Source organism: Paenibacillus faecis, from assembly GCF_008084145.1.
GTDB classification, from domain to species: Bacteria; Bacillota; Bacilli; order Paenibacillales; family Paenibacillaceae; genus Fontibacillus; species Fontibacillus faecis.
In genome coordinates this window covers 568,511-683,853 of the sequence record NZ_VSDO01000001.1, presented here as the reverse complement: position 1 = coordinate 683,853, position 115,343 = coordinate 568,511, and the positions used below count along the sequence as shown (strand labels likewise).

Genomic DNA, 115,343 nt, shown 5'->3' with positions numbered 1-115,343 from the left:
GTTCCCATCTGATGGAATGAGTTGGTACGATATGATCGATCTTGCCCGTCGTTTTCCTACTGAAGGGGATAAACAGACACGAATATATGGATATAGCGGTGGAGATGTGTATGAAGCCCCCATGGATCTAGTTACACTGATTGATAAGATGAGTCGGGCTGAAGGATTGTCGATCGTGAATACAGATAAGATGCAGGTGACCATAGACACAGATGCGTGGAAAAAAGTGATTCAGACCGCAATTCAGGCAGAACAATCGGGCGCTATTTTTAATTCTATGGATGAATTATTCACAAGTGGAACGAAAGAGGAGTTTTATAATAGCCAACCATTTCTCATGGGGCGTTCTGCTATGCATATTGGATCTGTAACGTCGCTAGTACTTATGGATCACTTCAAGCATGATTTGAACGATTATGTTCCCTTTGAACTGGGTATTGCCGCTGGACCCGTCGATCCCCTTGATCCAACATCAACTTATGTAACTCCAGGGGATATATTCGCCATTAACATAACATCAGTCCATCAAGATGCCGCATGGGAATTTATTAAGTATGTGTGCGGTGAAGATTACGCTCGAGCTGGCTCCGAGTCCAATGAATTGTTGTTAGGTCAACAGTTGATATTAAGTCGATCCGGATTTATGAAGGACTACGAAGGAACTAGTTTAGAGCCGTTCTATTCGTTGAAATCAAGATTTCCAAGTCGTAGTGATGATTGGAACAAGCTGCCCGATCAATTTTTCAACGAGTTTGCTGCGATCTTAAGTCGAGAATTAGAACTTGTGGAAAAAGAACAAAAAAACCTTGATGAAGCAGTAGCAGCAATAAAGTCCGAAGGGCAAACGCTGCTTGATCAATCTGTAAAGAAGTGATAGCCCAATAGCCGCAAGGGCGGCAGGTTATAGAAATAAAAGCAGGAAAATCCCAAATGAAGGGGGCAGAGATGGAGATGAACCAAACCGTTGTTTTGGACCATTTGACTTATCTTTTGAAAGAAAAATTATCGGACACCCTTATAGGAATTTATTTGCACGGATCTATGGCCATGGAATGCTTTAATCCTGCTCAAAGCGATATAGATGTATTGGTAATTACAAGAGAAAAACAACCCATCGGTATCTACAAAGAAATTGCAAGAAATTTAATCAGGATCGAAGATGAGATGAATTTAAAAAAGGGATTTGAATTAAGCGTAGTCTTGGAAACATACGCTGCTAACTTTGTCTATCCAACCCCTTTCGAATTTCATTATTCCTCATTTCATAGAGAGAAGTACAGAACGGATGAGAGTTATTTTTGCGGGGGATGGGAAGATCCGGATTTGGCCGCTCACTTCGTCATCACTTATCACCGTGGAATCGTCCTGTTTGGTCAACAAATAAAAGACGTAATAAAGCCTATAGATAAGAGCTATTATATCCAATCCATTAAATCTGATATTGAGGATGCGCTGGAGGGGATTATTCACAACCCTGTTTATTACGTTTTAAATCTTTCTAGAGTTCTATACTATGTAAGAGATTCGGTCATTTCTTCAAAAAAAGAGGCAGGAGAATGGGCGCTGGACTTCGTACCGTCCGAGTATAAAAATGTAATCGCTCAATGCCTTGCAACTTACAATAACAATGAAGTGGAAAAATTAAGATTTGATGAGCGAACGTTATTGAATTACGCAACGTATATGTTGAATGAAATAGAAGAATTGACAATATAACCATAGTGCATTATACTCCAGACCCTTTAGGTGAAGGAGCAGTGGTTGGATGGAGGAGATTCTCATGAAGTTGTTTATTCATACGGATCCAATCAGGTTTGAAGTGGGATACGAATGGGGTTATGGTCCGTGCAGTGAAATCGTTGATATGATTTTGTCCTTTTGGGGGAAGAACCAGGAATTGTTGTTCGCTTACCGTGAGTTGGACAGAGACAAAGATGAACACAAAGATGAGATCTCAGAAGACCTTATTGAGGCCTTCCACGCAGATATTTTATATGACGAAGATGGAAAAATGGAAAAACAGATCTATGAAATATTAGTGAGCAGTTCTTACGTAACTGACCCTAAGATAACTATGGAGCAATTGCTCACGAAGTTTAGAACGGCAGATTTAAAAAACGTGGATTCTTCTACAAAACAACAAATCAAAGAGGTTCTCTATAAATCGTACACCATATATGAGTTGATGGATGAACCATCTGAGACACAATCTTTTATTAACGAAAGGATCAAGAGCGAGAACTCCCTTTGGCTTTCCCATTACAATAAGCCAGATCATTTAAAACGTATTCTTTGGTATAAATTGTCTTCAAGGGAGGAGGTAGTAAAAGCCATTGAAATAAACTTTTGGTTCAGTTGTATGCTAGTGGACCAGGGAGCACCACTCGAAGAGTACAATTATTTTCTTACATATACGGAAGAACACGGTGACATTGGTGAGCACGATGGCATGGTGCTCTATATTAAAACAAAGAAACTAATTGAATTCATGGATTTAGTTGTACCTAAGTTAGAAAGTACGTTTGGAAAAATCGATATTATTATTTAGTGATGATGGAGTCAGACAAGCTGTCGTTTCCTGATATACATAATAAATTCTATCTGGAGGACATTATAGACGTGGGATACGAAGTACACATAAGAAGAAACGATGAATAAGGACTTGTGAAGTTGGCCAGAGTGGGGTGAGAACCATTAAAAAGTCTGATCAAATACAGTTATGCTTTGATGATAAAGGCGGAGAAGTTGAAGTGCTTGATGTTGTTTTTATTGACGAAGATACGGTAGCTCTCGAAGAGAATCCTATTTTCAATGATCAGGTATCCTATGGCGATATTGTTCGAGTTAAGAAAGTTAAGGAAGTATATTACTACATAGAAACGATTAAAAAATCAGAACTCATCAAACTTTCTTGGTTATTGAGCAAGGAAGTTAGCGAATCACAGGAATTAGAGAATCTTAAAGATAAAGTAACTAAAAATGCAGGGCGATGCGAGCGAGTGTTTGGAGGCTTGTTATTATTGAATATTCCAAAAAAGTTCGAACAAGAAATAATCAGAGAAATGAAAATAATCTTGAACACAGAGGGATAACTAGGATGAAACGATTTTTGAGTAACTTTTCAAAGGAAAAAGGCTGAAAAGATATTTGACCATACAGCACTGATGGAGGCAGCAAGAGCTGGAAAGCTAGAAATAGTGAGATTGCTTATAGAACATGGTGCGGATAAAGCAATTAGAAATAAGGAAGGATCAACAGCGATTGAACTAGCTAAAGCTAAAGACTATAACGACATCGTAGATTTTCTTCGATAAACAGAGCGATTCTGAATCATTTAAGAAAACAGTTGCTACGGGGCAAATTATAATGAGCGTTAATCTTTGGGATAAGCTCTTTTGATGTTGGTTCTGTTTAAAAGATAATCGGTACTTGTTTGATGGAAATCAGCTATTTTAATGAGTATGGCGGTTGGAATGTCAACTTCACCACGTTCATAATTGCTATAAATACGTTGACTGCAGTTTAGATATGCAGCAATTTGAGATTGTGTTAAATCTTTATCTTCACGCAGACTTCTAATTCTCGGGTACATGTCTAACACCTCCATCATAAAGATACTCTAGCGAGTTATTCGCTATTGAGTTTTAGCGAAAAAATCGCTAAAATGTTTTGTGAGGAACTTAATGAAGGTCTGGGAGTGGTGGGGAATGAGTAGCCTATTAGAGCAACTGTATTTTGGGGAAATTAGACCAGAAGAAATAATTGTGCCAAAGAATCCGGAGTATAAGGCACTTAATAACGAAATATCTGACTCGAAGAAGCAATTAATGATGCGGCTTTCAGAGAATGACATTAAACTTTTTGAAAAAACATTTGATTTAATGGGGAGATCTTCTTCCATATACTCAACCGAAGTTTTCATCTATGGATTCAAAATGGGTATTCAAATGATCACTGAAGCCTATTTTGGTGAATGAGGAGATAACAATGAAAGTTTTTAGAAAGAAAATAAAATCATTAAATGTTAAGAGCATGTTGTTTTTTTGTGTAGTACGAGTGAAATAATTGCATTAAGATGGTTCGTAGCTGCCTAGGCGGTTACGAGCTTTTTTATGCGGTATGTGGGTTTAAACTACAGCAAACTATTTAAATTTGTAAATATACAAAATGCAGTAATAGGTGTAAAATGACATTACTTGAGACGATCGGACGGGCATATGGCCTATTTTCAATATGTTTTGTGAATAAAAGCGCAAAGTGGCGGAAGACGTCTTAAGTAAAGTAGGCACATTGCCATACCAATTTTACTTAGAACACATAGGGGAGAGAGACAACTATGAAGTTTGGAGCAACAAGAAAAATGATGATGCTGTTGGCGCTGGTGCTTGTTGTCAGCATAGTGGGCGTGGCGTGCGGCAGCAAGACGGAAAATGCCAACACAGGCGGCGCGGGCAACGCACCGGCGGTGAAGGAGGCAGCGGGCAACACACCGGCGGAACTGCCGGAGCTGTCGCTGGGCCTTTTGCCTTCGATTGACGCCATTCCGTTCATTATTGCCCATGAGCAGGGCTTTGATCAGAAGCGCGGGGTGAACCTGAACATTCAGACGTTCAAAAGCGCCAAAGACCGCGATGTAGCTTTTCAAGCAGGAAAAGTTGACGGGCTGAGCGCCGATCTGGTCGCCATTTCGATTTACAATGAAGCAGGACTGAACGTAAAAATCACCAGCACGACCTTCGGGGAATTCGATCTGCTGACCGGCAATAACGAGATTCAGGACGTGAAGGATCTGAAGGGGAAAACCGTGATCCTGTCCAAAAACACCTCCACACAGTACACTGTTGCCATGATGCTGAAGCAGGCCGGTCTGACGGAGAAGGATGTCCATGTAACGGAAGTGCCGCAAATTCCCACCCGGCTGGAGCTGCTGAAAAATAACAAAGCGGACGCGGCGGTTTTACCGGAGCCGTTCGTCACGATGGGAAAAGCGTCAGGCCTGCGCGTGCTTAGCTCCACGAAGCAGGCCCAGGTGAACCCGTTCGTGCTGGCCTTCCCGCAAAGCGCGATTGATGCCAAGCCGGAAGCGATCCGCGCCATGTACGCGGCCTATGACGATGCGGTGGCGTACATGCAATCCCATGACCAGAAGGATTACATCGATCTGGTGATCAAGGAGGTCGGCTACCCGGAAACCTTGAAGGACCAAATTGAGGTGCCGGCTTATATCCCGGCCAACCAGGTCGATGTCAAAGAGGTCGAGGCGGCGTTTGCCTGGGCCCGCGAACAGGGACTGCTGACCAAAAACATCACCCCCGAAGAAGTGATTTCCGATGTCCAGTTCAAAAAATAGCGGACTGCGCGTAAAGGAACTTGAGGTTGCATACAAGAGCGGGGAACTGGCGCTCGGGAGAGTGGATTTCACCCTGCCGGAGCATGGAATTTACACCATTCTTGGGCCATCCGGGAGCGGAAAATCCACGCTGCTTCGCGCCGTGTCCGGCCTCCTGCCGGAATACCGGGGCGAGCTGCTGTTCAATGGGCAGCCCCTGCGCGGACAGGACGTTCTGATTGGGCTGGTGCCGCAAAATTACGGTCTCTTGCCCTGGAAGACGGTGAAGGCTAACATCAGGGTGGCGATGAAGATCGCTAATCCTAAGGAGCAGGAAAGGCGGGCCCGGGAGGAGCAAATTGACCGCTGGCTGACTGCGATGGGCATTCCGGAGCTGGGGGAGCGTTATCCGCTGTCCATGAGCGGGGGGCAGCAGCAGCGGGTCGCGATTGCGCGGGCGTTTGCGATTGCGCCGTCTATTCTTTTGCTGGACGAGCCGTTCTCCGCGCTGGATGTTATGACGCGGGAAGCGCTGCAGCAGTTGTTTCTGGAGCATTGGCGGGCGAACCCGACCACAGCGCTGTTCGTGACGCATGATGTGGACGAAGCCATTCTGCTCGGACAGAAGGTCATCGTGCTCCCGTCAAACAAGAGCGAGGCGCCGGAGATGATTGACAATGAGGCGGTATTTGGGTTGGATCATGCGGAGAAGCGGGCCAGTGACGCCTTTTTTGCCCAGATGAAGAGAATCAGAAAGGTAATGCAGGAGAAATGGTGAATAAACGGCGGCTCAACCATATGATTAGATTATTGCTGGTGTTCTTGGGGATGAACGCGCTCTGGTACGCGGCGTATTTGCTGGTGGATCATCCGATACTGCCTAGTCCGCTCGAGGTCTATCAGGCGATGGGACAACTCGGCGGAAGGGACATACTGCTGAATGTCGGGTACAGCCTGATGCGGATTTTTGCCGGAGTCCTGCTGGCGTTGGTCGTCGGCCTGATGATCGGGCTTCTGATGGGGCGTTCGGCACGCTGGAACAAGCTGTTGGACCCGGTAGTTTATTTGACTTATCCTGTGCCCAAGATCGCCTTGCTCCCGGTGGCGATGCTGTTCTTCGGGCTCGGCGAGACTTCCAAGATTCTTATGATTATGCTGATCCTGCTATTTCAGATTATCATTTCCGTACGGGACGGGGTAAAAGCCATTCCGGCGAGTACCTATGATGTCCTGACAAGCATTGGCGCAGGGGCTGGTCAGAAATTTTGGCATGTCACCCTGCCCGGCGCGTTGTCCGTCATCCTCAGCACGATCCGTATCTCGCTGGGCACGGCCATTTCGGTCCTGTTTTTTACGGAGATCTACGGCACCGAGCATGGTATGGGCTTCTTCATTATGGACGCCTGGCTCAGGCTGGATTATCCGCAAATGTACGCCGGGATTCTGCTGTTCAGTCTGGTCGGCTTCGTCCTGTTTCTGCTGGTGGACCTGCTGGACTACCGATTCATGAAGTGGCGGAAGTAGGGAGGGGCGAAATTTTGCCGTTTGGATATGAGATATTTAAGGATAAGACCGCTCCATCCAGCGGGGGGAGACCTGCGCTAACCTATCGTTACAATTATGATTTCAGCCTGGCGCTCGTGATTTACATGAAGGAGAAACAATTATAAATATACAGTCCCACCGTCGGAGTCCACATCATTAACGGGAAAATCTCCCGTTAATGTGCTACTCTAGGGCTCTTGGACCGGATTTAGCTGGAAAAGTACCATCTATTTCCCGGCCCCATGGCCGAAATACACAAATTCAGACGAATTAGTGGGAGGTTTTCCAGCTAATTCGCCTCTGCAGCCGCATACGTACCAAATTAACGGGAAGAAGTCCTTTTAATTTGAACCAAACCATGAGTTGGAGGCCAAGCGTGTGAAAGGAACCCTTTTACACCCCCGTGGCTCCTGCAAACGTTGCCTGCCGCTGCAATATCATAGCTCAAGTAGCGCTGATGTATAAACTCGGTTATCTTCCAAATCGTTGTCACCCCTTGGACAGCGTCAGGATGGCCGGGCTTTTTTGTACGTGATCCCCCATGCAAGCGCATAAGTATAGGTCTAGTGCTTTATCCGTCTGGCGGCCTGGCGGGGAAAGGGTCCTTTCGATAAGCACTTTTATCGTCCTTCCTCTGTATACAAGGAGAATTGGCGATACAAGTCGAATCTAGAAGAATATCCTGCAGGATTTTAAAAGGCTTCGGCGGGATTTTTATATTGCTTGCCCATAGAGGACGGAGGATACATTGAGGAAAATCATGATCGTAGAAGACGACGAGACGATTTCGTTCGGCTTGACCGTCGCGCTTCGCAAAAACGGCTTCCTGCCACTGGCTTGCGCGACTTTGGCGGAGGGGAGGGCGATGTTTGGCGAGAACGACGATCTCGCGCTTGTTCTGCTGGACTGGAATCTGCCGGACGGGACCGGGTATGGATTCTGCCGTGAGGTCAAAGCGGTCCGGGACGTGCCGCTGATCTTTCTGACAGTGAGGGACGATGAACAGGACATCGTTCAAGGGCTCGACTCGGGGGCGGACGATTATATCGTCAAGCCGTTCCAGTTGTCGGTATTGTTATCCAGAATCAATGCGGTGCTGAGGCGGACGAAAGATGTCGGTCAAACCGTCATGCGCTGCGGAGAGATTATGCTGGATAAGCAGAAGGCGGCGGTATGGGTTGCGGAGCGGGAGTTGCTACTGACCGCGGGAGAGTACCGTTTGCTAACCATCCTGCTGGAAAACAAAAATCAGACCCTGACGCGGCCGCAGTTGTTGGATAGGCTATGGGACGCCGAGGGGAATTTTGTCAACGACAATACGCTTACCGTGACCATGAAGCGGCTGCGCGAGAAACTGAATTATCCCGCCTGCCTCAAAACGATTCGCGGCATCGGTTACCGAATGGAGGAGCTCTCGTGATGACCAAGCGTTCCTTTCTGCAGGGTCTGACGATATTGGCCGCCTGCCTCCTGCTCGGGACGGTTTTAGGACTGCTGGCCGATCGGGTCCTCGCCCGGCAGGAATACCGGACGATCGCGCAAATGCTGGGCGCTGCACAGCAAATAAACCCGCAAGCCGAGGACGGGATGATGCAGGCGCTGAAAGCCGCGTCCCCCTCGGACTTTGCCGCGGGAGACCGAATCCTTCGCCAATACGGCTACGGCCCCGCCGTTTTCCATCAGCGGCATGCTTTAACTCTGGTCGGGATCGGTACAGGAATCTTGCTGATTCCGGGGATGGGGTTACTCATATGGCTGCTGTTCCTTTCAAAAAGGCAACAAGGGCGTATTCGCGGATTAACTACATATCTGGAACAGGTCAATCTCGGCCGGGAAATGCTGCTGGTGCGGCAGGAGGATGAATTCTCCCGGCTGGAGGATGAATTGTACAAGACGGTTACGGAGCTCCGGCAAACCCGGGAGAAGGCCTTGCGGGAACGGCAGGCCCTGGCCGAAAATTTGGCGGACATCTCGCACCAGCTCAAAACCCCCATGACCTCCATGTCGTTAATGACACAGCTTCTGGCGGATTCGTGCGAGGGGGAAGAGGCGGACTACGTGGATAATCTGAGCCGGCAGCTTCGGCGTCTGGAAATGCTCGTTGCCTCGTTGCTGAAGCTGTCGCGGTTGGACGCGGGCACCTTGGAATTCAAGCGGGAGCCGGTGGATGTATATGCTATGCTGCTCCGTGCCGTTGAACCGCTGGAAGAGGCGCTTCGTTTAAAGCAATTGCGGATTGACATTTCAAACGAGCCCGGAGTGAGCTTTAAGGGAGATTCTATATGGACGGCGGAAGCCTTCCTGAATCTGATCAAGAACTGCAGCGAGCATACGCCGGCGGGAGGAACGGTTACCCTCCGGTATTCACAAAACCCGCTTTATACGGAAATCGTCGTGGAGGACAACGGCGAAGGCTTTCGTATGGAGGAGTTGCCGCACCTGTTTGACCGCTTCTATAAAGGAAAAAATGCGGCTAAAGACAGTGCGGGCATCGGCCTCGCCATTTCACGCTCCATCATCGCCAACCAGAACGGAAGCATCCGGGCCGAAAACGCGCCTCACGGCGGCGCCCGGTTTACGGTGAAGTTCTACGCCTGACTCCAAGTGCCGGGGAAAGGCTTTTTTTTATCTCCACTGTCACTGAAATGTCATTTAAGGCTGATACGATGAAGGCTGTAAAGGAGGCCATGTCCATGCAGTTATTAACGTGTGACAATGTAACTAAAATTTACGGTTCGGGCGAGGCGAAAGTTACAGCGCTGGATCAAATCAATCTTTCGGTGAACAAAGGCGAATTCGTTGCCATCGTGGGTGCGTCGGGATCGGGGAAATCAACGCTTCTTCATTTGCTAGGAGGCGTAGACCGCCCGAGCGGCGGGAAGATATGGATTGAAGACACCGACATTTCAACGCTGAGCGAGGAGAAACTGGCGGTATTCCGCCGCCGCAAGGTGGGGCTGATTTATCAGTTTTATAATCTCATCCCTACGCTGGATGTGCGCAAAAATATTTTGCTGCCCCTGCTCCTGGACGGCAGGAAACCGGATGAAGCACGCTTTTCCGAAATCGTCACAACGCTTGGTCTGGCGGATCGGCTAAACCACCTGCCCAGCCAGTTGTCCGGAGGGCAGCAACAGCGCGTCGCTATCGGCCGTGCTTTGATATATCGGCCGGCTCTGTTGCTGGCGGACGAACCGACGGGGAACCTGGACCGGAAAAACTCCGAGGAGACCGTCGAACTGCTCAAACTATCCCACAGCCGCTATCGGCAGACGGTTCTGTTGATTACCCATGATGAGAAAATCGCGCTTGAAGCCGATCGCATTATCACGATCGAGGACGGAAAAATCGTCTCCGATGAGGTGATGAAACGATGAATATCCTTGCCGAGTACACCCTGGATTATGTGCGCCGCAACAAAAAAAGCAGTGTTGCTATCCTGATTGCGATTCTCATCGCTACAACGCTGCTGTCCGCGCTCTGCGGTTTTCTGCATACGATGTATAAGGACCAAATCCGTCTGACGATTCATAAAGAAGGCAACTGGCATGCCGAACTGTTTGCTGACACCCCCGGCGATAAGTTGAAATATGTGACAGGTCACCCCAATGTGGAGCAGATTATGATCAAAGGCGCATGGGAAGTGGCACAAATTGAGGATCCGCGCAGACCGTACCTGGTTATGCGCGGGCTTACCTCAAGCTTCTGGAGCGATATGCCTGAGCGTCAACATATCCTGGAGGGCCGGATTCCGCATCATCCCGGGGAATTAGCCCTGTCCAAACAGTATTTTGAGCATCATCCCGACTTAAAGGTAGGGGATACGATTCGCTTGCCGGTGGGCAGCCGGGTACTGAACGGCGAAACACTGGAATCCCGATCCATCTACAAAAAAGGAGAACGCTTTGTCCCCACGGCGGAGCGGAGCTATACCGTGGTCGGGAAACTGGATATCACCACCAGTTCCACCACCCCTGCCTATCTTGCTTACGGTTATCTGGATGAGGCGTCGATAACTCCGGAAGACAAGCTTACCATCTATATGCGCTTTAACAATCCCGGTACGGCGTATGAGGATATTGTCGCGATCGCCCGCTCCATAGGCTATAAGCCTGATGAATACGGCGATTACATGGTGAGAATGAACAGCAGTTTGTTAGCCCATTATTTTGTGTTCCCTTCCGGGCACGGAAGCCAATTTCAAATTTGGCAATTCTCATGGCCGCTGATGTTTGCGGCTATGGCACTTCTGGTCACCGGCCTGTTCGTCGTGATTATCAGCAACGCCTTTGCCATCTCGGCAAATGCGCGGCTTAAGCAACTCGGAATGCTGCAGAGCATCGGCGCTTCGCCGAGACAAATCCGGCGTTCGGTCATTCTTGAATCGCTGATCTTATCGGTCGTTTCGATTCCATTGGGTTTGTTCTTCGGTTGGCTTCTGGACTATGGCTTGTTTGCTTATATCAGCTCGCAAGAGAAGCTGCGGGAAATTCAAGACATCCGGCTTGCCTTTGGCCTGCCAGCCGCGCTTCCGTCCGTACTGCTGGCTCTGCTGACCGTATGGCTATCGGCGTTCATCCCCGCCCGAAAAATCAGCAAAATGTCACCGATCGACGCGATTCGTCAGGGAGGTGAAATACGGGTCAAGAAATTGCGAAAGCCTTGGCTTAGCGGCAAACTCTTCGGGATTGAAGGAGAACTCGCGAAAAATACCTTGCGTGCCAGAAAAAAATCGTACCGTACCGCGGTCATCTCCCTCACTTTGTCCTTTTGCTTGCTGAGCGGATTTTTGCATATGTTTTCAATCCTTGAGGTAGCCAATACCCTTTTTAGAGAAGATAGCCTTCATGAATCCGAGGAAAATATCGGGCTGCAAATTTTGGACGGAAATATGATGGACCCGCAAATGGAGGAGCAGATACGGTCCGTCCGCGGGGTGAAAAGCGCGCTGTTTGTAAGTCATGTTCCTGCGGCAATGTGGGTAAAGGAGGATCGGCAAAGCGACGCGCTTGCCGGAATAGGCGGTTTTTCAAGGATTGCCGACAGCGGTCGATACTCGTTGTATGAGGAAAACGGACGCTACCGTTTGCAGACGATTTTGGTTGCGCTGGATGATCAAAGTTTTGCCGAGTACAGTCGGCGGATCGGCGCGGACGCCCGCTTGTTTTACGATAAAGACGTGCCACGTACCATCGTCGTCAACCAGGTTCAGGACGATTTGCGCAGCAACCGGCGCGAGACTGTTCGAATTCCGTTTCTGAAGCTTCATCCAGGTGAACGGTTGAATTTGGAGGAGAAGGTCTATTCGGAAGACAAGGGCAGTTATACTTTCACTACCGAAGTTGGTTACTTGACGGATGAAATGCCGCCCCTCGGAGAGAGATACGACAATTTCGAGCTGGTGCAGATCATGCCGCGCAGCGTTTACCTTGGCATCGTCAGTCAAATGGTGGAGGACCGAGCTATGCGTGCGCGATATGTTTCCATTCCGGTTGTGGCGGAATCCGCAGATAGGATTGAAGGCGTCACGGCCGAGTTGAAAAATGTGTGCGATAAATGGTATGGGTCGGGAGATTACGAAATTCGGAATATCATTGAGATAAAGGAATCGGGCGACAAAGGTCGACAGATGATGAAGTTCATTATCGTGTGCGTATCGGGCTTTCTTGCCTTGATCGGGATAGCCAATGTATTTTCCACCGTTTCCGGAAATTTGCAGCAGCGGCAGAAGGAGTTTGCCGTGCTGCGATCCGTAGGAATATCACCCCGGGGAATCGGGCGATTGCTGCTGCTCGAAGCCCTGTTGTTCGGTTTAATCCCCATACTATTTAGCATTCCGGTCGCCGTTCTTATCATTTGGTCTTTCCTCAAGATCAATATGGTAAAGTTAAGCGAATACCTTCCTCACATGCCCTTGACGGCGTTAGTCTTGTTCGCCGCGCTGATTATGGCTTCCATTACGCTCGCTTACATCTTGGGCGGCCGGAGATTGAAACAGAGGACGATTGTTGACGTTCTCAAGGATGAAACGGTATAAGCTTAGAAAGTATGTTTGGAAGAATTAATATTAACTCCTGAAAATGAAAGAGAATCGCAAAAAAGAGGAACGCTTGTACGTGCTTTCGTTATAGGATAAAATGGAAATACAATTGAATCTTGGGTGGGCATGGTCTCCCTTCGAAGGGAGGTGAGCCATGGAGGTTAAAGATGCGATTCTCATCATGATTGCTTTTGGTACATTTATCATTGCACTTTTAACATACATCGGGAATAACAACAAGAGAAAGTAAAAAAAACCCACCCTAAGGTTGCACGCCGAAGGTGGGTCTTTGCCTTTTGAATACTCAGAGGGGAATCCCCATCCAAGCCAATTGTCGAGGCCAAGTGTTCGCAGCACTTGGTCTTGTTACATAAATAATACCATAGAGAGAACTGATCGACAAGATTAAGGACAGAGAAGAAACATTATAATACTGCGGATGATCGGCATGCCCCCTTTAAAATACAGGCGCCAAAACAGGGCTTGAGCCTTCCTCCGAAGGTCCAAGCCGAAAGACCCGGCCGACTACCGCTTCTGGTTCACACTCCCTTTCACATGGCCGACTTGGACTTCCCCACTGCCGGATTGTTTGACGGTGACATCGCCGTCGACCTGGTCGATGTCGAGTTTGCCGTCGCCAACGTCGATGATCGCGGAACCGCCGATCCGTTCCGCGGTTATCGCGCCGTTCACATTGGTGACATATAGGTCGGCCGCCGCGTTTCGGATATCGATGTTACCGTCGCGGTTATGGATATTGATCTCTTCTCCAATGTTCTTAATATCGATCTTTCCGTTGACATTATCAATCTTTACGGCGGATGCAAGATTGGAGATGTGGATCGAGCCGTCTTGATGCGATAGGATCTCAACCGATAGAGCGGCCGGAATAGTTACTTTCAGACTGACGCTCCCCTTCCCGCTGGCTAAAAACTGCCCCTTGAAAAAAGCGTTCAAGTACGCTCCCCCATCACGTTCTTCCAGCCTTAACTGAAGTTTGTCCGGATCGATATTTCCGGAGTGGCTGATTTCGGCGGAAACCTGAATCGTTTCGCTCCGGGCATCCCCAATAACTTCTATATCGCCGTTTCGGTGGTCGATGACCAGCGATTTCAGCGAGGCGGCGTTCAACTGCAATTCTTTGCTTTCGGTCTTCGTTCCCGCCTCCGATTGACAGGCGGACAGCAGCAACAAAGCGACGATTAGGAGCGAATAGTGAATATATTTCATAATAACCTCCAAATTAAAGATTGATTTGGGCCAATTTCGTGTTTAAACCACATCACGCTTGACAAAAGCTGGGTAAGAGACCAGATGCATGATAAGAAGATGAAGCAGAATAAACACGGCCGAAAACCCGAAGGACATGCCTGTGACGGAGGGATCGCCGAGAACATATTGGGTGAGATTCGTGTGCGAAAAAACGAAATATTTGGTCCATCCCCAGCCGTTCATCGCGGTTGCAATAACAAATCCCGCCACGGCCACAAGCAGGGAGATGACGATGGAGAAGGTTGAGCTCTTGAACGCCGCGGAAATCATAAACGCTAGAGTAACCGTCAGCAGAAGAAACGGAATTTGCAGCAAGTAGGCTTCGAATAGGGCCTGAATAATCGTTGTTTGTTCCACAACGCCGTTCTGAACGTAGAGGTAAGAACTACCCAATCCCTGAAAACCTAGAACCACGCCTCCAAGGACTACGGAAATCACCGCTCCGATCGACAGCAGGGCAAGCCCGAAAAGAAGGCAAGCCATGTACTTGGAAATATAAATTTTGGTCCTGCTCGCGGATCGCGTCAGCAATAGCTTGATGGTACCGCCGATGAATTCGGCGGCCACAATTTCCCCGGCAATAATGACGGAAATGAACGAAACGGCGACCATCAGATTTCCCGCCTGGTCTACGGCAAAACTCCAGGTGTTTGTTGAAGGGGGCAGGTCCGTATCCAGATGATACTGGTTGAGCAGGATGCTTTTTTGAGCCTGCTTGAGTTCAACGGGTAAAGCGTCCGGCTCGTTCATTTCAAGCTTGAGAAAGGCGATTTCCTGTTCCAATTGACTACGCCAATCTTCCTGGGCAGGAACGCTGCCGGTAGACCTCAAATTTACAAATTGAATAAGGGTGAACAAAACGACGATGCCGATTAAAATCCAGTTGCGCTTTCTTTTGTAAATCTTCATATTTTCATTGCGAATCAGGTTGATCATCTGGCCTTGTCTCCTTCCGTCATTTCCAGAAAAGTATCCTCCAAAGAAGGTTTGAGCGTATGGACGCCATAGATTTGGATACCGGCCGCCATCAGTTTTTGGGTCAGCTCGGGTATTTTGGTTTTTGCGATTCGCAGGACGATATGATCGTTGTCTCTTAAAATCTCCAGACCCGCGGTCAAGGTTTGAAGAAGTTGAACAGCTGCCTCGGGCCGGTCCACTTCAAATCGGACTTGAAGTTCGTCCGTTTGCGCCATTGCGGACAAGTCGCGGATGCCGATTAATTTACCCTGCTGCAGAACCGCCACGCGGTCGCACATCATTTCCATCTCCGACATCAGGTGGCTGGATATCATAATGCCTACTTCTTCCTGACGGGCCAAATGGATCAGATGCGCCCTAAGTTCGCGGATGCCCGCCGGATCCAGACCGTTTGTAGGTTCATCCAGCAGGAGCAGGGAGGGCTTGTGGATAAGAGCGATTCCAAGGCCCAAGCGCTGACGCATACCGAGCGAATAAGTCCCTACTTTGTCATGAATGCTGTGTTCCAAGCCAACCAGGGCGATGATCTCTTTGATTCGTTGTTTGGTTACGCCTTGGCTCATTCTCGCAAAATGAACCAGGTTGTCATATCCCGATAAATACTTGTAAAGATCGGGATTTTCAACAATCACCCCGATGCTGTTCATCGCCTTCGCATGATCGGTTTTCGTATCGACGCCATTAATGATGATCCTTCCCGCCGTCCTGCTCATCAGGCCGACGATCATACGAATCGTTGTGGTTTTGCCGGCGCCGTTCGGTCCCAGCAGCCCGAGAATCTCCCCTTTGTTCAAAGTTAAGGTGAGGCCATCAACGATCGTTTTCCTGCCGATTTTTTTGCTGAGCTGATCGATTTGCAATACGGTCACTTCTGCACACTCCTTTTGTTTTCGCGTATGGAATAGGCTATAATTCAATGTTAGTCGCGTAACATGATGTCATCCTACCGAACAGACTGTCATATTAACCAGTTACAAACTGTCACTACCTTTCGTGACAATGCGAAAAGCGCTACAGGGAAAGATTTATTCGACCATGACAGGGGAATGTATGTATGTTGGAACGTTTTAAAACCGGCGGGAAATGGTCATGGCCGGATTGGGTCATGCTGTGCATTCACGGCGTTTGGGTTACCGCGGTTTTGATCTTTATGTATCAAGATCAGCCGGATTTTCCGTTGGGATTCGTGTTGCCCGTACTCCTGGCCAGTCATTTAATACCGTTCATTCTGGTTCATTACAAATTCCCGCATTATCTTGCGGCCGCGCTGATCCTGGCCGGAGGAACTTCGATCCTGCTGGCTTACAACTTCGGTTTGCTTCGATTGTTTCTCCCCGTCCTTCTTATGTTGGGGTTTTATACCCGCGGAAGAGGGCACGCTTTGGCATTACCGTTAGCTGTGGGCATCTTTGTGATAAGTGCGACGGCACCCGGCAGTCCGCTTGCGTTACAGCGCCCCTTTTGGGGGCAGAGCGTAGCGGACGCGCTGGTGCTTTACGGCGTCGGTTTTGCCCTGCAAAAGGGAGCGGCCGCCATTAACAACATCAGCAACAAGCTTGCCGTTGTGAAAGAGCAGTACACGATCCTGGAGCAGTATTCGTCCCAGATCGAAAAGATGACGCTGCTGGAGGAACGCTACCGTTTGGCCCGGGAACTGCACGATACGATCGGGCATAGCTATACTTCTTTAATCCTGGGCATGGAAGCGCTGCGGCCCCAGATCGGTTCGCCGGAAGGGGAGGAGAAGCTTGGCGCATTGCTGAGCTTGGCCAGAAACGGGCTAGATGAGATCAGGCGCCAAGTCCATCGCATGGACCCTGTGGAGGAATCGGTTCCGCTGGATCAGGCGCTGATGCAAATGATTGAAGAATTCAAAACAAGTACGGGGATTCGCGTGTTTTTTCGGACGATGGGACAGCCTTACCCGGTCATGAAGCAAGCCAAGCTCGTGCTGTACCGCTGTCTTCAGGAATCTTTGACCAATGCCAGCCGGCACGGACGAGCCAGCCGGATTGAAGTAACGCTTCAATACGATGCGGCTTCGCTCATGCTGCAAATCCAGGACAACGGCGCGGGAAGCTCGAAGCTGCAATATGGTTTCGGCCTGAACGCGATGCGGGATCGCCTGTCCGCCCTGCAAGGAAATCTGTATATTCACTCCCATGAAGAACAAGGAACCCTCGTCACCTGCGCCATACCTAACCGGGTCCATGAGGGGACCGAGCGCATCCGGGTGCTTATCGTAGACGACCAGCTGCTGGTGCTCGAAAGTCTGAGGCTGCTGCTTGGCGAAGAAAAGGATATGCAGGTGCGCGTGGCCGGTGACGGGAGGCAGGCGATGGAGGCCTGCGAGCGGGAACTGCCGGACCTCATCTTGATGGACATCCACATGCCTGAAATGGACGGTCTTCATGCCACCAGGCTGGTGAAGGAAAAGTGGCCGGAAGTCCGCGTCATCATGATGACGACGTTGGATGAGGTCGATGTCGCGGCAGAGTCGCTGCGCCTGGGGGCGGAGGGGTACCTGTTGAAGTCGGTGCATCCGAAGGAACTCGCGGCGACGATCAGACTGGTGTATAGCGGGGGTACGATGATCTCGCCGCATGTCGCGCAGCAGCTTTTTCAGCAGCCGGACAACAACGTGGCGAATCCTTACGGTTTAACCGAGAGGGAACGGGATATTCTTCAGTGCCTGACGGAAGGGCTCCGGAACAAGGCGATTGCCGAGAAGCTGCATCTGTCGGAAGGGACGGTCCGCAATTATATTTCATCGATTTATCTCAAGCTGCAAGTGAACGACCGCGATGCGGCTGTCGCGAAAGTCAAAGAGGAACAGCTCGGTGTAAAAAGCTCCTGAGATGCGCGATTCCGCTTCTTGGGGGCTTTTGGATTTTACATATCTATTTTGTGTTGCCAAGCCACTCTTCGCTATCGCATTTTACACCGCCTGGAATTTGTTCCAGAGAGATGTATTCAGCGTTCCGATAATCGCGTTCCTTTTCCGCGATTTACCAAGATAGGGCGGCGAGTCCGTCGGAGTATCCGGCCCCCCCCCCCGATAAATAACGGGAAAAGCTCCCGCTATTTCGGATATTACCGGCCGCGGTTTGTGATTAGATGGAAAACATCCAGCTAACCTCCGGCACCAAGGCCTATTTTCCCCTTTATGGTGGGATTAGCGGGAGAAACTCCAGCTAAATGGCGCCAATTGCGCGAATCAAGCAAAATTAACGGGAGAAACTCCCGTTAATCGGATTTTTGCCACCGCTCCTTCCCAAAGCTTCACGCCATCCATGATTTCCTTCGGAACATGTACTTACCCAATAAGAAATAGAAGACAAAGCTGATGCCGACCATCGCGTACAAGCTCCATTCCTGAACTCGCGGCGAGAAAGGGGTGCCCTGCGGCATCATGGTATAGAAAGGCAGAACAAACGGAAACCACATGCCGAGCGAAGACGGGAGGCCGGAGAACACAATGTTCAGCAGGACGCAGACGACATTGATGCTGAAGGCGATGCCGAAGTTTTTAAACCGGCTGGAAAACCATAACTGGATGGCGGCTAACGGCAGGATGCCGAACCAGCCCAACACGGCGCTGCTCACCACGAACAGCCAATCGACCCGGCCTTCAACGCCGGCAACCATGCCGCTGCCGATCTCCGCCGCGATAAACAGTACCTGTATGATCGCCAGCATGCAGAGCAACACGGCGTACTTGGCCGAATAGATGCTGGAACGGGAGTAAGGTGTGGCAAGCAACTGCTTCCATCCCCCCGATCTATGTTCGTACAAGCAGATCAAACCCGCGATGGTACCGGATAACAGCGGAAAGAAAAACGCCGTATGCAGGTTTATGATATACATCAGGTAATTCGGCCAACTCGGCTCGTAAACTGCGGAAAGCATGCCCCAATTGCTGCTAGCCAACGATACATCCGCAATCAGGGCGATGAGAATAAGGACGGCGATCAGCCGCCATTGAATTTTCATGAATTCCGCGGTAAGTAGTTTGTTCATCTCTATTTTCCTCCTACCATTCTTTCCTTTTAAAATGCCAACATCCCGCGGCCAGTAAAACGACTCCGACGACTAGGCCGGCAAGTACCCACCGCCCGTGTCCGGGAAGGAGAGGGGTGGACAGTGCGGGATACGTCCACGGCATGTAATGGAGAACGGGAAACGTCGAACGCGCCAAAAACAAACTGGCCATGGAACCGGCCGCTCCCGCTCCTATCGCTATCGATTGGTTGGCAAACACGATAGATAACCAGGTTTGGATGGAGATAAACGCTAAAACGGCGCAAAAACAATAGAGCGGCTGTTTGACGATGATTTCGAGCGGTGCCGGTTCATGAAACAACAGCTTCCAGAGCACGATCGTGCCCGCGATAATCAGCGATACTTCAATGAACAGCAGCAGGCATGCGACGATCCATTTGCTTAAGTAAATTTTCGGCTTCGCTACAGGGATCGTGCAGATCCGGTTCCAGACTTTCGTTTCATGCTCCGTAGACGCCATGACGCTGGTGAGCAAGGTGACACTAAGCATAAGGGTAAAAGAAAGAAAAAAGTACATCACGGACATCGTGGCGTAAGCACCGCCGGGCGTTTCCCGAAAATTCATATACCAGAACGCGCTAATCACCCCTAATAGCAAAACCGCCGCGGCGACCGGCAGTACGAGGCAGAACGTTCTCAATTTCATCCATTCCGCGCGAAGCAGCCTGATCATAAGCTTCTCCCCATGCCGGTCATGCCGAGGAAGATTTGCTCCAGTGACCGATCCCCGCCCAGCTCCTTTAGGGAGGACAGGCTGCCCTGATAAATGAGTTTTCCTTCATTAATGATTCCCACATGATCCGCGACCTGTTCAATTTCATACAATAGATGGCTCGACACCAATACAGTCATGCCGTACATGTTTGGCATGGCGGTGATCAAACCGCGGATTTCCTGTATGCCCGATGGATCCAGGCCGTTGGTCGGCTCATCAAGAATCAATAGTTTGGGGCGATGGAGGATCGCCATTGCAATGGCGAGTCTTTGTTTCATGCCCAGCGAGTATTTTCGGACCGCTTTGTCGGCTTGATCCGTTAAACGGACCGATTCCAGCGTTTCCGCAATGCGCGACTCCGAAGCTCCCAACAAGGTGGCTGCGATTTTCATATTTTGATATCCCGACAAATGTCCGTAATAGGACGGCGATTCAACCAGCGATCCAATCTGCCTCAGAATTTCAATCCGCGCTTCCGGGAAGGGCTTGCCAAAAATCGTGATGGTGCCGCCGTCGGGCTTGATCAGTCCGAGCAGCATTTTGAGGGTGGTCGATTTCCCGGCTCCATTAGGTCCCAAAAACCCGTAAACCGAGCCTTCGGGGATTTGTAAATCAACCCGGTTCACGGATAGATGTTCGCCAAATTGTTTGCATAAAGCGTCTGTTTCGAGGATATACCGTGCCATTCTCTTTGTTCACCTCTGTTCATATTCTTTCCACAGAGTAAGTGAACAAAGTAAACGTCAGGTAAACGAATTTACCTGACGGCATCAAGCGGAAGCAGGATCGTGACGGTCGTTCCCCGGTTCGGACGGCTGTGAACCTGCAGTTCTCCCCGGTGTTCCTCGATCAAGTCTTTCACGACGAACAAGCCGATTCCCTCGTCTTTATCCTGGAGATCGCCCGGTTGGCGGTGGTCGAAACGTTGAACGACCTCGGAAGGCATGCCTACGCCATTGTCGGTAATAATGATCTGGATGTTCTGATCCGTTCTTACCTGGACGGTGATACTCGTTTCGGGCGGGTTGTGCAATACGGCATTCATCAAAATATTTTGAACCGCTCTTTTGAGTAGCTTGGCATCAAAATAGTACGGCAATGCGGAGACCTGGGATTCAAAGCTGAACTGACAGGCAGCGGATTTGGGATTGTTGGCCGCGTCGAGCGTCAGCTCCCTCAAGAAACGGACAAGATCGCTTCTTGCCTTCAGCACCCGAGGTTTCCCATGCTTGAACTGAAACGTTCGAATCAATCCCTCGATTTCTTGCACTTTCTGCGATAACAACCGGAAAATGCGCTCCTTCTCCTCCTTGGCCAATTCAATTTGCGGGCTAACCATCACATCGAGATATCCTTTGATGTAAGAGAGGGGGGTCTTAATGTCATGGGATACGCCCGAAATCCATTGTTCCCTTAATTCGTTGGCCTGCTCAAGTTCCTGGCGGTTGTGGTCCAGCGTGGCCGTCAATTCCTGAAGACGAACAATCATATCCTTGAAAGGGATATAGATCAGTTTAATTTTATCTTTTTTCCTCCAAAGAAAAGAATACCGCTCGCCATAAAAACGGGAGTCGTACTGTCCTTCGGAGAGCCCTTTCATCCAGCCGACCACAGCGAGGGAAGGCTTACCGATTAACCAACCGGCCGTATACATATAGAAGCCTATAATTGATAAAAAGACCAAGATATGATAAACCTTGATATCCAGAAGTTGAAGGGCCGGGAAATATTGCATCAGAAAGATTAACACAACGGTAACGGCCACAAACCCGACTGAGATGACTAATACGGAAGCCATTAAAAATACAAGGGACAGCAGCATGGAGCGTCGAACAATCGTCATTGAACATTCCTCGCTTTTTTCACCAATTTATAGCCCAGTCCTTTCATATTGACGAGAAACTGCGGTTGTCCGGGATCGGGCTCAATTTTCTTCCGGATTCTTGAAATATGGATCACCACCGTTTTTTCATCGCCCTCCTGATAAGGCCTCCACACTTTTTCATATAATTCGCTCACCGTAAAAATAAAATTGGGATGCTCACAAAAGAAAGCAAGCAATAAGAATTCCATCGGCGCACATGAGACTTCCCGCCCTTGAACGATTAATTGCCCGCTTTGTTTGTTCAGTTGAAAGTGCCCAAAATCGTAAACCGCTTTGGACAGCGTTTGGAGCTTGGCCATTCTGCGCAAATGAACCTGCACTCTCGCCGCCACTTCGGTCGGGTTAAACGGCTTGGTGATGTAGTCGTCCGCCCCCAGTTCAAAACCTGTAATCTTGTGGATATCCTGATTTTTCGCGGTCAGAAACAGCACGGGGGCTTCGGTGATCGTTCTGATTTGTCGGCAAACGTCAAATCCATCCCCGTCCGGGAGCATGACATCCAGGACGATCAGGGACACGTCATGGCGCGTAATGAGCTCTAACGCTTCATGGGCGGTTGTTGCGGTTAGCAGATTAGGGATCCCGAATTTCCGCAACGTAAACGCCAACAGGTCCAACAAGCCCTGTTCGTCATCAACCAGCAAGACAGTTCCGTTTTCCATTTGACTCACTCCACCTTGAAAAATTCCTGCATCTACCATCATACCAGTTCCATGAACTTTTTTAATTGTCTTTTTCCGCGTTCCTCTTTATAGTTAATTTATTGAATAAACAAAGTTTCAGCGACCAGGATGGGAGCTAAGAGGAGAGAGAATACGGTGATTTACGGATTTTTGCTGCTGCTCGCGGCAAGCTTGTTTCAGGGCAGCTTCGGATTGGGCATGAAAAAGTACCAGCCTTTTTCCTGGGAGGCTTTTTGGGTCGTGTTTTCGGTGATCGGCATCCTGCTGATTCCGGTCGGGTGGACCTGGCTGGAGGTACCGGCTTTTATGGATTATGTCCGCCAAACTCCGGCGCAGGTGCTGCTGATTGCTTCGTTCTGCGGCCTGTTGTGGGGGATCAGTTCCATTTTGTTCGGCAAAGCGGTGGACACGATCGGCGTTTCCCTGACCTACGGGATCAATATGGGCATATCGGCTTCGCTCGGGTCGCTGATTCCGCTGTTGATCTTCGGAAATATCCCGCCAGCTCGTTCTTTTACCCTGCTGCTGATCGGAATGGCGGTCATGCTGGCCGGTGTCGTCGTCATTACGAAGGCGGGGCTGGATAAGGACAAGAGCGGGAAAACCCAGCAATCGGAGCGACATTCCGGACAGGGAGGGATGCAAGGAAAAGGGCTGTCCAAAGGACTGCTCATGGCCTCCTTCGCGGGCCTGGGATCGGCGGCGATGAATATCGGCTTTTCCTATGCCAACCAGACACTGGATATAGCCGCCAGGCACGGCGTGTCCGAGGTCAGTGCTAGTTTGATCCCCTGGGTGATCACGCTTTCCGGCGGTTTTGTGGCGAACTTTGCTTACGCGCTGTACAAGCTGATCAAAAACCGCAGCTACCGCGATTACGCGAGCGCGGGGTCTGGAAAAGCTTATCTCAAAGCGATTGTAACCTCTTTCGTATGGTTTTTTGCCCTTGGGTTTTATGCTAAAGCCACCGTGATGCTCGGGCCGATCGGGTCCAGTGTCGGTTGGCTGGCCTTCAACGGCCTGGCCTTGATTGTCAGCAATGCCTGGGGCTTGAAGGACGGCGAGTGGAAAGGCTTTGCGCGCCCTAAAAAATGGCTGCTGGCGGGAAACGCCATTTTGATCGTGTCCTGGATTGTCGTGGGGATCTCCAACAGTTTGGCCTGAACGTTATGCGGAGGATTCGTCAAGCGTAAATTGAGCGAAAGTGATTTTTTTGTGAAAAATGATAAATTTTCCAAAAAGCTATTCATAAATCTGTTCATTAACCGATGAAGTAAAGTAAATTAATCTGTTGGAGGTTTGTTCGATGAGTATTACTTTACCGGCAACGAATATTATTCCCCTGACACGCCCTACACAACAAAAAAATAAAGCGACTGCTGATTCATCCTCGGTTGTTTTTAACAAAACATTGACTGCTTTCACCGCAACCGAAAGTGAGGTTGAAGCCATTTCAAAGAAGTACGGTCTTTCTGTCGGAGTCGAGACGATTCCAAGGAATGAAAAAGAAGTTGTAAGACGTGGCGCAAGCGGCAGCTTGCAAGATGTGGTGATAGCACCGAATATTTTAGAGACCATGAAGGTTGATCCTGTGCTGAAAGAAAAGATATATGGGTACATAAATTATTACACCAATGAGGATCGAGCAGCGTTCGAAAATATGGAACTATTCGGGGGAGTGAAATTAGTCGGCCGCAGTTTGATTATTCATCCAGACGGCACATATACCATATGGTCCGCTAGCGAAACATCGCCGGAGGAAGTGGAAAAAGGCAAGAAAATCGAAGCGGAGAAGCAAAAAGAAAACGCGGAAAAAGCTCGGCAAGCCGCTGAAAAACTTGAGGAATCAGGATCTGTTGTTCCGTCGTATTTTACATATTCGTTACCTTCTCAAGCGGTTAATCCGTTGCTTTCTTCCTCTTCCGGAGCCATGACTACTCAGGATTGGGTGCGGCAGAACTTTCTTTTGCGGGCAAAGAAACTTAATGAAATCAATTTGAATTAGTCCGACCGGATCAAAAGAGCTTTTGAAAACTTCGTGATCTCGTCGGATTATGATAAAAAAGGGTTGTCCTCTTGGGGACAGCCCCTTTTACTTTTTGTATAAGAAAACCTCCAGTTCGACTGGGGGGTTCAGGATAGCTTATAGCTAGGTGTGGTCATTTTACGTGATCTAACGGCTGTGGCAGCCGTTGGATCTCCGGTGCCCATCCTGCCGGCTCACTGGCCTAGATGAATTCTTGCAAATCCGCAGGAATTTCATGAACACAGATCGCCGTCGTATGAGCAGCCTTGCAAGAAAGACGAAAATTACGCTAACGGTTGCCACAGCCGTTATTTGCCCTGAAAAACGCCGACTTCCAATTCTAACGGTCGCCACGGCGCTTATTTCGCATATTAGCAATCGCTTCCAAGTGATGTATATGTCATATTATATAACATACAAATTGACAAAATTGAAAACTAAGGCGGAATAAAGGGAAAAGTTATGGGAAGTTAATTGACGTAAAATTTGCTTGTAAATATTATGAATGTAAATAAAAGTAATTCGATACAAGGAAGTAAACCAAAACCTGACATCGGTGAAAAATGAGAGGACAGGAGAAGGGAGGGAACGAAGCGTGGAATCCGGAAGATGCAGCGGCTCCAATGTAATGGAAGAAGTTAGCCGCCACCCCTGTTACAGCGAAGAAGCCCATCGTTATTTCGCACGAATGCATCTTCCCGTGGCTCCGGCTTGCAACATTCAGTGCAGATACTGCAACCGGAAGTTCGACTGTGTCAACGAGAGCCGCCCCGGCGTCGTAAGCGAAGTGCTATCGCCGGAGCAGGCGGACAAAAAGGTCAAAGGAGTCGCAGCTCAACTGATGCAGCTATCCGTCGTCGGGATTGCCGGCCCCGGCGATCCGCTCGCGAACGCGGACCGGACTTTTGAAACGTTCCGCAAGATCAGGTCCAGCGTGCCCGGCGTAAACCTGTGCCTTAGCACCAACGGATTGACGCTGCTTCAGCATTTGGATGAAATCGAGGAATTGGGGATCAAGCATGTGACCCTTACCATTAACGCGATTGATCCCAAGATCGGCAGCAGGGTTTATGCCTGGGTGGTAGAGAATGGTGTCCGGTATGAAGGGAAAGAAGCCGCGGAATTGCTGATTTCTCGACAATTAGCCGGCCTGAAAGCCTTAAGCGAGCGGGGGGTGTTATGCAAAATCAATTCCGTATTGATCCCGGGGGTCAACGATGCCCATCTCCCGGAGGTGTCCAAAGCCGTGAAGTCGCTGGGCGCGGCCCTTCACAATGTAACGCCGCTTATCGTCGCGCCGGGCAGTCAATACGAGCAAGAGGGACAGCGGGCTCCCCGGCCCAAGGAACTGCATGCCCTTCAGGAGAGCTGCGGACGGGAGGGGATGAAGATCATGCGGCACTGCCGTCAGTGCCGCGCCGACGCCATCGGGCTGCTTGGCCAGGACCGGAGCGCGGATTTCACTTGGGAGAACATTGAGCAGGCGCCTCCCCTGAACTTGGAAGCGAGAGAGCAACTGCAAACCCAACTAGAGGAGAAGATCAGGCAGCGGCGGTTAAGGAGGGAGGAACGGAATGGTTCGTCCGCGGAGATATCGGAAGCCTCGTCAGCCCGGCGATTTGTAATCCGAGTGGCGGTTGCTACCAGGGGCTCGGGGAAAGTGAATCTGCATTTTGGCCATGCCCGGGAGTTTTTAGTTTACGAGAGTGACGGGCAGACCGTCAGCCTGCTGGGCGTACGGAAAGTCCAATCCTACTGTCACGGGCGCGCGGAGTGCAACGGCGACAAGGAAGCAACGCTGCGGGAGATCGGCTCCATCCTGAAGGACTGCCAAATTTTACTTTGTTCCGGAATCGGCGATCATCCCCGGAAGCAGCTGCAACGAGCCGGCATCGTGCCGATCGTGCGAAGCGGGGACGTGGAGCAGCTTATTCTCGAGAGTTTCAGATATAGCTATTACTTTCAAAACAACTTATTTCGAAAGGATGATGTAACATGAGGCAAATCGCTTTTTACGGAAAAGGCGGCATCGGTAAATCGACGACTTCGCAAAATACGTTGGCCCAACTGGCCACCAAATTCGGCCAGAAGACGATGATTGTCGGCTGCGATCCGAAGGCGGACTCGACCCGGTTGATTCTGAATACGAAGGCGCAGCAAACCGTGCTCCACCTCGCCGCTGAACGAGGGACGGTCGAGGATCTGGAACTGGAGGATGTGGTGCAGCAAGGGTTCGGAGACATCGCCTGCGTGGAATGCGGCGGACCGGAGCCGGGCGTAGGCTGCGCGGGCAGAGGCATCATTACGGCGATCAACTTTCTGGAGCAGGAAGGGGCCTATGACGGACTGGATTTCGTATCCTATGACGTACTGGGCGACGTCGTTTGCGGCGGGTTTGCGATGCCGATCCGCGAGAATAAGGCGCAGGAAATCTACATTGTTTGCTCCGGCGAAATGATGGCCATGTACGCCGCGAACAATATCGCCCGCGGCATTCTCAAATATGCCAACAGCGGCGGGGTTCGCCTCGGCGGATTGATCTGCAACAGCCGGAATACCGACCGGGAAGATGAACTTATTACGGAACTGGCCCGGCGCCTGAACACGCAAATGATTCATTTCCTGCCGCGGAACAACGTCGTGCAGCATGCCGAGCTTCGCCGAATGACGGTGGCCCAATATGCGCCGGAGCATGCGCAGGCGAATGAATATGAAATTTTGGCGGGCAAAATTTTGCACAATGACATGCTGACGATTCCGACACCTATTTCCATGGAGGAGCTGGAGGATCTGCTCATCAACTTCGGCGTGATCGAGGATGAAGAGACCCAGCTCAAAAAACTGAACGGTCAGCAAAAAGCGGTTTAAACCGGAATAACGGAAGCCGGATCGCGAATTCATTGGCAAACTTGACAGGGAGGGGAAAAGATGAGTACGGACCTCGGCGGCAAACAGAGCCTGATCGATGACATCCTGGAAGCCTATCCCGATAAGGCGAGGAAGGATCGAAGCAGGCATTACGAAATCAATGACGAGAATTTGATCAACTGCGGCAAATGCGCCATCAAATCCAATATGAAATCCCGCCCGGGGGTCATGACGGTCCGGGGCTGCGCTTATGCCGGTTCCAAAGGCGTAGTGTGGGGGCCGATCAAGGACATGGTTCATATCAGCCATGGACCGGTCGGCTGCGGTCAATATAGCTGGGGCACCCGGCGGAATTACGCCGGCGGGGCGCTTGGGATCGACAATTTTACGGCCATGCAAATCACGAGCGATTTTCAGGAGAAGGATATCGTGTTTGGCGGAGACAAAAAGCTGGAGGAGATCTGCCGGGAGATCAAGGAGATGTTTCCGTTGGCGAAAGGCATCTCGATTCAGTCGGAATGCCCGGTAGGGCTGATCGGAGACGACATCGAGGCGGTGGCCAAAAAGATGTCCGCGGAAATCGGGATTCCGATCATCCCTGTCCGCTGCGAAGGTTTTCGCGGGGTGAGCCAGTCGCTGGGACATCATATCGCCAACGATGCGATTCGCGACTTCCTGATGGGACGCCGGGAACTTGAGGAGAGCGGCCCCTACGATGTCAGCATTATCGGCGATTACAATATCGGCGGGGACGCCTGGGCATCCCGGATTTTGCTGGAGGAGATGGGCCTTCGGGTGGTCGCGCAGTGGTCCGGAGACGGATCCCTCAACGAGCTGGCGATCGCCCATAAATCGAAGCTGAATCTGATTCATTGTTTCCGTTCGATGAACTACATGTGCACGACCATGGAGCGCGAGTACGGTGTACCGTGGATGGAGTACAATTTCTTCGGACCGACCAAAACGATCGAGAGTCTGCGGGCGATCGCGGACCGGTTCGACGATCAAATCCGCGACAATTGCGAGAAAATGATCGCCAAATACCAGGTACAAATGGACGCGATCATCCGCAAATACCGGCCTCGCCTGGAAGGTAAAAAGGTGATGCTCCTGATTGGCGGACTCCGTCCCCGCCATACGATCGGCGCTTATGAGGACCTCGGGATGGAAATCGTGGCGGCCGGGTATGAATTCGGCCACAAAGACGATTACGTCCGGACTTTTCCCGAGTTGAAGGAAGGCACGATCATTTACGACGATCCTTCCGCGTACGAACTGGAGGAACTGGCTCAGAAGCTGGGCGTCGATCTGATGGGGGCCGGCGTCAAAGAGAAATACGTATACCATAAGATGGGTATCCCGTTTCGTCAAATGCATTCCTGGGATTACAGCGGACCGTATCACGGTTTCGACGGTTTTAAAGTGTTTGCGAAAGATATGGATATGACCGTTAACAGTCCGGTGTGGAAACTGCTGGGGCATCCGCAAGAAGAGGCGGTGGGCGTATGAGTGTGGAGCGGGAAATTCAAGATTTCAATGATCTGTTTCAAAAAGAGGAGTACAAGGAACTCCTGGAGCGGAAAAAAACTTTTGAAGCCCCGTGCACCCAGGCCGAGGTGGAAGAGGCCGCAGCTTACTCCAGAACCGACGCCTACAAGGATAAAAATTTCGCGAGAAGCTCCCTGGTCGTGAATCCGGCCAAGGCGTGCCAACCGCTCGGCGCGGTGATGGCCGCGCTCGGATTCGAGAAGACGCTGCCTTTTCTGCACGGTTCTCAAGGATGCACGGCGTATTTCCGCAGCCATCTATCACGGCATTTTAAGGAGCCGGTGCCGGCGGTGTCCTCTTCCATGACCGAGGACGGCGCGGTGTTCGGCGGTATGAGAAACCTGATCGAAGGCCTGGAAAACAGCATGGCGCTGTATAAGCCCGAGATGATCGCCGTGTCCACGACCTGCATGGCGGAAGTGATCGGCGACGACCTGAACGCTTTCATCGAAACCGCCCGTCAGGAAGGTGTGATCGCCAAGGATGTCCCCGTTCCTTATGCGAATACGCCAAGCTTCGTCGGTTCGCATATTACGGGCTATGACGCGATGCTGAAGTCGATTCTGAGCTACTTGTACGATCGCAGCGAAGGGGACCCGAATGTGCCTAAGGCGGATTCCCCCCCATTGAATGTGTTGCTCGGATTTGAACCTTACACCGGCAATTTTGCCGAACTGAGGAGGGTTCTCGGTTTTTTTGGCAGCGGGTATACGATCCTTGGCGATCACAGCGGCAATTTCGATTCGCCGGCAGCGGGGGAATACGGATATTACTATGGAGGGACCAAGCTGTCCGATGTGCCGAGGGCGGCCAAGGCTCAGGGAACCCTTTCGCTGCAAAAATATGCGGTAAAGAAAAGTCTGGAATATATCGAAAGCGGCTGGGGGCAGCGGGTCGTCTCCATGCCGACACCGATCGGCATCGCCGCCACGGACCGGCTCATTCGGGAGATTTCCCGGCTCACGGGCTTGGAGGTGCCGAAAGAGCTCGCCAACGAACGGGGGCGAATCGTCGATGCCATGACCGATTCCCACAATTATTTGCACGGAAAAAGGGTAGCCATGGCCGGAGATCCCGATCTGCTGCTCGGACTTATCGGTTTTTGCCTGGAGGTGGGGATGGAGCCGGTACACATCGTCTGTACGAATGGGGACAAGGAATTCCAACAGGAAGCGGAACAATTGCTGGCGTCCAGTCCGTATGGAGAAGAGGGAACTGTGCATATCGGACGCGATTTATGGCATATGCGGTCTTTGCTGATCAGCGATCCGGTGGATTTGGCGATCGGAAGCTCGCACTTGAAATACGCGGCTAAAGATGCGGATATCCCGCTGGTGCGGCTGGGATTTCCGGTCTTTGACCGGCACCATATGCATCGTTACCCGATTATCGGGTATCAGGGAACCCTTAACGTGCTCTGTCTGATCGTGAATACGGTGCTTCAGCAATTGGATGACCGCGCGCCGGAATACGGCTTTGATTTGGTGAGATAAAGGTTCGTTAGGCAAGCAAGCTTGACCAACTTGGAATCAGGGGAGTGGGGAAGGATGGAGGCGACCTCAAAAATACCTGCGCACGATACGAATTGTTTGAACCTATACCCGAAATCCCAAGCCTGTCCGCGTCCAAAACCGGGAGAATCCGCCGGAGGCTGCGCTTTTGACGGGGCGCAAATCACGCTGCTGCCGATTGCCGATGCCGCCCATTTGGTACACGGGCCCGCGGCTTGCATCGCAAACAGCTGGGAGAGCCGGGGAAGCTTGTCCAGCGGTCCCCGGCTGTCGGATTACGGATTCGGCACGGCGCTCAGCGAACGGGACATAATCTTCGGTGCCGAAGGCAAGCTGGCGGCCGGCATCGATTATATCGCGGAGCGGTTCGCTCCGCCCGCCATATTTGTGTATGCGACCTGCGTTACCGCGCTGATCGGCGAAGATTTGGACGCCGTTTGCGGCGAGGCGACAAGCCGGTTGGGGCTGCCGGTCATCCCCGTCAACAGTCCCGGATTTATCGGGAGCAAAAATCTGGGGAACCGGCTGGCGGGAGAAGCGCTGATGCAGTACGTGATCGGCCGGAGCGAGCTGGATGACACGTTGCCGCCATCCGGCGTCAATTTGCTCGGCGAGTATAACATTGCCGGCGAAATGTGGGAGATCGAAAAGTTGATGAACCGGGCGGGCTTATCGATCCGGTCCAGAATTACGGGCGACGGCCGGTTCAAAGAAATCGGCCGGGCTCACCGGGCCAGGGTCAATATGGTCGTTTGCAGCCGGGCGTTGCTGGGACTGGCGAAGCGCATGGAACAATCGTATGGGATTCCATTTTTTGAGGGCTCTTTCTATGGCGCAAAGGAAACCAGTTATTCTTTGCGCCAAATGGCTTATTTGCTGAACGACCGGGACACGGAGCTGAAGGTGGACCGCCTCGTGGAACGCGAGGAAGCGAGGGTGGCGGAGGAGTTGAAGCCATACCGCAGGCTTTTCAAGGGGAAGAAGGCGGTATTGTATACGGGCGGTGTAAAAAGCTGGTCCGTGATTTCGGCATTAAACGAGCTCGGCATTTCAGTCGTCGGCGTGGGAACGAATAAAAGTACGGCCGAGGATGTGGGACGGATCGTGGACCGGATCGGGGAGAACGCGGAGTTCATCGCGGAGGGCGGAGCCAAGCGGATTTTGAAAGCGGTCAAGGACCGGAAAGCGGACATGATCATCGCGGGCGGCCGAAATATGTATGTCTCGCTGAAGGAACGGATTCCGTTCGTGGACATCAATCAGGAACGGCATACGGCCTATGCGGGATACGACGGATTATTGCGGCTCGCCGAGCAAATCCGGCACGCTTTGCAGCATCCGGTGTGGAAGCTGGCGGAGCGAGCGGCACCGTGGGAGGAGGCGGGGGAGGCTTATGAGCGTTAAGCGAACGGCAAAACCGGTCGCGGTGAATCCCCTGACGATCGGTCCTTCTCTCGGCGGGGTGCTTGCCGTGCAAGGCTGCTACCGCGCGACCGCGCTTCTTCATGGGGCTCAAGGCTGTTCGGCGTTTTCCAAATCGCTGCTCACCCGTCATTTTCGCGAACCTATCGCGGTTCAGACCTCGGCGCTCCAGGAGATGGATGTTATTTTTGACGCGGACCGCAACCTGGAGGAGGCGCTGAACACCGTAATTGCCAAGCATCGTCCCGATCTGATCACGGTCATCGGTACGGAGCTTACGGATGTATCCGGAACCGACTACACGGCGTGCGTGAAAAAATATATCCGCGAACGCGCTCCCCGCGAGTGCCTCATTGTCCCCGTGACGCTGCCCGATTTCGGAGGAGGATCGCTGGAGACGGGGTATAGCGCGGTCGTTGAAGGTATCATCGACGCGGTCATCCAGGGACAAAGCGGCAAACCTCCCGGCAAACCCCTCACCGGTCAGGTCAACTTGCTTCCGGGGCCATGCCTGACTCCAGGCGATGTGATGGAGTTAAGGGAAATCCTTGGCGATTTCGGGTTTGAAGTCATTACGCTTCCGGATCTGTCGACCTCGCTGTCCGGCCATCTGCTGACAGGCTTCTCCCCGCTGACCCGGGGCGGCGTGCCGCTGGACGCTTTAAAGCAGATGCTTCGTTCCCGTTATACGATCGCCATGGGAGCCAGTATGGAGCGGCCGGCAAGAAGACTGCAGCATGCCGCCGGTATTCCTTATAAAGTAATTCACGGAATGCACGGGCTCGCCGCCGCCGACGAGCTGATTTCATTCCTGCAGCAACTAAGCGGGATACCCGTACCACTGCGGTATCGATGGCAGCGCGAGAACCTGCTCGACAGTATGCTGGACGCCCATTTCCATTATGCGGGCGTTTCGGCGGTCGTCGCGCTGGAGCCGGACCACGCGCAGTCGATGACGGCCTGGCTCGGGGAGATGGGCGTGAAGATCAAGGCTCTGGTCGCGCCGTGCGAAACCCCTTTGTTGAAGGAAGCGGAGCAAGAGGTGTGGATCGGCGATCTGGACGATGCCGAAACCTTGGGCTGGGGGGCCGACCTCTGGATCAGCAACGGCCACGGAAGAAAAGGGGCAAGGCGTATGAAGTCCGCTTTCATGGCCGCCGGATTTCCGGTCGTCGACGAACTGGGATCCTATATGAGCGTAAGCGTTGGCTACCGGGGCGCGATGGACCTTGTGAACCGGGCCGGCAATCTGCTGATTCGAAGGAAGGAGGATCGTCATGAAGATCGCTTTCACCAGTGATGACGGCTTGACGGTGAATGCCCATTTCGGTCAAAGTTTGCAGTTCGCGATTTACAAAATGACCAGGTCGGGTGCGGTGGAGCTATTGGAGATACGGCGGATCCCCACGGACAGCGGGCAGGATGAACACGGCAAGATCGCGGCGCGGATCGCGGCAGTGGAGGATTGCGCGTTGGTGTTCTTGATGCAGATCGGCGCTTCGGCGGCAGCCCGCGTAACCCGCAAGAAGATTATGCCGGTCAAGGTGCCCGGAGGTAGCAGCATCGAGGGGCAGCTCAGGCGTTTACAGGAAATGCTGCGGGGGACTCCCCCGCTGTGGTTGGCCAAAATCTTTAATGAAGAAGAGGCTTTGGAGGAAGGAGAGAAACAAAATGGCAGAGCGGGCCGCTAATTCAGGGCATGTCATGGCGGAATGCGGGAAGGCCGCAGCTCGGGAGGGAGCCCGGAGAGAATGGGACGAGGAAAGCCTAGGGGACGTGTTTATGTCGAACCTGGACCGTTCTCTCCAATTATCTGATCCGTGGGGAAAATATGCCGATTTGTCCCGGAACGAGCGGATCAGCAAGCTTTTTCTCTGCACCCCCGCACAAAAAACGGAGTTGATGTCCGGCTGCCGTATCTTACCTGTCTTGCGGACCCAGGTGTCGGTACTCTTTCAAGCGGTCGCCGCCTCCTTGGAAAAGGTAAGCGGAGATCTCGTTCAGAGCATGGTGGAAATGAATGAGGAAGGGTTCGGCCGTGCGCTCGTTTATTCCGGGCGGACGGTGCTGGTGGTCCACAGCATTCGCGGAGGCGTTCCGTTTCCGTTTGCGGAGCATGACAAACTGCGGCTCTACGGCATTTCCTGTATCCGCGAAGGGCTTAAAAACCGGGAGAGGTTCAGGCAATTGCAATTGTCTCCGTTCTCTTAGTACGGCGAATGGCAACGAAAGACGGTGATTCCATGATGGGAAATAGGTTGGCCGGGGCCGAAAAAGAACGGTTTGCCCGGCAGCTTGAATTGCTGGGGGCAGAAGGACAGCGGAAGCTGGGGCTGGCGACGGTGATGATCGCGGGCATCGGCGGGCTGGGAGGAACGGCGGCTGTCTATTTGGCGGCCGCCGGCGTCGGAAAGCTGATTCTCGCTCACGAAGGAATCATCCGGCCGCCGGATATGAACCGGCAAATCCTGATGGATTCCTCACGGATCGGTGAACCGAGGATCGATACGGCGCTGGAGCAGCTCCGCCGGGTAAATCCGCATGTGAAGCTCGAGGGCTATCCGGTAAAAATCGAGTATGGCACCGCAAAGCCTTGGGTCGAAGCGGCGGATATCGTAATTGACGCCCGCTATGATTTCCCGGAGCGGTATGAATTGAACCGGCTTTGCGTCGATTGCGGCAAACCGATGGTGGAGGCGGCGATGTATGGCTTTGAAGTGTCGTTAACGACGATTGTTCCGGGGATAACGCCGTGTCTCGCCTGCATTTATCCCGAAGGTTGCCCGGAATGGGAGCCTTTCGGGTTTCCGGTGCTGGGGGCGACCTCCGGTATCGCGGGGTGTCTGGCTGCGATGGAAGCCATAAAGTGGATCACCGGGGTCGGAGAACCGGCGCTTGGCGTCATGCACCGCATAAATACGCTGAATATGCGGAGCTTCTGCTTTAAGGTGAAGCGAAGTGCAGGGTGCGAGTGCTGCGGAAATGCGACGAGTGAGAGATGCGCTAATTCGGATAAGGGTTGCTGCCAGGGGAAGTAAGCCAGAAAAATACATGGGAGCGGCGGTTGAACCGGCTTTCGGAGAAAGGAGGGGAGATCGTGAAAAAATTGCACATTTGCGATACGACGCTTCGGGATGGGGAACAATCGGCCGGAGTGTCCTTTACGCTCAGGGAGAAACTGAACATCCTTTCCCTGATGGCCGAATGCGGCGTGGAGCAGGCAGAAGTGGGCATCCCGGCCATGGGCAAGGAGGAACAGCGTCATATCGCCGCGATGGCGGAACTTGAGCTGCCGGTCAAGCTGTTGACCTGGAACCGGGCTCTGCCGCAGGATATCGATAAAGCCAGGGAGACCGGAGTCTCCTGGTGCCATCTCTCCATCCCGGTCTCCCCGGTGCAGTTGAACTCCAAGCTGGGCTGGTCCGGCCGGGAAGCTTTGTACCGGGTCCTGAAGGCCGCGGAATACGCCAGGAACCTAAATATGACCGTATCGGTCGGCATGGAGGACGCATCGCGCGGTGACCCGCTTTTTTTGAAAGAACTGATTATTCTCTTGTACCGGGAATTTGGCATTAAGAGGTTCCGGTATGCGGACACGCTCTCCCTACATCATCCGGCGAGCATGGGGGATGCGATAACGGGGTTGAGGGCCGATATACCGCCGGATGTGGAATTGGAGGTGCATTGCCACAATGATTTCGGATTGGCTACGGCCAATACATTATGCGGTCTGGCAGCGGGAGCGGTATGGGCAAGCACGACGGCAACAGGGCTTGGCGAACGCGCCGGCAATGCTCCGCTGGAGGAAGTGGTGATGGCCTGGCGCTATCTATACGGGGGAGAGTGCGGGGTGAAGGCGGATCTTCTTCAAGCGCTGGGAGAAACTGTGGCATTGGCGTCCGGCCGGCGTCTCCCGGAGGGCAAACCGATCTTGGGTACGATGATCTTTTCGCATGAATCCGGAATACACGTCGACGGGCTGACCAAAAATCCCGAAACCTATCAAAGTTTCGATCCGTTGGAACTTGGGCGGGAACACCGGATCGTCCTCGGCACCCACTCGGGGAAAAGCTCCCTCCGGCATGTGCTGGCGGGCAAAGGAATCGTCGCCGATGCCCTTACATCGGAAAAGCTGCTGCGGCGAGTTCATAGGCAAGCCCGGGAACAAAAACGGAACGTGGAGCCGGAAGAACTGCTGCATTGGTGGGAAGAACTCCGGAACGAGGAGATCATGCAGAGCATGGAAACCAGAGGGTAATTAGTCTACACACCGAACCACTTATTAACGGGAAAACCTCCAGTTAATTTTCTCCTCTTGGACTTTGGACACGATTTAGCTGGAAATGTTCCATCTATTTCGCGCTCCATCGCCGAGGAACCTGGGTTCCAGGAGGATTAGCTGGAGTTTTTCCAGCTAATTCGTCTCTGGAGCCCCGAGGCGCCCAATTAACGGGAGAAGTTCCCGTAAATTCAGTGCCCTGCCCTCCGGCGTTTCTTCGTCTAACTAATCATAAGGTTGAACCGAAGAATTAGCTTCCATCATTCAACTTCATTTAGCTCGTAAATCGCTCATGCAGCGATTTACGAGCTTGTTTCATTTCATTCCGGAATTTTATGGGTTGACGATCATTGTAACAGTGGATATAATTTACAAGAACTTAATAGTAATTATTACGATTAAGGAGATCTGTGCGCTCAGTGAACGAACAAACCGAAAGAAATAGGGAAGCGGGCAGTGCAGTTCATCCGAGGCAAGCGCTATTAACGGGAGGAAGCCGCATGAAAAAAAGAATGACCGTGTTATTTAGTTTAATAGTATCGACTGCGTTGCTGGCCGGATGCGCCGGCGGAAATGGAGGCAAGGCGAAATCGGCCGTCGGTCCGCAAAACGAGCTGATTTACGCCACGGCTAAGGATATCAACGATATGAATCCGCACTTGTATCCGGGCTCCATGCCGGCACAGGGGATGGTGTATGAGTCGTTGGTCGAAAACACGAAAGAAGGCATCAAACCGCTGCTGGCCGAATCCTGGGATATCTCCCCGGACGGGAAAGTGTACACGTTTCACTTAAGGAAGGGCGTGACTTTTCATGACGGGGAGCCGTTTAACGCGGAGGCGGTAAAAATGAATATCGATGCGGTGCAAAGAAACGCGAGCAAGCATTCCTGGATTAAGCTGTCGACCCATATTGTAAGCACGAAGGCGATCGATGAGCACACGTTCGAATTGGTGCTGTCCGAGCCGTATTACCCGGCATTGGTCGAGCTGTCGATGACCCGTCCTTACGTCTTTATCTCGCCCAAGAATTTCATCAACGGAGAGACCAAGGACGGCGTTACCGGCTACAACGGTACAGGCCCTTACAAGCTCACCGAGCATAAGACCGATCAATATGCCGTCTTCGAAGCCAATGTGAACTATTGGGGCGGCGCCCCCAAGTTGAAGAAGATCACATCGAAGGTGCTGCCGGCCGGGGAAACGACGCTTTTGGCGTTGCGGAAAGGAGAGGTGAACTTTGCATTTACGGACGACCGCGGCGCCGACAGTATCGATGTGGAAGCGATGAATCAGCTGCAGGCGTCGGGGGAGTATCAAGTCATTCGAAGCGAGCCGATGAATACGAAAATGATCGTAGCCAACAGCGGCAATACGGAGAGCCCGGTGCACGAACGGGCAGTGCGCGAGGCCATCTGGTATTCGGTCGACAGAGAGACGATCAGCCAACAGATTTTTAGCGGCACCGAATCGGTTGCGGATACGCTGTTTTCCAAGAACGTGAACTACGCCGATGTGGAGTTGAAGCAGCGCGGTTATGACCTGGAAAAGGCCGAACGGCTGTTGGACGAAGCCGGCTGGATTCAGGAAACGGAGGGCGGGATTCGGACGAAAGACGGAAGCCCGCTTGCCCTGAAGCTTTACTATGACGTCAATGCCTCGTCCCAAAAAAGCCAGGGTGAGTTGATTCAAAACACACTGAAAAACATCGGTGTGCAGCTGGATCTCGTCGGGGAGGAATCCTCTTCCATCGCGAACAGAAGATCGACGGGAGAATATGACTTGCTGTTCAACCAAACCTGGGGACTTGCATACGATCCGCAAAGCACGGTGTCCGCTTTTACCTCCGAAGCTTCTTATTACCATACAACGAGCGGAATCGCCCAAAAGGATGAGCTATACCAAAAAATAGACCAAGTCATGGTGTCGACGGACGAGGAAACGCGCAAATCGCTGTATGCCGACATTCTGACGATCGTCCATGATGAAGCGGTCTTTATCCCGATTACAAACGGCAGCATTACCGTCGTTGGTCCGGTCAATTTGCAAGGCGTTTCATTTAAACAGACGCAGTTTGAGCTGCCGTTTGAACAAATGTATTTCGAAACGAAGTAGGCGGGGAGCGGGCTATGGTTACCTATATCGTCAAACGAATCCTGCTATCGGTCCCTCTGCTTTTGGTCATCTCCTTTTTAACGTTTGGCTTAAACCATCTCTCGCCTTTGGATCCCGTGGAGGTCGTGCTGCACGCGCAGGGGGTGCCGAAAATCACGGAGGAGCTGATCGCCGAAACGAAGGCGTCCCTCGGTTTGAACCGGCCCTTCGCGGTTCGTTATTTCGATTGGCTCGCGGCCTGTCTTCAACTGGACTTCGGCAACTCTTACGTGACGGGCAAGCCGGTATGGTCTTTACTGGGTCCGGCCTTTCTCAACACGTTGAAGCTGACGCTGGTCTCGGTGATCGCCATCATCGTGTTCTCGATCGTACTGGGCGTACTCTGCGCGCTGCGAGAAGGAAAAGCGCTGGATAAATCGGTGCGGGGAATCTCGTTCTTTCTGACCTCGATGCCTTCCTATTGGCTGGCGGCGCTGATGATCTGGTATTTCTCCGTGAAGCTGGACTTGCTGCCGACCAGCGGCATGGACTCGGCGCAAAGTTATATTTTGCCGGTAGCCGTGCTGGTCATCAGTTACGCGGGCATTTATTTTCGGATCGTCAGAAGTTCCATGCTGAGCAATTTGAATGAAGATTACGTGCTTTACGCCCGAGCCTGCGGGTTGCCGGAAGGAAAGATCACGGCCCGCATTTTAAGAAACTCCATGCAGGTCGCCGTTTCGGTCTTTTGCATGGCGGTTCCGATCATTCTGGGCAGTACGGTCGTCGTGGAGAACGTGTTTGCTTGGCCGGGTTTGGGGACCTTGACCGTGAATTCCATCCTGAGCCGGGATTTTCCGATGATCCAGGCGTACGTCCTGGTCTTGGCGGTGGCTTTCGTGCTGTTCAACACGCTGTCGGATCTGATCAACGCGGCGTTAAACCCGAAGTTAAGGAGGGAGCCCTAATTGAATCTTTACAAAAATATAAGGAACGACAAACTGGCCGCCCTGTCTTTTTCGGTTATTCTCGTTATCGTGGCTGCCGGGCTGTTTGCTCCTCTCTTTGCGCCGCATGATCCAAACGAAGTCCAGATGGAGCTTCGCTACGCCTCACCGTCTTGGGGGTATCTGCTGGGGAACGATCATCTGGGGCGGTGCATTCTCTCCAGACTGATTTACGGCATTCGACCCAGCGTCCTCTGGGTGTTCGTCGCGTTAGTCATCTCGGTCGTTTTGGGAGGGGGCCTCGGCCTGATCGCCGGCTACTTCCGGGGCAAAACCGATGCCGTGATCATGAGAATCTGCGATGTGATGCTTTCGTTCCCGGGATATGTGATGTCCCTGGCGGTCATCGGCATTTTGGGGGCGGGGCTTACCAATGTATTGATCGCGTTTGTACTGATGAAATGGGCCTGGTTTGCCCGCGTCATCCGGACCTCGGTCCTGCAATATGCCGAGTCCGACTATATTAAATTCTCCAAAGCTTTAGGCTTCGGCAACTTTAGAATTATCGTGAAGCAGCTTCTCCCCGTCTCGCTGCCGGATATAGCAGTGACTTCCAGCAGCGCTTTCGGCGCGATGATTTTGCAAATCTCGGGCTTTTCCTTCCTCGGCCTAGGGATCGAGGCGCCGCACGCGGAGTGGGGGATGATGCTGAATGAAGCCAGAGAGGTGATGTTTACGAGGCCGGAGCTCATGCTCGCGCCGGGCTTGGCGATCGTCGTGATCGTCACGGCGGTAAACTTTTTGTCCGATGGCCTCCAGGTTGCCTTGGATCCTAAACTGATCGTGTCCAAACCGAAGCTTCAAAGGCAGGAAATCCCCTCCGCGGTCGAGCGGAAAGGAGAAGAGGTGGCTTAATGCGCAAGAATATTTTGGAGGTATCGCATTTGCGAGTTTGGGATGAAGCAACCGGCAACGTCCTGGTTCGAGACAGTTCATTTCAAGTCAGACCAGGCAGCTGCCTTTCCATCGTCGGGGAGAGCGGAAGCGGCAAGTCCGTCACATGCCGGGCCGTGATGCGTTTGAATAAGTCCGGGATACGCCAGTCCGGCGATATTCGGTTTGACGGGGTGGAGCTGGGCCGGCTGTCCGAAAAAGAAATGCGAAACATCCGGGGAAAGCAAATCTGCATGATTTTGCAGCACGGGATGAGCGCTTTCGACCCTTCACGCCCCATTGGCGTACATGTGGCGGAGACGCTGGCCCGGCATTACGGCTGGAGCAAAAGCGAGATCACCGCCAAAGCCAAAAGCGCCATGGAAAGCGTCCGGTTAAAGGACCCGATCGGGGTGTTGCATAAATACCCGCATCAATTGTCCGGCGGCATGCTGCAGCGAATCATGATCGCTTTGGCGCTTATGCTGGAGCCCGACCTGATTATCGCGGATGAACCGACAACCGCGTTGGATACGGTCTCGCAGTTCGAGGTCGTGGAGCAATTGATGGCCCTGCGGGAGAGAATCGGCTGCGCGATGTTGTTTGTCTCCCATGATTTGGGCGTGGTCGGTAAGCTGGCCGACGACATCCTCGTCATGAAGGAGGGGGAGATCGTGGAGCGAGGATCGGCCGAAGTTCTGTTCTCCAATGCCCGACACGCTTATACCCGGGAGTTGGTTTCCGCGAAGCGGGTGTTGCACGAGCATTTCACGAAAGTGATGGGAGGCGTTGACCTTGCTGATCGTTGAAGGCGTGGAGAAATCCTACAAAAAATCGGGAATATTCTCCAGAGAGCGTACGAGAGTGCTTGAGGATATCAGCTTTGAATGTAAGGCCGGCGAATGCCTTGGCATTATTGGAGAGAGCGGAAGCGGCAAATCCACGCTGGGTCGACTGCTGCTGGGAATCGAGAAGCCCGATCGAGGCACCGTCTCGTTTGAAGGGAGAAGCATTACGGAGCGCAGAGCGAGACGGGGCGGCGTGAGTGCCGTCTTCCAGGACTATACCTCTTCGCTCCATCCTTTTTATACCGTGGAACAGGCTTTACTGGAGCCCCTGAAATTGACGGACATGAAACTAAAGGATATGAGGAAGAAGGTGGACCTTCTCCTGACACAAGTTGGGCTGGACGCTGCTTACCGAAAGAAATACCCTCATGAATTATCGGGAGGAGAAGCCCAGCGGGTGTGTATTGCACGGGCCGTATCCACGGAGCCCAGGTGGATTTTACTGGATGAGGCGGTAAGTTCGCTGGATGGCTCCGTTCAACTCCAGGTGTTGGAACTGCTGAAAAATTTACGGGAAATTTACGGGATGAGCTATATTTTCATCACCCATGATATCCAGGCAGCCGCCTACATTTGCGATCGGCTCATTCTAATACGAAGCGGGCGGATCGATGAGATCGTACCGATTGAACGATTAAAAGACGTGCAGTCGGCCTATGCCAGGGATTTATTGCGGATGATGATCACATAAGCCATAACAAAATATCGAGTCATTCACGAGCATGGAGGGATCGAGATTGAAAGGAGCGCTTTCCTGGCCGTTTTTGCGATTATATCTATTAACCCTGTTATATTTCAGCGCCAATTCCATATTGAATGTGATCATCCCGCTAAAAGGGGAGTCGCTCGGTGCAAGCAACACGGCGATTGGCGTGATTATGGGGGCTTATTTATTTACGACGATGTTATTCAGGCCTTGGGCGGGTCAGGTGATTCAAAAGCACGGGGCGATCAAGATGCTGCGTCTCATTCTGATCCTGAATGGGGTCGCTTTATTGCTTTATGCATTAACCGGGCTTGGGGGATATTTCGCAGCCCGCATGCTGCAAGGCGTCTGCACGGCCTTCTTCTCCATGGCACTGCAGCTGGGCATCATCGATGCGCTGCCGGACAAGGATCGTTCCCAGGGGATCTCCATGTATTCCTTGTGCGCTTCCTTGCCAGGGGTCATCGGTCCTTTGCTGGCATTAGGGATATGGCAGGGCGGATCGCCGGGGGTGTTTGGGACTGTGATGCTTGCCATTGCGGTATTGACGGGGATTGTAGGGTTCAGTGCCAAAATGGAGCCGAGAGAAGAGGGGGAGCATCCGGAGCAGACAAGCCAGGGGAGCGCCATGTTTCAATCCTTCGGGCAACTGGTCAAGAATGCGCATTTATTCAAATGCAGTGTTCTGATGCTGGCGGCTTCCGTTGTGTTTGGAGCGGTGACGACCTTCATTCCGCTGTACGCCGGACAAATTTCGGGCGGAAATGCCGCTGTCTTTTTGATGCTGCAAGCCGGAACAATCGTCTTGGCCCGCTTCACCTTGCGCAAGAAAATTCCTTCGGACGGCCAATGGCACGCTTCCTTTGTGATGGGAGTCATGCTGACGCTCGCCGTAGCCGCTCTGAGCGTAAGCATTTCCGCGGCAGGCGGGGCTGTCTTTTTCTATTCGGGCGCGGTATTGATGGGATTGGCTCAGGCGATGCTGTATCCCAAGTTGACGACATACTTGTCCTTTGTGCTGCCACCGGCCCATCGCAATGTGCTGATGGGGTTGTTCATTGCCATGGCCGATCTCGGTGTCTCGCTGGGGGGCGTCTTGATGGGGCCCGTCTCCGACCTGTCTTCCTATTCCATGATGTATATGATCTGCTCGGCCGTAGGCGTGTTATTGATCCTGTTCGCCTATGGTCCGCGAAAAGAAGAACGCGGTTCCGGGAAATGACCTCCCGGAACCGCGCTTTTAAGTTTACTTCAATAAGCTGCGGACCGTTTCAACCACCAGTTCGGGCTGGTCATGGATAACCATGTGACCGCTCTTCTCCGCAACAATGAGCCGGCTGTCCGTGGAAAGCTCCAGCATCTTGCGCTGGCCGGCCTGCCAGATCGCCTCCAGCTTCCGTCCGGCCTCTTCCGAAATACCCGCTTGAGCATAGTTCTGCGGCAGTCCCCGGGCGATCACCCGTACCGGCAAGTCTCCCAGGCGCTGGCCACGGAGAGCCTCCTCCGTCGTCCAAGCCAAATTCCCTTCCGCTTCTTTCGCCTCAAAAAAGCTATCCTTGGCGATCACGTTAAGGAAACGATCCCGATCTTCTTTGGGGACTTGGCCTTCCAACAATGCATCTTTAAATAAACGCAGCAGACCCGAGTGCTTGATCAGCTTGAGCGTCGAAGCCTGCGGATTGCCCGCAAATCCTTCTTGTTTCAATATATCCGCGGTATCGCGGGCGTCGTCCTCCGGTCTCGCGTCGATGAGAACGAGTCCGGTGACTTCGTCCCGGTAGGTTTCGGCGAAGAGCCGCGCATACATGCCTCCGAGCGAATGGCCGACCAGCAGGTAAGGCCCGTGGATGCCTTCGTTATCCAACGCGGTATGAAGTTCGCGAACGATATTCTCGCCGGTGCGTTCCGTGGCGGCCGGTTCGCTCCAGGCGTAGCCCGCGCGGTCGTAAGTGACGACGGTGGCTTCCTTGGCCAGCTCGTCCGGGATTTGCCGCCAGGACAGGCTGGTTTCGCCGCTTCCGGCTTCGAGCAGGATCGTGGGGGAACCGGTTCCTGCTTTGACGATATGCAGCTTATAGCCGCCGGCGTCCACCAGCTTCCCAGGAGGGGGGAAGTTCTTGGCGGCCTGTTTCGACGCGATGGCTTCGTAAGCGAAGCCGGAGCCGATGGCCAGGCCGATCAGGGCCACGACGATCAGCAGAGACCATTTGATTTTACGCCATCGGGATGGCTTTTTGTCATTCTTTGTCATTTTGTTCATGTTGGTTTTCCTCTCCAGCCTTGTCTATTTTATTTAGTACATTGTACTACGAAAATCATTTTAGCACGTTGTACCAAAAAAGAAAAGCAGGTATAATGAAGCCATGCCAAAAATTGTGGATCACGACAAACAAAAACGTCTCGTCGCCGAGGCGGCCTTAAACGTCATTCGGGAATCGGGGCTGGAGCGGGCCACCGTGCGGAGAATCGCGGAAGAAGCGGGGCTGTCCGTCGGTTCCATGCGTCATTATTTTGCCAGTCAGGAAGAGCTATTCGCCTTCTGTATGAACCTGTTTGTGGAACGGGTGGAGAAGCGCTTGGCCGAATTCGAGCTTCATGGGCCGCTTTTGCATGACTTGAAACGGATGCTGCTGCAGTTTTTACCCGTGGATGAAGAGAGAACGCTGGAAATGGAGGTGTGGTTTTCTTTTAGCGCAAAGACATTAGTCTACCCCGAGTTAAAAAGATTAAGTCTCAGCGTGCAGGACGGATTGCTCACAGCGTCGCGCTTCGCCCTCCATGAACTTGTGGCGAGCGGGATGGCCAGGAGCGGTCTTGACGTGGAGCTGGAGGCGGAGAAACTGTACGCACTGGTCGACGGACTTGCTGTGCACCGGCTGATGCAGCCCGAGAGATTGGACGTGGACCGGATTGAGAGCATCATCGAGCAGCATCTCCGGTCCCTGTGCGTTTCCGCCGATTGAACAACGGCGCAATGCATATATTTCCAGACGTCTGTCATACTAGAGAAGATCGCGGCAAATTCCTATGACATGACAGATCGAGGTGAAATCATGCGCAACAACAAGTTGGGAAAGGCCAAACGGTCGGCGCTGCTCGTTTTTTTGCTGGTGGCGGGACTTGGCGGCGGACCGTTGTCAGGCACCTGGGTGTCTGCCGGAGAGTTGGGGGCTGAACCGGTTCCGAAGGGGGCCCAAAAGGACATCCAAAAGGATGCGCAAACGGAAGCGAACGAGCGTCCCCAAAGGCTTGCGGTCATTATCGACGATTTCGGGAATAAGATGGGCGGCACGGAGGAAATGCTGCGGTTGCCCGTAAAACTGACGGTAGCGGTGATGCCGTTTTTGCCGACGACGCGGGAGGATGCGACTCGCGCACATGAGATGGGGCACGATGTGCTGGTTCATCTGCCGATGGAGCCTAAACGGGGAAGGCCGGAATGGCTGGGACCCGGAGCGATCATTTCCGGAATGAGCGATGAGGAGGTTCGGCTCAAAGTGGAGCAGGCGATTGAGAATGTCCCTTTCGCTAAAGGGATCAACAATCATATGGGCTCCAAAATCACCGGGGATCAGAGAATTATGAGCGTCATCCTGGACGTCTGCCGCGAACGGGGGCTATTCTTTGTCGACAGCCGGACAAATTACCGCTCTGTCGCGGGCGAACTCAGCCAGAATAAAGGGCTGCCGAATTTGGAGAACGATATTTTTCTGGACGACGTGCACAGTACCCGTCACATTTCCGGACAGTTGAAGAAAGCGGAAGAACTGCTTGAAAAAAAGAGGGCGTGCATCGCCATCGGCCATGTCGGGGTCGGCGGGAAGCTGACGGCTCAAACGATCAAACAGCATATCCCGAGACTTCAGGCCAGAGGAGTGAAGTTTATCGGAATATCGGAGCTGGCTCACGAACAAGTCAGCCCCGGATCAGGTCCGGGGCATCCTTTTACATTACCGTAAAATATTCGGCGATTCCCGCGTAAATCGATTCGGCCAATCTTTGTTGACCGCGCTGGCTGGTAAGCATGGCGCGGTCTTCGGCGTTGCTGATAAACCCCGTTTCCACGATGACCGCCGGAGCTTCGATATGCTTGAGTAAATAGAAAGGCTTGCCGAGTTCGGGAAGCCTGGAAGCGGGCAGGTCATACAGATCCTCCAGCGCGTGCTGCAGGCATACCGCCAGCATGGCGCTCCGTCCGTCCTCCTGGTGCAGGACGAGCGGGCCGCGCCTGGCCTCGTTTCTGGCCCAGTTGACATGCAGGCTGACCACGATCGCGGCCGGGAGCTGATCGCTTAAGCCTTTCCGCTGGGCCAAATCCCGTATATGCCGGGAACGGCTGTTGAGCCAACGGTTCTCGTCGCTGAGGGCGTAGTCGCCGGTCCGGTTCAGGATCGCCCGGTATCCGTGGCTGCGGAGGACCATGTATAGTCTGCGGCCGAGCGCCAGATTGATGTCTTTTTCCAGTACATTGCCGTAAGTGGTGCCGCCGTCAATGCCCCCATGTCCGACATCGATCAGAATCACGGGTACCGGGAAGGCGTGACGGAGGTCGGTGTTTTCCTTTTCGGTTGACGGTCCGGCTATGGCTATAGAACCGCACGTATTGAGGGCCATGATGATTCCGGTGAGCAGAAGCCCGATTTTTTTTAGCAGCATATTCTCACCCTTCGCATAAGTATGAAACTTCTTCAAGCCTTTCTTCTATCTGCGTTTAGCTTGATCCCAACTTCCCCAAAACATGCATGACCGAGCGGTTTATGCGGCACCCTTGTTTAGAGGCTGGCGGTACGGTGCACAATAGGGATAGATATCACGCCCGGGAGGGAATATGATGGCTAAAGGCGACGAATTGGTGAAATATATTACCGAGCGGTTTGTCGACTATGTGGAGACACCGAGGGACGTACGGAGGGAACGGGCCCGGGAGAGGGAACCGTGGGCCAACCGGTGGTTCGGGATGATCCCGTTTTCGATCTCGCTATGGATGGAACGGATGCCGTGGAAACGAAGCAAAAAAGAAAAGCAGCGGTAGAGTGGACTCTACCGCTGCTTTTTTTACATCGTTAGGAAGCCGGGTTAATCGGGCATCACCAGAAAGCCGCCGGACGCGAGCAAGGCGTCCAGGGCGATCCACCGAGGGGAATCGTCGGTTCCCGATAAAACATAAACCGATGCGCTGCCGGAAGAAGGAGGGGAAAGATTCCAGATTTGATAGCCGTAAACGGGCAGCGGAACGGAATAAGTACGATTGGAACCGGTGGCGGCGAATACGAAACGGCTTTGTCGGGAGAAGGCCTGTTCCAGGTTGCCTGCGTTAAGCTGAACCTGGTCTTTCCCGGTAATCCACAGCAGATTGTCGTAAGGATCGAAAGGATCGGCCCGCCGGATCGTTTCTCCCGGCGTCCAGCCCCGCTTCGCGCTTCCGACCGCCGAGGCGGGGGGAACGTACCCGGCCGACTGCTTTGTCCAGCTTTCCCGGCTTTCGGGCAGCAGTTCTCCGGTCAGGGCATCCACAAACCGCACCGTCTCCGATTTGCCGGCTGCGGAGGAAATCATCCAGGCCGCCAGGACCGGCCCGCCGTAGACGGGAGTGACCGCGGCAGCCGATGAGCCCGCTTGGGACAATCCGAGGCCGGAAAGACCGTCCTCCAGAATGCCGCTTCCGTATATCGAGTTCATGCCTTGCCCGTATTCGATCAATTTGTATTCGCCTTCCGGCGTGGCGCTGATAATCATATACCCGAGACGCTTAACCGCTCCCTTTGGCCCCTTGGTCAATGTGACCAGCCAGCTGTGGGTCCCCGGCCCGAGCGGCTCGATCACCAGCGCGGCCCCGGCCCAAGCGGTAAACGGCTCGGTTCCAGCCAGCCGGGCGGAAGCCTCTTCGGCGAATTTGCGCAGCTGGGCGGGAGCGGAATGGGCGGAACGGCTTTTCTCGGAAGCCGCGTTTGCCGCCGGTTGAAATCCGGGAAGCAGCCCGCTGCTTCCGGTGAAAACCAGGGTAAGACAGATCAGAACCAGGAGGAAACGGTTACGATTTTCATTATTTTGCGAGAGCATGCCAACGGATCACCCGCTATTCCTTTAAAATGCGGAACGCCGCGTTTCGCGTCCCTGCTGCTTCTATCTCCGATGCTTGTCCCATTGTACATGGGCCGGCTTAAAAAGGTTGCTGCAATCTGTCGCGCGGCGGATGCGCGCACAGCTTCTATTTTTGCTTGATTTTAGCGAGGGAGGTCAATGTCTGACTATCCCGGCGAACGCAGATGAAAGATGCCGCTGCCGATCGCCGAAACGACAATTCTCGGCTCGTACTGCCAGCGGATTTCTCCCCGCCGGGCCTCGTATTGTTCCGCGGCGGCCTTTTTGCGCTCTTCATCGGGATCCGCCAGCAGGTCTTTGTAGTAAGCATCGATGAGCGTGAGTTCCTCGCCCAACCTCTCCCGGGCTTCGTCCGCCCATGCGCTGTCGCAGCGGCTCAGCCTCTCGCCGATCCGGCTCTCGAGCGCCTTTAACCCTTGCTCCAGCGTCAGGTGGCTGGGCATCACATGCATATTTTCGGGAACGCGGGGGGCGAAGGCTTTCCCGGCCAGCCGGGCGGAGAACGGGTCGGCGATCTGCCCCGTCCGCAAAGACACCCCGATAAAATGCAACTCCTCCCGCTTCATGTCGCAGCAGAACTCGAGCTTGAAGCGGACCCCCAGCCAGGGCTCGTAGGCGGCGGAGACCAACGTTTCCCGCTGAAGAGGGCCGGGGTCCTCGAACAGGTAAACGCTGCGCCCGCCTTGCTTGGCCGCGGCAAAAATCTGTTTGAGGCGGGGGCTGCCGAAATGCAGCTCTTCCCGCTGAACGCGGTTCGGTCCGAGAATCGGCAGCGGTCGGACGGCGCCGAAGTGGCGGGACATCAGGGGATCCTCCTGGGCGGTCTCACCCCCTCCGGATTCTTCCTGCGTCTCCCGGTGGCGTTCGGGATCGAAAATAAACGAGAAGGTCATCGTCTCCGGTTCGGTCCCTGTCCGTTCAATGAACCCCCAGTAGTACGGCCGGTTGGTCAAATCGCGGTCAGCCCGGGGGGACAGTTTGACGGTAACGTGGTAGGGCGATTTTTCGAGAAACCGGCATTCCGTCGTCTCCAGATAAGTCATCACGAAATCGCGAATCTGTTCCCTGCTCATGGTCATAGTTCTTTAACCTCCCAGCAGCCGCTGAATCGCCGTAATTTTGCCGTCCGCGTCCCCTGCGGCGTCGAGTTCGTCGCGGAGCGAATGGAGCGACTGGCCCAGGGAATCGACCTTGCTGGCGATTTCCTCCTGGCTGCCGGACTCCAGCAAAATTTTATAAAGGCTTTTTTCCAGCGAATCGTTCTTCTCAAAACGCTCCAAAATGACATCGAGCTCGCCGATGACCATTTCGAACATGTTGATCTTTTCGTGCAAAAGATTCAGGATATGCTCCTCGATCGTTCCTTTGGTCGACAGATTGTAGATATGAACGTCGTTTTTTTGTCCGAGCCGGTGTACCCGGCCGATCCGCTGCTCCACGCGCATCGGATTCCAGGGCAGGTCGAAGTTGATCATCTGGTGGCAGAATTGCAGATTAATCCCCTCGCCGCCGGCTTCGGTCGCGATCATGACCTGGGCCCGGCCGCGAAACAGGTCCATCATCCAGTCTTTTTTGCCCCGGTTCATGCCCCCTCGATAGGGAACGGCACTCATGTTCCGGTCGCGGAAATATTTGAGCAGATATTCCTGAGTGGCCCGGTATTCGGTGAACACGATCACCTTGTCGTCCATTTGCCGGATCAGTTCCATCGCTTTTTCGGCTTTGCTGTTGGCCTGGATCTTTTTGATAATGCCGACGAGGTCCCAGATTTTATCGCGCAGCGGCGAATCGGGAGCGAGCTTCTTGGACAGATTGACGAGTGTGACGAACACGGCGTCCCGGCTGCTGCATACCTCCCGCTGCAAAGTCACCAGGGAAAGCATGCTGTTCAGATCCCCGCCCGCTGCATGATATTGGTCTTTGACAAAGGAAGTGACGCCATCGTATAATTCCATTTCTTCGGGTGAGAGATGGACGTCGATATTTTTGACGTTTCGCTTGGTAAACTCAAGCTGTCCGTCTCCCCGCCGGTTGCGGATCATAATTTTGGCGAGCTCGCTTTTGAGCTGGCCCTCGTTCTTGGGGACCCGCTTGTCATAGACGAAATTGGAGGCAAAGTCGGTTTGTCCGCCGAGCTGTCCGGGTTTGAGCAGATTGATCAGGTTGAACAGCTCGCTCATATCGTTTTGAACAGGGGTCGCCGTGAGGAGCAGGCAGTATTTTTTTCGCAGCTGCAGCATGAATTGATAGTTGGTTGTCTTCTTGTTCTTCAGCTTATGCGCTTCGTCCACGATCACGATGTCGTACTCGTTTCCGAGCAGAATTTCGCGGTGGGGTTCGCGCTTTGCCGTGTCCATAGAGGCGACGACGACGTCGTTTTGCCAGGAATGCGCCTTCTTCTGGGCTACGGCGGGGATGCCGAATTTCTGGTTCAGTTCGCGCACCCACTGCAAAACAAGCGAGGCCGGGACGAGGATGAGCACTTTCCGGACCAGGCCGCGGATCAGATATTCCTTCAGGATGAGGCCCGCTTCGATCGTTTTCCCCAAACCGACTTCGTCCGCCAGGATCGCCCGTCCGCGCATTTCGAACAGCACCTTGCGGGCCGTCTCGGTTTGGTGAGGCAGCGGCGTGACCTCCTGAAGATGCTTCAGGCAGAGCATTTCTTCAAAACTGGTGACGAGCGAAGCCTCTTCGGCCTGGCCGGCGAGGTTGAACAGCTTCCAATCGTCCCATGGGCCGCCTTTGTCCAGTCTTGCTTCCAGGTCTTCGTACCAGCTGCGGTCAAACTCGACCGGTACGCTGCCGGGAACGGCGGTTGTCGCAGGGGCTGCGGAAGTGACGGAACCCGGGGCATGAGGATTCATGATGTAAAACCTCCCTTTGCGTGTCGGCTGACCGGGGCCAGCGTCAGGTGAATGCTCATAGTTAGGAGTAGTATGGACGAAATCGGGTTACTTCATAACTTAACGGCTGAGCAGCCGGTTTTCATGGCGATTTTCATAGGAGGCGGCTCGAAAAAAAGAGGATGGGGGAGGAATTCGGCGATCGGTCGGGCTTGACCCATTTTCTTGGCTAAAATTTCATACTGAAATCCCGTGACAACGAGATATTGTATAGTATAATGGTATTCGCACACAATATGTTGTGATTTTTACATATGATATACCGTTTCTAGCGTGTGCATTTCGGTTATAGGTTGGTAAGAAAAAGTCCGGATTTCGCGTTTTTCAATGGATTTTCGGTGCTTTTTGAAGGCCTGTGGCCGCTATTTTTTTGCGATCATCGACAACGCGCAACTTCGAGCCATGGAACGCGATCGGTTTCTTCGATCCGAAGCTTGCGCCGACCATATTTAGAGGAGGGTGTTATCTTTGAAAACAGAACAAAAGCAACGCCTGGAAGGGCTCAGCGAAAAAATCTTTTTGGACCGGTATGCCTGGAAGGACGCGGACCCGAGTCATGCCAAGGTAGGCGACGTGGTTCTGGTTCTGACCAAAGACGATCCGAAGTTTCCGACCAAAGAAGTCGGCGAAGTCGTGGCCCGGAACGGCCGGACCGTTACGGTCAAGACGCGCAAGGGCGAACTGGTGGAGTCCAATGTGGAGAAGCTGACGCTGAACATCGAGAAAACGCCCGAAGAAATGTGGGACCGGCTTGCGGGCGCGATGGCTTCGGTCGAGAAAACGCCGGAGCTTCAAGAGGAATGGCGCGAGAAGTTCCGCTATATTCTGGACGACTGGAAGCTGGTGCCGGGAGGACGCATCGCCGCCGGAGCGGGCGCGAGCGACGAGCTGACGCTCTTTAACTGCTATGTCATCCCTTCGCCGAAAGACAGCCGCGGCGGCATCATGGAAACCTTGTCGGAAATGACGGAGATTATGGCGAGAGGCGGCGGCGTAGGCATCAACCTCAGCTCGCTGCGTCCCCGCCGAGCCGTGGTTAAAGGCGTCAACGGATCATCGAGCGGTGCCGTATCCTGGGGCGGACTGTTCAGCTACACAACCGGCCTGATCGAGCAGGGGGGAAGCCGCCGCGGCGCCCTGATGCTGATGATCAACGACTGGCATCCCGATGTGCTTGATTTTATTACCGTCAAACAAACGATGGGCCAAGTGACGAACGCCAACCTGTCGGTATGCGTGAGCAACGCCTTTATGAAAGCCGTCAAGGAAGACCTGGACTGGGAGCTCGTGTTCCCGGACACAACGTATGACGATTACACCGAGGTCTGGGACGGCGATCTGGAGAAATGGAAAGCGGCCGGGCGCAAGGTGGTGCATTTCCGGACCGTGAAAGCCCGCGACATTTGGCATACGATCATCGAGTCGGCGTGGAAATCCGCCGAGCCGGGCGTCGTATTTATGGAATACTACAACCAGATGTCGAACAGCTGGTATTTTAACCCGATCATCTGCACGAATCCGTGCGGTGAGCAAGGGCTGCCGGGTTGGGGCGTATGCAACCTGTCGGCTATGAACCTGTCCAAGTTTTACGATGAAGCGAACCACGATGTCGCTTGGGACGAGCTGGCGACGACGACCCGCTATTCGGTTCGCTTCCTGGATAACGTCATCGATACAACGCCATACCATTTTGAAGAAAACGAGAAGAACCAGAAGAAGGAGCGCCGCGTCGGGCTCGGTACGATGGGGCTTGCCGAACTGATGATCAAGCTGAATATCCGCTACGGCAGCCCGGAATCACTGGAATTCCTCGATAAACTGTACGGCTTCATCGCCAAGGAAGCCTACCTCGCTTCCGCCGAGATTGCGGCGGAGAAGGGTTCCTTCCCGGCATTTGAAGCGGATAAATATTTGCAAAGCGGATTTATGAAGGTGATGACGGAGGTGTATCCGGAAGTCGGGGCAGCCGTCCGCGAAAAAGGCGTCCGCAATGTCACGATCATTACCCAAGCGCCGACGGGCAGCACGGGAACGATGGTCGGAACGTCGACCGGGATCGAGCCGTACTTCGCCTTCAAATACTACCGTCAAAGCCGGCTGGGCTTCGACGAGCAATTCGTGCCGATCGCGCAGGAATGGATGGACGCCCATCCCGGCGAGCCGCTGCCGGACTACTTCGTCACCGCCATGGATTTGTCGGCCGAAGATCATATCCGCGTGCAAGCCGCCATCCAGCGCTGGGTGGACAGCTCGATTTCGAAAACGGCCAACTGTCCGGCCGATTTCACGGTCGAAGAGACGAAGCGGCTGTATGAATTGGCGTTCGACCTCGGCTGCAAAGGCGTGACGATTTACCGCGACGGAAGCCGCGATGTTCAGGTTCTTCAAACGGAGAAAAAAGAAGACAAGGACGCCGCTCCGAAGAATGAGGCAACGGGAGCCGAAGAAGCGGCGACTGCGGTTAAATCCGGGCCCGCAGGCGAGACATCGCAAACGGAAGCGAAGACTTTGAACGGATTGAATCCAAGTCTGGCCGTTTCCGAAGGGACCTCGAAACAGGAGCTGCTCGACAAGCAGTACAAGAAACGTCCGCAGGTGCTGCACGGGGCGACGTACAAAATCAATACGCCGTTCGGCATGGCGTACATTACGATCAACGATCTGGACGGCGTTCCGAGCGAAATCTTCCTGAACGTCGGCAAAGCGGGCTCCGATGTGTTCGCGATGGCGGAAGCGTTGGGCCGCGTGTGCTCCTTGTTCCTGCGTTATGGAGATCACGGCCACAAGGTGGAACTGCTGATCAAGCACCTGAAAGGCATCGGCGGCTCCGGCGCCATCGGGTTCGGCCCGAACCGCGTCGAGTCGATCGCGGACGCCGTGGCCAAGGCGCTGGAAACCCATGTGCAGAACGGGCCGTACGGGGACCACGATCCCGCTCCGGTAGCGGCCACGCTCGCGCATCATGAAGAGCATGCCGAGCATGCACATGCGGAAGGCGGCTCCGCGTCCCATGCTCATGCCGGCGCGGTTGCCACTTCGCGGGACCTGTGCCCGTCCTGCGGCTCCGCCTCGCTGATCAACATCGAGGGCTGCAAAACCTGCAGCAACTGCGGGTACAGCAAGTGCTCGTAAGGTTTAGAGATAAATAGATATATAGAAGAGAAAGACTAGATATGAAAAAGGTAATATAGGTTGGATTTTGAAAAAAGAACCGCCCCCTGTTTTTTCATGGGGCGGTTCTTTTTCTTACGCTCCAAAAAACCTAACGGTCTGATACCAGTGTGTGTTGTCATATTTAGTGATACAACAACCGCCATCCGAAACCCATCGTAAGTTTGGAGAATTTCGTGCATGGGGGTCGATGGGATGGTGGGCGCATGGTAGCGCCGACCCGTTTTTAGCTTTCAGCGGCAGGACTGCCTTCGTCTTTTGTATCTTCTCTCTGAGAGATTTTCATCGGTTTAATAAAGAATGACAATACTAAAGCAAAGAATGCCAAAACAGTGGAGAACGTAAAGGCAACTGAGACCCCATGAATCATTGGATTGGGAAGTTGTTGCTGAACGGCAGCCGTTGTATTGTTCGTCATAACCGTAACCAGCAAGGCTGCTCCAACAGAAGCGGCCAATTGCGTCAACGTGTTACTCATTGCGGTTCCATGTGGAATCAAATGGTCAGGCAGTTGGTTTAATCCAGCCGTCATGACCGGCATCATCATAAGAGATATTCCGAACATTCGTATGGCGTAAATTACCATCATATAGATGTATGGCGTTGAAGCGGTTATGTTACTGAACAACAACGTCATACCCACTAAGATAACCGAACCAATCACAGCCAACGGTCGTGCTCCAATCTTATCAAAGATCCTCCCGGTAATCGGCGACATAACCCCCATCACAATCGCACCAGGTAACAACAGCAAACCCGATTCAAGCGGCGTAAAGCCTCTAGCCGTTTGTATATAAAGCGGAAGAAAAAGCTCTACGCCGATCATCGTCACCATCACAACCATACCGATGACTAAGGTCAATGAGAAGGTCCGGTTTTTTAACACCTTGAACTCAAGCATCGGTTTTTCAACAGTCCGTTGCCGCCAAATAAACAAACCAATTGCGACCGTACCGACAATTAAAGCCATGACCACTTCTGAACTGCTCCAAGCATGATTACCTGCGCTGCTGAAGCCATACAACAATCCTCCAAATCCAAGGGATGACAAAATAATGGACATGATATCAATTTTAGGATGAGTCACTTTCGTAACATTTTCAAGCATAAACGAAGCAAAAATGATTATTAGTACAGCAATTGGGAAAATCATATAAAAGAGCGCCCGCCATGAAAAGTTCTCAACAACCCAACCGGAAAGTGTCGGTCCAATCGCAGGAGCAAAAGCCATCACCAGTCCCACCATACCCATTGCTGACCCGCGTTGTTTAACAGGAAAAATCATTAAAAAGATCGTTTGCATTAAAGGGAGCATGAGCCCATCACTTACCGCCTGTAGAATCCTACCGAATATTAAAACAGGAAAGTTTGGTGCAGTAGCAGCCATCAATGTCCCGGACGCAAACAGGCACATGGCAGTAATAAATAGTCTTCTTGTTGAAAATGTTTCTATTAGAAAAGCTGAAACCGGAATCAACACCCCAGTGACAAGCATGAACCCGGTCGTTAACCACTGAGCTGTATTAGCGGAAATGGATAGATCCTTCATGATTTGTGGCAAAGCAGTATTGAGGAGCGTCTGATTTAACATGGTAACAAATGCACCTGCAAGCATAACGACCACAAGTATAGTTCGCTTTAACGCAGGAAGAGACTGTTCTTTCTCCATGTTGATTTCCTCCTATTCAGAATGGAATAAATGAACCCATTACAGTGCCCAGCATTATCGATACAGCGATATGAGCTGCGGTTTTCACTGTTTATACTACAAGTATATTTTTGAACCCATAGTCTACTCGGTCTATATTATACTTGAATGAGCAAAAAATCAATCATTAAATATATGAGGAGTATATATTTGAACAGGCAGTATATGGTGTATAATGTTAACAGAAAGGATGAGAATGGTGCAGGTGAAAAAATCCGATATATTAATGACGGCTCTCCGTCTTTTTATTGAACAAGGTTATCATGCCACATCGATCCAGGACATTCTTGACCGAAGCAATATTTCAAGAGGAACTTTTTATAAACACTTTCAAACCAAAGGTGAACTATTTAGGGATGTACTTGTGTATTCCGAAGAAAAAATGTATGTGGATCGGGATCAACTTTTAATCGGACAGGATGAAACGAACAAAGATATCTTTATTCGTCAGTTAGAAGTTATGATGAACTATCGCTTAGAAAAAAAAGTCGATGCATTGCTTATGGACGCTCTAGTTTCCAACGATAGTGAAATTATTGCTTTCTTAAAACAGATCAGGCAGCAATGGGCATATTGGTTCTTCACAAGGATGAAGCAGATTTACCCGGAATATCGGGATTATATTGCGGATGCTACAATTTTTTTAACGGGGATTCTGCATAATGCCAACGAAATAAATAATGTCCAAATCCAACCCAAACCCATGATTGAAATTTGCAATTATTGTTTTAGTCTAGTAGATGAAGTCCTTCCATTACTTAAACATAAGCGTATACGGCTTTTTAATATTGAAGATTTTGAACAGTCTTTACTTAGCATAGGACAAGTAGATTTCCCTTATAATGATCTCATGTTAAGTACTGGGAATTTAAAAAAATTAATTGAGAGGCTTCCTGCAAATAACGATAATAAACAGCACGCCCTTGATTTGTTACAATTTGTACAGAGTGAAGCCATGTCTGAGAATCCGCGGAAAGCCGTAATCTCAAGTTGTTTGAAATCTTTAATGAATATAAAAAGTATTATGAATACGGATGAATTGGTAACTTATATAAATACATTAAAAAAGCTAGGGTTTTATCCTGCAGACCTCAATCCGTGAAGATAGAGCCCGTTTTCCCAGCAGGGAGAGTTTTCGATTTGGTTCGATATTTCGATACTCGCCATACAGGGGGAGGACGCGTCAATAACCCAATAAAAACAGAGAAACCCCTGATCCTTAAAATTGATCAGGGGTTTCCGGCATTCTATTCACTAACGTTCATACTTTAAAATGCGCCATCTGATCCGTCAGCTCTTGGACGAGACGGCTTAAATGAGCGGCCGCCGACGAAATCTCCTGCATCGTGGCCAACTGCTGTTCGGACGCCGCCGCTACCTGAGCGGTTTCGTCCGCCGACTTCATCGTGATGCCCGACACGAGGCGGACCGCTTCCGCAACGCGCACGGTACCTTCCGCCATTTCCTCCACCTCGGCCGAAACTTCCTGCGCCCGGACTCCAACCTGTTTCATTTCCTTCATAATAGAAGCAAATAATTGTCCGCTTTCGGTGACGCTCGACAAGCCCTTTTCAACCTCAAGCGCCGTATTGCCGATCAGCGCCGCGGCATGGTCGGTGTCCGTCGTAATTTCAGCGATGCCGGCCTGCACCTGGCCCACGGCAAGCTTCGTTTGTTCCGCCAATTTGCGGATTTCCGCGGCAACGACGGCAAATCCTTTGCCATGTTCACCGGCGCGCGCCGCTTCGACAGAGGCGTTCAAGGACAAAATGTTGGTCTGGATCGAAATGCCCGAGATCAGTCCGATCAGCTTCCCGATTTCCTCAGAGCGCTCACTAAGCCGCTTCATCGCCTCGTTCGACTCAGCCATGGAAAGGGAAATCGCGTTCATTTCCCCGACCGCGCGTTGTACGACCCGGTCCCCTTGCTCGGTTTGACCGATGACATCTTCGGCCGATTCCGACACCGCTTCCGCCGTGGCCGCCACTCTCCGGACGCTCTCGGTCATCTCCCGCATCATTCCGGCCGCCTTGGCCGCCTCTTCGTTCTGCTCGTTTATGCCATCGGCCACATTTTCCATCGATGCGGAGATCGTTTGCGCCGCCAGTGACGTTTGTTCTGCTCCTCCGGTCAGCTCCTCTGAAGTGGCGCTGACGGTGAGGGCGATTTCGGACGTCTGCTGCAACATTTTCCGCAGATGGGCGGTCGCTTCGTTCAGATGCCCCGCCATCTCTCCGAATTCGTCCCTGGATTGAACGGGCACGGTTTGGGTTAAGTCGCCGTCAGCCATAAACCGCAATGCTTTTACCATCCGTTTGATATTGTTGATCACGATCAGCCGCGCCAAAAACCAAATGCCAAGGCCGAGAAGCAGCAGGGCCAAACATCCGATGACGATGGATTCGACGCGGTTGTTCGTATACGTTGTTAAAATTTCGGCTTTTGGTATCGCCGTTTGCACATACCAAACCTGGTCGTCGATGATCGGAATCGGCTTAAAGGAGCGGATGACGGCGGCTCCGTCCGGGCCTGCGACTTCATGTGCGAGCTTGCCCTTTTGCACTTCTTCAAACAGCCGTTTGTTCTTTTCCGACGAGACAAAGGATTTGCCGATTTCTTTGGGATTTTCTCCATTCGCTATGTATAAACCGCCGCCCGAAAGCAAAGAAACGTTTCCGCCAAGCGGGTGTTCTTGCTCCGCGGCTTGTTGGAAGGTATCGAGCAGGAAGGCGCCGCCGACAATCCCAAGGAAGCGTTCGTTTTGGTCCAAAACAGGCAAGACGATCATGGTCAATAGCTCCGATTTTCCGTCCTCGGTCGGGGCGTTATAAGGCTCCATGACAACGGCCCGTTTGGTCGCTTTAGCTTGATCGTACGCGGTGAATGTGTCCAGATCGCCAAACGGCACCGGCATGATGTTTCCATCATCGAAGCGAATCACCAGGGTCGCCATGCGCCCTCCATTGACGGCGAAAAGTGAATCCGCCGTAAAATCGGCGTCCCGTCCGTAGGCGTCGGGCTCCCAGATCGTAAATATGGAGCTGACGGCGTCGTTCTCTTTGAGCAGATTTCCGAGCCGGCGGATCATCCGCTGGCGGTCCGTATCTCCTTGGGACACTTCGTCGTTAAATATGGAACGCATGGAAGCAAGCGAAGCCACCGTGTTCTGAACGATTTTAGCGTTCTCATCCGCATAATTTTGTCCTGTGTTTTGGGCTTCCAGCATGCCCCGGTCCATGCTCACTTTTTTCAATACATTCAAATTCCAAGTGATTAGAACGAAAAAAGCCGCGATTAGAATAACAGAAGATAGGGCGATGAATTTGACAATGACCTTTTGATTTTTAAACCATTTCATCACGATTGTCCCTCCAGATTTTATGGATTTAGCAGCTTAGGGTTTACGGTTCCAACGTACTCGCCGGCCTTTCCGACACTTCGATCAACCGGATTTCAAAGGGTTGCAAAACCGCATGAACGGTTAACGTCTCGGAAGAGGCGCTAATTTCCTTCTCGATCCTCGGAATCGAAATCCGCTTCAGGTATTCGATATCGCCAAGGGAAAGTTCCGCGGCTTGGCCCAGTTTGAGCGCGTTGTCATAAGCGCTGCCGTAGTCGCGGTTCACGATGGAATGCCTGATTTCGAAGCTGCCGACAAGAGGGGCCAGCTCCAGCCGGAATTCGCGTTTAGCTTTGCCGGGAAAATGCGAATAGCGTTCCTTGTGCGAAATGCTGATCGAAATGCCGTTTGCGTAGATGTCATCGTAATGATGGTAGTTGTACAGCAAAATCTGGTAACGGTTATCTTGTTTGGTAATAAAGTAGCCGTCCCCCCGGTCCACCAGGTAATTCCCCAGCTTGTTCAAGAAGCAAAAGGCGTGGTATGCGGGCTTTTTGATGTTGTTATACGTAAACAATCCCAGGCCGCCATGAAAAACTTGGCTGGGAAGCCGGTTTTCTTCATGCAGATCGGTCAGAAGCCAGTATCCGAACGATTCGAGGCGGTCGTAATTTTCCGCAATGTTCTTGATGACGTACGATGATTTGAAGCAGGTGTCGCTCATCAGGTCTTTATGGGAAACCGTGGAGTTCCATTCGGTTAAATATACCGGCAAAGCCGCCAATTCCGCTTCCCGGAGACGGAGCTGCAGCCGGTCTATGAATTGCTTGAATGAATCCGTGACCGGACTAAGATTGAGCTGCTTGTCCATGCTGAGTTGATCGTTCTGGGCGATGAGATCGATATCGTAATAGTGAATCGTAATAAAATCGGGCAGGCAGTCATTGTCTTTGCTAAACGCAAGAAACGAAAACAGCCAATCCTCGCTTTTGTTGTAGGTCGAGAAAGCCGCGGGTCCTCCGAACGAAAGGGAAGCATCGATGTTTTTTACGGTTTCGTACGTATTTTTGTACAGCGAAAAAAACGTTTCGTCCTGTTTGAAGCCGAACAGCAGGTTGGACGAGCTCGGCTCGTTCCATACGCAAAACAGCCAACTGCGGACTTCCTCCATGCCGTACCGTCCGATCAGGTGCAAAGTCAACGCTTCGACCAGCCGGTTCCATTTAGCCATGTCTTTGGGGGGACTGGTGTTCATATTGGTGTAGAACACGGTTTTGGACAGGTCGCTGGCCAGCTTCGCCGGCATAAACGAAAACTGCACAAGCGGCTTCAGGCCGACCGATAACAGAAAATCAAAAGCGCTGTCGATCAGCCGGAAATTAAACAGAGGCCTTCCTTCGGCATCCTCGTCGTATACCATAAGTTCATCGTCCAACAGACCGTGCATCTTGATGTATTTAAAACCGATTTCCCGCTGCGCGGTACGCAGCGCTTCCTGAACTTCGGCGTATAAAACTTCTTTGACGCGGCTGACCCCGATGAAATTTTTGAAACGATGGTTCAGCTTCCCGGTCTGCCTGGTCACGTCGATCCGAAGCGCCGTCGAGAAGCGCTGCAGCACCTTTTCCGGCGGGGCCAAGGAAGGTTGTCCCAGGTTATTTTCGATAAACCGGGAAATTTCTTCATGATAGGAATGCGGCTCGTCCTGATAGTAGTTTACGGATTTTTCCTTGGTCGCCTCGATGCTTCCCGAAACCTCCTCCGCGTGCTTCTTGCGCCAAATGCTGGGGAGTTCCCCGTATTTCTCCCCGAAAGCCGTCACGAAGGACCGTACGTTGGGAAACCCGTTTTTGGCGGCGATTTTGTCGATCGTCAAAGACTCGTTGAGCAGATCGTTAACGGCATAATGCAGCCGCAGATCTTTTAAATAATCGCTAAAGGGCAAACCTAATTTTTTCTTGAAGTATTTCGACAGGTACGGGACGGACAAAAACTCCTGCTTCGCGACTTCCTGCAGGGAAATCGGCTCGCTATAATGGCTGTTGACATAATCCAGGATCCGCCGCAGCCGGTCCATTCCTTCTTTGGGCTGGAGGTCCGCTTCAGGTTCGTCGCTGCTGAAATGGGTGCAGAGCTCATAAATCAGCTCGTACACGAGCGCGGCGTTCTTCAAATCGACGAATTCGGAGGCGTTGATGTTATGCTGCAGGATTTGGGCGACGATTCGCTTGATGTTTCTGAACGAGCCGGGATCGTTCGCTTTGACGGTGTTGCAGTCGAAATACATTTTTTTGATGTCCACGACCACTTCCTTCAGCAGCTCAAGCTTGATCTGCAAGGCGACCATGGTGGCGTCTTCGGAATGCAGCTCATGCACTTCGTTCGAATTGATGAGAATGAGGTCTCCCGCCCCTAGCCGGTAGGAAACGTTGCCCACGTTGATGTCCGCGTCGCCCTTCATGACCACGATAAGCTCTAACGACTGATGCCAGTGGCGGCTGACATTGCCGATCCGGTGGAGAAAAAATTTAATGGGAAGCTTCTTGGGAAAGTTGATGATTTCGTGACGAAACTCCAAGACCAAGCACTCCTTGATGGGTGTTTTTTTTAATTTGATTCTAATTTCAGAGTGTACTAAATATTAATGTAATCCACAATACTAAAGAGTGAAATGTTGGAAGATGACGATTTAGGTTAAAAATTTACTCTAATCAGGATAATTATCATAGTTATTTTTTAACCTTGGCTGTGTTAAAATGTTTGGTTTCGAATCCACGCCGGACATAGGATCTTGGTTGATGAACGCTCTTGATGAAGAGCGTTTTTTTTGTTTTATTGGGCTGCTAAAAGGTGGATTTTTTAACTTTACGGTCCTTTTTCCGGACGCTGACGATAATTATTGGTTAAATATTTGCCCTGATGAAGATAAAAGAAACAGTTATAGTTGATCATCAATCATGTTACACTGGGGCAGCGGTAAGAAAGCGATATCAAGGATTAAGGAAGGTAGACATGGACAAACCCGTATTTTTGGAAACCAGGAGCATCGTGAAGAGATTCAATGAGGTGACGGCGGTGAACCAAGTCAGCATGAAGATTTACCGCGGTGAAATCCGGGGGCTGATCGGAGAAAACGGTTCAGGGAAGTCGACGATATCCGCCATGATCAGCGGTCTGCTTCCGAAAACGGAAGGGGACATGTATGTCGAAGGTCAACCGTATGCTCCCAAAGATCCGCTGAACGCGCGAGCCAAGAAAATCGCCATGATCGTGCAAGAGACCGGAACCATCGGTCCGTTATCCATTGCTGAAAATATTTTTCTGGGGGATGAAGGCCGGTTTGCCCGGAACGGGATCATCGACCGCAAGCTAATGCATCAGGAAGCGAAAAAATCGCTCGCTCTTGTCGATTTCGGTGAGGTGGACGTATCGCAGCCGGCCCTGACGCTGAACTTTGAGCAGCGCAAGCTGATCGAAATCGCCAGAGCTTTGTATTACGAGCCGGAATTGTTCATTGTGGATGAAACGACCACCGCATTGTCGCATGACGGGAGGCTGCTGATTCATCGGCTGATGCGCAAATTGCGCGACCAAAACAAAGCGGTCCTGTTCATCTCCCACGATCTCCCTGAGCTTATGGACGTTTGCGACGCGCTGACCGTAATGCGGGACGGCGATTTGATTACGACGATCGACCGCTCCGAGTTCGAAGAAAATTTCATCAAGCAATCGATGGTCGGCAGAGTCATTGAAGGGGATTATTACAGAAGCGATACCAGCGCTTCGCGCGGGGAGCAGGCGATGATCCGCGTGAACGGCGTCGATACCTCTTTGCTTCGTGATATTCATTTCGAACTTTACCAAGGGGAGATCTTGGGCATCGGCGGCTTGTCGGGCAGCGGGATGCATGAGGTGGGGAAAGTTATTTTCGGCGAGATCAAGCCGCAGCGGGGGGAAGTGATCGTCTACGGAGAGAACGGCGACGGGACTTTGCTTCCGCACAAGGTGAAAAACGTGCAAACCGCGATCGCGAACCGTGTCGGTTACGTGTCCAAGGACCGGGATCGGGAAACCTTGATCATGGAAGCTTCGATCAAAGAAAACCTCGTGCTTTCCGCGCTCGGGAAGCTGGGCAAGTTCGGCCTTATTCCGCCCGGAGCGGAAAAAAAATTCGCCCGGAGGCAAATCGGGGAGCTAAACATTAAAGCAAGCGGAATGAATCAACGGGTGGGGGAACTGTCGGGCGGAAACAAGCAAAAGGTTTCCTTCGGCAAATGGATTGGAAACGACTCCAAAATTCTTATACTCGACAGCCCTACGCGCGGCGTCGACGTCGGCGTGAAGACGACGATGTACCAGCTGCTCTATTCGCTGAAACAGCAAGGATACGCTATTCTGATCATCTCGGAGGAGCTTCCGGAATTGATCGGAATGAGCGACCGGATTTTGGTCATGAAGGACGGGAAAATCAACAAGGAATTCCGGCGTGACCAAAATTTAAACGAATCCATGCTGATCGACTACATGATATAGGCAAGGCGGTGAGAACGAATTATGAAACTATTTATAAAAAGGCATCAAAATGCGCTGATCCAATATGCCGGCCTTGTGCTCGTATTGCTGTTGTTTACATTCATGACGGACGGGGCGCTGTTGTCCGACTTCAATGTCCGGACGATTCTCAAACAACTCGTCGTACTGTTCACGATCTCGGTCGGCATGGTGTTTGTTTTTTCCCATGGCGGGATGGATATATCGGTAGCGGCGGTTCTCGCACTAAGCTCAATGGCCGCCATTTACACGATGAACGCGGGAGCTCCTTTGGCGGTTGGGGTCCTTGTGGCGGTGTTGGTATCCGTGGCCTGTTATTTGGTCAATGTGCTGATCGCCAATCAGTTTGGCCTCATGGCCGTGATATCCTCGCTTGCGGTAATGTTCGTAGCCAGGGGGATCGTAACATATCGGGTTTCGACCTCAGCCAGCAAAATCGCTTTGGCCGATAGCGGGGCGCTGAAAGAGTTGGGGCGGAACATGCCGCTGATTATCGCCATCATTGTGCTTGTGGGGGCGGCCGGTTTTGTGCTGTTTCATTTGACCAAAATCGGCAAGCAAAACAAAGCCATCGGCGACAATCCGCTGGCGGCTTCACAAAGCGGCGTACGGGTGAAAAGAATGAAAGTGATCGCCTATCTTCTGGCTGGCATTTTGGTCGGCTGCGCATCGATCCTTTCCTTGTCCCGATCGGCGGTCATCAGCGAAAACACGGGGATGGGTCTGGAAATGGACGTGATTGTTGCGCTGATCCTCGGGGGAATGGCGCTCAATGGGGGCAGCCGCTCCAGAATGAGCTCCGCGTTTGTCGGCAGCATTACGTTTGTGGTGCTGAACAACGGTTTGGTTATGGTGGGCGTTGCGCCCGAAGTGGTGTCTCTAATTAAAGGGATGATATTTCTGATCGTCGTGTTTCTGCTGCTTCGGAGACCCAACGGCGAAGTTATGCCAAGATAAACAAATCAAACAGAGAAAAGGGGTAAAACGAATGAAAACTAAAAAGTGGCTGTTCTCTTTGACCGCGCTCATTTTGCTGTTCGGGGTCGTTCTGGCGGGTTGCGGTGGAAGCGGCGGCGGAGAGGGCAATGCGACCGGTAATCCCAAAGGCGGGTACACCATCGGAGTCATGCTTTACAACTACACGGATATCCAAGGCCAGCAAATTAAAGCCTACAGTTCTTATCTGGAAAAAAATTTCAACGTCAAATTTAATTTCGCCACGGTTGGGTCCAGTGAAGAGGATCATATCACCGGGCTGGAAAACCTGTTGGCCTCCGGCGTCGACGCCGTGATCAGCGGTTACGACACCGCTCTGGAGCAAAGCGTCAGCCTGGCTGAGGAAGCCGGCGTATATTATGCGGTCGCCCTTGGCGAGACCGACGAAAATGTAACGAGCGATTATTTTGTAGGAGGGATCAAGCAATTCGGCGAAAACCCGGAGGAACTGGGCGCCAAATATGCCGAACAGGCCTATGCTTCCGGCGTAAAACATATCGGGGTCACCTCGTTCCCGGAATTCGCTTTTACGGACGCTCCCGCCATTATCAAGGGCTTTACGGACAAAATGAAAGAGCTTGACACGAAGGGCGAGGTCACGGTCTATCCGACCGAATTCCACTCGTTCGCTCCGGACAACGCGGCGGATGCCGTAACCAAGATTATTTCCGATCACCCTGAGGTGGACGCAATTTTCGGACTCGGCTCCGGCATGGATTTTGTGTATCCGGCGATTCTCAACAGCACGAAGCCCGATATCCGCCTGTTGGCTCTCGGCTATAACGACTCGACGGAGGCGGGGCTCGAAAACGGCAAAATCGTGATGGCCGGAACGAATAATTACGGTGAAATTCTCGCCAATTCGTTTGCGCAAATTTACGATCGCTTGAACGGGAAAACGTACCCCGACCGGAAACCGAACGGCTACGTCAATTACGTTACCTTCACTACGCCGGCGGAAATCCAGGATTTCAAAAACTACGTTATTCCGGAGGATAAATCGAAAGGCGCGGTGACGGCCGAGGAACTGAAAGAAGTGATGCTGTCCTACAACGACAGCGCGACGTGGGAGTCGCTGCAAAAACTGACGAACCGGACGCTTGACGAAATCAAGGCGGCCAGAAATTAAACCATGCTTGCCTGGGCAAGAAGTCTGACGGCGAGCCGTAATGGAGTGAAATTATGCAAGTCTTGATGTTGAAACGGGCAATTAACCTGCTCAAAACGTTCCTGTTTCCGATCGCGGTTTATGTCATTATCCTGATTGTGACGCTTTTGATGAACAAGACCGGGTATGTTTCTTCCGGCGCGTTCGACCGGATCATCCGGGGCAGCGTGCTGACAACGATAACGGCTTATGCCATCGCGCTGCCTCTTTCGGGGGGAAGATGGGATTTCGCCCCCGGAATCATCATCATCCTTGCCGGCATCATCGGAAGCAATTTGACGATTGATCTGGGGTTGGGGCCGATCATGCTGTTGGCGGTTACCGTCGCCGTTGCGGTTCTCCTCAGTCTGGTGGAAGGCCTTCTGTATTTATGGATTCGGGTACCGACCATTATCGTATCGCTTGGCGTGGTCATGATGTACGAGGCCTTATCCGGCGTCGTTTACGGGGGCTCGGGGACACAGCTTTATATGCATGCGGGCCTGACCGTCTTCGCAAGGTCCCCCTGGATCTATATTTTGCTCGCGGTGATTATGGTGCTGTTTTACTATTTGCTGAGCCACACTAAATTCGGCTACGATACAAGGTCGTTGGCCGCCAATCCGCGGCTGGCCGTCAATATGGGAGTCAAGGAGAAAAAGAACATTTTTCTAACCTATCTGGTGGTAGGCGCGCTGCTGGGAGCCGCCGCCGTCATCAACGCTTCCACCGTGTTGGTATCCCCAGCCGGTAATTTAAGTTCCACCGCTTTGATGTTCTCCTCCATGGGCCCGGTTCTGGTCGGGCTGTATCTGGCGCAATTTACGAATTTGCCTTTGGGTATTTTTGCGGGAGCCCTCGGCATGAACGCTTTATCCTACGGGATGGTCGTGCTGGGGATCGACAGTTCCATGCAGACCGTTATTGTCGGTGTGTTTATCGTCGGATTCATGGCGTATACCTCCAACCAGGAGCGGATCCGGGTCTATTTAAGCCGGAGAAGAGCGGCGAATTAGGCGCAGGCCTAGAAATAAACATGCGGAGAGGAAAGAAAGAAATTTATGGACATCAATCTGCTGCGGAAAAAACCGTTTCATTTGCACGACAAGGATTTGGAATGGGTAAAATCGACCTTTGAAAGTCTGACGACGGACGAAAAGATCGGCCAATTGTTTTTTATGGTCGGCTATAAACAGGACGAGCCGTTTTTGAAAAGACTGGCCGGGGAAATCGGCGTTGGCGGACTCATGTGCCGCTCGATGGATAAAGAGAGCGTGATGGCCACCGTTTCCGCCTTGCAGTCGAACGCCAAAATCCCGCTGCTGATCGCCGCTAATCTGGAAGCGGGCGGTCAGGGGATTACGAAGGACGGGACGAAAGTCGGCTCCAATATGGCGATCGCCGCCACGGACGATCCCGAGCTCGCCTATCAATTGGGACGGGTGTGCGCGCTTGAAGGAAAAAGCGTCGGGGCCAACTATGCGTTTGCGCCCGTCGTCGACATCGATTATAACTTTCGCAATCCGATCACCAATACGCGAACCTTCGGCAGCGACCCGGAGCGGGTCAAGCGCATGGGCGCGGCGTATGTCAAAGGGGCGCAGGAACAGGACGTGGCCGCCTCCATCAAGCATTTTCCAGGGGACGGCGTGGACGAAAGGGATCAGCATCTTGTCACCTCCGTCAACACCTTTTCGCCGGACGAGTGGGATCGTACCTTCGGGGACGTGTACCGCCATCTGATCGACGAAGGCGCGAAAACGGTGATGGTCGGGCATATCGCGCTGCCCGAATATTCGAAGAAGCTGGATCCGTCGCTCAAGGATGAAGAGATTCTTCCGGCTTCGCTGGCCAAAGAGCTTTTAAACGGTCTGCTTCGAGAGCGGCTTGGCTTCAACGGCCTGATCTTGACCGATGCGACCACGATGGCGGGCATGAATATACCGATGCCGAGAAACGAATTGGTTCCAAGATCGATCGAAAACGGGTGTGACATGTTTCTGTTCACCAAAAACTTGGACGAGGACGTCGCTTTCATGAAGCAGGGCTTGGAAAACGGCCTGCTGTCGACGGAAAGACTGGACGAGGCCGTATTGCGCATCCTCGGGCTCAAGGCATCGTTATCTTTGCATAAGAAGAACAACATCCCTTCCCCGCAAACGGCGGAAACGGTGTTGAGACAGGAACGGCACTTGAACATCGCCGAACAGGTCGCGGACCGGTCCATCACGCTTGTGAAGGAACAACAAGGCGTACTTCCCATCAGCAGCGAACGTTACAAACGTGTGCTAGTTTACGATATCGAAAGCGAGGCGAACGCGCTCGGTTACCAAAAAACGAGCGGGCTGGCGGCTTCTTTTATACCGCTGCTTGAGGCCGAAGGCTTTGCGGTTACCCGGTTTGAGCCGAGCGGCATCTACGAAGGGCTGCAGGGTTCGTTCGGGGAAATGCGGGAACAGTACGATTTGATCATCTATCTGTGCAATTTGGCGACCAAGTCGAATCAGACCACCGTGCGGATCGAATGGATCAATCCGATGGGGGTGAACGTCCCCATTTACATGGAGTCCATTCCGACCATTTTTATTTCGACGGAGAATCCGTATCATTTGCTGGATGTGCCGCGGGTCAAAACCTATATCAACACGTACGGAGTCAACGATTTTACCTTGCCCATGCTGGTGCGTAAACTGACGGGGCGGTCGGAATTCAAAGGCATAAGCCCCGCGGATCCGTTCTGCGGCAAATGGGATACCCGATTATAGAAAGAAGGAACTCATGTGATTCATGAAACGATAAAGTTATTCGAACACTCTTCGGCAACCTTGACGACGTACGTACAGGAAGACGGAGAGTTCGACCGTAAAAATTTGATCCGCCCGGCCATTTTGATTTGTCCGGGAGGCGGATATGCCCTGATCTCCCAAAATGAAGGCGAGCCCGTAGCGCTTGCGTTTGCGAGAATGGGCTACCATGCGTTCGTGCTGAATTATTCCGTCAAGATCGACAATCCGTTTCCGACGGCGCTGCGCGAACTGGCCAAAGCGATGTCGATCATTCGGGAACGGGCCGCGGAATGGCTGGTGAATGCGGACGACATCACCGTGGCCGGTTTTTCCGCCGGCGGCAATTTGGCCTTAAGCTTGGGGGTCTACTACAAGGATGCGTTAATTACCGAAGAGATCGGGCTTACCTCGGAACAGATCAAGCCGAACCAGTTGGTCCTCGGTTATCCGGCCGTCACTTTGGAAGCTCGTGCGACGGAAACCCCGGCCTTTGTCATCGAACTGATGGAAAAGGGGCTGATGCCGGATTTTCGCGGTCCGAACATACGGGAAATTTTGATGGGCAAAGAAAATTTGACGGAAGAGGAAGAACGGTCGCTTAATCTCCTGCAATATGTTAACGGGGATACACCGCGTACCTTTATCTGGGGAACCTACGAAGACAGCGTCATTCCGCCGACCGACCTCCTTGGACTGGCTGGGAAGCTGTTTGAGCATCAGGTGCCCTGCGAACTTCACATGTTCGAAAAAGGGCCGCACGGCATGTCGCTGGGCGATGCTTCCGTGAAACCGGAGGAGCAGGTCAAAGCATTAAGCCTCGGGGCGTGGGTGGAACTGAGCGCCAAATGGCTCGAGCAAGGAAGGGAGCGTTGAGGACACCATGCAGCCGAAAGCATTCATTTTTGATCTGGACGGCGTCATCACGGATACGGCGGAATTTCATTACCTGGCCTGGAAGCAAATCGGCGCGGAGCTTGGCATCGAGGTGGACCGCGAATTAAACGAGCGGTTAAAGGGCGTAAGCCGCATGGAATCGCTGGAGCGGATCCTCGCGGCCGCTTCCCGGCCTTTAAGCTTGTCCGAAGGCGAAAAGGAGCGGTGGGCGGCCCAAAAAAATGCAGTTTATGGGCAACTGATCGAAACGATTCGTCCCAGTGATGTGTTGCCGGGAATTGAAGGGCTGCTGAAGGATATCCGGGAAGCGAATCTGTTGCTGGCCCTCGGATCGGCAAGCCGGAACGCGAAGTTTGTTCTGGAGAGACTTGGACTTCTATCGGCGTTTGACTATATCGTCGACGCCGGCCAAATCCGCTTCGGCAAACCGCATCCCGAAACCTTTGTCAACGCCGCCGAGCACTTCGGTGTTCCTTGCGAAGCCTGTATCGGCGTCGAGGACTCCGAGGCCGGCATTGAAGCGATCAATGGCGCCGGCATGTTTTCGGTCGGCATCGGATCGCCGGATTCCTTGCGCCAAGCGAAGTATTTGGTTTCCGATACCTCGCGGCTCACGCTTGACGGGATTATGGAAGCTTACCGCAAGAATGCAGTATGAACGATGGCTTTCCGGTTGAAAGAGTAGGAAAGTGAAGAGGGTGGGCGGTTTTATTTAAGGAAATCGCCCGGAGACCCCTGAAGATCTCACGTGGTTTTTACCGTTGATATACGACATTGGCTTTGCTTCCAATCCTGGGACGGACGTGCTGCCGATGTGGTGAATGGCGGCCAATTGCTCGCCGAAGATAAGCCGCAGTTTGTTTGCTTCTTCCTCATACATCCAAACCCATTGCTTGTTGTATGGCGTTACTTCAACTTTTCTCATAACCATCCTCCCAACATTTAGCTGCTTTAGCATGAGCCGGTACCCATTATATTACCATATTTAGTTAGCTTACGTTTGGCTTCGCTTGCTCCGCCGCAGTTGACGGACGCTACGCGCTGCGAGTAAGCGAAAAGACTGTGCAGCCAAGTGCGGCCAGAGCCAGAAGACCGCCGACCCAGAAATTGTCGGCCACCGAGCTCGTTTCGATGACGACGCCGCCAATCAACGAGCCGCACGCGATACCAAGGTGCATGATGGACGAGTTTAAACTAAGTTGAATATCGGCTTCCCCTGGCGCATTCTGGATCAGGTACATTTGCTGAGCCGGAGAGATGGCCCAACTGAGCGCACTCCAGACCATAACGGCAGCCAGAAACAGATAAAATGAGAGTTTTGCCGCGAAGGGAAGCATGAACATGGAGCAGGCGAAGCATGCCGTAATGAAGATAAGCGACCGCTTTGTACCCCAACGGTCGGAAATCCAGCCGCCCAAACCGCCGCCAGCTACGGCCGCGATACCGAACAGGAAGTAGACGAGACTGAGGGTTCCGGGACTGACCGGAAAGAGCGATTGTACGTAGGGTGCCAAGTAAGCGTACAAGGTTAAATGTCCCATCAACAAAAGAAACGAGATGAGTTGGCCGCTGACGATTTTGACGTTCTTGAGCGAAGCAAGCTGCTTGCGCAGGGGAACGGCTTTTTCCGGAGGTGACTTGTGAAGAAATATGGAGATGACCACGATCGCTAAAGCGCTCAAGCCGGCAATCAGTAGAAACGGCGCTCGCCAACCGTACGCGTTGCCGATCGTCATTCCAATCGGAACGCCCAGAACGAGCGAGCCGCTGATGCCCATATAAATGATGCCGATCGCCCGCCCCCTGTACGAAGGAGGGACAAACCGGGAAGCGAGCGTGATGGACAGGACGATGATGAGGGCTCCGCTCATGGCGGACAACGCGCGAGCGGATAAAATCAGGGCGTAATTGGAGCTGAAGGCAACCAGCATGTTGGACAAGAGGAATAAGCCTAAACTGGCAAGATATAACGTTTTTCGTTCCATCTTGGCGGTCAGGTTGATGAGGATTGGAGCCGATAAGGCAAACGCGATGGAATACAAGGTAATAAACTGACCCGTGGCGCTGACGGAAATGTGCAGATCCGTCGCAATCAACTCCAGTATGCCTCCTACGATAAGCTCGGCTGTACCCACGACAAGGGGGATCATATGAGGCTACGGCGGTCGCGTATACTGGCGGAGCTATTTGTGGATGAAAATGAAAACACAGGACGGGGGGGATTTTCACTCCTAAAGCGACATAAAACCATGGTCACCATTTTTACCGAAATGCTCAATGATGATTTTCTTCACATGTCTTTCTACATGACTGTACCGGTCCTTTTTAGGTTGGCAAAGAATGACCTTCCAAGTGATCGGATGATGAAAGGGAACCTCGATAATGTCAGAGATATTGAAAAAATCGCGAACGGGAGAAGGCAAAATAGTGATGAATTTTGAATGTTTGGTTACTTGTAAAAGGAAGTCCCAAGACGCTGACATAATGGAAATTCGCGGCTGAATGTTTTCTTTTTTAAATTGCTCCAGCAATTTGTGATGAATCATAAAAGTTGAATTAAAGATGGCTAAGTGTTCGTCATTTAGTTGATTCCAATACATTTTCTCGTTTTGTGCCAAAGGATGGCTAGAGCTCATAAAGGCGGTCAGTTCATCTTCTTGCAGTAGATGTTCATTCATGGTGCTAGGATCGATATTGGTCGGTTGCAGTAAAATAGCAAAATCCAACTCTTTTAAGGTCAGCATTCTCCGCAATTCATAGGCCCCGGCTTCGATGATTTCAAATTTTATATCCGGATTTGTCGTGAGCATCTCGGATAGTAAATCTGCAAAAACAATACCCAGTATAAGCGGAGGGATCCCGATGACTATTTTTCCCTTGAATTGAAAAGAGTCTTCGCGCAGTTCGGCCAGCATATTCTGGTAATTCTGCACAAGGATTTTTGCATTTTCAAAAAACCTTTCCCCCGCAGGCGTTAAGTTTTGTAATCTTCCCTTGTAGCGTTCGAATAGGTGGACATTTTCTTCTTCCTCAAAATTCCGAATTAATAAGCTGAGAGACGGCTGCGAAACACATAAATTTTTTGCGGCAATCGACAGATTGCAGCTGGAATTTACGATTTCAATAAAATACTCTAAATGTTTAATATCCATTATGAGATTCCTCACTTATGTTGTGAAATTTATCACGAATTTATCGATAAAAATAGTTTTTAAAGCGCTTACTTCTTGAAAATAGCAAATTTCACTTGGTTTGTCCACAACGTCAGCCTACCAATTTTCCGGCCGTGTTCTTTTTCCGCTCAGCAGCAACGATAATCCAATAGTATTAATTTAATTTACAGCTTATATAAAAAATTGGTTTTAGACAGCGAATTGTAAGCGGTTTATTGTTAGTCGTGTAAGCGTTCGGGATCACATGTGAATCTTATTACACGGTGTTTTTATCAGTAATCCGGGAAAGAAAGCGGGGAAGCGTATGAATGAAGTTGTGATTGTGTCGGCGGTTAGAACCGCGGTGGGCTCTTTTGGGGGAGCGTTTAAAGATGTATCGGCTGTTGCATTAGGAACAGTTGCTGTAAAGGGGGCATTGGACAAAATTAATTTAGCCCCGGCGGAAGTAGACGAAGTTATTCTAGGCAATGTTTTACAAGCCGGTTTAGGGCAAAATGTCGCAAGGCAGATATCCATGCAAGCCGGGATTCCGCTGGAAGTGCCATCATACACCATCAATCAGGTTTGCGGTTCGGGGCTCAAGGCGGTTCAACTTGCGGCTCAAGCCATCCTGGCTGGCCAAGCGGAGGTTGTAGTTGCCGGCGGAGCGGAGAACATGAGTCAGGCGCCTTATCTGTTGCCGACAACTCGCTGGGGACAAAGAATGGGGGATGGGTCCATCATTGATTCGATGGTTCATGATGGATTAACGGATGCTTTTAATCAATATCATATGGGCATTACGGCTGAAAATATCGCTGAAAAATACAATATTACGAGAGAAATGCAAGATGAATTGGCCGCAGCAAGCCAGAATAAAGCTGAGAAAGCAATGAAAGACGGGAAATTTAAAGAGGAAATTATCCCGGTTGAGGTTCCGCAGCGAAAAGGCGCGCCGGTGGTGGTAGACACGGATGAATATCCGCGAGTGGGCGTAACGGCTGAAAGCTTGGCTGGATTAAAACCGGCATTTAAAAAGGATGGCACGGTTACGGCGGCAAATTCTTCAGGTTTAAACGATGGCGCGGCGATATTGATTGTGATGAGCAAGAATAAAGCGCAACGTTTAGGTTTAGCGCCGCTTGTAACGATTAAAGCTGCTGAAAGCACAGGGGTTGCCCCGGAACTCATGGGGACAGGGCCCATTCCGGCAACGAAAAAAGCACTGGAAAAAGCGGGATTAACGGTAAAAGATCTGGATTTGGTCGAAGCCAATGAAGCTTTTGCGGCCCAAGCATTAAGTGTCGTAAATGAGCTGGGAATCGACATGAACATTGTCAATGTGAACGGCGGGGCCATTGCGTTAGGACATCCGATCGGTGCCAGCGGTGCACGCATATTGGTGACATTGATTCATGAAATGGAGAAAAGAAAGGTTCAAAACGGTTTGGCGACGCTATGTATCGGCGGCGGGCAAGGTATTGCCATGATTGTGGAGAGAGAGGTCAGAGGATGAATAAAGTAGTGGCTTTAGAAGAGGCGATCGCTCAGATCAAAGACGGAGATGTCGTGATGGTCGGCGGGTTTATGGCTAACGGGACGCCTGAAAAATTGATGGATGCCCTTGTTGCAGCCAACATTAAAGATATTACTTTGATCTGTAATGATACAGGTTTTGTCGATAAAGGTTCAGGCAAGCTGGTGGGCAATAAGCAATGCAAGAAAATCATTGCCTCACATATTGGAACCAATAAAGAAACCGGCAGACAGATGACGGAGGGAGAGACGGAAGTGCAGCTTATTCCGCAAGGAACGCTGGTGGAGCAAATTCGTGCGGGCGGCTATGGTCTAGGGGGCATTTTGACAGCTACGGGAATAGGCACGTTGGTTGAAGAAGGCAAAGACAAAATTGTAGTCGATGGCAAAGAGTATCTATTAGAGAAACCCATTACCGCGGATGTTGCTCTTCTTTACGCCGCTAAAGCGGATAGAGCCGGGAATATCGTCTATAAAGGCTCGGCGAACAATTTTAACCATGTTATGGCAAGTGCGGCCAAGACAACGATTGTTGAAGCGGGAGAAATCGTGGAAATAGGTGAAATCGACCCTAATGAAGTGGTTACGCCGAATATCTTCATAAACTACATTGTTGATGGAGGCAAGTGAAATGGATAAGGTAGAGCTGCAAAACATGATCGCCAAACGTGTGGCCCAGGAATTGAAGGACGGGGAGCTGGTTAACTTAGGAATCGGCTTACCCACCAAAGTAGCTAACTTTGTTCCGGAAGGGATTCACGTTATGTTCCATTCGGAAAACGGATTTGTCGGATTGGGACCGGCACAAGGAGACGAAGTAACCGATCCAACGATTGTAAATGCCGGCGGACAATATGTAACCATTCATCCGGGGGGCTGCTTTTTCGACAGTGCCACTTCTTTCGGAATTATCCGTGGCGGGCATGTGGATTTAACGGTTTTGGGAGCGCTTCAAGTTGATGAACGGGGGAATATCGCCAACTATTTGATCCCCGGAAAAATGGTGCCGGGAATGGGGGGCGCTATGGACTTGTTAACGGGAGCGAAAAAGGTCATTGTAGCTATGGAGCACACTACGAAAGGAAAAGCTAAAATATTGCGGGAATGCACTTTGCCGCTGACGGCAAAGAATGCGGTGGATTTAATCATTACCGAAATGGCGGTGATTGAAGTTACTCCGGAAGGATTGCTTCTTAAAGAAATAAATTCCGCTTACACGTTGGAAGAGGTATTAGCGGCAACAGAGGCCAAGCTGATGATCAGCGAGGAATTAAAAGAATTAGCTTAGGGTCCAATAAATTTAAAATAGATTCGGAGGAAATAAAATGGTAGATAATAAAGTAGTTTTTGTAACGGGCGCGGCAAGCGGGATTGGAAAACAAATCGGCGAAACCTTTTTGAAGCAAGGTGCAAAAGTTGTGTTTTCGGATATTAACGATGAAAGTCTACAAAAAATGATTAGTGAATTGAAAAATGAAGGGTTCGATTGCCACGGAATCAAATGCGATGTAACCAACGAAGACGAAATCAATGCAGCGATTGACGAATCCGTGGAAAAGTATGGGCGTTTGGATGTTTTGATCAACAATGCCGGTTTGCAGCACGTATCCATGATTGAGGATTTCCCTACAAATAAATTTGAATTTATGTTGAAAGTGATGTTGGTAGCCCCGTTTATTGCCACAAAAAGAGCTTTCCCCATCATGAAAAAACAAGGATTCGGACGCATTATCAATATGGCGTCGATCAACGGTGTCATTGGCTTTGCCGGAAAATCAGCATATAACTCCGCTAAACATGGGGTTATTGGTTTGACGAAAGTAGCGGCTTTGGAGGCGGCAAACTCAGGTGTAACCGTAAATGCGATTTGTCCGGGATATGTGGATACACCGCTTGTAAGAGGTCAATTCGAGGATTTATCTAAAACTCGCAATATCCCACTAGAGAATGTGTTAGAGAGTGTTCTTTATCCCTTGGTTCCGCAAAAGCGTCTGATTGATGTTCAAGAAATTGCGGATTATGCCGTGTTCTTGGCAAGTGAGCAGGCAAGAGGAATTACAGGTCAAGCCTGTCTAATAGATGGTGGCTATACCGCACAGTAAATTCCCTTCTTTTATCTAATCCGGAGGAGATTAAATGGAAATTGTAGGCTCAATAGGAATTATACTGGGAGTCATTGCCATTATCTATTTTGCATTAAAAGAAATTCATATTACCGTGGCTGCTCCGTTAGCGACATTAATAGTAGTTCTCTTCAATGAAATGGACATCATCCCCACGATGCTGGGTTCGGAAAGCGGCAATTTCATGGGGGCGCTTGGAAATTATATTGTGAAGTTTTTTGCAATTTTCCTGCTTGGCGCTGTTTTGGCTAAATACATGGAAGAGAGCGGAGCGACTGTCTCCATTGCCGACTTTATTTTGAAGAAATTCGGCACTAACAACCCTTATAGAGTACTTGTGGCCATCTTCATTGTTGCCGCTATATTAACTTACGGAGGGATTAGCCTTTTTGTTGTCATGTTTGCCGTCATACCACTGGCGCGCACATTGTTTAAAAAGCTGGATATCGCCTGGAACTTAATTCAAATCCCAGTATGGCTGGGCATCGGAACTATTACAATGACCATTCTACCGGGAACCCCGGCTATTCAGAATGTCATTCCCATTCCATTTCTAGGAACCTCTTTAGTGGCAGCGGCTATTCCAAGCATAGTGGGGGCTATAGGTTGTACCGCATTTGGCCTCTGTTATATGAAGTACTGTTTGAACAAGAGTTTAAAAGCCGGGGAAACTTATGCAACTTATGCCGACGATGAAAATGAAAGCAATGAAGAACGCGAATTGCCCGGTTTTATGGTAAGCGTTTTACCCCTCGCCACATTAATTATTATCGCTGTTTTGGGCAGTACTTTCGGAAATGCTTTTGTTCGCCAGAATGTAATTTATGTGGCGTTAATGGTAGGTATTTTGTTGGCAGTGGCGCTGTTTCACAAACATCTTCCAGACAAAATCCGTACGTTGAGTATTGGGGCGAGCGGCTCCATTGCCCCTATCTTTGCTACGGCTTCGGCCGTGGCTTTTGGTTCCGTGTTGATGGTCGCACCGGGGTTTAAATTATTTTCCGATTTAATCACTTCGATCCCGGGCGATCCCTTAATCAGTCTGACAGTATTAACGGCCTGTATATCGGCGATCACAGGATCTTCTTCCGGGACCTTGGGAATCGTGATGCCCAATTTCGCCCAATTTTATCTTGATGCCGGCATCCAGCCGGAATTAATTCACCGTGTAGCTGCGATCGCTTCAAATATTACCACACTTGTTCCACAAAGCGGCGTTCTCTTAACGTTTCTGGCATTGACCAAATTAAACCACAAAAATGGATTTAAGGAAGCGTTCATCACGGTGACGGGCGGGTGTACGATTGCGATCGTGATTGTGATTGGATTGGGGAAAATAATGTGAGTTAAAAAGAACCGGTCCCGTGTGTTTTACATGGGGCGGTTCTTTTGCGTTTAGCCTACATAATAAACCCGTCCTCCAGCGCGTTAACGGCACGTTGTGCGACATAGAGCTGTAGTCTGGCTAGTTCCAACTTAGCCTCTTGTTGGGTCAGACTGAAACTGGATTTTTCATAATCGTGACGCGATACAAGCGCATTGTTATAACGAACTGTTATATGCTGAACATCCAGTTGCGCGTTACTCAAGTCTTTTAACGCGTTTTGATAAGCCTGATAGGCCGTTTCCTGATTGCTGTAGAGCTGGTCGATTTTTTTATTGAGATCGATGCGTGTTTTCTCCGCTTGCTGCTCGGCGATCCGAACATTTGTCTCGAGATAATCCTCCTGGTCTTCATTCGCTGCGTCGGTGTGACTTTTTTGCTGTTCAGCCAATATAATGGAGTTCCATTGTCTTTTCATTTCAAATGATTTCTCCAAAATTCGCTCCCGGTTCATTGGGGTGACGGGCTGCGGGGAGAATTCGTTCAAATCCCCAAGCTCGATGTCCGGGTCGTAAGCCACGCCTAGGTCCAAGCAGAGCTGTGCCAGGGCAAGACGGTACTTGTTTCTTAATTGAGTTAGCTGCTGCTCCTGTTTCTCGACCTCTCTTTGCGCTTCGGTGACTTTTTCCGCCGATGTCATCCCCTGTTCCTGCATCAACTCGGCCCGCTTCACATCTGTTTTTAGAACATCCAGATAGGCTTCGTTCATGCTTACCTGCTTTTTAAGCGTCAGCAATTCCACGTACTGAGAAGTCATTTGCAATCGAATGCCTATGCGGGCTTCCTCCAGATCGAGCAATGTATTGGCCTGTTCAATATTGATCTGTTTTAGAGAAAGGATCAACTGGTCACGCTGGCCCTGCAATTGTTTGTTCATAGCGTCGGTGATGCTGCCGATTCCGCTGATCAACCGATTGACCACGGCGTTGGTTTCCAGCATCGGATATAGGGACGGAAGCAGCTCCTCGGGAAAGTCCTCATACTTTTTTTGGATTTCCTCCAGGGATTCCGGCAAAGTGTAGGAGCCCCCCGTTCCGCCGGAAGCGGATTCATCCAGCTTCTTCTTTTGTTTATTTAGATTTCCTTCATTTTCTTTAAGTGCGGTTATTTTAAAAGTCAGCAGCTTGTAATTTAAAGAATAATCCAGCGCAAGTTTCAAAACCGTATCCAGATCCAAACGCTTTAACGGCGCCAAAGTACCCGAATCGATAAAGTGCTCCTTTAATACCCCGCTGTTTGTAGCCTCCTTCCCTGAACGAATGGAATTATCGTTTTCGTTATTGTCCGCATAGGCTGAAACCGGCCCAGCCGCCAAAAGGGCCATGCTCAGCAAGGAAGACATCATTACCGACAAACTTCGCTTCATAGCCATTCTACCTTTCCTCTCAAACCCGCAAGGGGTTGGTGTTTGTTTTGCCTTCCATGCTATCATCCATAAATTCATCCGCGCAATTTGTACTTTCGTACATGTCATTTTGCCCTTAGGTACATGTACTAAAGCACGATTTTATTTGAGGATGGAACACCTATAATAAGCCGCAGGGAACATGAAGGCAAAAAAATCATCAGCAAAAACGGATCAGGAGGGAATCACTAGATGAAAGGACGCTGGACGGCGACATTATGTTCATTACTAATTATTATGATTCTAGCGGCGTGCGGTTCGAATAAAGAGAAGGCTGCCCAGGGAGAGGATAGCACTTCCGCCGTACAAGTTATTACGGTCAAGAAGGAGCCGTTAAGTACGGTGTACAATTTATCCGGTACTTTGAGGCCAAATCAGGAGGCCAGCATCTCTTTTCAAGCCGCCGGCGAAATCCAAAAAACACTGGTGGAGGAAGGAGACAAGGTAAAAGCTGGGCAGGTATTGGCTGTTGTTGATAACGCGAATGCGCAACTGCAGTTAAGACAAGCCCAAAGCGGCGTGAAGCAAGCCGCAGGTCAATTAAACGCCGCGAAAGCGGGAGTTGCTGCCGCGGAGGCTCAAGTGGATGCGGCGGCCGCCCAGTTGGAGACAGCGGAAGCCAACTTGGCTACTGTAAAGAAAGGAGCGTCCGCACAAAAGCTTGCCCAGGCCCAAAATGCCGTTACCCAGGCTCAAAACGCCTATGATAAATTAAAGACGGATGCGGACCGGTATTTGAATCTATATTCCAATGGACTCATATCGCTGGATGAATACGAGAAATTTCAAGTCCAATTTAAGGATGCGGAAACCGCACTCGATAACGCGAAACAGTCGTTATCCGAGTTGACCGAGGGAGCGACACCGGAGCAGAGCAGGACGGCTAATGCGGCGGTAAGCCAAGCCAAAGCCGGAAAAGTCTCGGCAGAGGCCGCAGTTTCTCAAGCAAGAGGGTCATTGGCACAAGCGCAAGCAGCTTATGACCAGGCGGTCGCCAAGCAGCAACAAGCCGAATTAGCTCTATCCCAAACCAAACTGATCGCGCCTGTCGGCGGAGTCATATTGGAGAAAAAGGCGGTTGTAGGACAAACGGTTTCTGCCGGAGCTGAAGGTTTTATGATAGGTTCTATTGATACGTTAAAGGTCACAATTCCTGTTCCCAGCGATCAGGCTTCGGCTTGGAAAGCAGGTCAGTCTATTACATTGGAACAGAACGGAGTTGAGTTGCAGGGTACCGTAAACCGGATTTCCCCGGTGACCAATCAGGGAACGGGAACTATAAGTGTGGAGGTCAATGTCCCTAATCCCAAGCATGACTGGATCCCTGGGCAAGTGGTCCGTGCCGGAAGGTCGGTTTCGGAGCAGGAAGGTATCTTTGTTCCAGTCGGAGCGGTGATCAGCAACGGTCAGGAGCCGTATGTGTTCAGATATATTAACGGCAAGGCCGTGAAGACTATCGTTAAATTAGGCGCTCATCTAAGCGAAGACAATCGCCAAAGTATCGCATCGGGGCTGAAAGAAGGAGATGTGGTTGTCAGCTCCGGGGCGGAAAGCTTGTTTGACGGGGACGCTATAGCGATCTTGGAGGAAAACGCCAAATGATCGAGTACTCCGTTAAAAAACGCAAAATCACATTGCTGCTGTTTGTAATGTTCATTGTCTTTGGAATATTTAGCGCTACCCGGCTCCCGCGTCAAGATATGCCGGATGTGGTGATTAAAAACGCGGTAGTTACGACGGTTTTTCCCGGAGCGACCCCGGAGCGGGTGGAGCAGTCGGTAACAAAGGTGTTGGAACAGGCCATTAAAAAGGTGGAGACCATTGAAAAAATAGAATCTACCAGTTCGAGCGGTGTTTCGAACATTACAGTTACCGCTTATCCCGACGCGGATGCCAAAGCGACTTGGGATGAATTGCGGAAAGCGGTGGAAGATGCTTCAGCGGACTTACCGGACGGTATTATACAGCCCATGGTTAATGACGATCTGTTCTCTTCTTTTATCGGCTCCTACGTTATTTATGCGGATAAGATAGATTCGCTATATGCCTTAAACGATCAGATGATCGATTGGCGGGATAAAATACGCCAAGTTGGCGGTGTCGCGGATGTTCAGATCAGCGGGATTCCGGAAAAGGAAATACGCATTCAAATCGATTTGCAGAAACTGGAGCAATACGGCATTGCCTGGGAGCAGATTGTACAGGCCGTTAAGAATATGAACAACCGCACTCCACTGGGAGCGCTGGAATTTCAATCGCGCAGCTACGAATTGGTCGTTCCCGACATGAAACAGGCCGAAGAGCTGAATGAAGTACTGATTTCCAGAAGCGAAACCGGGTTTCCTATATATTTGAAAGATGTGGGTCAAGTTCAAATGGCGGATAAAGCCCCAACTTATCTGGCGTATTACAACGGAAAACCAGCCATATCGATCAATGTCTCCGCGCAGACCGGTTCCGATGTTCCGAAAATGGATAAGCTGATTTCGGCCAAGCTGGATGAACTTAAAGAAAGCTTGCCAAGCAACGTGCATTTCAGTCACGCTTTCGGCCAAGAAGAAGTGGTCAGCGAAATGTTCGGCGAGCTCATCCGTGAAATGTTGATCGCGATCGCTTCCGTCATTCTGATCTGTACACTGGGGCTCAATCTGGTGACATCACTGGTTGTGGCCATGGCCATACCGATATCGATCGCAGTAGGTATGATCGTTATGCCATTCACCGGCATTTCCCTGAATGAAATTTCCATCGTCGGTCTGATCATCGTGCTGGGCATACTTGTCGATGATGCGGTGGTCGTGAACGATAATATCGAACGTCGGCTTCACGTCTTGGGAGAAAGCCCCGACGTGGCGGCGATTAAAGGCGCGAAGGAAGTATCGGTGTCCATTCTGACCGCTACATTATCGACGATTTTCGCTTTTGCGCCGTTATTGTTCTTGACGGGGGATATCGGCTCTTTCGTCAAACCGATCCCCATCGTGATTTCCTGCTCCATGCTCGCCTCCATGATTATGTCGCTGACCATAATTCCGATTTTCCGTCAGTGGCATGAGAAGCGCCGGAGAAGAAAACAGGCGGCCAAGAACAACCTGATTCATAAAGAAACTGAAGGCGACTCAAAGAGCGAACCCTGGGAACAAAAACCCGCCGGTTTGCTTGGTAAACAAATCCAGGCTGCGACCCAGTGGTATTCCGGCACATTGATTCCGAAGGTGCTAAAGAGACCGAAGTTATTCGCGACTGTTGGACTTCTCATCGGTACGGCCTCGTTCGGGTTGGCACTAATTACACCGATCGATTTGTTTCCCGAGGCCGAGGAGCCGCATGTCAGCATTAATGTTGAGATGCCTGTTGGCACAACCTTCCAAGAAACTCAACGGATGGTGGGCGATATCACCAAGTGGGTAGAAAAACAGCCTGAGACGGAGTTCATTAGTGTCGGTATTGGCGGTAAGGCACCAACCATTTATTCCGATATTACCAATGCTCTTGCCTCAGCGACTAATATCGGTCAAATAACGGTTATCGGTAAGTCGGATAGCTTTAAATTGGATAAGACGGTGCCGGCTTGGGAGGCGGAATTAACAAAACGGTTCCCGGGAGCGACCATCGCCATGCATGTTCCCCGCCTTGGCATACCGGTCGGCCCAGCGGTCTCCATCCGAATCGCCGGAGATGAACTGGATACGCTGCAAAAGCTGTCCCAACAGGTCAAGGAAAAAATAGCCAAAATCGATGGCGCAACCGGCATCAAAGATAACTTCGGTAATCAAAGCTATACTTTGGAATTCGAAATGAAGAAGCCGGCTATGGACGAGTATATGATCGATTACAACACGCTGACTCAGACGTTGCGTCTTATGGGGGACGGGCTGGATATCGGGGACTTTGATACCGGAAAACAGATCGTTGACCTTAATTTACACGTTTCAAATCGGGAAGCGAGTCCTAACCAGTTATTCCAGCAAATTTACATTACCAATAAACAAGGAGTGCAAGTGCCCTTAGCGCAGTTGGCTGAAATGAAAACGTCATTCACGACTCAAAAAATCCAACATTATAACCTTGAGCGTATGGTGACGGTGGAAGCGAACGCGGTAGGGAAGACGGCAACGGAACTAACCGCCGAGGTCCGCAGTATGCTGAAGGATCTGCCTATGCCGGAAGGATACACCCTCCAATTTGGTGGTGAAACATCAGAGCAGTCGGATATCTTCGGGGATTTGGCAACGCTGTTCATTGTAGTTATCTTTTTAATCTTTATTTTGATCACGGTCCAGTTTTATTCCTTGTCGGCCCCGATTATAGTCATGACTACAGTGTACTTGGCGGCCGCCGGCGGAATCATCGGTATCTTTGTCTCCGGTTCTTCCATTGGCTTCATGAGTATGATGGGGATTATTTCGCTCGCCGGAATCGTCGTGCGAAACGGGATTGTCCTGATCGAATTTATCGAGGAATCAAGACGCGAAGGCATCGGATTGTATGAGTCGGTCATCGCAGCCACAGGTGCGCGTTTCCGCCCGATTGTACTCACTTCGTTTACGGCCATGATCGGGATGCTGCCCCTGGCGATCGCCGGCAGCATATTGTTCAGACCGATGGCTTACACTATTATATTCGGCTTAATGTTCTCGACGGTGTTAACGTTGTTCGTGGTGCCTTCGATATACATGGTGGTAGCCGGGTGGAAAGACAAGCGCCTGATGCGCAAACATAAGCCCGATCAGCCGGTCTCGTCCGGCACCGTCTCTACGTAGTCAAAGCCCCACCCGTTAGCGGGCGGGGCTTTGTAAGTCACGACAATGTTTCTGTCGAAGACACAAAGGAAGGAGATTGACGTGATCAAGGATAAACCAGGGATTATTCTAGAGAACGCGCTGCGACTTTTTGGAGAGAAAGGTTATGAGTCTACTACGGTCGATGAAATTGCGGTTTCTATTAGATATGGAGCGTCCTGATACGCTGATTCCGGAACAAATAGCCTGGGGCTGCCTTTCGTGCGAGTAGTGCGGTAAGATTATAACAAGTGTGAAAACCGCTTATAATAAGGCCGTGGGAGGCAATCGGGTGAAGACGTTAGAAACAGACGAAAACAAGGGTATGGCTAAATTCGAAACAACAGACAATATACTAATCTCTCGACTTCCGATTCTACTGTGGATTTCATTGGTTTATGTGGCCACTATCATAATGCAGAACTTTATAGATCTGCTTCTGCTGAATAGCTTGATTTTTACATTCACCTTTATTGTACACGCCCTCCTTCATTGGCATTCACACCGCATCATGAGCACAAAAGCTTGGTTGTATTTTATCGTTCAGGGAGGGCTCATATTTATAAGTGCTTTGTTGGTGCCGGACAGCTCTCCAGCAGTCCTAATTGGTTTTCTCCCTATGCTGGTCGGTCAAAGCATCGGGTTCTACTATAAAAAAGAGAATATACTTCTTGTGGTGCTGTATTGCGTTTTCTTGTTCTTCTATGCTCTCTTATATTTAGGCGACCGCCATGATCTTGTTCTATTGATAGCTTTGTTTATATTGATGGTAATTCTTGTCGGGGCATATGCTTTGCTGTTTTTTCAGCAGGTCAACGCCAGGGTACGAACACAACTATATCTAAAAGATTTGGAAAACGCACATCGAAAGGTTGAGGAGTTGACGCTCATGAATGAACGACAGCGTATGGCTCGCGATCTTCATGATACGTTGGCCCAAGGTTTGGCCGGTTTGATCATGCAACTCGAGGCTGCAGATGCCTTCATATCTCAAGGGAACACCCCGAGGTCCCAGGAGATCATTCAAGGGTCCATGAGCCAGGCTCGAAGAACATTAGCCGACGCAAGGCGCGCTATTGATAATTTGCGCATCAAATCAGTTGAAGGAATGAGCTTTTATGAAGCGCTAACCTACGAAATTCGGCGCTTTATTGAGGCTACCGGCATTGAGGTTGATGAAGATGTGCAGGTATCCAGTCGTTTATCCCGAACCCTGATGGAGCAGAGCATGCACATCATTAGCGAGTGTTTGACGAATGTGGCGAAACATGCCCAAGCTGACAAAGTGTGGATCTCCATCCTCGAACGAAACGGCAGGGTTCATATCGAGATCAGGGACAATGGAAAAGGCTTTAATACAGAACTCATTGGCAAACAACCGGGTCACTATGGCATACTGGGTATACAAGAACGCGCAAGGTTGATTGAGGGGGAAATCAAAATATCGAGTTTGCCGAAAGGGACGCAAGTTTTTTTGGAATTTCCCGTTCATAAAGGAGCCTAGACATGAATCCGTATAAAGTACTGATTGTAGATGATCATTCCATCGTTCGTGAAGGCTTGAAGCTGATTCTCGAAACAGACGAACGATTTGCCATCATCGGTGAGGCGGAAAACGGCCGGATTGCATTGCAACTACTAGAAGAGCTTGATCCTGATGTCATCCTGATGGATTTGAATATGCCGGTAATGAGTGGACTGGAAGCCATGAAAGTCTTGAAAGATCATCCAAAACAGGTTCCGGTCATTATTTTAACGACCTACAATGAAGATGAGCTTATGGTTAGCGGACTGGCTTTAGGTGCTAAAGGCTATTTGCTTAAGGACACCAATCGCGAAAACTTGTTTCGTACCATTGAATCGGCGGTGCGTGGCGAGGCGCTTCTTCAGGCCGATATTTTGGCGAAGGTGTTTGAAGCGAAAAATCGAGAAGAGGCTGTTGGCCACAGAGAGATAGATGAACCTTCGCTGACGGAGCGAGAAATTTTGATTCTTCAATTCGTAGCCAGAGGATATAAAAGTAAAGAAATCGCCTCTGATATGGGGATTTCTGAACGCACGGTAAAGGCTCACCTGACTAATATCTATAATAAGCTTGGCGTGGATTCGCGATCTCAAGCCGTCGCGATAGCCATGGAACGTGGGATTATACTTATGTAACCACTAGAGAATTTTCAGATGTTTAATCCTGGTTCCTAGTCTTAGGTGATGCTGGCCAGACAATATAAACCTGTTAAGGTTTCAAATCTGTTCGTACATCAGGGTATAGCCTTATGTACGATTTTAATTTTGGGTCCATTCGATTATATAATGTAGGTATAGCTATTGTATTCCGATCATTCGAAAGTTAGGTGCTGATGAGAATGAAGCTTTTGGAAAGATGGACGCGCATCGCGAAATTCATTTTGATTTTGCTGGCTATCGTCTACGTATTTTCTTTGGTAAGGCCCTTTTTTCTCCCGATGCAGGCTGTGATTGGAGCCATTTTGATTCCGATCCTGCTGGCCGGTTTTTTTTACTATTTGCTTCGTCCGGTCGTCCTTTACATGGAGCGGCATAAGGTCAAGCGGTCTTTGGCGATACTGATCCTTTATGTCATCATGGTCATTTTGGCCATCGGATTTATTGCCGGGCTATGGCCGCTATTGCAAGCCCAACTGTTCAATTTGGTGGAGAACATTCCCCAATTCGTGAATCTGCTGGATGCTCAACTGAGAGAGTGGGGAGAAACGCCTTTCCTTTCGTCCATCATTCCTTCCGATTCCGGTTTGGCCGCTAATTTTTCGGAGTACCTGAGCAAGGGGATTTCCTTTTTAACGAATTATATTACCGGTTTCGTCTCTTTCCTGTCCCAATTCGCCATTGTGTTGTTTACTTTCCCGATCCTGCTCTATTATATGTTGAAAGAAGGATATCGTTTCAAACGTAGTCTGGTCAAGCTCTCTCCAATGCGTTATCGGAAAGAGGTGTTTCGCGCGACCAGGGACATGGACAAGGCGCTGAATGACTATATTATCGGCCGGGTCATCGTGAATGCGGCTCTTGGCGTTCTGATGTTTATCGGCTTCTTGGCGATCGGGCTGCCTTATGCTCTACTGTTGACGACGATTGCGGTCATTTTGAATTTTATCCCCTTGTTCGGGGCAATTATATCCGCCATTCCCATCGTCATCATCGGTTTGATTCAGTCCCCGTCGATGGGCATTTGGGCATTGGTCATTATTTTACTGTCGCAGCAGATTCAGGATAATGTCATATCTCCTTATGTTTTCGGAAAAAAATTGGACATCCATCCGGTTACCACGATTCTGCTCGTATTGGGAAGCGGTAACTGGTTTGGCATCATTGGCATGTTGGTCGTGATTCCGGTGTACATGTTGTTGAAAATCGCTTGGAAGCGGCTGTACAAGTTGTTCTTTAGAGCCCATTGGGAAGCTTTATAGCTCAGGAGGGCAACGGCCACCTAATCTATGGAAAAGGCAATATTGATTAGACCGGATGATGTTCAAAAGAACCGCCCCTGTTTTTTTACAGGGAGCGGTTCTTTGTGTTTAAATGTTTTATCACGGCAAGCCGAAAAAACATAGTGTGCAGATCAAATTCTTTAACCGCCCTGAGAACCAGTCGTTCAGCAAAGGTGTGGAAACATAAGTTTTTCAAATACTAAGAAAAATATAATTCAACATATATTATTATGAATAGGATTGACGTTATGAATAAACCTGAAAGAAATAAAAAAATGTAAATGCGGCAGCGGGAAAAAATATAAATTTTGCTGTTTACGACAGGATGTTGACACACAGAACCAACGCTCCGATATATAAATGAATTACTGAAGCAAACTGAAGCAAGAGCGCTACCAGAGGAAATGAAATTGGATTTGGAAATCGAAATAGACATGTCGTATGATGAGGCTGTCAGCAAACATAGAGATTGGTTGATCTGGCGTAATGGAAGTAGCTTTTCATAAGAGTGGTAAGTCGAAAGACTTCTGGAACGTTAAGTCGATGCAGGAGTCTCTGTCTTTTTGATGCCAAACAATACTATATTTGATTGTTTCAGATTAATTAGCATATAGGGGGGAATCAAAATCTTATGGACAAAAATCACTTTTCTTTTTCCGCATTACAGGCGGAAAACAATAACACAAAAACAAAAACAAGAGTCCATTTCATCACAACACTAGTTTTTTGAACCATGGATTTCTCCCTTTATTGAGTATGATATAAATTCTACTTTAGATAGGTTGACTAAAGAATGGCGTTGGGCGTCGAAATCTACAACATTAACGGGAAAATATCCTGTTAATTTACCGTTCTTGGCTTCTCGATGAACTTTAGCTGGAAAAGTTCCATCTATTTCGCGACCTTATTGCCGAAATACACCATTTCAGGCGAATTAACGGGAGATTTTCCAGCTAATTAACCTCTGCAGCCGCATACGTACCCAATTAACGGGAAGAATTCCCTTTAATTCAAACCAAACCCATAGTTGCAGGTTAAGAGTGTGCTGAGAACCCTTTTTACCTTACATATTCCCCTTCACAAATTCCAATGTCATCTCCGCTACGCGCTTATTTCCGGCCTCCGAAAAACCATGCCCCTCTCCCTGGAAGACCTCCAAGTGGATATGCGGATAGTGTTCCAGCGTTTTCTTGCTGTATTCATGAGAAACCACCGAATCCTGATCCCCATGAAAGATGAGAATGTTTCGGTCAAATGTTCCCATATGCTCGAAAACATCGTAACCATGGATGCTCTCAAAAAAAGTTCGCCCGAGGGTCATCCCCCAATGTTCATGCGTATCCGGGATACTCTCAAGTGTCGGAAATCTCTTACTCCAGTCATCGGCGATACAGAAGGCAGGGAACAGTAACAGCATTCCCTTTATATCATCCTTACGTTCTTCCGCCGCCAGTGCCGATACCAAACCGCCCTGGCTTGCGCCAAACAAGAATATGTTGTCGGTATCCACGTTGTCCCACTTTTGAACATGGTCGATGACAGCGCATACATCTTCTTTTTCCGTAAATAACGTCATCTCTGACGTCTTTAGGCCACTCTTTGAATTCACGGATCCGCCGCAAAAATCAAAGCAATAGGCTCCGATTCCATTTGACGCCAGATACTCGCTGAGCATAATAAAATCCGCGTACGTTCCATTATACCCATGGCTGAAAATAACGACAGGGCACTTTCTCCCTTGCTTCGGCATATAGGAAACCCCGTAGATCTCCCGGCCATGATGTTCCATCGTCACAACGTTTTTCACGTACTCGTTCAAATTGAAACCTCCCTTCTTTTTCCATGATAAATCAACAACGATTACACCGCCATACGAAAATCCGCAAGAGCCCAACCGGAAGATCAGTCCATCGCATCGTTTCCGGAAAACGATTTTTCATTGTCTGAAACAAAGGGCTGTAGCTATAATGGAATTTAATTGTTACGTCATAAAGGGGGAGGCAAAACGTGATCGAGAGGATCAAGAGGAACCATTTCATTTACGGCAGGCCGAAAAAACTAGCTTTTAAAATACCGTTCGCCTATTTTCTGGTCATTTTGTTTACGGTCGGGTTTAGCTACCTGGTATTAAACCATATATCTACGAATTCGGCACAAAAGAAACTCAATGAGGCGTCCTTGCAAACGATTACCTCCATCCGGACGAACGTCGATTTAATGATTGGCAACGTAAACAACTATTCTAAAATGATATTTTCCGATCCTAATCTGCAAAAGTTACTTAGGCAAGGGGACGTGTATTCCAACTTGCAAACCCAGTCCAAAGTCAGCGCGTACTTGTACAATTTAATGCAAGCGGTTCCAATCATTGATTCGGTATATATCTATGACAACTCGGGCCACCGTTTTTCCGTCGGTACCCAAGAACTTCCGACTTTCATGGAAGCGAAAATTGAGGATGCTCCTTGGTATGAACAGGTTGTGCGCAATAGAGGACGGTATATCCTGGCACTAAACCAAGGCCAGTCCTTTTCGGAGGAAACGTCCGGGAACAAGGGCGACGGCAATATCGTATCTTTTATCCGATTGATTCGGGATATCGATAATACCTCTCCCCTTGGGGTTCTGGTCATGAACATCAAGGATGAAGCGTTTGTGCAGGCGTATTCCAGTCTGCTGGATCAAAATTCCTTGGACATTACGATTTTGGATGAAAACAACCGGACCATCGTAGCCGACTCCGCCGATGAACCGAAAGGAGCGGTGTATCAAGAGATTTTGACCGCCAATAAAGCCAAATTGGAACAATTGTTTCAGCAAAGTGATTCCGGATTCCTGTCCGCGAACATCGGTTCACAGAAATATACGGTTACATATCTTGCGGGCGGGGAGTCTAACTGGAAATTCGTGAGTATCTCGCCGCACAGTACCTTTCAGGAGAGAAATAAATCGCTGGTGCTTCTGGCGCTGGTTTTGCTTATTGTCAATGGAGCTATCTTTTTTGTGAGTTCCTTCGTGATCTCACGCAGCATTATCAAACCGATTCAAAAGCTGCTGCGGTCGATGAACAAAGCCCCTAGCGGAAATTTTATGAAAGTGAACACAGAGCAGAACAGCTATGAATTCGAACAGTTGTATAACGGATACAACCATATGATTGAACAGATTGACCAACTTCTGAAGCGCATGATTGAAGAGCAGAAGACGATCCGCAAGGCCGAATTGAATACGCTGCAATCGCAGATCAAACCTCATTTTCTGTATAACACGCTGGACTCTATCAACTCGTTGGCGTTGTCCGGGCTAAACGACCAGGTATGCTACCTGATCGAGGCGTTGGGGAGTTATTACCGCATGAGCGTCAGCAAAGGAAAAGACGTGATCACGGTGGGCGAAGAAATCGAGATGGTTCGTAATTACTTAAAGATCCAGAAGGTGCGTTACCACGATGTGTTCGAGGCGCAATTCGAGGTAGACGAAGCTTGCTGCCAGTCCCCGATTCCCAAACTGGTCTTGCAGCCGTTGGCGGAAAATTCGCTGTATCACGGTATACGCCCCAAAGGAACGAAAGGAATCATCCGCATTAGCGCGAGAAGTGTGGATGGCACCGTGAGCATAACTATTTCCGACGATGGTGTGGGGATGTCGCGAGAAGAGATCGAACAAATTTTGCAAACGGAAAGAAAAGGGGAGATCAAGAGCTTTGGATTATGGGGAACCATGGAGCGCTTGCGCATATTTTACGGGGACAAGGATTGTATCACTGTGGACAGCGAACCGGGAAAAGGAACGACGATTACGTTAATTATACCGAATGGAGCAGATGCATTATGGGACAGTTAAAAGTTTTGATTGTGGACGACGAATATCTGATCCGGAATCTGCTTAAAATGCGCATCGACTGGGAGCAGCAAGGCATGACGATTATCGGCGAAGCTTCCCATGCGCAGGAAGCGCTCGATCTGGTGGAGCAGCGGCGGCCGGATATTATTTTTACGGATATCTACATGCCGAATATCAATGGGATCGAGTTTAGCCGGAGGGTGTTGGAAAAATACCCGAAGATGAAAATCGTGGTCGTTACGGGTCATGACGAGTTTGAATATGCGCAGCAGAGCATCAAAATCGGCGTTGTCGATTTCCTCCTCAAACCGATTCGGGCCGTGGACCTGCTGCATGTAACCGACAAGCTCAAGCGGAAATTGAATGAGGAACGTACGCGTGACAACGAATTGAAGCGGCTAAAGGAGGAGTTGGAGCGGAATCTCCCTTATCTAAGGGAGAAATTTTTATTCCAGTGGATACAGGGGTCGCTGTCCCTGGAAGAGATCCTGGATAAGGCGAATTATTTCAACCTGCCCATGCTTCTTTGCGGCGAAGTCTATCAACTCGCGGTTGTGGAAATCGCTCCGGCATCCGAGAAGCACACCGAGGAACAGTTGATTTTATTGGGGATAGAAGGCAAGAACAACATAGAGGCGTTTTATCGGGATAACGACCGGGTTCTCATTTTGTCGGACACCCGCAACCAATTTGTGCTTGTTTCCTTTAACGAGGAGACGGATCTCGTGAGCGACGGCGAATCGCTGATTACCAGGCTGCTTGAATCCTTCCCCTGCCTGGTAAACATCGGGGTGGGGCGCAAGCGCGAAAATCTGCAAGAAGCCCACCTGGGATACCAGGAGGCATGTCGTGCGATTCGATACAAGGCGTTCGCGGGAAACAATCAGGTCGTTTGTTTTGAAGATATGGTCGACAGTGGGGAGCAGCCTTATCAGTCAAATCCGGAACTACTCCAGCAGCTGCAATTTTATGTCAGCGTGGGTTCGTCCGAACGCGCGGCGGAGATGCTGCCCCGCATATTTGATGTTTCTTTTTCCGGTGTAGCGCAGTTTCGTTTGGCGGCGATGGATGTGATTGCCGTATGCCAGCGCGCGGCGATGGAACAACAGATCGAGGAGGAACACGCGTTGAATAAAGAAACGCTGGTCTCGATCATCACCGCGGACAATTTGCCCGAATTAACCACTATTTTGGAGCGATACGTCCTTAGCACCTCGAGAACCATTTTCTCGAAAAAACAAGCCAAGGAAGGAAACCTGATCGGTCAAGTCAAAGCGTATCTTGAAAATAACATGAGCGACCCTCAGGTGGGGTTGGCAAGTATCGCCGCGGCGTTCTTCGTCAGTCCCGGCCATTTGGGACGGCTGATGAAGAAAGAAACGGGCCAGACCTTTGTGGAGTATTTGACCCAACTGCGAATGAAACGGGCCGAAAATTTATTGAAAACGACGGATCTAAAAGGGTATGAGATTGGCGAACAAGTCGGCATCCCCGATCCGCACTATTTCAGCGTCCTATTCAAGAAAACGACCGGCAGGTCGATGAATGAATACCGAAGTGTGAAATGAGTACCAAGAGATGCTCGAATATTACAAGGGGATGTGCGTATTTTGAATGGAGTATATCTGGCGGCTTCCCTAAAATTAACCATAGATGCATCAAACTTTATCAGGGAGGTCAAAAGATGAAAGCGTTACTAAAAAAATCGATGAGCATCGTATTGGCGTTGGGGCTTGCAGGCAGTTTGGCTGCATGTTCGTCCGAATCTTCCGGAGGGAAATCTTCAGGCGAAAGTGGAAGCGGTTCCATTAAGCTGACCTTATGGGATCAATCCGTAGGCAATACGGACCCGTCGGCCAAATTGCTGCCGCAAATCGTCGAGAAGTGGAACAGCGAGCATCCCGATATCCAAGTCGAACGGACAGGTACGACCGGCGAACAGTATAAGACCAAAATCAAAACATCGCTTGCCGCCGGCGAAGCGCCCGACATTTTTTACGGTATGGGCGGCGGCAGTTTTATGCAGCCGTATATCGAATCCGGAAACGTGCTCGATATCTCCGGCTATCTGACGGATGAAATCAAGTCGAGAATGGCGCCGGGTATGTTAGAAGCCATCGAAACGGACGGGAAAATCTATACCCTTCCGGTGTTCACGCATATCGCCAACCTTTATGTAAATACCGAATTGTTTGAAAAAGCGGGAGCGAAAATCCCGACGACATATACGGAACTGCTCGATGCGGTAGAGAAATTGAAGGCGGCGGGCATTACTCCGGCACTCATCGGCGAGAAAGACCGCTGGCCGGGCATGTATTGGTACGACATGATTGCGATGCGCCAAGCCGGACGCGACGCCGTAATCGAGGCGTTTAAGGATCCTTCCAAATGGGATTCGCCGGACTTTGTGGCGGCAGCGACCAAATTGCAGGAGTTGGCAAAAGCGGGCGCATTCAACAGCAGCATGCTGAGCATGAGCTACGATGAAATGCTGGGCGCGTTCAATGCGGGCAGTGGCGCTATGATGTTCCAGGCCAACTGGGTAAATGCCGGGATTGAAGATCCGTCGGCGGCGACGAAAGGAAAGGTTCAAGTTATTCCTTTCCCGGTCTTTGAAGACGGTAAGGGCAAAGCCAGCGAAATTTTCGGCGTAGCTGTTGACGGGAACTATATCAACAGCACGACGAAGCATCCGAAGGAAGCGGCCGAGTTCCTGATTTATTTGAGTGAGCAGCTTGGTACCCAAGGTTATTTGGCCGGTGCCGGACTTCCAACCTGGAACACGGAAGGGCTGGATACGTCAAGCCTTTCCTCGCTTGATAAATCGGCTGCCGAAATTTTGAAAACGGCCACATCGTTCACTTCATGGTGGGATAACATTCTACCCGCCGAGTCTGCGGAAACGCATAAAAATCTGATTGCCCTGCTTTTGGCAGGCGACATTACGCCTGAAGAATTCTGCAAACAGATGGCACAACTTGAGCCGACGGAACTAAGTCTTTGATCTATGTCCCAGAATGAATAAATCCAAACAAGATGCGGCCAGGGTGCATCCCTGACCGCATCTTTGAGGGGAGAACCGACGATGAATTCAGTTTTTTCGAATAAAACAGCTATTGCCATATTTGTTCTTCCTACTCTTCTGATCTTTTGTTCGATTGTATTAATTCCGATTTTCGTCTCGAGCTATTATAGTGTATTGGATTGGAACGGCGTCGGTAAAGGCACCTTTATTGGACTGGAAAATTACGTGGATATGTTTACGGATTCAAGGGCCTTGCATTCCATCAGAAACTCTTTGCTGTTTGCAGCGGCCTCCATTTTCATCCAATTGCCCCTGTCCCTTTTGCTGGCTTTAATCCTGGCATCCACCGTGAAGGGGGAAGGTTTTTACCGTACGGTGTATTTTATCCCGGTGTTGATCTCCACCGTAGTTATCGCGCAGTTATGGTCCAAAATCTATAATGCCGATTATGGTCTTCTGAACACGTTGCTCGAGAACATCGGTCTTTCGGAATGGGCCCAAGACTGGCTCGGACAGAAGAAAACCGCGCTGGTCGCCTCTTTTATTCCGACCTTATGGCAGTACATCGGTTACCATATGCTGCTGATGTATGCCGGAGCAAAGTCGATTTCGCAGGACATTTTCGAAGCGGCCAAAATCGACGGGGCTTCCCGAGTCCGGACGGCGTTCACCATAACCATCCCGCTTATGAAGCCCATTCTCAAGGTCTGTCTCGTGTTTTCCGTCATCGGCGCATTTAAAGTATTCGATCTGGTTTACGTGTTGACGGGCGGCGGCCCCTTGTTCGCCACCGAAGTGCCGAGCACCTTAATGTACACGACGATTTTCAATACGTACAAATATGGATACGGCAGTGCGATATCCGTTTTTATCATTCTGGAATGTTTGATAGTTACGGTCCTCATCAATAAATTTTTCAAGACGGAATAGGGGGGAGTTCAGTGAGTAGCGTAGAAACCATGCTGCCTAAAAAAACGCATTTTATAGGGAGGATTCTGCTGCAATTGTTTTTAGCCATCGTGGCGATCATTCAAATCTATCCCCTAATTTGGCTTATGTTTTTCTCCCTTAAAGACAATAGCGAGATTTTCAGCGGGGATGTCGCGGGATTTCCCAAAAAATTTCTCTGGAGCAATTACGCCAAGGCTCTGGAGGACGGCAATGTATTGACTTACTTTAATAACAGCGTGTTGGTGACCGCCGCCTCCATTATCCTCGTTTTGATTCTATCCTCGATGACAGGATACGCGATTACGAGAATGAACTGGAAGCTCAGCAATACAACGATGACGGTCATCCTTCTTGGCATGATGGTACCGATTCACGCGGCGTTGCTGCCGTTATTTATGGTGCTGAAGAACCTGCACTTGTTGAATACCTACTGGTCATTGATTATTCCATACGTAGCGTTCGGGATCCCCATGGCGGTGTTCATTCTGGGCAGTTTCTTCAAGGGAATTCCGCGAGAAATGGAAGAATCCGCAGTCATTGACGGCTGCGGCATCTATAAAACCTTCTTTCACATTATTCTGCCGTTGATTCGCCCGGCAATTGCTACAGTTGCGATCTTTACCTTCCTGTCCTGCTGGAACGAGTTGATGTTTGCGGTGACCTTTATTAATGATGCGCACTACCAGACGCTAACGGTGGGCATGATGTCGATGGTCGGCACTTATATTACGCAGTGGGGGATTATCGGTGCCGGGCTCATGATCACGACCGTTCCCACGATCGCGATTTATTTGCTGCTGAACAAGCAGGTACAGAAAAGTATGATTGCGGGCGCAGTTAAAGGATAAATGAACGGAAGGGAGAATTTAGGATGAAAGCGACAATAACGATTAACGCCGATCAGTCGGTCGGCAAAATCAGCCGCCATATTTACGGGCACTTCGCCGAGCATCTCGGCCGCTGTATTTACGAAGGGATCTGGGTCGGCGAGGATTCGCCGATTCCGCACACCCGCGGCATCCGGAACGATGTGCTGGAAGCGCTTCGCAATTTGAATATCCCCGTTCTGCGCTGGCCGGGCGGGTGTTTTGCCGACGAATACCACTGGAAGGACGGCATCGGTCCGCGGGAGCGGCGCAAACGCATGGTCAATACGCACTGGGGCGGCGTCGTGGAGAACAACCACTTTGGTACCCATGAATTTTTCGATCTGTGCGAGCTGCTGAATACGGAGCCGTACATCTGCGGAAACGTCGGCAGCGGCACCGTTCAGGAGATGCAGGAATGGGTCGAGTATATGACCTTCGACGGCGAATCCCCGATGGCCGACTGGCGTAAAGCGAACGGGCGGGACAAGCCGTGGAAGTTGAAATACTTCGGCGTCGGTAACGAAAACTGGGGCTGCGGCGGCAACATGCGGGCGGAATATTACGCCGACGAGTACCGCCGGTTCCAGACGTATGTCCGCAATTACGGCGAGAATCGCATCTACAAGATCGCCGGCGGGGCCAACGTGGACGATTACCACTGGACGGAGACGCTGATGCGAGAAGCCGGCGCTTACATGGACGGTCTTAGCCTGCACAATTACACGGTGCCCGGAGGGTTTGAAGTCAAGCGTCCGGCGCTCGGCTTCGATGAAGCGGAATGGTTCGAAACGATGCGGCTGACCCTGCATATGGACGAGTTGATTAGACGCCATTCGGCGATCATGGACCAGTACGATCCGAAGAAACGCGTCGGCCTGATCGTTGACGAGTGGGGCACCTGGTTCCAGGTGGAGCCGGGCACCAACCCCGGGTTCCTGTACCAGCAAAACTCGCTGAGAGATGCGCTTGTGGCCGGCCTGCATTTTCATATATTTCATCGTCATTGCGATCGCGTCCATATGGCGAATATCGCGCAGACGGTGAACGTCCTGCAGGCGATGATCCTGACGGAAGGCGCCAAGATGGTATTGACGCCGACTTATCACGTATTTGAGATGTTCAAAGTACACCAGGATGCGGAGGCTTTGGCGCTTCATCTGGAGACCAGCGAGTATGAATTGGACGGTGGGTCGATTCCGCAAGTCAGCGCGTCGGCATCCAAGCGCCCGGACGGCACGATCGACATCAGTCTGTGCAATGTTGATCCGCATCGCGAGGCCGCCGTATCGCTTTTGCTGCGCGGACTGGGGAAAGTCGCGAATGTTGCGGGCCGGGTGCTGTCGCATGCCGACATGAACGCGCACAATACGTTCGAGCAGCCGGAGACGGTAAAACCGCGGGCGTTTGACGGAATCGCGAACGTAAGTGAGGACGGCTTGACGGCAACGCTGCCGCCGATGTCCGTCGTCATCCTGTCATTTTCCTAAGGGAGGCAATGCTATGGGCGAGATCTCATTGGTCCATCAAGTTTCAACCGAAGAAAAGGCCGTCGCCTTTACGTTTGACGATGGACCGCATCCGTTGTATACCAAACAACTGCTGGACATTTTCCGTAAGGTTAACGGAAAAGCCACCTTCTTCATGATCGGCCAGGAAATCGAGGCGTTCGAGGATATCGCCAAGGAAGTTCATGCCGCCGGGCATGAAATCGCCAATCATACTTATTCGCATCCTGACTTGACCAAGATCACGCCCGAGGAAGCGGGGGAGGAAATCAAACGGACGGATGAGATCATTCGCCGGGTGACGGGGCAGTCCCCCACGAATTTCAGGCCACCGTATTTTGCCGTGAATGAGGAAGTTCTTTCGCTTGCCGCGAAGTTCGGGTACCGCTCGATCGGGTGTGTTAACGGCGAGGCCAAGGATTGGGAGCAGCCCGGCGTCGATTTTATCCTGGAGCGGACGAGGGCGGCATGCAAGAAAGGCAGTATATTTATATTTCATGACGGGTACGGCGAACGGGAGCAAACGATCGAGGCCGTCCGGGTTATGGTCGGCGAGCTGGCGGCTGACGGTTATCGGTTTTTGACCGTCAGCGAGCTGCTTGGGCTCGTGGATCGAGCATGAATAACAGTAAAAAGATGACCCCTGAATTGGTATCGGGGGTCATCTTTTTTTTGACGCATAGCATGCAGCTCTATTCTTTAACCGCCCCCAGGACAATCCCTTTGACAAAGTACTTTTGGAGAAAAGGATAGATTAGCAGTACCGGTACGGCGCCGATAAATATTTGGGCGGCCTTGACCGTGCGCTGGGAGATGTTCTCCAGCATTTTCGGGTCCACATTCATTTTGCTCATATCCTGCTGCACGAGAATCGTCTGCAGGAAGGTCGCAAGCGGATACTTCTTGTAGTCCGACATATAGAGCAGGCCCGAGAACCAGTCGTTCCACTGGCCGACCAAGGTGAAAAGGGACAAGGTGGCGATCGCCGGCATGGAAAGCGGCAGGTAAATACGGAACAGGGTTGTCAAGTGACCGGCGCCGTCGATCAAGGATGCCTCTTCGAGTTCCTTCGGGACCCCCCGGAAGAAGTTAAGCAGCAGAATCATGTTCCATACGCTGACCAGCCCCGGAATGATCAAAGCCCAGATGGTGTTCATCAAGTGGATTTTTTGAATCAGGATGTACATGGGGACCATGCCCCCGGAGAACAACATCGTGAACACGAAAAACCAGGAATACAGGTTTCTTCCGCGAAAGACCTTCTCATCCTTGGACAGAGCGTAGGCGGCCAGGAATACGACTAACATGCTGAGGGATGTTCCCACAACGACTCTCTCCACGGAAATGATCAAGGATTGAATAAAGTTTTCATTGCCCAGTGTTTTTTCATAAGCGTCGAGAGTGAAGTCGACCGGCCATAAGCCGACCCGATTTGCGCTCGCCGCAGCTTTTCCGCTGAAAGAAACGGCCAGAACGTGAATCAGGGGAATGACGCAAAGCAGGGATAGGAGCGCCAGGAAAACATGGTTAAATACATTGAATATGCGATAGGCTAGCGTTTTGTGATACATACATCCTCACCTCCGGGATTTTAAAAAATTCGATAATTGGCATATTTGTAAGCCAAGCGATAGGCGGTAATAATCATGACCGCGCCGATGACGGATTTGAACAAGCCGACGGCCGTTCCGAAGCTCATTTCTCCGTTCAAGATGGCCATGCGGTAGACGAAAGTATCGATGATATCGCCTTTGTCGTAGACGAGCGGATTATACAGGTTGAAAATCTGGTCAAAGCCCGCATTCAGAATGTTGCCCAGCGCGAGCGTTCCGACGACGATCGTAATCGGCAATAGGGCCGGAATTGTAATGTGCAGGGTTTGCTTCCAGCGTGAAGCTCCGTCGATTTCCGCCGCTTCATAGAGCGACGGGTTTATGCCCGACAGGGCGGCCAGGTATACGATGGTGGAGAAACCAAACTCCTTCCAGATATCAGAAACGACAATCGTGACCCGGAACCAGTTCCCATCTCCCAAAAAGAAAATCGGCTTGATCCCCAACACTCCGAGTGCCTGATTCACCAGGCCGCCTTCAGGGGACAGAAGATCAATCAGAATCCCTCCCAAGATGACCCATGACAGGAAATGAGGAAGATAGACCATCGTTTGCACGACCCGTTTGAAGGCTATTTTTCGGATTTCATTGAGCAGGATCGCAAATAGAATCGGGATAATCATCCCTATCGTGATTTTGAGGACGGAAATAATAAGCGTGTTTATAATGACCTGGATGCTGTCTTCCCTCTCGAACATGAATCTGAAATGTTCCAGGCCAACCCAGGGAGAGCCGGAAAAACCAAGCCAAGGTTTGAAATCCTGGAAGGCCATAATCACGCCGAACATGGGAATATAAGAAAAAATAATCGTTAAAATCACTGCCGGCAGCAGCATGAAATGAAAGATATAACCGCTTTTACTGCGCTTTGTACGCGAACCCGAAACGTCCGTACGCCGGGGATTTTGCGTTGCCGATTCACTAACAGACGCCATAATCATTCTCCTCTCAACTTGTCAGGCTTACGCTTGTGGCCTTATTATACTTGAGTGCAAAAGGGCGAGATATGGCAACCTGTTTACCCGAAGGGCACGAATTTTACAAAGAGGGGCGAAATCTAAAAATCGTTCCATCCAGGTAAAAAAGCAGCCATTTTAAGATCATGGGAGCTCATCTACAATAAACGTTGTATTTACAAGATTTCCTTACAGGGGGATGAAAAAATGAAAGCGATTAAACAGTGTGCGGCGGTCTTGTTGACATCGGCATTGACCTTCACGCTGGTTAGCGGTTGCTCCGGAGGCAAAAACAACGGAAGCGAAGCGTCTAACCCGCCGGCTCAGGAAACATTGAAGCTGGTCAATGGAAAGTACGATCCGCCGGTAACGATTACCACCATTCGCGGCGTAAATCCGGATGTGACGTTCAAGAACGGCGAGACGATTGAAAACAACGTGCATACCCGGTGGGCGGAAGAAAGGCTTGGAATCAAGATCAAATACAATTGGACGGTGACGAACACAAACGATGCGTTCGCCACCAAGCTTCGCCTGGCGCTGGCTTCCGATGAAGAAATGCCGGATATTATCGCCATGCGCGAGGATTCGGATATTCTGGATGCGCTCCTTGACTCCGGCAAGTTTATGGAGGTCGGAGAATTGTTCGACAAATATGCCTCCGAAACCTGGAAAAATGCCATGAATGAGGATCCGACAGTATGGTATCGTTATATGAAGGACGGCAAAAAATACGGCATTCCTATTTTGGACTACGCTTATAATTCGGATCCGGTGCTGTGGATTCGCGAAGATTGGATGAAAAAACTCAATCTCCAGGCGCCGAAAACGATCGAAGATGTCGAGAAGATCATGGACGCCTTCGTCAATCAAGATCCCGACGGAAACGGTCAAAAAGATACCTGGGGACTGACGCTTGGAACGAAGAACGCGTTTAACACATGGATGTCCGATGTCAGTTGGCTCTTCGGCGCTTACGGCGCCATGCCGAACCAATGGAATCTGAACAGCGAAGGGAATCTGGAATTTGGCTCCGTTCAGCCCGGCGTCAAGGAAGGGCTCGTTAAGCTCAAAGAATGGAAAGAGAAAGGGTACATTCCAACGGAGTTTTCGCTTTGGGATGAAAGCAAGGCAACCGAGGCGTTTGTATCCGGAAAAGCGGGGATGATCGCCGGCCCGCACTGGATGGTTGCGTGGCCGCTTGGAGATTTGAGCAAAAACGTCAAGGGTGCGGAGTTTAAGGCCTACCCGCTGCCAACTGGCCCTGACGGCAAAGGCGGCCGCCACACCACTTTCGTCCGGAACGGAGTAGTCCTGATCAACAAAAATATGAAACATCCGGAAGTCTTTTTCACGTATCAAAACTACTGGTTTGACAATTACGCCGAGCGGAAGGCCGGCAGCGAGTTTGAATTCGGAACATTCCAAGGCTACGACTACGATTTCGTGGACGGCAAATGGGTGGATGAAGCGAAGGTGCCGGGCGGCGGCGCTCCAGCGTACAAATATACCCTCACCTTTGACGGAGCCCGGATTCCTTCTTTGAACATGAAGACGATGTCCAAATTGGCCAATGGCGAGCCGCCGACGACTCCGTTCGAGAAGATCATTGCGGAAGGCACGCCGAAGACGATGCTCGATGCGGCCAAAATCGTGATGGATCAAAAGGATTTGGCCGTACCGAATATGTTCCAAACGCGCCAAACGCCAACGATGAAGAAGAGACAGGAATATCTCGGCAAGCTGGAGAAGGACGTGTTCTCGAAGATTATCTACGGCAAAGTCGGCCCCGAACAATTCGACAAATTCGTAGAGGAATGGAAATCGTCCGGCGGAGACGACATGACCAAAGAGGTAAACGAATGGTACCAGTCGGTGAAGTAAATACCGAAAGAGCTTTTAACCATAGGGCTGAAACCGCCCTATGGTTTCCTTTATTCTCGCGGTCGAGAGGAGAAACGGCACGGCATGACTAGCAAATGGAATTTCTTCAATAAATTTATTCTCTTGTTTTTCCTCTTTCTGATCCCCATCGTGTATTTGTATTCCAACAGCCACCGCAATACGATGGCATTGCTGAAGGAGCAAATAACGAACTACAACTTGAACCAACTGTCTTTTCTGGTGAATGAAATCGACACGAATGCCGGGAAGCTCGCCACTTTTCCCATTATGTTAAACCAGGACCCCGATATCCGGGAGTTTCAAAGCTACTTTCTGTCCAGCAAGCTGCTGGACCTTGATCAAATCGACATGATCCAGCGGGTGGAAACAAAGCTGGTGCTTCAGAGCACTTCCAGCGTTTGGCCTAATGAATTGAGCTTGTATTCGACAAGCCTCGATCTGCTCATCTCGACCAATACGATGAATAATAAACAGGCATTTCTTAAAGAAGTGATGACGCACGGTCAAGGTTGGAATTTTATCGACAAAGGCAAAAAAAGAGCGGTCTTCTCCTACACCTTGTTCGACCCTTTTCATAAGGCGGGCGGCACCGAGGAGACGGATTTTATTTTGGAAATGCAATTTCCGGCTTCCAATATTGAACATTTGCTGAATCGCTACAAGGTTGAGGACGGGAATCAGGATCCCTTTTTCTATAGCCCGTCTTCCGGAAGTGATTCAATTCTATATAACGGCTCGTCGGATCGGGGCAAGGTTCGGGCGCTGATCGCGGACATTTCCATCCCGCAAAACCGGGAGAAAGGCGAGCTGACACATACACTGGACGATAAAAAATACAAAGTTTTTTACGTGAAGTCCAAGCAGTTGGGCTGGTATTTGGTCGATTACATCCCGGAAGCGGAAGTGCTGGGGCCCATCATCAAGAATCGGGATATCTTCTATAGCTCTACCGGGCTGCTGATGTTGTTGGTGATCGTGGCGATCACTTTTATATACCGGCAGGTGAAGCTGCCGATTCAGCAGTTGGTCTATGCGGTGAACCGGATCAAGAACGGGGACTTCTCCTATCGGATCTCGATTCGCCCCAAGAGTGAATTTCGTTTTTTGCTCGAGCGTTACAACTATATGGCCATGCAGATTGAACAGTTGATCGAGAATGTATACAAGGAGAAAATTCATTCCAGAGAGGCTGTTCTAAAGCAATTGCAATCTCAGATTAACCCGCATTTTTTATACAATTGTCTCGCGTACATCAACAGCATGGCTAAGCTGCAGGACCACGACGCCGTCATCGCGATGTCCTACCATTTAAGCAAATATTACCGGAAGACCACACGAGTCGAGAACCAGACGATCCCGTTGCAAGAGGAGCTGGACTTAGTACACAGTTACCTGGAGATCTACAAGCTGCGGATGAACAGGCTGGAGTATCGGATAGATATTCCCGATGCTATGCGGCGGTTATCGATTCCAAGGCTTATCCTTCAACCTGTCGTGGAAAATGCCATTATTCACGGAATTGAGCAGAAGAAAAATTCCTCCATGCTCCGGATAAGAGGGGAAATTGAGGGCGGAATCTGCCTGATTCATGTCGAGGAGGATGGATTCGGTCTGACTGACGACGAGATGGAGCGGCTTGCCGAAAAGTTAAGGGCTCCGCTGAACGAAGAGATGGGCTGCGGTCTGTGGAATGTGCATCAGCGGCTGATTATCAAATACGGAGAAAGCAGCGGGCTCACCTTCTCGCGTTCGGAACTGGGAGGTCTTCACGTTGTAATCAGATGGGACGAGCCTGGCGAAAGTTAATTTACAGCAGGAGGAGTTACGTATGTATTGCGTGTTGATTGTCGACGATGAGGAGCATTTGGTGGAGAGTCTGGCGGAAACGACGGATTGGAGCAGGATGTCCGTATCGACCGTGCACAAGGCTTATTCGGGAGAGCAAGCGTTGGACATTTTGAAATCGTCCCAGGTCGATATTGTCATTACGGATATCAAAATGCCGGAGATGACGGGAATCGAATTGATCGAAATCATTCACGAGAGATGGAAAAAGGTCAAGTGCATCTTGCTGACCGGGTACTCGGATTTCAATTTCGCCAAACAGGCGATTAAATTCAAAGCCACGGATTACTTGCTGAAGCCGGTCGAGACCGAGGAACTGGAGGCTTCCGTCACGCAAATTATCGCCGGTTTGCGAGAGGAATGGGGGAGAATCGCTTCCTATCAACAAGCGGTTTCCGCCATCAAGGAGAATCTTCCGCTCTTGAAAAGCAACCTGCTGCATGACTTGCTGCAAGGGAAGAAAATCGACTTGCCGTCGTTGGAGGAAAAGATGGCCCTTCTCGAAATGCCTTTTTCCACGGAGGATTCGCTCGCTCTGCTGCTGATCCGGATGGAGGGGACTTTCGTCGAATATGATTACCATACGCTTTCCCTCATGGAATATGCGGTCGGAAATATCGCGGCGGAGGTTTTTGCCGACCGGTTCTGGATTTGGATCGGAAAAGACCCGCACGACTACTTGACGATGCTGGTCAAGCCGAAGTATACACCGGACGCACAAGACAAGAACACGTTACTGGAACTCAAGGCAGGGGAATTGCAGCGCAGTGTGCAACTGTATTTGAAAGGCAGGATATCCGTTCTGGTCAGCTCCTGGTTCGGTTTCCCCGACGAACTCACCGCCACTTACCGGAACAGCATCGGGACCTTGAGACAGCTGGCCGGCAGCGAGGATGAACTGGTCATCACCATGAATTCGCTCACGTTTGCGGAGTCGAGCATCGTGGAGCGCTTGTATGAGCCGCCGCTGCTGACCGTACTGCTGGAGTCGGCGCGCTGGGACGCTTTTCGGGAGAAGGTCAGCCGGGTGATCGATGAGCTTGAGACCCGCTGGTCCGATTCCTATGAGCATATCATGGAGGCGTATTTCGTGATATCCGGGGCTTTTACCTATATTGTGCACAAGAACGGCTGGCGTTTTTTTGAGTTGATGGGCAATGATCACCGCATCCTGGATACGAGCCGAATGACTACGGTGAAGGCGCTGCGGGAGTGGACCTACAGGGTGCTGGATAAAATTATCGAGGAGAGCGAGAAGGGCCGGAAGGACAACCGGCAAATGCTGATCGGTAAAATTCAGGCGTTCATCCAGGAACACTTATACGCCGACCTCACTTCCCACATGATTGCGGAGTGCGTCAATCTGAATCCCGCCTACGTATCGAGGGTGTACAAGCTGGAAACCGGGGAGAGCATCACGGAGTATATTTTCCGGTTGAAAATGGAGGAGGCGGCCTATTTGCTGAAATATTCGGACAAGAAAATCTACGAAATTTCAGGTGAGCTGCGGTATCAAAATCCGCAGTATTTCAGCAAGCTGTTCCGAAGACAGTACAATATGTCTCCTCAGGAGTACCGCGATGCGATGCATCGCAGTGGTTGAAGTAGCTTTTGCCATGGATGTTCGGATGTTGACATTCAAATCCACGGGCGGCACTCATTTCTAATGAAGGTACGCAAAGTGTAACGCGGATGATGCGTAACTTCAAAATCGCCTGCTTGTAAGGGGGCAAGAGCGGGGATAAATGTCGGGGGAAAGTTTCGTAGGTGCGTTGGCAACTACGAAACTTTTTTAGTGGCTTTAGCCAGTTGAATTCACGAGGCGCGCTAAAGAACCGATTCGTTCGTATTCAAATTCACCTTGAGCAAGAATCTCTTGTCTTCCTTGCTCCAAAGAAGTTGAATCTCGCTGCCCGGCGACTCCGGCACGCGAAACTCTCCGTCAAAGGCGGCGTAAGTATTGCGAAAAAGTCGCGACGGAAAGCGGCTTCGACAACCTTTCGTATTTCTCGACGGTGTTTAAAAAGCTGACGGGCGAAACTCCAAACGCCTATCGGGCAAAGCATAATCCGGATCATTAAGAAGCTCAGGGAACTGAGCTTTTTTTAAAAAAAGATGTCGGATTTTTTAAAGAGAGGCTTCGTTCAAAACGATAAACTGAAAACGAATACAATACGAATGGAGGAACGAAGCAAACATGAAGAGAAAAAGGGGATTATTTTGTTGTTACTGTCCGTCGTGCTGAGCAGTTCGATTTTGGCGGCTTGCGGCAAAGAATCGGGCGAGACAAAGGCAAACTCGGGCGGTGCCGCCAACGCCAAAGTGGAGAAAATCGTGTTCGCAATGCCGTCATTTAACCGAATTCCCGATGATATGAAGCGAATTACGGATGCCATCAATCAAATCGCGATTCCCAAGATCGGCGTAGAAGTGGATTTTAAATTAAACGGACCTGTCGATTACGCTCAGAAAGTGAATTTGGCGCTGCAGAGCGGTGAACAGATGGACTTGTTCACGACGCTCGGGCAATTTACCAGCTATGTTTCCAAAAATCAACTCTATCCGCTGGAAGATCTGCTCCCCCAGTATGGGAAGGAATTGACTGCGATATTGGAAAAGGACTTCGGCCCGGACCTGCTGAAATCGACCACCTTGAACGGCCATATCTACGGCATTCCGGTCAATAAGGGCATGTCGATTCCCACGAATTTCGTTTACAACGCGGACCTGCTGAAAGAAGCAGGATTCACCGCGGACGATATTCGCTCGGTCGATGTTTTGCCGGTGATCTTCGAAGCGGTTAAGAAAAAGTACCCGGATGTGGTTCCGTTTGGCCCGATCAATGTCAACCCCAGCGACACCTCCGCTTCTGTTGCTCTTGAAGGGAGCTCACCAGGTCGACTTCCCGGGTCGGACACCACCGGAATCCGCGTTGTCATTGGGGACGAGGTTAAAGTGCGGAACTTCTACGAGACAGATGTGTTTAAAGACGGCGCCAAAATGATGCGGGACTGGTTCAACAAAGGTTACCTAGAGAAAGATGCGGCCACCACTTCAATTACGGCTTCCGACATGATTGCCTCCGGACGGGGTTTTTCCTTTATGGGGAGCTACAGCGGATTGGAAGCGGCCAAGGCGTTAAGCGCCCAGACGGGAAAAAATCTGAGATGAAGCGGATTGCTCCTTATTATTTTGAAACCGGGGCAGTTAATATGGTCAGTTGGATGGTATCGAGCACGTCGAAGGCTCCTGAAGCGGCCGTGAAATTTTTGAACCTGCTGTACTCCGATGAGGAACTGATCAATACGATTCTCTACGGTATCGAAGGCGAAGATTACGTGAAGGTCGATGAACATCACGTGAAATATCCGGAAGGCAAAGACGCAAACACCGTCGCTTACACAGCCATGCTGAGTACCGGCATCGTCGGCTCCGAATCGTTGCGATATCAACTGGAAGGCGCCAATTGGTCCGACGTGGAATTGAAACTGCAAGAAAACAAAGAGACCCAGAAATCTCCGTATTTCGGCTTCATCTTTGATCCAAGCGAAGTGAAGACGCAGATGAGCGACGTCACGAACGGCATAGTCGATGTTTTTAAAGGCAATGAATACGCCGGCCATGGGAATGTAGCTGTTCAAGATAAAATAGAGCAAACCCGGAGCGGCCAAAATCAGAAGCGATACCAATGATGTTAGCCGAGTAAAACAGCGATTATCGGTTCCGGTACCCAATTATGAATAGCTGCACCCATCCCTACACCAATTAAAATGTACAACCCCACTTTTCTTACAATATCCAAAACCTGAATCGTTGCATATTCCATGCGTTCTCGAGTCGTGAGTTGACTCTTGTTCGGTTTCCATCATTTGATTTCTGAAGACAAATGGTTCAATATAGTTTTCCAGTTTCATGGTACTAATGATAGTACCGCCAATAACCGTAAGAATCAGACCAAATGTAGTTCCAAACGGCAACCCAGCACTAGTAAACCCAATAAATAGATAAAGAAATGGATGAACAATAACAAAATGCGTAACCGTACCAAGCAAAGCGCTAAGGATGTATGCAGGAATACCTTTAAATCCGACCCAGAATTTTTCTTGATCTCTCCAGAGGAAAAAAACTCTGGACATAGGAAATCAAAAAAATGAGTATGCAGAGCAGAATGAAAATTTTGATTACTTCAAAAATAAAAAAATGTATACTCCCCCAACTCTGCTATCCACATCGAAACCGAGAACCTCTTTTACAAATAAAGATACCAGGTAATCCAGCTACTGCATTTTCAATATTTGATTATTCAGCCAATCAAGTATTTTCACTCCATCAGCTCCCCAGCTTCCGTTAGATAATAGTCAAGGTTTTGCTGCGAAATAAGTGAGAAGAGGGTATATTTTTTCTCTTTTCTTGATTGGATTACTCCGCCACGCTCCAGTATTTGCGGTGGTGCGTTAAGGTAGAAGAAGGAATACCCAACCCTGCCGCCAACTCACAAAGACATGATTTCTGAACTCTGAGAATGCCGGTATTTCTAAGCCTGGCTTCATCCCCCAAAACTTAAAGAATAGAGCTTATTCACGTAGTTTCAGATCATCACTTAAGATTTTGAGTGCCTTCAGAGATTGTTTGACTACGGCATACATCTCCTCATCTACTTTTAGGGCACCAATCCATTTTTCCGGCGTCCATGGTTACCTTGCCTCCCGTTCAAGTAGATTAGGTGCAAACATAATCATAAAACTAATTTTCTAGTTAATAAAACCACTTCATATCCTTTTGGGACAGGATCTTTTTATAAAAATAGCTGAAGTACTTCTGATTATCTGTTGTGTTACGGTTATTGAGGATGAGATTTTTCGAAAAGTCTATCTAGACTAAAACTCCAAGTAATCGATCAGGATATCCAGTTGTCTAGGAGACGCTGGACTTACTTTTGAAGTTTGATCGATATGATTAAAAAAAGAAGAGACCAAATATGAGCAATATTTCTAAATTTTCCTAATTTCGTAGGAGCTTTTTTAAAATATTGAACTTTCTAATCAGTTAATAAAGCCCTCTTTTGGTCCAACTACTGTTGAATCAAAAGAATATTTTTAAATATTGAAATGATTTCAAATAATACACAAAAATAACAAATATTATGCACGCCGACGTGGATACATATGGTAATATTACAATTTACCGGTCAATATAACCAAAAATAGGAGGGTGTTTTAGATGATTAAATCAGCTTCTAGTATTATCCTTGCTTTTGGATTAATTTTATCTTGTGTTGCTGCTCCGGTGTCAGCAGCTACTGCTGACAAAGATCTAACCATGTCTCTGATAGATAAAGACTCGAATATGCTTTTGACAAATGAAGATTTAAAACACGTATCGAATGAACCAAGAACACCTGAGCAATATTTATCTAAAACTGATCTAATAGAGAAAATTAAGGAAGCCGATGCCGCTACAGGAAAAGATAACTTTCTAAACGTTATTAATAGTACTGACAGTTCAATTATGAATGCTATATCTTTTAATCAAGATGGTACTTTACGCGTTAATAAGTCCAAAATAAAGGCTAACGATGAGGTAGCCTCAAAGGAGATTGAAAATGTTGAGAACGCACTTAAAGAATACACTGATAAACTAAAAGAGTTTAATAAAAAACAAGGTATTGAATCAAATGGACTAGATATTACTCCAAATGGAGAGATTTCAATTAGTGGTAATATTGGAGGAAACGGAGACGGAGTCAATAGTCTAACGCTACAAGGAAGAGATAAAGGTGATATTGTTCTTCAAAATGATCCTGGTTTGAGTATTCAAGGATATATAAATCATGCCGGTATATATGATGGTACAACATCAGATGTGTGTATCTATACAGCTCAACCTGATATTGGAGTAACTTGGGAAACGGTTGATCAATGGAGAAATCATGACGATGCTTATGTACTAACCACAGGTTATACTACAGCTACGCAAGCATCAGCTTTTAACTGGGCATACTCCTTAGCAGGTTATGGGGAAACTTATTATTGGTATGCTGGGAAAGATGATGATGATTCATGGTACTGCTCAAAGGTTGCTTGGAGGGGTTATGATATGATGGCAATCGATTTAGATTATAATGGCGGCTATTGGGTATTCCCAGATGATATACTCCAGTCATCAAAAACCTATTTAGCAGCTGCATATTATTAAGATAAAGAAGAGAAGGGGCACTATAAAGTGTTCCTTCTCTTAAATAAAAAAAATATTATTGAATTGGTTTCACGTGATTTTGGATATTAATAATCTATTTTATGGGTGGGATGATAGTATATGTACTTTAAAACGAAAGTCATACTTCTATCTTTAATACTATCTTTTTTAGTAACAGCTTGTACTTCCAATAATAAAATTATAGATGATGAAAATAGTAATGCAAATGGTAAATTAAATATTTATATTAATGAGGGGGGGAATTTAGGTATAGTAAATATAACAAAATTAAGCGATGTAAAAGTTGATTATATAAAAAAGACAGTCGACTTTAAGAAGGACGGGGATATATTATTTGCACTAAAAAGCATCTCATCGAGCAAAGTCTTAGGAACTTTCTATGACAAGCTTGGTGGACAACTTAATAATAAATATGTGGTTTTACAACCTGATAAAATTTCCAAAATAGCTTTAGAACATGATGGCCCTTCTAGTATTGTTTCTGATTCCAAGAGACATAGAGCGTATATCTTATCAGCAATAAAACCTAATGTTTACAAAAAGGGTATTCCACTAGATATTATAGATACAGTTACGAATCAGAAGATTGGAGAAATCGGAATAAAAGGGGTGATGCTCAACTATCAAATTTATGATAATTATCTTTTCATGACCGTGGTAAAAGCTAATGAACTCGGTTATAAGGAAGTACCTGATAATTATATTCTTAAAATAAATTTGGACAACAATGAGCAACGTATACTAACACCACAAGGTTTTGATTATAGCCCGAAAGGGATGTATATTAGCAGAAATGGAACAATTTTTATAATAGAAATGCCATTAGATCCTGAACAATTTGATGATTGTAGGCTACTAGGGTATGATTCTAATGGCAAACTAATAAAAAACTTTCCTGTCGACCCAGGCGCAAGAGATATATTAATAGATGATAAGGGAGTCGCCTACATTACACATAACGATAAATACAGCTATTCCGATAGAAAAGGAGATATGATATCATTAATTAATATAAATACAGGGAAATCTCTTGGAAATATACAAGGATTAAACAGCCCAACGGAGATTCAAGTTTTGGGTAACTACCTTTTTGTAATTAATGATGGTAACAACTCAATATCAATAATTAATAAAGAGAAGAAAAAAATAATATCAAGCATTGGATTTGGAAAAAATGTTACTTTAAAATCTATGCAAATTGTATCAAATATTAATAGTAATACAAAAAAATAAATTACTGTTTAACAAGAATAAACATCACCAAAATATTATATACATAAAAGTGCAGTGATTTATTGAAATTGCCTAAATTTTTAGTTGAGCGGTTAGGGGGAGATTCATGAGAAGATCAAGAAAGTATATTATTGCTATACTGACACTAATTGTTGTTGCTATCCCCACATATAGTTTGGTAATTACCCCGTTGTTGCAAAAAGATCAGGTTAAAGAGGCAATTATAAATCATTTAAAAAATCATGGATACAGTCAGAGTGATTACTACCTTAATATAAATTTTCATTGGGGAAATAAACTTATTGGATATGATCAGTATCGAATTAAAGTAATATACAAAGATGAACCTGACGTAAACTATTATTATTCCTACCGAAATAAAAAAATTTATTCTATTGGTGTAGCACCGACGGGCAAGAGGGAAGAAAAAGACTTTAAGCATATGGAATAAAATATGTGAAAAAAGAGACAATTAGTACATTTGTATTGTAACAAAGTAGACTGGATAATTACTTGTTTTGGTTTCGATTTCTTGAATTGATTAAAAACCAGGATGAAAAGACAGTTTCAAATGCAATTCTACTGACATCGTGTCAGAAACCAAATTTCAATACGATAATGTCATTTAAAACGGGCTGATGTATTTCGCTTGTTATCTACGCTTTTTAGCCAGTGTCTAATCCCTTTGCCAGCATAAGGTTCGTCACTAAATCGAGAAATAACATGTAGGTGCGAATGCATGATATGCAACACACGCCTCCGCATCCAAAATCTCTACTCCTTTTCGCTCGCACAACTCTCGTATGATTTTCCCAATTTCTCTTTTTTTATTTCCCATAAATTACTTGCTTGCAATACTTCGGCGCAAATACGATGTGGTATTAGCAGTTCCATCGTCTATGTGCTAGACTGCTTTTATCCATTTCCTCGTCCTCCTTGATCCTGATGATGCGGTTGGCAAACCGGCTATCATCTTATCATGAAGTTCAAGGGATTTTTACTCATAGCTATAAGCTTTCCTGAACCCTCAGTCGAACTGGTTTTTTTTATACAAAAAATAAAACCACTTCATTTCCTATGGAAATGAACTGCACCCCAATTGTTAGACACCATCTAACTATTGGAGGTGCAGTTTTTATATGGCTAAATTTAGTACATACGACAAAATCCAAGCCGTTCTACGTTATCAACAGGGTACAATCATTTATCCATAGATGACTTTATTGGTAATTGCGATGATTTTAACGGGAAACGTTAGTTTAGTCATCACACAGACAACGGCACCAATGACATCGCTTCGTGTCCACAACGTCAAAAATTCGATAGTACATTTGACTTCCACCGGTACAATCGGTCTAATCAAGGCAATCGAGAGCTACCGCCCGAATAAGGGAACTAAGCTGGCTACGTTCGCAGCCCGCTGTATAGAGAATGAAATCCTGATGCGTCTGCGTTCCCTCAAGAAAACACGCAAAGATGTATCCCTGCATGTCCGATTGGAACGAATAAAGAAGGCAATGAAATTACGCTCATGGATATTCTGGTCAGCGAGAACGATGAAGTCGCGGACCATGTGGAACTGAAAATGGAGAAGAACAAGATTTATCAGGACCTCGATATTCTGGATGAACGCGAGCAGGAGGCTATTTTTGGCCTGGAGCATGGCGGGGAAGTACGGACGCAGCAGGAAATCGCCATGGAGGTTGGAATAAGCCGGAGTTATGTATCGTGGATTGAGAAAAGAGTGCTCATGAAGCTGTATCATGAGTTTTAGAAGAAGAAGTGAAGGATTCTTGATTATCCGAATACCCAATTCAACTTAATGTCGTAGGAAACGTATAATTCCTTTAATATTAAAATGATCGCAGGTTAAAATCTGCGATCATTTTTTTAAAAGTACGCCCAGCATGGGTGTCATCTCTAGGGTGAGAGTCCCGAACGGGGGCTGGTGAGCGCCTACCGTTAGCCAAGGGCAAGGGTGTCCATCGTGAGGTGGAATCTGAAGGAAGCCAGAGGCAAATGCACGGACCAAGGTATACGAACTGGATTCGAGGCGGGGGGAGTTGGATGAGTTGCCTCAACACAACGAAATCCCAAGCCGCCAAGAGTCATGGGGGGGATCTGCCAGAAGACGGGGGAGGGGACACCGCAAGGCGGTCCACTCAGCCCGCTTCTGGCGAACATTCTGCTGGATGGATCTGGATAAGGAACTCACCAAACGAGGCTTGCGATTCGTCCGCTATTCAGACGACTGCAACATCTTTGTCGCAAGCAAGCGTGCAGGCGAGCGTGTGATGAAATCGATAACACACTTTGTAGAAGAAAAGCTGAAGCTGAAAGTGAATCGGACTGGCCGTGGAAGCGGAAATCCCTCGGATTTAGCCCTGTCCAACAAGCAGGTGACGATTCGGCTGGCTCCCATGATCTTTTCCCGGTTTAAGGAGAAAGTCCGGGAGCTGACGAGTCGCACACGCTCCATATCGATGAAAGAGCGAATCTCAAGGTAAAACCGTTACTGATGGGCTAAGAGTGGATACTACCGAATAGCGTCTGCAAAAGGCCATTGCGAGAGGTTCGACTAATGGATTCGTTGAAGACTCCGAATGTGCCTGTGGAAACAGTGGAAACGGGTGCACACCCGAATCCGAGAACTTCGGGTATTCGGAGTCCCGGAATGGGTCTGCTATGTTATGGCCAACTCTCGGCGAGGCGCATGGGAAATGTCTCGGAACACGAATAATGCCCTTAGGGCTTCCTATTGGGAATCGAAAGGGCTGAAAAGTTTGCTTTTATGTTATATGGAGCTTTGTTAACCTTTTGGAACCATGCGGCCCCGCATATACGGTGGTGTGAGAGGACGGGGATTAGCCGCCCACTCCTACTCGATTTAAACGATCAGTTCAAACCGGTCCCCCAAGATCAACTGCTTGGAGCGGTGGATTTTTTTGCCGTCCGGGCTGCTGACGGTACTTCGGATACATAACAAAGGATGGCCCTCCTCGATATTCAAGTAGGTGGCCACATCGAAGGAAGCGTATTCCAGGACGATGTATTTACGGGAAATGCCGAAGGTAATGTTGTGTTTATTTCTTAAGAGCTCGTACAGTGATTTATGATTTAAATCCTCGTGCAGCAAAAAGGAGTAGGACGAAGGAAGACGGGTGTATTCCACGGATACGGGGACATCGTCGGCATATCTGATTCTTTCGATGTTAATGATTTTATCCCCGGGCTGTAAACCCAAGTGCTCTTGATCCGCGGTAGTAGCCTCTTCAATCACGCATTTGATGACTTTGGCGCCGGGCACTTTATTTTGCAGTCTGCAAGTATCGCTAAATCCAATCGTCTCCGTGACGTTCTTCCTGATCTTCTCTTTCGTAATAAATGTGCCTTTTCCGGGAATGCGCACCAAATACCCTTCAGAGGTGAGGGAGTCAAGAGCGGCGCGGACGGTGACGCGGCTCACGTTGTTGGTTTCGCTTAATTCCAATTCCGTCGGGAGTTTGTCCCCCGGTTTCAGCGTGCCGTTATGAATGGAGTCCAAAATTTTGTCCTGCAGCTGCTTATATAACGGTGCGGATTCCGTATGATCGACCATGGTTTTACCTCCAAAAAAACTTTGTATTATATTGTTATGTTACCTTACTTCTATATTATAACAATATGTACAGACTGTGTACAAAAAAAACAGCGAACCACACTTGTATAATGTATTACTATGTGTTATTCTTCAGTTAAGACATTCCAATACAATTCACCGGTGGGGAATGTAGAGAAAACTAAATGTATCATACAAGGAGAAGGCCATGGATATAAAACAAATTATTGCAGAAATTGTGGCGGAGAAGCAAGAGGTCGGAGGTATTAAACAAGTTTATTATGTAGCTTGCGGCGGTTCTTATGGCGCTTTTTATCCGGCGAAGACGTTTCTGGAAAAAGAGGCCAAGGACATTAAAGTAGGTTTGTACAACAGCAATGAGTTCGTACACAACACACCGAAGGCGTTTGGCGAAAATTCGGTACTGGTCGTAGCCTCCCATAAAGGCAATACGCCGGAGACCGTGAAAGCGGCCGAGATCGGCAAAAAGGCGGGCGTTCCGGTCATCGCGTTAACCTGGATTACGGATTCGCCGATTACGGAGCATGCCGATTATGTGGTTAAGTACACCTTTGGCGAAGGTAAGGATATTGCTGGGGAGAAAACCATAAAAGCCCTGTTGACGGCGGTAGAGGCATTGAATCAAAC

The 115,343-nt window shown here is 50.0% G+C and carries 98 protein-coding genes and 4 pseudogenes (2 of these 102 running past the window's edge); 76 read left to right on the top strand and 26 right to left on the bottom strand.

The window, feature by feature from the left end; genetic code table 11:
• The 5 genes from FRY98_RS03120 to FRY98_RS29405 form a co-directional block, all read left to right on the top strand.
• Positions 1-874, top strand: the 3' portion of a protein-coding gene (locus FRY98_RS03120; protein WP_148450282.1) for an ABC transporter substrate-binding protein. 527 nt of this gene lie to the left of the window's left edge; 874 of the gene's 1,401 nt are visible here — the last part of the coding sequence; its start codon lies off the left edge, out of view; the stop codon is at positions 872-874.
• Positions 875-945: 71 nt separating this feature from the next.
• On the top strand, positions 946-1,716 hold the full coding sequence (locus FRY98_RS03115) for an aminoglycoside adenylyltransferase domain-containing protein (protein ID WP_249043319.1): 771 nt from the start codon (positions 946-948) through the stop codon (positions 1,714-1,716).
• A gap of 49 nt (positions 1,717-1,765) precedes the next feature.
• Positions 1,766-2,548: a hypothetical protein gene (locus tag FRY98_RS03110; protein ID WP_148450281.1), complete on the top strand. Its 783-nt coding sequence runs from the start codon at positions 1,766-1,768 to the stop codon at positions 2,546-2,548.
• A gap of 136 nt (positions 2,549-2,684) precedes the next feature.
• Positions 2,685-3,092 (top strand): DUF4265 domain-containing protein, encoded by a 408-nt coding sequence (locus FRY98_RS03105; protein WP_170287007.1) that lies wholly within the window; start codon positions 2,685-2,687, stop codon positions 3,090-3,092.
• Positions 3,093-3,143: 51 nt separating this feature from the next.
• Complete coding sequence (locus FRY98_RS29405; protein WP_420819694.1) at positions 3,144-3,314, top strand: ankyrin repeat domain-containing protein; 171 nt, start codon at positions 3,144-3,146, stop codon at positions 3,312-3,314.
• A gap of 59 nt (positions 3,315-3,373) precedes the next feature.
• Here the strand turns inward: FRY98_RS29405 and FRY98_RS03095 are convergent, their stop codons facing one another.
• Complete coding sequence (locus FRY98_RS03095; protein WP_211373248.1) at positions 3,374-3,592, bottom strand: helix-turn-helix domain-containing protein; 219 nt, start codon at positions 3,590-3,592, stop codon at positions 3,374-3,376.
• Positions 3,593-3,707: 115 nt separating this feature from the next.
• Here FRY98_RS03095 and FRY98_RS03090 point away from each other — a divergent pair, with 115 nt between their 5' ends.
• The 10 genes and pseudogenes from FRY98_RS03090 (at position 3,708) to FRY98_RS03050 (ending at position 13,164) form a co-directional block, all read left to right on the top strand.
• The gene (locus FRY98_RS03090; protein WP_148450277.1) at positions 3,708-3,977 is read left to right on the top strand and encodes a DUF6809 family protein; all 270 of its coding nucleotides are present in this window, start codon (positions 3,708-3,710) and stop codon (positions 3,975-3,977) included.
• A 359-nt stretch (positions 3,978-4,336) separates the two neighbouring features.
• Positions 4,337-5,350, top strand: coding sequence for an ABC transporter substrate-binding protein (locus tag FRY98_RS03085; protein ID WP_148450276.1), 1,014 nt, complete (start codon positions 4,337-4,339; stop codon positions 5,348-5,350).
• Positions 5,331-6,107, top strand: coding sequence for an ABC transporter ATP-binding protein (locus tag FRY98_RS03080; protein ID WP_148450275.1), 777 nt, complete (start codon positions 5,331-5,333; stop codon positions 6,105-6,107). The genes FRY98_RS03085 and FRY98_RS03080 overlap by 20 nt, the downstream gene beginning before the upstream one ends.
• Before the next feature lie 20 nt (positions 6,108-6,127).
• The gene (locus tag FRY98_RS03075) at positions 6,128-6,853 is read left to right on the top strand and encodes an ABC transporter permease (RefSeq protein WP_225038196.1); all 726 of its coding nucleotides are present in this window, start codon (positions 6,128-6,130) and stop codon (positions 6,851-6,853) included.
• 29 nt (positions 6,854-6,882) lie between these two features.
• A pseudogene (locus tag FRY98_RS29165) lies at positions 6,883-6,993 on the top strand (ROK family protein); the annotation flags it as partial.
• 641 nt (positions 6,994-7,634) lie between these two features.
• Positions 7,635-8,294, top strand: coding sequence for a response regulator transcription factor (locus tag FRY98_RS03070; protein WP_211373247.1), 660 nt, complete (start codon positions 7,635-7,637; stop codon positions 8,292-8,294).
• Positions 8,294-9,472 (top strand): sensor histidine kinase, encoded by a 1,179-nt coding sequence (locus FRY98_RS03065; protein WP_148450272.1) that lies wholly within the window; start codon positions 8,294-8,296, stop codon positions 9,470-9,472. Before FRY98_RS03070 ends, FRY98_RS03065 begins: the two co-directional genes overlap by 1 nt.
• Positions 9,473-9,567: 95 nt before the next feature.
• Positions 9,568-10,251: an ABC transporter ATP-binding protein gene (locus tag FRY98_RS03060; RefSeq protein ID WP_148450271.1), complete on the top strand. Its 684-nt coding sequence runs from the start codon at positions 9,568-9,570 to the stop codon at positions 10,249-10,251.
• Positions 10,248-12,911 carry an ABC transporter permease gene (locus FRY98_RS03055; protein WP_148450270.1) on the top strand — a complete coding sequence of 888 codons (2,664 nt, stop codon included), beginning with the start codon at positions 10,248-10,250 and terminating at the stop codon, positions 12,909-12,911. Before FRY98_RS03060 ends, FRY98_RS03055 begins: the two co-directional genes overlap by 4 nt.
• A gap of 157 nt (positions 12,912-13,068) precedes the next feature.
• Positions 13,069-13,164: a putative holin-like toxin gene (locus FRY98_RS03050; RefSeq protein WP_148450269.1), complete on the top strand. Its 96-nt coding sequence runs from the start codon at positions 13,069-13,071 to the stop codon at positions 13,162-13,164.
• Between the two features lie 275 nt (positions 13,165-13,439).
• Here FRY98_RS03050 and FRY98_RS03045 read toward each other — a convergent pair whose 3' ends face one another.
• The 3 genes from FRY98_RS03045 to FRY98_RS03035 are packed head-to-tail and all read right to left on the bottom strand — an operon-like array spanning position 13,440 to position 16,033.
• Positions 13,440-14,144, bottom strand: a complete 705-nt coding sequence (locus FRY98_RS03045; RefSeq protein ID WP_148450268.1) for a DUF4097 family beta strand repeat-containing protein — start codon at positions 14,142-14,144, stop codon at positions 13,440-13,442.
• 42 nt (positions 14,145-14,186) lie between these two features.
• Positions 14,187-15,122 (bottom strand): ABC transporter permease, encoded by a 936-nt coding sequence (locus FRY98_RS03040; protein ID WP_148450267.1) that lies wholly within the window; start codon positions 15,120-15,122, stop codon positions 14,187-14,189.
• Positions 15,119-16,033 (bottom strand): ABC transporter ATP-binding protein, encoded by a 915-nt coding sequence (locus FRY98_RS03035; protein WP_148450266.1) that lies wholly within the window; start codon positions 16,031-16,033, stop codon positions 15,119-15,121. Before FRY98_RS03035 ends, FRY98_RS03040 begins: the two co-directional genes overlap by 4 nt.
• A gap of 185 nt (positions 16,034-16,218) precedes the next feature.
• Between FRY98_RS03035 and FRY98_RS03030 the strand changes: the two genes are divergently transcribed.
• The gene (locus FRY98_RS03030; protein ID WP_148450265.1) at positions 16,219-18,021 is read left to right on the top strand and encodes a helix-turn-helix transcriptional regulator; all 1,803 of its coding nucleotides are present in this window, start codon (positions 16,219-16,221) and stop codon (positions 18,019-18,021) included.
• Between the two features lie 425 nt (positions 18,022-18,446).
• On the opposite strand, the gene FRY98_RS03025 is transcribed toward FRY98_RS03030, so the two are convergent.
• The 5 genes from FRY98_RS03025 to FRY98_RS03005 form a co-directional block, all read right to left on the bottom strand.
• Positions 18,447-19,184 (bottom strand): ABC transporter permease, encoded by a 738-nt coding sequence (locus FRY98_RS03025; RefSeq protein WP_148450264.1) that lies wholly within the window; start codon positions 19,182-19,184, stop codon positions 18,447-18,449.
• Positions 19,185-19,197: 13 nt separating this feature from the next.
• Entirely contained in the window at positions 19,198-19,899 is a 702-nt protein-coding gene (locus tag FRY98_RS03020; RefSeq protein WP_148450263.1) for an ABC transporter permease, read from the bottom strand.
• Positions 19,896-20,627, bottom strand: a complete 732-nt coding sequence (locus FRY98_RS03015; protein ID WP_148450262.1) for an ABC transporter ATP-binding protein — start codon at positions 20,625-20,627, stop codon at positions 19,896-19,898. Before FRY98_RS03015 ends, FRY98_RS03020 begins: the two co-directional genes overlap by 4 nt.
• 71 nt (positions 20,628-20,698) lie before the next feature.
• Positions 20,699-21,784: a sensor histidine kinase gene (locus tag FRY98_RS03010; protein ID WP_148450261.1), complete on the bottom strand. Its 1,086-nt coding sequence runs from the start codon at positions 21,782-21,784 to the stop codon at positions 20,699-20,701.
• Positions 21,781-22,488 (bottom strand): response regulator transcription factor, encoded by a 708-nt coding sequence (locus tag FRY98_RS03005; RefSeq protein WP_148450260.1) that lies wholly within the window; start codon positions 22,486-22,488, stop codon positions 21,781-21,783. Before FRY98_RS03005 ends, FRY98_RS03010 begins: the two co-directional genes overlap by 4 nt.
• A 156-nt stretch (positions 22,489-22,644) precedes the next feature.
• On the opposite strand from FRY98_RS03005, the gene FRY98_RS03000 reads away from it, so the two are divergent.
• The 18 genes from FRY98_RS03000 to cntE all read left to right on the top strand — a co-directional run bounded on the left by FRY98_RS03000 (position 22,645) and on the right by cntE (position 42,912).
• Positions 22,645-23,673, top strand: a complete 1,029-nt coding sequence (locus FRY98_RS03000) for an L-rhamnose/proton symporter RhaT (protein ID WP_148450259.1) — start codon at positions 22,645-22,647, stop codon at positions 23,671-23,673.
• Between the two features lie 142 nt (positions 23,674-23,815).
• Positions 23,816-24,514, top strand: a complete 699-nt coding sequence (locus tag FRY98_RS02995) for a DUF6033 family protein (RefSeq protein WP_148450258.1) — start codon at positions 23,816-23,818, stop codon at positions 24,512-24,514.
• Positions 24,515-25,130: 616 nt separating this feature from the next.
• Complete coding sequence (nifB, locus tag FRY98_RS02990) at positions 25,131-26,534, top strand: nitrogenase cofactor biosynthesis protein NifB (RefSeq protein WP_249043318.1); 1,404 nt, start codon at positions 25,131-25,133, stop codon at positions 26,532-26,534.
• The gene (gene nifH, locus FRY98_RS02985) at positions 26,531-27,403 is read left to right on the top strand and encodes a nitrogenase iron protein (protein ID WP_148450257.1); all 873 of its coding nucleotides are present in this window, start codon (positions 26,531-26,533) and stop codon (positions 27,401-27,403) included. Before nifB ends, nifH begins: the two co-directional genes overlap by 4 nt.
• Positions 27,404-27,463: 60 nt before the next feature.
• Positions 27,464-28,912 carry a nitrogenase molybdenum-iron protein alpha chain gene (gene nifD, locus FRY98_RS02980; protein WP_148450256.1) on the top strand — a complete coding sequence of 483 codons (1,449 nt, stop codon included), beginning with the start codon at positions 27,464-27,466 and terminating at the stop codon, positions 28,910-28,912.
• A complete protein-coding gene (nifK, locus tag FRY98_RS02975) occupies positions 28,909-30,444 on the top strand; it encodes a nitrogenase molybdenum-iron protein subunit beta (RefSeq protein WP_148450255.1) in 1,536 nt (511 codons plus the stop codon). The genes nifD and nifK overlap by 4 nt, the downstream gene beginning before the upstream one ends.
• Before the next feature lie 54 nt (positions 30,445-30,498).
• The gene (gene nifE / locus FRY98_RS02970) at positions 30,499-31,866 is read left to right on the top strand and encodes a nitrogenase iron-molybdenum cofactor biosynthesis protein NifE (protein ID WP_148450254.1); all 1,368 of its coding nucleotides are present in this window, start codon (positions 30,499-30,501) and stop codon (positions 31,864-31,866) included.
• On the top strand, positions 31,856-33,184 hold the full coding sequence (nifN, locus tag FRY98_RS02965) for a nitrogenase iron-molybdenum cofactor biosynthesis protein NifN (RefSeq protein WP_148450253.1): 1,329 nt from the start codon (positions 31,856-31,858) through the stop codon (positions 33,182-33,184). The genes nifE and nifN overlap by 11 nt, the downstream gene beginning before the upstream one ends.
• Positions 33,162-33,575 (top strand): nitrogen fixation protein NifX, encoded by a 414-nt coding sequence (gene nifX, locus FRY98_RS02960; RefSeq protein WP_148450252.1) that lies wholly within the window; start codon positions 33,162-33,164, stop codon positions 33,573-33,575. Before nifN ends, nifX begins: the two co-directional genes overlap by 23 nt.
• Positions 33,556-34,095, top strand: a complete 540-nt coding sequence (locus FRY98_RS02955) for a DUF269 domain-containing protein (protein ID WP_170287006.1) — start codon at positions 33,556-33,558, stop codon at positions 34,093-34,095. Before nifX ends, FRY98_RS02955 begins: the two co-directional genes overlap by 20 nt.
• Positions 34,096-34,127: 32 nt before the next feature.
• Entirely contained in the window at positions 34,128-34,922 is a 795-nt protein-coding gene (locus tag FRY98_RS02950; RefSeq protein WP_249043317.1) for a HesA/MoeB/ThiF family protein, read from the top strand.
• A 59-nt stretch (positions 34,923-34,981) separates the two neighbouring features.
• Positions 34,982-36,142 carry a homocitrate synthase/isopropylmalate synthase family protein gene (locus tag FRY98_RS02945; protein ID WP_148450250.1) on the top strand — a complete coding sequence of 387 codons (1,161 nt, stop codon included), beginning with the start codon at positions 34,982-34,984 and terminating at the stop codon, positions 36,140-36,142.
• A 521-nt stretch (positions 36,143-36,663) separates the two neighbouring features.
• Positions 36,664-38,277 carry a staphylopine-dependent metal ABC transporter substrate-binding lipoprotein gene (gene cntA / locus FRY98_RS02940; protein WP_148450249.1) on the top strand — a complete coding sequence of 538 codons (1,614 nt, stop codon included), beginning with the start codon at positions 36,664-36,666 and terminating at the stop codon, positions 38,275-38,277.
• A 14-nt stretch (positions 38,278-38,291) separates the two neighbouring features.
• Positions 38,292-39,224, top strand: a complete 933-nt coding sequence (gene opp1B, locus FRY98_RS02935) for a nickel/cobalt ABC transporter permease (RefSeq protein WP_148450248.1) — start codon at positions 38,292-38,294, stop codon at positions 39,222-39,224.
• On the top strand, positions 39,225-40,118 hold the full coding sequence (cntC, locus tag FRY98_RS02930) for a staphylopine uptake ABC transporter permease subunit CntC (protein ID WP_148450247.1): 894 nt from the start codon (positions 39,225-39,227) through the stop codon (positions 40,116-40,118).
• The gene (gene cntD / locus FRY98_RS02925; RefSeq protein ID WP_148450246.1) at positions 40,118-40,945 is read left to right on the top strand and encodes a staphylopine uptake ABC transporter ATP-binding protein CntD; all 828 of its coding nucleotides are present in this window, start codon (positions 40,118-40,120) and stop codon (positions 40,943-40,945) included. Before cntC ends, cntD begins: the two co-directional genes overlap by 1 nt.
• Entirely contained in the window at positions 40,932-41,675 is a 744-nt protein-coding gene (locus FRY98_RS02920) for an ABC transporter ATP-binding protein (RefSeq protein ID WP_148450245.1), read from the top strand. Before cntD ends, FRY98_RS02920 begins: the two co-directional genes overlap by 14 nt.
• Before the next feature lie 46 nt (positions 41,676-41,721).
• The gene (gene cntE, locus FRY98_RS02915) at positions 41,722-42,912 is read left to right on the top strand and encodes a staphylopine family metallophore export MFS transporter CntE (RefSeq protein ID WP_148450244.1); all 1,191 of its coding nucleotides are present in this window, start codon (positions 41,722-41,724) and stop codon (positions 42,910-42,912) included.
• Between the two features lie 24 nt (positions 42,913-42,936).
• Here cntE and FRY98_RS02910 read toward each other — a convergent pair whose 3' ends face one another.
• Positions 42,937-43,950 carry an alpha/beta fold hydrolase gene (locus FRY98_RS02910; protein WP_148450243.1) on the bottom strand — a complete coding sequence of 338 codons (1,014 nt, stop codon included), beginning with the start codon at positions 43,948-43,950 and terminating at the stop codon, positions 42,937-42,939.
• A 103-nt stretch (positions 43,951-44,053) separates the two neighbouring features.
• On the opposite strand from FRY98_RS02910, the gene FRY98_RS02905 reads away from it, so the two are divergent.
• Together FRY98_RS02905 and FRY98_RS02900 are read left to right on the top strand one after the other, a co-directional pair.
• Entirely contained in the window at positions 44,054-44,653 is a 600-nt protein-coding gene (locus tag FRY98_RS02905) for a TetR/AcrR family transcriptional regulator (protein ID WP_148450242.1), read from the top strand.
• 90 nt (positions 44,654-44,743) lie between these two features.
• A complete protein-coding gene (locus FRY98_RS02900) occupies positions 44,744-45,649 on the top strand; it encodes a divergent polysaccharide deacetylase family protein (protein ID WP_148450241.1) in 906 nt (301 codons plus the stop codon).
• Here FRY98_RS02900 and FRY98_RS02895 read toward each other — a convergent pair.
• The gene (locus FRY98_RS02895) at positions 45,636-46,346 is read right to left on the bottom strand and encodes an N-acetylmuramoyl-L-alanine amidase family protein (protein ID WP_148450240.1); all 711 of its coding nucleotides are present in this window, start codon (positions 46,344-46,346) and stop codon (positions 45,636-45,638) included. The genes FRY98_RS02900 and FRY98_RS02895 overlap by 14 nt on opposite strands.
• A gap of 175 nt (positions 46,347-46,521) precedes the next feature.
• On the opposite strand from FRY98_RS02895, the gene FRY98_RS02890 reads away from it, so the two are divergent.
• Positions 46,522-46,722 (top strand): YqzE family protein, encoded by a 201-nt coding sequence (locus FRY98_RS02890; protein ID WP_148450239.1) that lies wholly within the window; start codon positions 46,522-46,524, stop codon positions 46,720-46,722.
• Between the two features lie 44 nt (positions 46,723-46,766).
• Here FRY98_RS02890 and FRY98_RS02885 read toward each other — a convergent pair whose 3' ends face one another.
• From FRY98_RS02885 to FRY98_RS02875, 3 genes are all read right to left on the bottom strand, one after another.
• Positions 46,767-47,750: a hypothetical protein gene (locus FRY98_RS02885; protein WP_148450238.1), complete on the bottom strand. Its 984-nt coding sequence runs from the start codon at positions 47,748-47,750 to the stop codon at positions 46,767-46,769.
• Positions 47,751-47,938: 188 nt separating this feature from the next.
• Positions 47,939-48,871, bottom strand: coding sequence for a YqhG family protein (locus FRY98_RS02880; RefSeq protein ID WP_148450237.1), 933 nt, complete (start codon positions 48,869-48,871; stop codon positions 47,939-47,941).
• A 6-nt stretch (positions 48,872-48,877) separates the two neighbouring features.
• Positions 48,878-50,659: a DEAD/DEAH box helicase gene (locus FRY98_RS02875; protein WP_148450236.1), complete on the bottom strand. Its 1,782-nt coding sequence runs from the start codon at positions 50,657-50,659 to the stop codon at positions 48,878-48,880.
• Between the two features lie 507 nt (positions 50,660-51,166).
• On the opposite strand from FRY98_RS02875, the gene FRY98_RS02870 reads away from it, so the two are divergent.
• Positions 51,167-53,830, top strand: coding sequence for an adenosylcobalamin-dependent ribonucleoside-diphosphate reductase (locus tag FRY98_RS02870; protein ID WP_148450235.1), 2,664 nt, complete (start codon positions 51,167-51,169; stop codon positions 53,828-53,830).
• Positions 53,831-54,095: 265 nt separating this feature from the next.
• Here the strand turns inward: FRY98_RS02870 and FRY98_RS02865 are convergent, their stop codons facing one another.
• Complete coding sequence (locus FRY98_RS02865; RefSeq protein WP_148450234.1) at positions 54,096-55,538, bottom strand: DHA2 family efflux MFS transporter permease subunit; 1,443 nt, start codon at positions 55,536-55,538, stop codon at positions 54,096-54,098.
• A 244-nt stretch (positions 55,539-55,782) separates the two neighbouring features.
• On the opposite strand from FRY98_RS02865, the gene FRY98_RS02860 reads away from it, so the two are divergent.
• Positions 55,783-56,679, top strand: coding sequence for a TetR/AcrR family transcriptional regulator (locus FRY98_RS02860; RefSeq protein WP_170287005.1), 897 nt, complete (start codon positions 55,783-55,785; stop codon positions 56,677-56,679).
• 159 nt (positions 56,680-56,838) lie between these two features.
• Here FRY98_RS02860 and FRY98_RS02855 read toward each other — a convergent pair whose 3' ends face one another.
• Positions 56,839-58,935 (bottom strand): methyl-accepting chemotaxis protein, encoded by a 2,097-nt coding sequence (locus tag FRY98_RS02855; protein WP_148450232.1) that lies wholly within the window; start codon positions 58,933-58,935, stop codon positions 56,839-56,841.
• 43 nt (positions 58,936-58,978) lie between these two features.
• The gene (locus FRY98_RS02850) at positions 58,979-61,495 is read right to left on the bottom strand and encodes a GH39 family glycosyl hydrolase (protein WP_148450231.1); all 2,517 of its coding nucleotides are present in this window, start codon (positions 61,493-61,495) and stop codon (positions 58,979-58,981) included.
• Between the two features lie 434 nt (positions 61,496-61,929).
• Between FRY98_RS02850 and FRY98_RS02845 the strand changes: the two genes are divergently transcribed.
• Genes FRY98_RS02845 through pgmB form a run of 7 tightly spaced genes read left to right on the top strand, consistent with a single transcriptional unit; the run spans position 61,930 to position 69,949 of the window.
• Positions 61,930-63,450 (top strand): sugar ABC transporter ATP-binding protein, encoded by a 1,521-nt coding sequence (locus FRY98_RS02845; RefSeq protein WP_148450230.1) that lies wholly within the window; start codon positions 61,930-61,932, stop codon positions 63,448-63,450.
• Positions 63,451-63,471: 21 nt separating this feature from the next.
• Positions 63,472-64,425: an ABC transporter permease gene (locus tag FRY98_RS02840; RefSeq protein ID WP_148450229.1), complete on the top strand. Its 954-nt coding sequence runs from the start codon at positions 63,472-63,474 to the stop codon at positions 64,423-64,425.
• Between the two features lie 31 nt (positions 64,426-64,456).
• Complete coding sequence (locus tag FRY98_RS02835; RefSeq protein WP_148450228.1) at positions 64,457-65,593, top strand: sugar ABC transporter substrate-binding protein; 1,137 nt, start codon at positions 64,457-64,459, stop codon at positions 65,591-65,593.
• Positions 65,594-65,646: 53 nt separating this feature from the next.
• Positions 65,647-66,627: an ABC transporter permease gene (locus FRY98_RS02830; RefSeq protein WP_148450227.1), complete on the top strand. Its 981-nt coding sequence runs from the start codon at positions 65,647-65,649 to the stop codon at positions 66,625-66,627.
• A 45-nt stretch (positions 66,628-66,672) separates the two neighbouring features.
• Positions 66,673-68,376, top strand: coding sequence for a glycoside hydrolase family 3 protein (locus FRY98_RS02825; protein ID WP_148450226.1), 1,704 nt, complete (start codon positions 66,673-66,675; stop codon positions 68,374-68,376).
• Positions 68,377-68,391: 15 nt separating this feature from the next.
• Positions 68,392-69,270: an alpha/beta hydrolase gene (locus tag FRY98_RS02820; protein ID WP_148450225.1), complete on the top strand. Its 879-nt coding sequence runs from the start codon at positions 68,392-68,394 to the stop codon at positions 69,268-69,270.
• A gap of 7 nt (positions 69,271-69,277) precedes the next feature.
• Positions 69,278-69,949, top strand: coding sequence for a beta-phosphoglucomutase (gene pgmB, locus FRY98_RS02815; protein ID WP_148450224.1), 672 nt, complete (start codon positions 69,278-69,280; stop codon positions 69,947-69,949).
• A 54-nt stretch (positions 69,950-70,003) separates the two neighbouring features.
• Here pgmB and FRY98_RS02810 read toward each other — a convergent pair whose 3' ends face one another.
• From FRY98_RS02810 to FRY98_RS02800, 3 genes are all read right to left on the bottom strand, one after another.
• Positions 70,004-70,216, bottom strand: coding sequence for a GrpB family protein (locus FRY98_RS02810; RefSeq protein ID WP_148450223.1), 213 nt, complete (start codon positions 70,214-70,216; stop codon positions 70,004-70,006).
• Positions 70,217-70,325: 109 nt separating this feature from the next.
• A complete protein-coding gene (locus FRY98_RS02805; RefSeq protein WP_148450222.1) occupies positions 70,326-71,441 on the bottom strand; it encodes an MFS transporter in 1,116 nt (371 codons plus the stop codon).
• A gap of 81 nt (positions 71,442-71,522) precedes the next feature.
• Entirely contained in the window at positions 71,523-72,443 is a 921-nt protein-coding gene (locus FRY98_RS02800; protein WP_148450221.1) for a LysR family transcriptional regulator, read from the bottom strand.
• Between the two features lie 325 nt (positions 72,444-72,768).
• Here FRY98_RS02800 and FRY98_RS02795 point away from each other — a divergent pair, with 325 nt between their 5' ends.
• The 5 genes from FRY98_RS02795 to FRY98_RS02775 are packed head-to-tail and all read left to right on the top strand — an operon-like array spanning position 72,769 to position 77,447.
• Complete coding sequence (locus FRY98_RS02795) at positions 72,769-73,959, top strand: acetyl-CoA C-acetyltransferase (RefSeq protein ID WP_148450220.1); 1,191 nt, start codon at positions 72,769-72,771, stop codon at positions 73,957-73,959.
• Entirely contained in the window at positions 73,956-74,609 is a 654-nt protein-coding gene (locus FRY98_RS02790; RefSeq protein ID WP_148450219.1) for a CoA transferase subunit A, read from the top strand. Before FRY98_RS02795 ends, FRY98_RS02790 begins: the two co-directional genes overlap by 4 nt.
• Before the next feature lies 1 nt (position 74,610).
• Entirely contained in the window at positions 74,611-75,267 is a 657-nt protein-coding gene (locus FRY98_RS02785; RefSeq protein WP_148450218.1) for a 3-oxoacid CoA-transferase subunit B, read from the top strand.
• A gap of 37 nt (positions 75,268-75,304) precedes the next feature.
• The gene (locus tag FRY98_RS02780; protein WP_148450217.1) at positions 75,305-76,081 is read left to right on the top strand and encodes a 3-hydroxybutyrate dehydrogenase; all 777 of its coding nucleotides are present in this window, start codon (positions 75,305-75,307) and stop codon (positions 76,079-76,081) included.
• A gap of 34 nt (positions 76,082-76,115) precedes the next feature.
• Positions 76,116-77,447 (top strand): GntP family permease, encoded by a 1,332-nt coding sequence (locus FRY98_RS02775; RefSeq protein ID WP_148450216.1) that lies wholly within the window; start codon positions 76,116-76,118, stop codon positions 77,445-77,447.
• 55 nt (positions 77,448-77,502) lie between these two features.
• On the opposite strand, the gene FRY98_RS02770 is transcribed toward FRY98_RS02775, so the two are convergent.
• Positions 77,503-78,852 (bottom strand): TolC family protein, encoded by a 1,350-nt coding sequence (locus tag FRY98_RS02770; RefSeq protein ID WP_170287004.1) that lies wholly within the window; start codon positions 78,850-78,852, stop codon positions 77,503-77,505.
• A gap of 231 nt (positions 78,853-79,083) precedes the next feature.
• Here FRY98_RS02770 and FRY98_RS02765 point away from each other — a divergent pair, with 231 nt between their 5' ends.
• From FRY98_RS02765 to FRY98_RS02740, 6 genes are all read left to right on the top strand, one after another.
• The gene (locus tag FRY98_RS02765) at positions 79,084-80,493 is read left to right on the top strand and encodes an efflux RND transporter periplasmic adaptor subunit (RefSeq protein ID WP_148450214.1); all 1,410 of its coding nucleotides are present in this window, start codon (positions 79,084-79,086) and stop codon (positions 80,491-80,493) included.
• Positions 80,490-83,654 (top strand): efflux RND transporter permease subunit, encoded by a 3,165-nt coding sequence (locus tag FRY98_RS02760; protein ID WP_148450213.1) that lies wholly within the window; start codon positions 80,490-80,492, stop codon positions 83,652-83,654. The genes FRY98_RS02765 and FRY98_RS02760 overlap by 4 nt, the downstream gene beginning before the upstream one ends.
• Positions 83,655-83,699: 45 nt before the next feature.
• Positions 83,700-83,855, top strand: a complete 156-nt coding sequence (locus tag FRY98_RS29400) for a helix-turn-helix domain-containing protein (RefSeq protein WP_148450212.1) — start codon at positions 83,700-83,702, stop codon at positions 83,853-83,855.
• A gap of 109 nt (positions 83,856-83,964) precedes the next feature.
• A complete protein-coding gene (locus FRY98_RS02750; RefSeq protein WP_225038152.1) occupies positions 83,965-85,176 on the top strand; it encodes a sensor histidine kinase in 1,212 nt (403 codons plus the stop codon).
• A gap of 2 nt (positions 85,177-85,178) precedes the next feature.
• Entirely contained in the window at positions 85,179-85,832 is a 654-nt protein-coding gene (locus FRY98_RS02745; RefSeq protein ID WP_148450211.1) for a response regulator, read from the top strand.
• 203 nt (positions 85,833-86,035) lie between these two features.
• Positions 86,036-87,115, top strand: coding sequence for an AI-2E family transporter (locus FRY98_RS02740; protein ID WP_318249332.1), 1,080 nt, complete (start codon positions 86,036-86,038; stop codon positions 87,113-87,115).
• 1,084 nt (positions 87,116-88,199) lie between these two features.
• On the opposite strand, the gene FRY98_RS02735 is transcribed toward FRY98_RS02740, so the two are convergent.
• Positions 88,200-88,955 (bottom strand): alpha/beta hydrolase family protein, encoded by a 756-nt coding sequence (locus FRY98_RS02735; RefSeq protein WP_211373246.1) that lies wholly within the window; start codon positions 88,953-88,955, stop codon positions 88,200-88,202.
• 188 nt (positions 88,956-89,143) lie between these two features.
• Here FRY98_RS02735 and FRY98_RS02730 point away from each other — a divergent pair, with 188 nt between their 5' ends.
• The 7 genes from FRY98_RS02730 to FRY98_RS02700 all read left to right on the top strand — a co-directional run bounded on the left by FRY98_RS02730 (position 89,144) and on the right by FRY98_RS02700 (position 97,951).
• Entirely contained in the window at positions 89,144-90,979 is a 1,836-nt protein-coding gene (locus tag FRY98_RS02730; protein WP_148450209.1) for a cache domain-containing sensor histidine kinase, read from the top strand.
• Positions 90,967-92,547: a response regulator transcription factor gene (locus FRY98_RS02725; protein WP_148450208.1), complete on the top strand. Its 1,581-nt coding sequence runs from the start codon at positions 90,967-90,969 to the stop codon at positions 92,545-92,547. Before FRY98_RS02730 ends, FRY98_RS02725 begins: the two co-directional genes overlap by 13 nt.
• Before the next feature lie 116 nt (positions 92,548-92,663).
• Positions 92,664-93,983, top strand: a complete 1,320-nt coding sequence (locus tag FRY98_RS02720; protein ID WP_148450207.1) for an extracellular solute-binding protein — start codon at positions 92,664-92,666, stop codon at positions 93,981-93,983.
• A gap of 81 nt (positions 93,984-94,064) precedes the next feature.
• The gene (locus FRY98_RS02715; protein ID WP_148450206.1) at positions 94,065-94,934 is read left to right on the top strand and encodes a carbohydrate ABC transporter permease; all 870 of its coding nucleotides are present in this window, start codon (positions 94,065-94,067) and stop codon (positions 94,932-94,934) included.
• Between the two features lie 11 nt (positions 94,935-94,945).
• A complete protein-coding gene (locus FRY98_RS02710) occupies positions 94,946-95,803 on the top strand; it encodes a carbohydrate ABC transporter permease (RefSeq protein ID WP_211373245.1) in 858 nt (285 codons plus the stop codon).
• 23 nt (positions 95,804-95,826) lie between these two features.
• Positions 95,827-97,311 carry an alpha-N-arabinofuranosidase gene (locus FRY98_RS02705; protein ID WP_148450205.1) on the top strand — a complete coding sequence of 495 codons (1,485 nt, stop codon included), beginning with the start codon at positions 95,827-95,829 and terminating at the stop codon, positions 97,309-97,311.
• A gap of 13 nt (positions 97,312-97,324) precedes the next feature.
• Positions 97,325-97,951 (top strand): polysaccharide deacetylase family protein, encoded by a 627-nt coding sequence (locus FRY98_RS02700; protein ID WP_148450204.1) that lies wholly within the window; start codon positions 97,325-97,327, stop codon positions 97,949-97,951.
• Positions 97,952-98,021: 70 nt separating this feature from the next.
• Here FRY98_RS02700 and FRY98_RS02695 read toward each other — a convergent pair whose 3' ends face one another.
• Positions 98,022-98,900, bottom strand: a complete 879-nt coding sequence (locus FRY98_RS02695) for a carbohydrate ABC transporter permease (protein WP_148450203.1) — start codon at positions 98,898-98,900, stop codon at positions 98,022-98,024.
• A 20-nt stretch (positions 98,901-98,920) separates the two neighbouring features.
• Positions 98,921-99,778: an ABC transporter permease gene (locus tag FRY98_RS02690; RefSeq protein ID WP_225038301.1), complete on the bottom strand. Its 858-nt coding sequence runs from the start codon at positions 99,776-99,778 to the stop codon at positions 98,921-98,923.
• 327 nt (positions 99,779-100,105) lie between these two features.
• Between FRY98_RS02690 and FRY98_RS02685 the strand changes: the two genes are divergently transcribed.
• From FRY98_RS02685 to FRY98_RS02650, 9 genes are all read left to right on the top strand, one after another.
• On the top strand, positions 100,106-101,782 hold the full coding sequence (locus tag FRY98_RS02685) for an extracellular solute-binding protein (protein WP_148450201.1): 1,677 nt from the start codon (positions 100,106-100,108) through the stop codon (positions 101,780-101,782).
• Between the two features lie 84 nt (positions 101,783-101,866).
• Complete coding sequence (locus tag FRY98_RS02680) at positions 101,867-103,609, top strand: sensor histidine kinase (RefSeq protein ID WP_148450200.1); 1,743 nt, start codon at positions 101,867-101,869, stop codon at positions 103,607-103,609.
• A 22-nt stretch (positions 103,610-103,631) separates the two neighbouring features.
• Complete coding sequence (locus FRY98_RS02675) at positions 103,632-105,251, top strand: response regulator transcription factor (protein WP_148450199.1); 1,620 nt, start codon at positions 103,632-103,634, stop codon at positions 105,249-105,251.
• Positions 105,252-105,519: 268 nt separating this feature from the next.
• On the top strand, positions 105,520-105,729 hold the full coding sequence (locus FRY98_RS28830) for a helix-turn-helix domain-containing protein (RefSeq protein ID WP_249043358.1): 210 nt from the start codon (positions 105,520-105,522) through the stop codon (positions 105,727-105,729).
• Positions 105,730-105,871: 142 nt separating this feature from the next.
• Positions 105,872-106,819, top strand: coding sequence for an ABC transporter substrate-binding protein (locus tag FRY98_RS28825; protein ID WP_249043315.1), 948 nt, complete (start codon positions 105,872-105,874; stop codon positions 106,817-106,819).
• Positions 106,816-107,340, top strand: coding sequence for a DUF3502 domain-containing protein (locus tag FRY98_RS28820; protein WP_249043314.1), 525 nt, complete (start codon positions 106,816-106,818; stop codon positions 107,338-107,340). Before FRY98_RS28825 ends, FRY98_RS28820 begins: the two co-directional genes overlap by 4 nt.
• Before the next feature lie 1,528 nt (positions 107,341-108,868).
• Entirely contained in the window at positions 108,869-109,843 is a 975-nt protein-coding gene (locus tag FRY98_RS02660; protein WP_148450198.1) for a YiiX/YebB-like N1pC/P60 family cysteine hydrolase, read from the top strand.
• A 120-nt stretch (positions 109,844-109,963) separates the two neighbouring features.
• On the top strand, positions 109,964-111,097 hold the full coding sequence (locus FRY98_RS02655) for a YncE family protein (protein ID WP_148450197.1): 1,134 nt from the start codon (positions 109,964-109,966) through the stop codon (positions 111,095-111,097).
• A 106-nt stretch (positions 111,098-111,203) separates the two neighbouring features.
• A complete protein-coding gene (locus FRY98_RS02650) occupies positions 111,204-111,548 on the top strand; it encodes a DUF3139 domain-containing protein (protein WP_148450196.1) in 345 nt (114 codons plus the stop codon).
• Positions 111,549-111,848: 300 nt separating this feature from the next.
• Here FRY98_RS02650 and FRY98_RS28815 read toward each other — a convergent pair.
• Positions 111,849-111,972: pseudogene (locus FRY98_RS28815) on the bottom strand (transposase); the annotation flags it as partial.
• Positions 111,973-112,428: 456 nt separating this feature from the next.
• On the opposite strand from FRY98_RS28815, the pseudogene FRY98_RS02635 reads away from it, so the two are divergent.
• Both FRY98_RS02635 and FRY98_RS29395 read left to right on the top strand, forming a co-directional pair.
• A pseudogene (locus tag FRY98_RS02635) lies at positions 112,429-112,871 on the top strand (sigma-70 family RNA polymerase sigma factor); the annotation flags it as partial.
• Between the two features lie 339 nt (positions 112,872-113,210).
• Positions 113,211-113,910: pseudogene (locus tag FRY98_RS29395) on the top strand (reverse transcriptase domain-containing protein); the annotation flags it as partial.
• A 74-nt stretch (positions 113,911-113,984) separates the two neighbouring features.
• Here the strand turns inward: FRY98_RS29395 and FRY98_RS02625 are convergent.
• Complete coding sequence (locus tag FRY98_RS02625; RefSeq protein WP_148450195.1) at positions 113,985-114,695, bottom strand: GntR family transcriptional regulator; 711 nt, start codon at positions 114,693-114,695, stop codon at positions 113,985-113,987.
• Positions 114,696-114,903: 208 nt separating this feature from the next.
• On the opposite strand from FRY98_RS02625, the gene FRY98_RS02620 reads away from it, so the two are divergent.
• Positions 114,904-115,343 carry the start of an SIS domain-containing protein gene (locus FRY98_RS02620; protein WP_148450194.1) on the top strand. It continues 535 nt past the right edge of the window, so only the first 440 of its 975 coding nucleotides appear in the window; its start codon is at positions 114,904-114,906; its stop codon lies off the right edge, out of view.

What these genes read in the sequence shown, in the direction of transcription:
- FRY98_RS02875 (WP_148450236.1), bottom strand. Translation starts at nt 50,659, where the DNA reads ATGAATCCTCATGCCCCGGGTTCCGTCACTTCCGCAGCCCCTGCGACA.
- FRY98_RS02780 (WP_148450217.1), top strand. Translation starts at nt 75,305, where the DNA reads ATGGTAGATAATAAAGTAGTTTTTGTAACGGGCGCGGCAAGCGGGATT.
- FRY98_RS02625 (WP_148450195.1), bottom strand. Translation starts at nt 114,695, where the DNA reads ATGGTCGATCATACGGAATCCGCACCGTTATATAAGCAGCTGCAGGAC.
- FRY98_RS02895 (WP_148450240.1), bottom strand. Translation starts at nt 46,346, where the DNA reads ATGCTGCTAAAAAAAATCGGGCTTCTGCTCACCGGAATCATCATGGCC.
- FRY98_RS02795 (WP_148450220.1), top strand. Translation starts at nt 72,769, where the DNA reads ATGAATGAAGTTGTGATTGTGTCGGCGGTTAGAACCGCGGTGGGCTCT.
- FRY98_RS02800 (WP_148450221.1), bottom strand. Translation starts at nt 72,443, where the DNA reads ATGGATATTAAACATTTAGAGTATTTTATTGAAATCGTAAATTCCAGC.
- FRY98_RS03010 (WP_148450261.1), bottom strand. Translation starts at nt 21,784, where the DNA reads ATGACGATTGTTCGACGCTCCATGCTGCTGTCCCTTGTATTTTTAATG.
- FRY98_RS02715 (WP_148450206.1), top strand. Translation starts at nt 94,065, where the DNA reads ATGAATTCAGTTTTTTCGAATAAAACAGCTATTGCCATATTTGTTCTT.
- FRY98_RS02950 (WP_249043317.1), top strand. Translation starts at nt 34,128, where the DNA reads ATGATGGGAAATAGGTTGGCCGGGGCCGAAAAAGAACGGTTTGCCCGG.
- FRY98_RS03090 (WP_148450277.1), top strand. Translation starts at nt 3,708, where the DNA reads ATGAGTAGCCTATTAGAGCAACTGTATTTTGGGGAAATTAGACCAGAA.
- FRY98_RS03055 (WP_148450270.1), top strand. Translation starts at nt 10,248, where the DNA reads ATGAATATCCTTGCCGAGTACACCCTGGATTATGTGCGCCGCAACAAA.
- FRY98_RS03045 (WP_148450268.1), bottom strand. Translation starts at nt 14,144, where the DNA reads ATGAAATATATTCACTATTCGCTCCTAATCGTCGCTTTGTTGCTGCTG.
- FRY98_RS02720 (WP_148450207.1), top strand. Translation starts at nt 92,664, where the DNA reads ATGAAAGCGTTACTAAAAAAATCGATGAGCATCGTATTGGCGTTGGGG.
- FRY98_RS02695 (WP_148450203.1), bottom strand. Translation starts at nt 98,900, where the DNA reads ATGTATCACAAAACGCTAGCCTATCGCATATTCAATGTATTTAACCAT.
- FRY98_RS02900 (WP_148450241.1), top strand. Translation starts at nt 44,744, where the DNA reads ATGCGCAACAACAAGTTGGGAAAGGCCAAACGGTCGGCGCTGCTCGTT.
- FRY98_RS02745 (WP_148450211.1), top strand. Translation starts at nt 85,179, where the DNA reads ATGAATCCGTATAAAGTACTGATTGTAGATGATCATTCCATCGTTCGT.
- nifH (WP_148450257.1), top strand. Translation starts at nt 26,531, where the DNA reads ATGAGGCAAATCGCTTTTTACGGAAAAGGCGGCATCGGTAAATCGACG.
- FRY98_RS02770 (WP_170287004.1), bottom strand. Translation starts at nt 78,852, where the DNA reads ATGAAGCGAAGTTTGTCGGTAATGATGTCTTCCTTGCTGAGCATGGCC.
- FRY98_RS02810 (WP_148450223.1), bottom strand. Translation starts at nt 70,216, where the DNA reads ATGAGAAAAGTTGAAGTAACGCCATACAACAAGCAATGGGTTTGGATG.
- nifK (WP_148450255.1), top strand. Translation starts at nt 28,909, where the DNA reads ATGAGTGTGGAGCGGGAAATTCAAGATTTCAATGATCTGTTTCAAAAA.
- FRY98_RS29400 (WP_148450212.1), top strand. Translation starts at nt 83,700, where the DNA reads ATGTTTCTGTCGAAGACACAAAGGAAGGAGATTGACGTGATCAAGGAT.
- nifE (WP_148450254.1), top strand. Translation starts at nt 30,499, where the DNA reads ATGGAGGCGACCTCAAAAATACCTGCGCACGATACGAATTGTTTGAAC.
- FRY98_RS02785 (WP_148450218.1), top strand. Translation starts at nt 74,611, where the DNA reads ATGGATAAGGTAGAGCTGCAAAACATGATCGCCAAACGTGTGGCCCAG.
- FRY98_RS03110 (WP_148450281.1), top strand. Translation starts at nt 1,766, where the DNA reads ATGGAGGAGATTCTCATGAAGTTGTTTATTCATACGGATCCAATCAGG.
- FRY98_RS28820 (WP_249043314.1), top strand. Translation starts at nt 106,816, where the DNA reads ATGAAGCGGATTGCTCCTTATTATTTTGAAACCGGGGCAGTTAATATG.
- nifX (WP_148450252.1), top strand. Translation starts at nt 33,162, where the DNA reads ATGAAGATCGCTTTCACCAGTGATGACGGCTTGACGGTGAATGCCCAT.
- FRY98_RS03070 (WP_211373247.1), top strand. Translation starts at nt 7,635, where the DNA reads ATGATCGTAGAAGACGACGAGACGATTTCGTTCGGCTTGACCGTCGCG.
- FRY98_RS03040 (WP_148450267.1), bottom strand. Translation starts at nt 15,122, where the DNA reads ATGATCAACCTGATTCGCAATGAAAATATGAAGATTTACAAAAGAAAG.
- FRY98_RS02725 (WP_148450208.1), top strand. Translation starts at nt 90,967, where the DNA reads ATGGGACAGTTAAAAGTTTTGATTGTGGACGACGAATATCTGATCCGG.
- FRY98_RS02700 (WP_148450204.1), top strand. Translation starts at nt 97,325, where the DNA reads ATGGGCGAGATCTCATTGGTCCATCAAGTTTCAACCGAAGAAAAGGCC.
- FRY98_RS02765 (WP_148450214.1), top strand. Translation starts at nt 79,084, where the DNA reads ATGAAAGGACGCTGGACGGCGACATTATGTTCATTACTAATTATTATG.
- FRY98_RS02880 (WP_148450237.1), bottom strand. Translation starts at nt 48,871, where the DNA reads ATGACCATGAGCAGGGAACAGATTCGCGATTTCGTGATGACTTATCTG.
- FRY98_RS02955 (WP_170287006.1), top strand. Translation starts at nt 33,556, where the DNA reads ATGGCAGAGCGGGCCGCTAATTCAGGGCATGTCATGGCGGAATGCGGG.
- FRY98_RS02905 (WP_148450242.1), top strand. Translation starts at nt 44,054, where the DNA reads ATGCCAAAAATTGTGGATCACGACAAACAAAAACGTCTCGTCGCCGAG.
- cntD (WP_148450246.1), top strand. Translation starts at nt 40,118, where the DNA reads ATGCGCAAGAATATTTTGGAGGTATCGCATTTGCGAGTTTGGGATGAA.
- FRY98_RS03080 (WP_148450275.1), top strand. Translation starts at nt 5,331, where the DNA reads ATGTCCAGTTCAAAAAATAGCGGACTGCGCGTAAAGGAACTTGAGGTT.
- FRY98_RS03030 (WP_148450265.1), top strand. Translation starts at nt 16,219, where the DNA reads ATGTTGGAACGTTTTAAAACCGGCGGGAAATGGTCATGGCCGGATTGG.
- FRY98_RS02830 (WP_148450227.1), top strand. Translation starts at nt 65,647, where the DNA reads ATGCAAGTCTTGATGTTGAAACGGGCAATTAACCTGCTCAAAACGTTC.
- opp1B (WP_148450248.1), top strand. Translation starts at nt 38,292, where the DNA reads ATGGTTACCTATATCGTCAAACGAATCCTGCTATCGGTCCCTCTGCTT.
- FRY98_RS03015 (WP_148450262.1), bottom strand. Translation starts at nt 20,627, where the DNA reads ATGGCACGGTATATCCTCGAAACAGACGCTTTATGCAAACAATTTGGC.
- FRY98_RS02840 (WP_148450229.1), top strand. Translation starts at nt 63,472, where the DNA reads ATGAAACTATTTATAAAAAGGCATCAAAATGCGCTGATCCAATATGCC.
- FRY98_RS03075 (WP_225038196.1), top strand. Translation starts at nt 6,128, where the DNA reads ATGATTAGATTATTGCTGGTGTTCTTGGGGATGAACGCGCTCTGGTAC.
- FRY98_RS02655 (WP_148450197.1), top strand. Translation starts at nt 109,964, where the DNA reads ATGTACTTTAAAACGAAAGTCATACTTCTATCTTTAATACTATCTTTT.
- FRY98_RS02790 (WP_148450219.1), top strand. Translation starts at nt 73,956, where the DNA reads ATGAATAAAGTAGTGGCTTTAGAAGAGGCGATCGCTCAGATCAAAGAC.
- FRY98_RS03050 (WP_148450269.1), top strand. Translation starts at nt 13,069, where the DNA reads ATGGAGGTTAAAGATGCGATTCTCATCATGATTGCTTTTGGTACATTT.
- FRY98_RS03005 (WP_148450260.1), bottom strand. Translation starts at nt 22,488, where the DNA reads ATGGAAAACGGAACTGTCTTGCTGGTTGATGACGAACAGGGCTTGTTG.
- FRY98_RS02690 (WP_225038301.1), bottom strand. Translation starts at nt 99,778, where the DNA reads ATGCTGCTGCCGGCAGTGATTTTAACGATTATTTTTTCTTATATTCCC.
- FRY98_RS03085 (WP_148450276.1), top strand. Translation starts at nt 4,337, where the DNA reads ATGAAGTTTGGAGCAACAAGAAAAATGATGATGCTGTTGGCGCTGGTG.
- FRY98_RS02660 (WP_148450198.1), top strand. Translation starts at nt 108,869, where the DNA reads ATGATTAAATCAGCTTCTAGTATTATCCTTGCTTTTGGATTAATTTTA.
- FRY98_RS02705 (WP_148450205.1), top strand. Translation starts at nt 95,827, where the DNA reads ATGAAAGCGACAATAACGATTAACGCCGATCAGTCGGTCGGCAAAATC.
- FRY98_RS03020 (WP_148450263.1), bottom strand. Translation starts at nt 19,899, where the DNA reads ATGATCAGGCTGCTTCGCGCGGAATGGATGAAATTGAGAACGTTCTGC.
- FRY98_RS02825 (WP_148450226.1), top strand. Translation starts at nt 66,673, where the DNA reads ATGGACATCAATCTGCTGCGGAAAAAACCGTTTCATTTGCACGACAAG.
- cntA (WP_148450249.1), top strand. Translation starts at nt 36,664, where the DNA reads ATGAAAAAAAGAATGACCGTGTTATTTAGTTTAATAGTATCGACTGCG.
- FRY98_RS02775 (WP_148450216.1), top strand. Translation starts at nt 76,116, where the DNA reads ATGGAAATTGTAGGCTCAATAGGAATTATACTGGGAGTCATTGCCATT.
- FRY98_RS02680 (WP_148450200.1), top strand. Translation starts at nt 101,867, where the DNA reads ATGACTAGCAAATGGAATTTCTTCAATAAATTTATTCTCTTGTTTTTC.
- FRY98_RS02890 (WP_148450239.1), top strand. Translation starts at nt 46,522, where the DNA reads ATGGCTAAAGGCGACGAATTGGTGAAATATATTACCGAGCGGTTTGTC.
- FRY98_RS03025 (WP_148450264.1), bottom strand. Translation starts at nt 19,184, where the DNA reads ATGAACAAACTACTTACCGCGGAATTCATGAAAATTCAATGGCGGCTG.
- FRY98_RS02835 (WP_148450228.1), top strand. Translation starts at nt 64,457, where the DNA reads ATGAAAACTAAAAAGTGGCTGTTCTCTTTGACCGCGCTCATTTTGCTG.
- FRY98_RS03060 (WP_148450271.1), top strand. Translation starts at nt 9,568, where the DNA reads ATGCAGTTATTAACGTGTGACAATGTAACTAAAATTTACGGTTCGGGC.
- FRY98_RS02845 (WP_148450230.1), top strand. Translation starts at nt 61,930, where the DNA reads ATGGACAAACCCGTATTTTTGGAAACCAGGAGCATCGTGAAGAGATTC.
- FRY98_RS02740 (WP_318249332.1), top strand. Translation starts at nt 86,036, where the DNA reads ATGAAGCTTTTGGAAAGATGGACGCGCATCGCGAAATTCATTTTGATT.
- pgmB (WP_148450224.1), top strand. Translation starts at nt 69,278, where the DNA reads ATGCAGCCGAAAGCATTCATTTTTGATCTGGACGGCGTCATCACGGAT.
- FRY98_RS02885 (WP_148450238.1), bottom strand. Translation starts at nt 47,750, where the DNA reads ATGCTCTCGCAAAATAATGAAAATCGTAACCGTTTCCTCCTGGTTCTG.
- FRY98_RS02865 (WP_148450234.1), bottom strand. Translation starts at nt 55,538, where the DNA reads ATGGAGAAAGAACAGTCTCTTCCTGCGTTAAAGCGAACTATACTTGTG.
- FRY98_RS03115 (WP_249043319.1), top strand. Translation starts at nt 946, where the DNA reads ATGGAGATGAACCAAACCGTTGTTTTGGACCATTTGACTTATCTTTTG.
- FRY98_RS02650 (WP_148450196.1), top strand. Translation starts at nt 111,204, where the DNA reads ATGAGAAGATCAAGAAAGTATATTATTGCTATACTGACACTAATTGTT.
- FRY98_RS02675 (WP_148450199.1), top strand. Translation starts at nt 103,632, where the DNA reads ATGTATTGCGTGTTGATTGTCGACGATGAGGAGCATTTGGTGGAGAGT.
- FRY98_RS02805 (WP_148450222.1), bottom strand. Translation starts at nt 71,441, where the DNA reads ATGATCCCCCTTGTCGTGGGTACAGCCGAGCTTATCGTAGGAGGCATA.
- FRY98_RS03095 (WP_211373248.1), bottom strand. Translation starts at nt 3,592, where the DNA reads ATGTACCCGAGAATTAGAAGTCTGCGTGAAGATAAAGATTTAACACAA.
- FRY98_RS02760 (WP_148450213.1), top strand. Translation starts at nt 80,490, where the DNA reads ATGATCGAGTACTCCGTTAAAAAACGCAAAATCACATTGCTGCTGTTT.
- FRY98_RS02855 (WP_148450232.1), bottom strand. Translation starts at nt 58,935, where the DNA reads ATGAAATGGTTTAAAAATCAAAAGGTCATTGTCAAATTCATCGCCCTA.
- FRY98_RS02685 (WP_148450201.1), top strand. Translation starts at nt 100,106, where the DNA reads ATGAAAGCGATTAAACAGTGTGCGGCGGTCTTGTTGACATCGGCATTG.
- FRY98_RS02910 (WP_148450243.1), bottom strand. Translation starts at nt 43,950, where the DNA reads ATGAACAAAATGACAAAGAATGACAAAAAGCCATCCCGATGGCGTAAA.
- nifN (WP_148450253.1), top strand. Translation starts at nt 31,856, where the DNA reads ATGAGCGTTAAGCGAACGGCAAAACCGGTCGCGGTGAATCCCCTGACG.
- FRY98_RS02995 (WP_148450258.1), top strand. Translation starts at nt 23,816, where the DNA reads ATGAGTATTACTTTACCGGCAACGAATATTATTCCCCTGACACGCCCT.
- FRY98_RS03065 (WP_148450272.1), top strand. Translation starts at nt 8,294, where the DNA reads ATGACCAAGCGTTCCTTTCTGCAGGGTCTGACGATATTGGCCGCCTGC.
- nifD (WP_148450256.1), top strand. Translation starts at nt 27,464, where the DNA reads ATGAGTACGGACCTCGGCGGCAAACAGAGCCTGATCGATGACATCCTG.